Source organism: Nocardia sp. NPDC005746 (genome assembly GCF_040630785.1).
GTDB lineage: Bacteria > Actinomycetota > Actinomycetes > Mycobacteriales > Mycobacteriaceae > Nocardia.
Genome location: NZ_JBEXYE010000001.1, coordinates 57672 through 171250 on the forward strand (window position 1 = coordinate 57672; position 113579 = coordinate 171250).

Below are 113579 nucleotides of genomic sequence, written 5' to 3' on the forward strand. Positions count from 1 at the left end.
CTGGACGCCGACGCCTGGTTCGGCCGTTCGGCCCCGCTGATCATCGAGATCGGCTGCGGCACTGGCACGGCCACCGCGGCCATGGCGCAGGCCGAGCCGGAGTTCAACCTGATCGGCATCGAGGTCTACAAGCCGGGTCTGGCGCAGCTGGTGCAGCGGGTGGAGCGGGAGGGGATCGACAATCTCCGACTGCTGCGCGGCGATGCCGTGGATGTCCTGGAAAATATGATTGCTCCCGAATCGCTGACGGGCGTGCGCGTGTTCTTTCCGGACCCGTGGCCCAAGGCCCGCCATCACAAGCGGCGGCTGTTGCAGCCGGAAACCTTCGCACTCATCGCAAGTCGGCTGATTCCGGGCGGCGTGTTGCACGTCGCGACCGACCACGCGGACTACGCGGAGTGGATCGGCCTGTACGGCAATGCGGAACCCCAGCTCATCGGCATGAACGAGCCCACCGGTGGGGACCCTGACGCGTATCGAAACAAGGCACCGATTGGTTTCGAACGTCCGATTACCAAGTTCGAAAACAAAGGACTCCGCGCGGGTAGCGCCATCACCGAGTTCATCTGGGGGAAGATCGAATCATGAGCGTCAGTGAGATGACCCCGGAGGTCGCGGAAGTTGCCGGAATAATGCACGGCGGCGACTCGACCGGACTACAGGGCACCACCGGGCTCCACGGCAACGCAGCCGTAGCCATTGGCGGCACCGCCACCGACGTACGCCGCGTGCTGTTGGTCTGGGATGCACCGAATCTCGATATGGGCCTGGGCGCCATCCTCGGCGGCCGCCCCACCGCCGCCTACCGCCCGCGCTTCGACGCGCTGGGCCGCTGGCTGCTGGCCCGCACCGCCGAACTGTCGGTGGGCAGCACCAGCCGGGTGGAGCCCGAGGCCACCGTCTTCACCAATATCGCCCCCGGCACCGCCGATGTGGTGCGACCCTGGGTCGAGGCGCTGCGCAATGTCGGCTACGCCGTCTTCGCCAAACCCAAGATCGACGAAGACTCCGACGTGGACAGCGACATGCTCGGCCACATCGAGCTACGCCGCCGCGGCGCCGGACTGGCCGGGATCATGGTGGCCTCCGCCGACGGGCAGGCGTTCCGCGCGCCCCTCGAGGAGATCGCCGCTTCCGGCGTGCCTGTTCAGGTGCTGGGTTTCCGCGAGCACGCGAGTTGGGCCGTCACGTCGGATATTCTCGAATTCATCGACCTCGAGGACATCCCGGGCGTGTTCCGTGAACCGCTGCCCAGGGTCAGCCTCGACTCGCTGCCCGACGAGGGTGCGTGGCTGCAGCCGTTCCGGCCGCTGTCGGCCCTGCTCACCTCCCGCCCCGCTCAAGGAGTCGCTTAGTGTTCACCCGCTGGGGCGACCTGGTCTACAAGCTGCGCTACACCGTCCTGGGTGTGGTCGTCGCCGCACTGCTCTCATTGGGAGCGTTCGGGTTCGGGCTGGAGGACCATCTCAGCTCCAGCGGATGGGACGACCCGACCTCGGAGTCGACCGCGGCCGCGCAGCTCAAGGACAAGGTGTACAACCGCGACCACAACAGCGATGTGGTGCTGCTGTACACCGCGCCCGACGGCGGGACCATCGATGACCCGGCCTGGAATCAGAAGGTCATCGAGTCCCTGAACAACCTGCCCAAGCAGCATCCGGAGATCACGCAGGTCAACGCGTCTCCGTGGCGGACCGAGACCGGTCAGCAGCTGGCGCAGGCCGCGAGCCCGGATCGCAAGCATGCGTTCGCGACCGTCGCCATCAAGGGCGACAACGACACCGAGATCATGCGCAACTACCGGAATGTCAAGAACGCCTTCGACGTTCCGGGCGTGACGGTCGAGGTCGGCGGTATGCAGCCGATCGCGGGCACCCTGAACGACACCATGGCGCAGGACCAGAAGCGCATGGAGATCATCGCGATTCCGGTGGTCGCCGTCCTGCTGTTCTTCATCTTCGGCGGCGTCGTCGCGGCCGCGCTGCCGCTGATCATCGGTGGCCTCACCGTGCTCGGCGCGAACGGCATCGTCATGGGGATCACGAAGTTCACCGAGGTGAATTCGTTCGTCTCCCCGGTGGTTTCGATGATCGGCCTGGGCCTGGCCATCGACTACGGCCTGTTCATAGTCAGCCGCTTCCGGGAGGAAGTGGCCGACGGCTACGACACCAAATCGGCGGTGCGGCGCACGGTGCAGACCGCCGGCCGCACGGTCATCTTCTCGGCGACCATGATCATCGCCGCCAGCGCCGGCATGCTGCTGTTCCCGCAGGGCTTCCTGAAGTCCGTGGCCTACGGCACCATCGCGACCGTCGCACTGGCCGCGATCTCCGCGATCACCGTCCTGCCGGCGCTGTTGTCCATTCTCGGGCCGCGCGTGGATGCCCTGGGCCTCAAGCGTTTCCGCAAGGAGAAGACCACCGAGCAGATCGAGAACGGCTTCTGGGGCCGGATGACCGCGTGGGTCATGAAGCACCCGCTGAAGGTCGCCATCCCGATCACCATCGGCCTGCTGCTGCTCATCATCCCGGTGAAGAACCTGCAGTTCGGCGGCATCTCGGAAACCTATCTCCCGCCGGACAATTCGACCCGTCTGGCGCAGCAGCACTTCGACGAAGTGTTCCCGATGCGCAAGTCCGATCCGCTGCAGCTGGTCATCATCACCGACGACTCGCGCAGTGTCGGACCGCTCATCAGCGCGGCCAACGCGGATACGCCCGGCCTGCTGTCCAACGGCAAGTTCCAGATCCCGTCGAAGCCGCCGAACGGCTCCAACGTGTGGGTCTCGGAAGGCCGCCTGGAGAAGGGCGCGGACAAGGCCGCCGCCATCGAGGTGCTGCGCGCCATGGAGGTGCCCGAGGGCGTCGACCTGATGGTCACCGGCCAGCCCGCCATCGAACAGGATTCGATCAGCGCGCTGCTGGACCGCATGCCGTTGATGATCGCGCTGGTGGTGCTGGTGACCACCATCCTGATGTTCCTCACCTTCGGCTCGCTGGTGCTGCCCATCAAGGCGGCGCTGATGAGCGCGCTCGGCCTGGGGTCCACGCTCGGCATCCTGACCTGGATCTTCATCGACGGTCACGGCGCGGGTCTGTTGAACTTCACGCCGCAGCCGATCATGTCGCCGGTGCTGGTGCTGATCATCTCCGTGGTCTACGGCCTGTCCATCGACTACGAGGTGTTCCTGCTCTCCCGCATGGTGGAGTCGCGCACGCAAGGCGCGAGCACCACCGAGGCGGTGCGCGCGGGCACCGCGCAGACCGGCCGCATCATCACCGCGGCCGCGCTCATCCTGCTGGTCGTCACGGGCGCGTTCGCGTTCTCCGACCTGGTGATGATGCAGTACATCGCCTACGGCATGGTGTCGGCGCTGTTCATCGACGCGACCGTGCTGCGCATGCTGCTGGTCCCGGCCACCATGAAACTGCTCGGCGACGACTGCTGGTGGGCGCCCAAGTGGATGAAGAAGGTTCAGCAGAAGATCGGCCTGGGCGAGCCCATCCTCGACGATGAGCGGCCCGGCGGCGGCGAGGTGGTGGACCTGGTCAAGACCACCCCGATCACCGACCCGGTCACCATGCAGATCCCGATCGTCTCCGACGGTTCCACGCCCGCGCGCCCGCGCAAGCCGCGCCCGCGCCGCACCGTCGACGTGGACAGCGAGGCCCCGACCCAGCGCATCGACACGGTGACGCCGGCCGAGTCCACGCCGCCCGCCGACAACACGCCGCAGCCGCCGGAGAACACCGCGCAGCAGGTGGAGAACGCCGCGCCCGCGCCGGAACCGGAGCGCCCCCGGACCGGATTCCCGTCCGCCACCACGCGTCCCGGCTTCGGCGTCACGCCGTCGACCACCGCGCCCCCAGCCTTCGCCAAGCCCACCGGCATCACCGAACCCAGCACCGAGGCGACCTTCAGCCCGCCGGTGGAGACCTTCGGGACCGCGTCGGAGAGCTATGGCGCGCCCGCGGAGTCGGTTCCGCCGCTGGCCCCACGCCGGGTGATCAGTGCGGCCGCCTCGGAAGCGCCGACCACCGAACTCGGTTCCGTCCCGCCGGTCGCCCCGGCCGGACCCGCCGAGTCCGCCGCGCCCCGCGGTCCGGTGACCCCGATCGGCGACTTCGCCTCGCCCGCACGCGGTTCCGCCCCCGGTCTGCCGCAGCGCAAGCCCGAACAGCCCGCCGCGCCCACCGAGAGCCAGGCGTACGGCCAGGACGTGAGTTTCACGCCCCCGCCCGCCCCGGTCACGCCGGCCAGTTCGGTGCCGTCGATCTCGCAGCCCGCACCGCCGGTCACCCCGGTGCCGCAGCCCGAGGCGACACCACCCGCCTCCACGGTCGGGTCGGAGCGGGTGCTGCCGCCGCCCGTGCCGAAGATCGCGCCGCATCCGGCCACTCGGGCCCAGCTGTACCAGCCGCAGCCGGAGGGCGAGCAGCCCGCGCCGGAAGCCGCTCCCGCGGAACATCATCCGGCGCATCACGCGGCCGGTGAGCAGCCCGAGGACGGCGGCGGGCGCAGCAGCATCGAGCAGTGGATGTCGGATCTGCGCACCTCCCGTCGTCGTCCCGGCAAGCCGGAGGAGGACGACGCCAAGCACCGCGGTGGTGAGGGGCAGCAGGTGAGCGTCAACGAACTGCTGCGTCGCCAGAACAACGACTGACGCGATACGACGCGGGAGGCCCGGCCGAATCCTCGGCCGGGCCTTCCTTTTTCACCGCTCTAGGTGCGTGCGTTCAGATCGGCGAAGGCCCGCGCGTAGCGGGTGCCGACCATCAGCAGCAGCACACCCACCACCAGGAACGCCGCCGCGCGCAGCAGGCCCGCCAGGGTCGCCAGGTCGAACAGGAACAGCTTGGCCAGGGCCGCGCTGGTGAGCAACAGGCCCGCCACCAGTGCCACCTTCGCCTGCGGCGACCTGCGCGAGAGACGGCGCAGACCGAACAGCAGGGCTGCGGTGGCCGCGGCCATCCAGATCACCGTGGCGATGCCGTGTCCGGCGAGGAACCCGTCGCGGCTGCCGGTGGCGACGCCGAGCGAGACGGTCAGGGCGGTCACCGCGTACAGCCCGCCGATCCCGGCGGACACCGACAGGACGGTGGCGTCGGACTCCCGGTCGAGCAGACCCAGACGACGCGCGGTCCAGGCCGCGACCGCCAGCACCGCGAGCAGGAGCACCGCCGACAGCGCGGTCGAAATACCCAGGTGCGCTTCGGCTTCCGCCTGCCCCGCCAGCGTGGCCGGGTCGGCGCGGAACAGGAACACGAGCGCCCCCAGCCCGCCGTAGGCCGCGCCGAGCGCCGCCGCGAACCGCGACCGCTGCTGTCCGGCCACCGCCAGGAAGCCCATGGCGACCACGAACAGCGCCGTCGGCAGCGTCCGCACCTCGGTCACGCCGACACACGCCTCGAGCAGCGCGACCGCGCCGGCCAGCGCGGACACCACCGCCAGGTGCCCCGGAATACGCGCGGCAGCACCGAGTTTCGGCACCCACGGCACCGCCGCGACCAGCAGCAGCACCGCCGCGACCGCACCGGCCACCACCGTCGGCCCGGTACGCCCGGAGAACAGCACGGGCGCGGCCAGCATGGGAACGGTCGCCGCCCCGAAGCTCAGACTCGCGGTCACGTCACCCGCCCGCAGCCGCCCGGCGAGCACCGCACCGGCCAGCCCGGTCACCGCGATGACGATCGCGGCGGCCAGCGCCTGATACCGGTCCGGGCCCGCGCCCGCATCGAGGGCCGTGCCGGCCACCGCGAGCAGGGTCACCAGCACCGCCGGAATCGTCCGAAACACGTGCAGCCACGGCCAATCCCGCACCAACTGCACCGGCAGGGCGGCGATCTGCAACACGATCAGGAAGCCGACGAGAAGCATCAACTCGCTCGACACGAACGGCGCGAGCACCGCCGCCCCGGCGGTGACCAGCACGGCCAGACCCTGGGAGTTCCACCGCATGGCGAGCGCCACGCCCCCGGCCGCGATCCCGAACGCCACCACGTACCCGACAATGGGATCCAGCCACCGGTACATCGTGGTCATGGCGACGACATCCAGATATCCCCCGGCGATACCGGTGGCCGCCAATGCGATTCCCCCGACCCGGCCCCCCGGCTCGGCGAACACTCGCGCCCCGACCCCCACCAGAGCGGCCGAGAACAGTCCACCGGCAACAACTCTCGGCACCGGCCCGAAGAACCCGGCCTGCGCCGCCAGCACCAGCAGCATGACCACGCCGATCAACGTGACCGCCACCCCGGCCACGGCCAGCACCCGGCTGATCACACCTTCCCGCTGCCACCACGGCTCCCGCACCGGCCGCCCGGCCACCACGCGCCGCTGCTGCGGTAACCCGGGCATCGGCGACAGCGGCTGCGCACCCGGACCGGCCCACCCCGGCCCAGCCGCGCCTACCGGACCTGGGACAGGCTGCGCCCCAGGCATTCCCATCGGACCCGACGGCGGGATCCAACCGGAGGCGGGTGGGATCGGCGCACCCGGCACCCCGGGCATTCCGATACCTGACGAGGGCGGCTGCCCCCACCCGGCCGCCGGACCAGCGCCGGGCGCTCCCGGGGTCGGAACCCCCTGCTGCGCAGGCCATCCCGGCACGCCCACGGGTGACTGCCCCCATATGGGCGCGGCCCCGGCCGGGCCGGACCCCGGCGCACTCCAGGCCGGAACCTCCTGCCCCGTCGGAACCGTCCCCTGAACCGGCGGTCCGCCCTGCTCAGCAGCTGCAACTTCATCGAGTGTGCCCGGAACGCCCTGGTCCGTCCGCCGTTCCGTGACCGAGACGGTCGAAGGGGCCTCAGAACTGCCCGCTCCGGCAACGCCCGTACCGGTCGCGGTCTGTGCCGCGGTGCGCATGGTTTCGGCGAGAACCTGCGTGTGCAGGGTGTCGAGGTCGCGGCCGAGGATGTTCAGGTGCTCGCCGAGCGAGGTGAATTCGGTCGACAGCCGCGCGATCAGGCGGGGATCGATGGCGGGATTCATGCCCGCAATGCTCCCGACCTGGAGGTTCTGCCACATGAGTAGAAACACCCGGGTGCCGGGCGATTACTACGCGAGTCGCAGTCGAGCGGTCAGGCGGAGTGGGCGGCCGCGCGCGCGATGGTCGCGGTGATCTCGGCGGTGATCAGGTCGGGCGCTTCCAGCATGGGGACGTGGCCCAGGTCCGGCAGCGGCCGGATCTGCACGGCCGCGGTGGGGGTGAGGGGCGCGTAGACGTGCGGCGGCAGCACCCGGTCGTGTTCGGGCAGCAGGATCGTGGTGGGGACGTCGAGCTCGGCGAGGCCGGTGAAGCCCACCGGCAGCTCGGGGTCGGTCGCGAGGTCGTCGACGATGGCGCATTCGGTGATGGCCGCGGTCATGGCCTTGGCGAGCGGGTTCGGCACGGCGGCGGGCCGGTAGGCGAGCAGCGGCAACAGCAGGCTGCGCAGCAGGGACGGCATGGTCGGCTGCTGGCCGGGGCCCAGCCCGATGAGCGGCCCGAAGGCACGGAACCGGCGCAGCAGCGAATCCGCGGCGGCCGGGGTGCGCCACAGTCCGGCGGGCGCGATGGCGGTGCAGGAGCGGGCCCGGCCGCGGGCGGCGAGTTCCAAGGCGATCCAGCCGCCCAGCGAGTTGCCCGCGATATGGACGGTGCCCCAACCGGATTCGTCGAGCAGCCGTTCGCAGTGGTCGACCAGGGCGGTCACGGTGGCGGGACGCGCCGCCTCGGGTCCGCCCCAGTGCCCGGGCAGGGTGGGGGCGAGCACGGTGTGGCTCGCGGCCAGGTCGTCGAGCACGCCGCCCCAGGACTGCCAGGTGAGCAGGACGCCGTGCAACAGCAGCAGCGGTTCGCCGCGGCCGGTTCGATGCACTGCCTCGGGGGCCGGGACGCCTTCCACCATGGGCGTGACCCTACCGTCCGGCTCCGGCTCCCGCCGACCGGTTCACGCCCCGTTGAGGAAGCGCTTCCAGTTGGTCCCGAACGGGTGCTTGGCGGTGACGGAGCTGAATCGCAGGCTCCCGCGCACGATGATGTGCAACGGACCCATCGGCGGCCCGCTGCGCACCTTGGTGTTGGCGCTGGACCCGATCAGGTCGATGGCATTGAGGTCCACGGTCGCCTCGGCGGGCAGGATGAGTTCCAGCGAGCTGCAGGTGTCGTTCACGTGGATCTCCACCACCTGGGTGGACATGACGGCCTGGGTGAAGTCCAGGTGCACGCTGCCCATCATGCTGTTCAGCACGAGGCTGGGCGGCACGTGCCAGACGCCCCTGCGATGCACGCTCGACATGCGCGCGCGAATCACATTGCCGGGCATGGGTTGCGGCAGACGCGGCGGCCCACTCACGAATCGGGGCTGCGGCGCCACGTAATGCGGCGCGGCGGGGGCGGGCTGCCCGACCAGCCGGACCCCCGGCAGATCGATCAGCACCGCGTTGAGTTCGCCGCGGGTCTTGGCCGCGAGCGCGGTGTCCATGCGCTCGGTGAATTCCCCCAGCGACAGCATGCCCAGCCCGACCGCTCGCTGCAGCAGCCGTCCGACATGTTCGCGTTCTACATCAGATACCCGTAGATCCCGGTCGCCGATCACGGTGCCGGTCTCGAGCGCGGAAACCGCTTCAGGACCTCCCATGTCTTCGAGGCTAGCGAGCCCGGACCGGTCACCGCATCAGGGCAATCCCTGAACCGGCTCCCCTACTCGAGGCCCTGTTCGATGGCGTACCGGGTCAGTTCGACGCGATTGCCGAGCTGGAGTTTGCGCAGCGTGGACTGCACGTGGTTCTCGACGGTGCGGTGGCTCAGCCCCAGCCGGGTGGCGATCTGCCTGGCGGACAAGCCTTTCGCCACCATCCGCAGCACTTCGGTCTCGCGGTCGGTGAGCGCGGGCCGATGGGGTTCGTCGCGGTCGGCGGGGGTGCTGGCGATGCGGCGGAATTCGCCGAGGACCAGTCCGGCGAGGCCGGGGGTGAATACCGCCTGGCCGGCGGCGGTGGCGTGCACCGCGTCGAGGAGTTCGGTGGCCGAGGCGCTCTTGACCAGGTAGCCGGTGGCCCCGGCCTTGATGGCGTCGAGCACGTCGTCGCGTTCGGCCGACGCGGACAGCACCAGCACCCGGGTGCGCGGGGAGACCCGCAGCACCTCGGCGGTGGCGTCGGCGCCGTTGCCGTCGGGGAGCTGCATGTCCATCAGCACGACGGCCGGGCGGACGGCGGCGGCGCGGGCTCCGGCCGAGCGCACGCCGTCGGCGGTGGCGACCACGTCGAACCCGGCCTCGGCCAGGTCGCGGGCGACGCCGTCGCGCCAGATCGGGTGGTCGTCGACCACCATCACGGTGATCCGGTCCGCCGCTTCGCTCATGTCCGCCTCCGCTCTCATTGTGGCCGTTCGACGGGAATCCGGAACTCCCATTCCGCGCCCGCCCCCTCGTCGCCGTCCTCGGGTACCGCCTCGAACAGCAGCTGCGCGGTGCCGCCGAGCGCGGCGACCCGGCCGATGATGGAGCGCGAAACACCCATGCGCCCTTGCCCTTCGGCCTCCGCGAGCCGCCCGGGCGGAATACCCGGACCGTCGTCGCGCACGCTCACGACGATCTCGTCACCCATATCCTCCAGCAGCACATAGGCTTTCGCGCCCGGTCCGGCGTGCTGGACCACATTCGCCAAGGCGGCGGCGACGGCCGCGGCGACCTCGCGGGCCGCCCAGTGCCCGAGCAGCACCGGATCGCCGGGCGTGGAGACGAAGACGGACGGCGTGGTCTGCGCGGTGAGCAGCGGCCGCAGGTCCTCGTCCACCCCGCTGACGTCGGCGGGTTCGCCCTGTTCGGAGATGAGCACCCGCAGCGCGACCTCCTGCTCCCCCGCCCGCTGCGCCAGTTCCGCTGTCGGCCCGCCGATCTCGTTCCCGCGCCGCTTGATGTAGCTGAGCACCTGGAGGACGCCGTCGTGCACCTGGCGGGCCAGCCGTTCGCGTTCCTGGGCGGCGGCGGTGAGCCGGATGGCCCGCTGGAGCTGCGCGTGGGCGCGGCGGGCGGTGTTGGAGGCCAGGCCCAGGGCCAGGCCCACCGAGATCAGCACCGGCAGCGTGGCGTCGCGCCAGACATCGACATCCCATTGGGCGCGGGCGGTGATGACGGCGGCGGAGACCAGCAGCCCCGAGCAGATGCCGCCGAACGGTCCCCACAGGATCGCCGCGGAGACCACGGCATTGGCGGCCCACAGCGTGGTGGGCAGGGTCTGGTGGCCGTGGTACCAGTCGTACGGCGCGACCAGCCGGGTGGCGAAGATGAGGGCGATCACCACCACGTGGTCGCCGATCACCACACCGGTGCGCACCCGCGGCTCGTGGCGGATCCGCCACTGCGACAACAGGATCGCGGAAATGCCCGACCACACCGCCATGACGGCGATCAGCGCCCAGCTCAGCCGCTGATTGGTGTAGTGCGGCACCGAGGCGATCTGCTGGCCGACCGCGTACAGCAGGGTGACCAGCCGGAACGCCTGCACCGCCCGCCACAGCGGCGCGGTCGCCCCCCAGGCGGGATCGGGTTCAGGCCCCGGTGTCACCCTCGGTCCCCGGTGTCGCCGTTCCGCCCGCGGGCTTCGGAGCGGGGATCGCCGGGCGCTCGTCCGCGGCCGCCGGCAGCGGGATCTTGTACCGGTCGGGGTCGGGCCGGTCGGGTTCGGCGCTGAACATCGGTTTGTCCGGGTCGCCGCTGTGCAGCTCCTGGTAGAGCTCCTGCGGCGAATCGGCGAGCAGCGAGCGGATGGCGGTATTGAGCACCGCTACGAACGGGACCGCCAGCAGACCGCCCGCCAGCCCGGCCAGCACCACGCCCGCCGCGATGGCCAGCACCACGGCCAGCGGGTGGATGCGCACCGCGCGGCCCATCAGCAACGGTTGCAGCACATGGCCTTCCAGCTGCATGACCGCCACCGTGATGCCCAGCACGATGAGCGCGGTGACCAGGCCCTTGGTCATGAGGGCGATGAACACCGCCACCGAGCCGGCGATGAACGAACCCACGATGGGGATGAACGCGCCGATGAAGACCAGCGAGGCCAGCGGAAGCGCCAGCGGCACATTGAGAATGGCCAGGCCGGCGCCGATGCCGATGGCGTCCACGGCCGCCACCAGCACGGTGGCGCGGACGAAGCCGGTGAGGGTGCCGAAGCCGAGCCGTCCGGCCGCCCGCACCCGCGCCCGGTGCGCGGTCGGGACGATGCGGGTGCAGAACTCCCAGATCTGGTCGCCGCCGTAGAGGAAGAAGATGAGGATGAACAGCGTCAGGAACGCGCCGGTGAAGAATTCGCCGATGACGGTGGCGGTGGTGAGCGCCCCGCTGGTGAGCGCGTCCTTGTTGGATTCGACGGTCTTGACGATGGTGTCGCCGGCGTTGCGGATCTGATCGTTGCTCAGGTGCAGCGGCCCGTTGATCAGCCAGTCCTGCACCTGGTGCACGGAGGTCTTGAACTCGTCGGACAGCTGCGGCACACCGGAGACGAACTGTTCCACGACGAAGGTCATGATCCCGGCCAGGATCCCGAGCGACCCGATCAGCGCGACCAGCACCCCGATGGCCCGCGGCACCCCGAACCGCTGCATCCAATTGACCAGCGGCGCCATCAGAGCCGCGCCCAGCAGCGCGATGGAAATCGGAATCGTCACCGTGGACAGCCGCCGTGCCAGATACGCGACCGCGACCACCGCCGCGAGAATGAGGAGCAGCCGCCAGCTCCATTCCGCGGTCTGCCGGACGAGCGGGTGCACAGCCTCCGCGTCGCGCCGCCGTACTCCGCCGGGCTCGTCGGATCTGCTGGACAGTGCCTGCTCCTCGCTCACACCGGCGAGCCTACTGTGCCCGCACGGCTCCCCGTCCTAGGCGCGTGCCGGGAAACACCGTTCCGACCTGCCTATCTCAGGCGATTCCATGGAGGTTCGCGGCGCGTCTCGTTCTGGACCGACGAGACCTCCAGCGCCGCGAACCCGCCCGCAGCGAAGCGGAGGGCAATCGAGCACCGCTAGATTGGAGCTCGTGTCAGCGCCCCTGGAAGCGGTCAAACAGACCATGCATACCCGCTGGCCGCTGTACTTAGCTTCGATGCTCGCGGCCAACGCGTTCGGCGCTGTCCTGGTGTGGGCGTTCATCGAGTACGGGTTGCCGGTGCCGGAGGGCGGCACCAGCGCGACCCGCGAGACCGGGCTGCTGGTGCCCGCGCTGGTCTTCGTGATCGGCGGATTCCTGAGCGTGACGGCGTCGGCGCTGATGCTGCGGCCGGTGATGCGGTGGCAGATGCGGGGCGGGCCGCCGTCGCGGCAAGAGCAGATGGCGGCGCTGCACGCCCCGTTGCGGCAGGCCATCGTGCATCTGGTGTTGTGGCTGATCGGCGGCGCGGTGCTGGCCTCGCTGATCATCGTGCGCACCCCGGAGCTGGCGGCGGCGGTGATCGTCACCGAATGTATGGCCGCCACCATCGTTTTCGGCTTCACCTACATGCTGGGGGAACGGATTCTGCGGCCGGTCGCGGCCGAGGCGCTGACCGTGGGGGCCTTCGACCACACCCTGACCGCGGGTGTCGGCACCCGGATGGCCATGACCTGGGGGATGGGCACCTTCGCGCCGACCATCGCCATCGTGCTGCTGTGCGTCACCCAGATTTCTTCTCGCGTCCAATTTTCCGCGCAGTCGCTGGCGGTCTCGATTCTCTTGCTGTGCGGCGTGGTGATCATGCAGGCGCTGGCGCTTTCCATGCTCACCGGCTCGTCCATTTCCGATCCGATCCGCCAGCTCAGCCAGGCCATCGACCGGGTGCAGGAAGGCGCCCGGGATGTGCAGGTGGAAGTTTTCGACGGCTCCGAGATCGGGCTGCTGCAGGTTGGCTTCAACCGAATGATGGGCGAGGCCGCGAAACGCCGGGAACTGCAGGAATTATTCGGTCAGCATGTCGGCGAGGATGTGGCCCGGCGCGCCCTGGAGTACGGCACCGAACTCGGCGGTGAAACCCGATTCGTGGCGGTCCTGTTCGTGGACATGGTCGGCTCGACCGCGACCGCGGCGGAACGCCCGCCGACCGAAGTGGTCAGCCTGCTCAACGAGTTCTTCCGGGTCGTGGTCGATGTCATCGACCGCCATCACGGGCTCATCAACAAATTCATGGGCGACGCCGCGCTGGCCATCTTCGGTGCGCCGCTGGATCGCCCCGACGCGCCGACCGCGGCCCTGGCCGCGGCCCGTGAACTGCGTGAAGCCCTGCGCGAGGTGGTCGGCCTGGATATCGGGATCGGCGTCTCGGCCGGGCTCGCGGTGGCCGGGAATATCGGCGGTGCAAATCGTTTCGAATACACCGTGATCGGCGATCCGGTGAACGAGGCGTCGCGTCTGACCGAACTCGCGAAAGATCGGCCCGAACGCGTCCTGACCTCGTCGAGTGCCCTGTTCTTCGCCGATGAGAACGAACAGCGGCATTGGCAGACCGGAGAAGAAGTGCAACTGCGTGGCCGCCGCCGGAAAACCCGGCTGGCGTGGCCGCGGGAAAGCACCGACCCCGCTGCTGCAGACGAGGCGGCGGCGAGTTCGTTAGGCTGACGACGTGACGGCCCATGGTGAGCTGGACGGCGAACCCACGCCGCCCGCGGACAACGCGCGCCGTGGCAGATTCTGGTGGGCCAAATGGGTGCTGGGCGCCGCGCTCGTGGGACTGCTGATTTCCGAGGGCATTTACCTATATCCCCGCCTGCACGAATCCTGGAAGAACCTCACCGAAATACATTGGGGCTGGGTCGCCGCCTGCATCCTCATGCAGGCGGTTTCCATGTCCGGGTTCGGTCGCATCCAGAAACAGCTGCTGCACGCCGGCGGCGTGGAGGTGAGTCAGCGCAAGTCGGTGTCGGTGGTGTACGGCTCCACCGGTATGTCGCTGACCTTGCCCGCCGGTCAGGTGTTCTCGACCGCCTTCACCTACCGCCAGACCCGCCGCTGGGGAGCGAGCCCGATCGTGGCGTCCTGGCAGCTGGTGATGTCGGGCGTGGTGGCGGCGGCGGGGCTGGCGCTACTGGGCCTGTTCGGCACGGTGCTGGCCGGGGACCGGGTGGGTCCGGCCAAGGTGATCTTGACGCTGGGCACGGTCGCGCTGCTGATCTGGGCGGTGAACTACGTGTCCCGGCACCCGGACGGGGTGCAGGGCCTGCTGCAGCGAATCCTGCACCTGGTCAACCGGATCAGACGCAGACCCGCGGACGACGGCATGGACAAGATCGAGGAGATCATGTCCCAGCTGGAATCGGTGGACCTGGGCAAACGCGATGGCGCGTGGGTGGTGGCCTGGGCACTGGTACACCGGCTCGCCGACGTCGCCTGCCTGGGATTCGCCTGCTACGCGGTGGGCGCGGACCCGCGCTGGGCGGCGCTCATGCTGGCTTTCGCGGCCGGAAAGGCCGTGGGCACCATTCCTTTGGCTCCCGGCGGCATCGTCTACGTGGACGCGACCCTCATCTACTCGCTGACCGCCGCGGCCGGGCTGCCCGCCGCGCAGGCCGTGGCCGCCGCCTTCCTCTACCGGCTGGTGAGCTTCATCCTGGTGGCGATCGTCGGCTGGATCGTGTTCCTGTTCCTGTTCCGCAAGCCGCAGGCCGGTGACGCCGAACTGGAGAAGGAGTTCGAGGAGCGCGGCAATTCGCTGGTCACGGACCGCCGCCGCGCAGCGCCTCCCGCGGACCCGGGCTCCCCCGCCGCCCCGGATCTTTAGCGTGGTGTCCCTGCACGAGCGTTCGCGGGCGGCCCGATAGCCTGTCCCGCGTGAAGAAACTCGTGCCCTTCGTCGTGGATGTCGCCCTGGTGATCGTGTTCTGCGCGATCGGGCGGCGCAGTCACGACGAGGCGATCGCCGCGGGCCTGCTGCGCACGTTCTGGCCGTTCGGCACCGGGCTGCTGCTGGGCTGGGTGCTCGCGGCGGCGGTGGCGGCGGGCCGGGAAGGCGTCTCGGCGGCACGGCGTTTCGACGGCCGCACGGTGTGGCCGACCGGCGTGATCGTGTGGCTGAGCACGCTGGCGGGCGGCATGCTGCTGCGCGCGGTGTCGGGTCAGGGCGTCGCGGTCAGCTTCGTCATCGTGGCCGCGACCGTCCTCGGGCTGTTCCTGGTCGGCTGGCGCGCGGCCGCGCAGGCGGTGTCCTCCCGCTGAACCGCCGCTAGTCCGGGGTGGCCAGCGACTGCAACAGCCGGGCGGCCACCCGAGCGGTGAGGTCGCCGCTGTCGGGATCCTCGATGTGGATGGCGAAGGCCAGATCCCCGAGGGTCGCGACCAGCCACCCGTTGTTGCCGGTGGTGGCGCTGTAGACCTGGACATCGCGATACCGGCCGAGGGCGGCCATCTCCGGCGCGCCGCCGCCGTCGTGCAGCATGGCGCGCAAGCGGTCGGTGGCCTCCGGCGGCAGCGCGGCCAGGTCGGCCTCGGTGGTGGCCGGCTGGCCGATGGCGATCATCGGCTTGGGCACCTGCCCGCGCGCGACCGCGGCCGCCGCGATGGCCATGCCCCAGGGGCTGGCCAGCAGCGAGTCGGCGGCATTGCCGCGGCCGACGTTCTCGGCGGTGTTCTTCCCGGTGGGCAGACGGCCGGTGGTCTCGTCGAGGCCGGGCACCCGGAAGTCGATGCCGATGCCGAGCAGGCTGGCCGCGTCGGCGGCATCGCCGACCGAGACATCTTGCGGCGCTTTGTGTTTGGTGACCGCGGCGACATTCTTGAACAGCTCGATCATGCCGCCGACCGGGTACAGCCCGGTGAAGGCGATATTGCCGCGCTCACTGGCCTGACTGTTCTGGGCGACCGCGACCAGGGCCCCACTCGAGGGCTGGATGGCGACGATGGAGGTCGGCGAGCCGGTGCTCACCGCGGCGTCCTCGGCGGCGCGCTGCAGGTGCTGGTCCATGGTGCCCGGAACGTCGGGTCCTGGCGGGCCCTGCTCCCCGGCGAGCTGGGTGACCATGGCCCCATCGGGCTCGAACAGCTGCACGCCCCAGCCGGAGTGGCTGTCGCGGTTCTCGTCCCACACCTTGGTGAGCGCGTCGAGCATGGGCGACCACACCCGGCGGTCGGCGGAGATGAGCTTGGGCTGCTTCTCCAGCACCACGCCCGGGATCGGGGCCATGCGCGGTTCGAGGATGGCGAAGTCGCCGTCGCGCAGGTTGACCGCGGTGATGGGTTTGCCCTGCGCGGCCGAAAGCTGTTGCATCAGGGCCGGTCCGTCGATGAGCGGGGCGACGGGGGCGATGGCGGCGGCGAGCGCGTTGGTCGAGGCGACCGGGTCGGCGATCTTGGCCGGGTCCAGCTTGACCACATTGATGGTCTGCTCGGTCATGAGCGGCTGGCCGACGATGTCGTTCACCCGCGGGGAGGGGTGGGCCTCGGTGCGGACCAGTTTGGCGGTCCGCTTGGCGTCGAGCTGCGGCATGACCAGGGCGGGATCCCACGAAATGCGCCAGCCCACACTGAGTTTGCGGACGGTGCCGTTGAGGTCGTACTTCCAGTTCCGGTTCTCGCCGAAGTTCCAGGCGCCGGTCATGGAGAAGAGGCCAGTCGTACCGTCCAGTTTGATGAACTGGGTCACGCGGTAGTCGGGCTTACCCGACCCCAGGCCCTCGAAAACTTGCTTCAGCGTTGCCGAAGCGCCCGCCGGATAGGAGGTCAGTCGCGACGCTCCGTCGTAGTCCTTCTTGTCGATCAGCGAGGTGAACTGTTCGACCACGTTCTCCGCGCCCGTCGATTTGTCCCGAAACCCACACGACCCCATCGCGATCGCGACGGCCGCCACACCCGCGAGTGCGATCGCACCCCGAACTCGGAAGCGGCGGGATCCCCACACATCCATATCGCCCACTCTTCACTCTGGCCACATCAGCATCAGGTCCACGGTACCGCGCTCCGAACGCCGCGGCGCCACCTTCTCCACCAGGTGCGCACATACTGAGCATCACCATAGTGCCGAAATCGTTCAGCAGGGACCAGTTACATGATCACCGGTCGGTTACAGCACTGGCGTGTTCGAGACTCGGTAGACCATTCGGTTCTCACTGGTGACAGCCCCGCGCGCGATTCGTGACCATGCCTCGAGACCCCGTTCTCCCAGAGCGGAACCCACGCCCTCAATTTCGACGTAACGTTGTAATCAGCATTACAACTCCATGCCGTAAGTGAGTGTGACCAACATGAGACACGGACATCGTGGACCCGGCTTCGGACGCACCGGCGGTTGGCAGCAGGCCGACCTCCCTGACGTCTCGGACGCCCCCGACTGGTTCGCTGGCAGATTGCCAGCCGACTGGTTCACCGGTCCCGCAACCCTCGAGGTCGATCGCGACGAAATCGTCGTCCTCGGCGAACTCCCCCTCCCCCCAGCCGAATCCGCCCCCGCCGCCGAACCCGGCGCGGACGCCCCCGCCGCCGACGCGGCCCCGGCCGGCGTCCCACAGGCCACCCGCGAGGGCCTGCTCGCCCGCTTCCGGGAGTCCACCCGGCCCGCCCGCATGCAGATCGCCCAGGAGGCGCAGGCCCGCTACGGCCGCAATGTCGCCTGGGGCGTGCTCGTGGACGGCGAACGAATCATGTTCACCCATCTGGCCGTACCGGTCATGACCCGATTGCGCCAGCCCGAGCGCAAGGTGCTCGACACCCTCGTCGACGCCGGGGTCGCCCGCTCCCGCTCCGACGCGCTGGCCTGGACGGTCAAACTGGCCGGCAAGCACGCCGAGGAGTGGCTCGGGGAATTGCGCACGGCCATGCGCAAAGTCGACGATCTGCGGACGGAGGGACCGCGCGGCCTGTGATCGCCGGACCGGCCGATAGAGTGGGCGCATGCCTGCTACCGGTCCGATCCTGGTGCTCAACGGCCCCAATCTGAACATGCTGGGCACCCGTCAGCCCGAGGTGTACGGGGCCGACACGCTCGACGATGTGGTCGAACTGTGCCGCAAGACCGCGGCCCGGTTCGATCGCGAGATCGTGGCGTTCCAGTCCAATCACGAGGGCGCGCTGATCGACCGCATCCACGCCGCCCGCGGTGTGGAGTCCGGCATCGTCATCAACCCGGGCGGGCTCACCCACACCTCGGTGGCGCTGCGGGACGCGCTGGTGATCCCGGAGGTGCCGATCGTGGAGGTGCACATCAGCAATGTGCACGCCCGCGAGGAGTTTCGGCACCACTCGTTCGTGTCCCCGATCGCGACCGCGGTGATCGCGGGCATGGGCATCCAGGGCTACGCGGCGGCCATCGAGTTCCTCAGCACGCGCTGACCGGTTCCCCAGCACGCGCCGATCGGCGCGAATCCTTCGACGAAGGGCCCGGCTCTCCCCAGAGCCGGGCCCTTTTTTACGTTCTGGACAAATAGCTTGAGCACCTCAAAATATAGTAGTTATGCTACATAAGATCCGTCTTCTACTACCGAGGGGTGTCATGACGGTCGGCGAGGACGTTGTACTCGACGTCGAGAATCTGCGTATGCGCTACGGCACGCGCGACGTGCTGCACGAGGTCGGTTTCCAGGCGCATCGCGGCGAGGTGCTGGCCCTGCTCGGTCCCAACGGCGCGGGCAAGACCACCACCATCGAGATCCTCGAGGGCTTCCGCATGCGCTCGGCGGGCCGGGTCGAGGTGCTCGGCACCGACCCCGCGCACGGCGGCGAAGCCTGGCGGGCGCGCCTGGGCGTGGTGCTGCAATCGTGGCGCGACCACGGCAAATGGCGGGTGCGCGAACTCCTCGACTACCTGGGCATGTTCTACGCGCCCTACTCCACCCCCGCCATCCGACGGCCCTGGGACACAGACGAACTGATCGCCGCCGTCGGCCTCACCGAGCACGCGGACGCCAAGGTGATGACCCTGTCCGGTGGCCAGCGTCGCCGCCTGGACGTGGCCATCGGCATCGTCGGCCGCCCCGAACTACTGTTCCTGGACGAGCCGACCGCGGGCTTCGATCCGCAGGCGCGCCGTGAATTCCACGACCTGGTGCACCGTCTCGCCGACGACGACCACACCACCATCCTGCTCACCACCCACGATCTGGACGAGGCCGAGAAGCTGGCCGACCGCATCCTGATCCTGGCGGGCGGCCGCATCATCGCCGACGGCTCCGCCGATCAGCTCTCCCGCCGCATCGCGGGTGAGGCCGAGGTGAAGTGGACCCGCGACGGGCAGCGCTTCGTGCACACCACCACCGAGTCCACCAAGTTCGTCCACGAGCTGTTCAAGCAGTTCGGCGAGGCCGTGGAGGAGCTGGAGGTGCGCCGCGCCTCGCTCGAGGACACCTACATGACCCTGGTCCAGCGGTTCGAATCCGGTCAGGGCGACATCGAATTGCACAGTCTGGAAGAGGTGGCCCGATGAACCCGACGACCATGGCGATCCGGGCCGGGCTCCGGCGCGGGCGCATCGAAGTGGTGCAGACCCTCACCAACGGGATGGACATCTTCTCGCAGTTCTTCTGGCCGGTGGCCACCATGGTCGCGGTGTTCTTCATGCGGCACGGCGACTTCGAGGGCACCGGCGTCGGCCTGGGCGCGCTGGCGCTGCCCAGCGTGCTCGGCATGCTGGTCGCCTTCACCGGCATGTTCGGCATCGCCCAGGGCCTGGCCATGGATCGCGAGGACGGGACCCTGTTGCGCGCCAAGGCCACTCCCAACGGGATGCTGGGCTATCTGATCGGCAAGGTCACCGCGGTCTCCGGCGTCACCGTGGTGCAGGTGGCCCTGATCCTCGGTTTCGGCCTGTTCGCCATCGGCGGGGTGAGCCTGGACAGCGTCGGCGCGTGGGCCACCCTGATCGGCATCCTGGCGCTCGGTCTGCTGGCGTGCCTGCCGCTGGGCGCGATCATCGGCTCGGCGTTCGACAGCCCGCGCAGCATCGGCTTCGTCTCGTTCCCCATCATGGGTCTCGTGGCGATCTCCGGAATCTTCTACCCCATCACCGGCCTGCCCGGCTGGCTGCAGGTGGTGGCGCAGGTGTTCCCCATCTACTGGATGGGCCTGGGCATGCGCTCGGCCATGCTGCCCGACAGTGCTTCGGTGGTGGAGCTGACCCACTCCTGGCGGCACCTGGAGACCGTCGCGGTGCTGGGCGTGTGGGCGGTCGCGGGCATCCTGATCGCGCCGATGGTGTTGCGCCGCATGGCCCGCCGCGAATCGGGTGCGGCGGTGGCGGCCCGCCGCGAGAGGGCCATGGCGCGTGCCTACTAACAGCGAGGTCATCTACAACCGGATCGCCATGTTGCGGGCCGAGCGCGGTATCTCGCGGCGGGAACTGGCCGAGGCCCTGGGCGTGCACTATCAGACGGTCGGCTATCTGGAGCGCGGCGAGTACAGCCCGAGCCTGCACCTGGCGCTGCGGCTGGCGACCTATTTCGAGGTGCCGGTGGAGATCATCTTCTCCACCACCCCATTCCCGCGCATCGGCTCCGAAACCGCCTGAGCCATCAGCTCATAGGTCGACACCGGGTTCCCGGCCGCCAGGCTGGCGGCCACCGCCCGGCGCCAGAACTCCTGGGCGGTGTGCGAGAGCGTGGCGTCCACGCCGGCCTCCTCGCTGGCGTCGATGACGTGCTGGGCGCCCGCGTCCATCATGCGCAGCCCCGCCAGGTCGGCCCAGCCGCCGCTCGCGTTCCGCACCGAGAACTGCTCCATGAAGTACGGGAAGGCGGCATTGGAGCGCACCGCGAACGGCACGAACTGCGCGATGTCGTGGCCTGCCCGGGCGATCATGGCCGTGGCCTGGTCGAAGGCCAGCAGCCAGGGATGGAAGATGGTGAGCAGGCCCTGGTAGAAGACCTGGGCCAGACCGTCATCCGCGCCCAGGTATTCCTGCGGGCCGAGTGGGCGCAGCAGCTCGGCGTGCGCGTCGAAGACCGCGCGCGGGCCGCTGTAGAAGATGTACGACGCCGGGTGCTCGATATTGTTGCCCGCCGACATGACGCCGCCGGACAGGAATTCGGCGCCGCGCTCCCGCACCCACGCCGCGCCCCGGCGCGACTGCTCGGGTGAATCCGAGGACAGGTTGGCGATCACCTTGCCGCGCAGGCGATCCGCGTCCGGCCCGAGAACGTCGTACATGGCCGCGTAGTGGGTGAGGCTGAGCACCGTCACCTCGTTGGCGTCGAGCGCCTCGGCGACGGTGCCCGCCCGCTTCGCCCCGAGCTCGACCATGGCGTCCGCCTTCTCGGGGCTGCGGTTCCAGACCGTCACCTCGACCCCGGCCTTCAGGAATGCCTTCACCATCGCCCGGCCCATCGGGCCCAGGCCGATGACGGTGACGGAATTGCGCTGATCGGACATGCTGTACCCCTTCGATTTCGGCTGTTCTGTGGTGGCGCGCCGTAATCGATGGTGGCCCGGGATCGGTAGCCTCGGGAAGACCGCACCCGCGGGTGCGGTTGCTTACCTGGAAGTTGGCGATCTGGTCAGGAGGGCGCGATGAGTACCGGCGGTGACGGGGATCACGAGGTGTGCGGCATGTCCATCGCCATCGGCGCGGTCGGCGGCAAATGGAAACTGCACCTGATGTGGGTGCTGGCCGAGGGCACGCAGCGCTTCGGGCAGATCCGGCAGCTGCTGACCGGCGTGAGCGAGAAGGTGCTCACCGAGAACCTGCGGCAGATGGAGGCGAGCGGTCTGGTGCACCGGGAGATCTTCCCGGAAATCCCACCGCGCGTGGAGTATTCGCTGACCAAGCTGGGCGAGGAGCTCAGCGCGGCCCTGCGACCGCTGGAGGAGTGGGGCGACCGCAATCGGAACCGGATTCCCGGCCGCGCGCTCACCCCGTCCGCCTAGGCTCCGCCGATCCGCTCACCGATCCGTTCCAGTAGATCCGCGGCATCCGCCATGCTGCGGGCCGGGTCGGGCTCCAATTCCGACAGCGCGTAGGCCGCCTCGAATCCGGCGCCCCGCACCTGGTCCGGGGTCAGCCGCACCCGGCCCGCGACCGCGATGACCGGCAGGCTCGCCGCCCGGGCCGCGCGGCAGACCCCGATCGGGGCCTTGCCGGACAGGCTCTGCGCGTCCAGTGAGCCCTCCCCGGTGACGACCAGGTCGGCGTCCTTCAGCTGGGCCGGGAAGTCGATGAGGTCGAGGATCAGCTCGATGCCCGGGCGCAGTCGCGCGCCGAGAGCGGCCAGCGCCCCGAATCCGGTGCCGCCCGCCGCGCCCGCACCCGCCCGGTCCGCCCATTCCGGCCCGAGCACGGCGGCCCAATTCTTCAGTGCCGCTTCGAGAGTGGTGACCTGCTCGGGGTCCGCGCCCTTCTGCGGGGCGTAGATGGCGGCCGCGCCGTCGGGACCGAGCAGCGGGTTGTCCACATCGCTGGCCAGGGTCACGGTCGCATCGGCCAGGCCGGGATGCAGATCGCTGCGGTCCACGCGTACGGCGCGCGCGAGAGCCGCTCCCCCGCAGGGCAATTCGTGGCCGTCGACATCGAGGATGCGCAGGCCGAGGGCTTGCAGCAGGCCCGCGCCGCCGTCGGTGGAGGCGCTGCCGCCCAATCCGAGCACGATGTCGCGCGCACCCCGGTCGAGCGCGTCACCGATCACGTCGCCCACGCCGTAGGTGCTGGCGTGCAGGGGATCCGGTTGCCCGTCCGGCAGTTTCGCGAACCCGCTCACCGCGGCCAGCTCCACCACGGCGGTCCGACCGCGCACCGCGTAGGAGGTGGTCACCGGCGCGAGGGTGGGCCCGAAGCTGTCGACCTCGATCCGCTCCCAGCCCGCCGCCACGAAGGCGTCCACGGTGCCGTCGCCGCCGTCGGCCACCGGTGAGCGCCGCACCTCGGCGCCCGGGTCGGCGCGGGTGATTCCCGCCGCGAGTGCGTCCGCCACCTGTGCGGCGGTCAGTGAGCCCTTGAATTTGTCCGGGGCGAGCAGCACCCGGCGCGGCCGTGGGTCCGTCATGCGTCCAGTGTGATCGCTGCGGCGGAAAGCGACACGCCAGGCGACACGGTTCGACCAAACGGACAAATTGCCAGGGCCGGGGAACTAGCGTCGCACGCATGCCGAGTCAGTCGATCGAGGTCCGTAAGAATTCCGCGCTGGAGCGGTTCGAGTTGTATATCGACGATTACCTCGCCGGGGTCGCGGCGTATCAGGACACCGCCAATGAGCGGGCCTTCGTGCACACCGAGATCTATCCCCAGTTCGAGGGGCAGGGGTACGGGCGCAAGCTGGTGCAGGGCGCGCTCGATCAGACCCGGGACGCCGGGTTCGGGATCCTGCCGCTGTGCCCGATGGTGCACCACTTCGTCGAATCCCGGCCCGAATACCTGGCTTTGGTGCCGCACTGGTCCCGGGAACGGCTCAATCTGCCGCAGCACTGACGCCTAGTACTCCTTCACCGCTCCGTCCAGCGCGACCTGCAGTTCGTCGCGGACCACCCGGGTGATCTCGGCCGGTTTGGCGGGCAGCCCGGCGACCGGCACCCCGAAGTAGAAGCTGGCCGAGTACGCCTCCTCCTTGGTGGGCTCCACCGCCGGATCCAGGCGCGGTCCGTAGCTGAGCCCGAGGCTCACCAGCGCCGGTTCGGCGCCGAGCTTCTTGGCTCGGAAGGCGATGTGCCCGATGCCGCTTCCGATGGTCTGCACCTGGGTGGGGTCGACATCGTTGCAGGTCCCCTCCGGGAACACCGCGATCCCGTCCCCGCGGGCCATGCGCTCGGCGCAGATGTCGATCATGCGCTGCCCAGCCGCGTTGACCGCGCGCAGCCCGTGGTCCTTGCCGCGGAACACCGGGATCCCGCCCATCATGTCGATGCGTTCGCGCAGCTTGGGCTCGGTGAACAGCTCGTCCTTGGCCAGCACCCGGGTGCGTCCGATGACCGGCCGCAAGGCGCTGCGCCAGGCCGCGGCGGCGACCGTGTACGGATCCAGCTGGGAGAGGTGGTTCACCGCGATGAGCAGCGGACGCCGCTGGGAGATCAACTCGCGCAACTTCTCCCGCGCCCCGGCCGCATAGGTCACGCGGGGCCGGTAGCGACGACCCAGCAGCCAGTAGGCCGCCTTCGCCTTCAGCAGGTTCTGCTGATGGTCACGGTAGAAGTCGTACACGATATCGGCGTTCTCGAGGATGACCTCGGGGCGTTCCATAGCGCCCACCCTAGCTACCAACCGCAAGGTATGCGGGACAAGTTCTTCCGCCCCCCGACGGCACAAAAGGGTAACCAGCAAATTAAGCAACGCAATTACCCAGTCTCAGTGCGATGATGACTGAGTGGCACGTGCAGAGGAACACGGTGACCGATCTCGACGCGAATTCCGGCATGAGGACCAGGTGGTTCGGCCAGGAACTCTGCTGGTGTCGGCAACCGATCTGACCGAGCCGTCCTTCCGGCGCTCGGTGGTCTACATCCTCGAGCACAATGACGGCGGCACCTGGGGCGTGGTGCTCAACAAGCCCAGCGACACCGCCCTGCACGATGTGCTCCCCAACTGGTCCGAACTCGCTGCCGGGCCACGCGCCCTCTACATCGGCGGCCCCGTGAAACGCGATGCGGCACTCTGCCTGGCCACCATCAAGGTGGGCGCGTCCATCGCCGGGGTGGCCGGCGTGCGGCGGGTCGACGGCCGGGTGGCCCTGGTGGACCTGGATTCCGACCCCGACCAGATCGACGGTCTGGTCGACGGCATCCGGGTCTTCGCGGGCTACGCGGGCTGGACCTTCGGCCAGCTGCAAGGCGAATTGGACCGCGGCGACTGGATCGTGCTCTCGGCTCTGCCCACCGACCCCCTGGCGGGCCGCGTCGACCTCTGGGCCCACGTCCTGCGCCGCCAACCCCTCCCCCTCTCCCTCCTCGCGACGCACCCGATCGAACTGGAACGCAACTAGGATCGTGGATCCGGTATGGCACCCACTGCCGTCCCGAACGCGACAACTGATCTGGTGATCCATGGGTAACTCACCGGGTACGCCCAGAACTCCAGCTTCACACCGCCGGTCCGGTGCGCGACCGATGTGGCACCCCGCCGTCGGCGAGAGTCGCGGAGAGGCGGGTTAGCGCGATGCCGGAGGACCAGGCCGCCCTGCTCCGAGCGCTCTACGAGGAGCACGCGGGCGCACTGTGGCGCTACACCTACGGGTTGGTCGGAGATCCGGGCCGGGCCGAGGACATCGTGCAGGAGACCCTGCTACGCGCCTGGCAGCGGCCCACTGTGCTGGATCAGTCCACCAGTTCCGCGCGGGCGTGGCTGTTCACCGTCGCCCGTAACCTGGCGGTGGACGAGCATCGCAGCGCGCGCAGCCGGCGCGAGTTCCGCACCGATCACCCTCCGGAGGTGCCCGAACCGGACAAGACGGATCGGGCGCTGGACGGGTGGCTGGTGGCGGACGCGCTGGCGCGACTGAGCGTCGATCACCGCGAGGTGATCGTCCGTGCCTACTACCGGGGCCTGTCCACGCATCAGATCGCGGGGGAACTGGAGATTCCGGAGGGCACGGTCAAGTCGCGCATGCACTACGGCATGCGGGCGTTGCGATTGGTGCTGCAGGAGATGGGGGTGACGAGATGACCGAGGGCCATGAGCTGTGCGATGGCTACACCACGTGGGATGGCGCATATGTGCTCGGCGCTCTCACCCGGGACGACCGCCGCGAGTACGAGGAGCATCTGACCGGATGCGACACCTGCCGCGCGGCCGTGTCGAAACTGGCGGGACTGCCCGGCCTGCTGGCCCTGGTGGACCCGGAGACCGCGCTGTCGATTGCGGCGCAGGAGGATCCGGCCGCGAGCGTGCCGCCGCCGCCCGAACGCCTGCTGCCCGCCCTGGCGAACCGGGCGCTGGCGAGCCGCCGGCGCGGCCGCCGGCGGTCGATCGGCGCGGCGGTGGCGGCGGCGGCCGCGGCGGTGGCCGTGGCGGTGCCGGTGACCGCGACCGTCGACCGATCCGACCGTCCGGCGGTGGTGCAGCAGGTGGTGGCGCAGGGACCGCTGAAGCCGCAGACCGACACCCCGATGCAGGCCACCTTCAAGGTGGTGTCGATCAACGGCCAGACCCGGGTGGACATGTGGTGCGCCTACCCGCCGTCCGACGAGAAGGACGAGGTGTACGCGTGGACGCTGACGATGTGGGTAACCCGCGTCGACGGCGTACAGTCCAAACTCGCCGAGTGGACGGTCAAGTCGGGCCAGAGCCTGACCCTGGACGGCACCGCGTCGGCCTCGCCGGAGCAGTTGAAGACGGTGGAGATCCGCAACCTGTCCGGCAAGGTCCTGATGGCGGCCGGGCTCTAGGCGGTCTTGCGACGGAAAGTCGTGGTGGCCCAGAAGTATCCGGCGACGGTGATCACCACGCACCAGCCGATGGCGAGCGCCCCGTTGTGCCCGATCGGCCCGCCCATCAGCAGCCCGCGCAGGGTTTCGGTGATCGGCGTGAACGGCTGGTACTCGGCGAACTGCTTCACCCCGGCGGGCATGGTGTCGGTGGGCACCAGCCCGCTGCCGAGGAAGGGCAGCAGCATGATCGGCATGGGCAGGTTGGAGGCGCTCTCCGGAGTCTGGGCGACCAGGCCGAAGCCCGCGCCGAGCCAGTTCACCGCGAACACCATCAGCCCGAGCAGTCCGAACGCCGCCAGCCATTCCAGCGCGTTCGCGTGCGGCCGGAAGCCGATGGCGACCGCGGCCAGCGTCATCACGAGCACCCCGGCCATGCCCTGGATCCAGGTGCCCACCACGTGCCCGGTCAGCACCGACGGATGCGAGAAGTGCATGGTGCGAAAGCGATTGATGATGCCCTTGGTCATATCGGTGGACACCCCGACGGCGATGCCCGCGACCATGTAGGCCGGGATCAGCAGCATCATGCCGGGCGTCAGATAGTCGATGTACCGGCCGCCGGTGGCTGACTTCAGCGCGCCGCCGAATACGAAGTTGAACAACAGCAGCAGCACCACCGGCATGATGACCAGCGCGAAGGTCATGCCCGGATACCGCTTGGCGTGCACCAGATTCCGCCGCAGCATCGTCTTGGAATCGGCGAACGACGTGGTGAGAGTGCTCATTTCAGGTTCTCCTCGATGGAAGCGTGGCCGCCGGTGAGGGCCAGGAAGACATCGTCGAGGTCGGGGGTGTGCACGGACAGTCCCGCGGGCTCCACCCGCGCCGCGTCCAGCCGGTCGAGCACCTCGCGGACCGAGCGCACCGCGCCGTCGCTCGGAATGGCCAGCGTGAGATCACCGTTGACCCGCGCCGCGTCGCCGAACAACTGTGCGGCGGAGTCGAATTCACGGCGTTCGAGGAAGTCGAGCCGGATGTATCCGCCCGGCACCATGCGCTTGAGCTGATCCGCCGTGCCCTGGGCCACCAGCCGCCCCTGATGCAGCACGGCGATGCGATCGGCCAGCTGATCGGCTTCTTCGAGGTACTGGGTGGTGAGGAAGATGGTGACGCCCCGCGCGGTGAGGTCGCGAATGATGTCCCACATGGCCCGGCGGCTGCGCGGATCCAATCCGACGGTGGGTTCGTCGAGGAAGATGATGCGCGGATCGCCGACCAGCGTCATGGCCAGATCGAGTCGCCGCGTCATACCGCCGGAGTAGCTGGACGCGATCTTGTCGGCGGATTCCTCGAGATCGAAGGTGGCCAGCAGTTCCGCTGCGAGCCTGCGGTTCTCGGCGCGCGGCAGCTGGTGCAGGTCCCCCATCAGCAGGAGATTCTCCCGCCCGGTGAGCAGTTCGTCGACGGCCGAGAACTGGCCGGTGACCCCGATGACCGACCGCACCCCGCCGGGATCGGTGACCGGATCGTGCCCGCCGACGCTGATCTCGCCGCCGTCGGGCCGCTTCAGCGTGGACAGGATCTCCACGGTGGTGGTCTTGCCCGCGCCATTGGGCCCGAGCAGCGAGAACACGCTGCCCGCGGGCACGGTGAAGTCGATGCGGTCGAGCACGATCTGCTCGCCGAAGGATTTGCACAGGCCGGTGACGCTGATGGCCACCGGACCGGGTTCGAGGTTCATGTCTCCCTCTCATCAATTAATAGGCATGAATGCATGCGTCATCTACGCCGTGACCGCCGAAGCTTGCGGTCAAGGTTGTCGGTTACAGCTGTTCGGTTGTGTTACACGGATTGTCGAATCAGATGTCGAGGTCCTCGACGTTCGGATGTTCGGTGGCGTCGATGACGCGGGCGTAGAGCCGATCCGGGATCTTGCCCCTCAACTCCTGCACGGTGTCGAAGACCTCGAGGGTGAAGTCTCCCCAATTCTGTTCCCCCACACCGAGGAAGCGCCGCCATTGCCGCCAGTCCTTGAGGATGTTGGTGTCGGCCGGGAACTCCGACCAGTTGGAGAAGTGGCTGTGCACCGCGTACGCGCCTTTGCGTGTGCGGTACACCCGGATGTCCTCGATGCGCTCATTGGTCACCTGATGCCAGTCGGTCAGCAGGGTGGCGGAGAATCGAACCTGCCGGATCCCGTCCTTGCCGACCTTGAGGACCACCTCGTCGTAACCCTGCTGGCGGCCCTCCTCGAGCTCGATGAAGCGCCGCAACGCCGTCACGATCGCCCCCGAGAGATTGCCCCCGACCAGCTCCTGAGCCCGCTGAAAGAGTGTGAGGTCGTCATCGGAAACGTAGATCGTCTTGTTCGGCATGACCCAACTATACGTAGACGTATACATACACGGCAAGAGTTGATCCAACTCTCGGAACTCTCAGGGACTTCACCCCTGAAACCCCACGAACACCGGCAGTCGAGCAGCAGGATTGAACCGCTGCCTACCGGGATTTCGTATCCCGAGTGAGCGGTACTCGGTCACCGGTGGCGACCACCGAAAGGAATCGCCCATGCATAGCGGTACACGGGTCGCGGACCGGCTGGTCCAGGCGATCTCGACGCTGGGCGTACGGCACCTGTTCGGGGTCGGCGGCGCCAATATCGAGGACCTGTACGACGCGGCCTACGAACAGCGCGACCTGATCACCGCGGTCGTCGCCAAGCACGAGTTCGGCGCGGCCACCATGGCCGACGGCTACGCGCGCTCCACCTCGGGTCTCGGGGTGGTCTGCGCGACGTCCGGCGGCGGGGCCGTGAACCTGGTCGCGGGGCTCGCCGAATCCTTCGCTTCCCGGGTGCCGGTGCTGGCCCTGATCGGCCAGCCCCCGACCGCGCTGGAGGGCCGGGGCGCGTTCCAGGACTCCAGCGGGCAGGCGGGCAGCTTCGACGCGGTCGCGCTGTACTCGCCGATCTCGCAGTACTGCGCGCGGGTGGAGGCTCCCGCCGACCTGCCCGCGCACCTCGCCCACGCCGTCACCGCCGCCCGCCGCGGTGGCCCCGCGATCCTGTTGCTGCCCAAAGATATTCAGCAGGCCGACCTGGTCACCCCGGATTTCGTGCCGCCCTCGCGCGACTACCGCCGGGAGATCGAGAGCCTGTGGCGGGTGGTGCACATCGTGCGCGGCGCCCGGGCCCTCGGCAAGATCGTGATCATCGCCGGGGACCAAGTGGCCCGCGACGACGCCCGCGACGAACTGGCCCGCTTCGCCGCCCGGCTGGACGCGGCCGTCGGGGTCGCGCCCGACGCCAAGGACGTCTACCACCACGCCGACCCGGGGTTCTGCGGCGTCTCCGGCAGCATGGGCAATCCGGAACTGCTCGACGCGCTGCAGGGCGCCGCCCTGTGCCTGCTGATCGGCACCCGTATGCCGGTCACCGCCCGGGCGGGTATGGAGGACGCGCTGGCGGCCGTGCCGCTGGCGAGCGTCGGCGCGCTGCCGCCGTACCTGCCCGCCGCCCACGCGCACAGCAATTACCTGGCCAAGACGCTCAACGAGCTGATCGCCGAATTGGATTCCGCCCCGGCCGAGAACACCGCCCGGATCATTCCGCTGCGACCCCATCCGCACCGCGAGCCCGCCCTCACGCCGCTGCCCGTCCCGCCCGCACACGGTCCCGGACTGCGGTATCGCGAGGTGGTCGAGATCATCAACGACGCCCTGCCGCCGGGCGCGGACGTGTTCGCCGATGCGGGCAATACCGGTGCGGCCGTGGTGCATCACCTGCGGCTGCCGCGCGGCGGCCGGTTCACGGTGGCGCTCGGCATGGGCGGCATGGGGTACGCGTTCGGGGCCGGCATCGGATCCGCGTTCGCCCGCCACCGCCGCCCCGACGGCGGCTCGCGGCGCACCTTCGTGATCGCCGGGGACGGGGCGTTCTTCATGCACGGCATGGAGATTCACACCGCCGTCGAGCACCGGCTGCCGATCACCTTCATCGTCCTCAACAACAACGCGCACGCCATGTGCGTCACCCGCGAACAGCTGTACTACGGGGATCGGTACAGCTTCAACCGATTTCGTCCCGCGTATCCGGGCGCGGGGATGGCCGCCATGTTCCCGGATCTGTGCACCCACGCACCGGAGAACCGGGCCGAGCTCGCCGCGGCGCTGCGGCACTGCCTCGACCGCCCGGGTCCGTCGTTCGTCGCGATCGACTGCGATCCCGACGAAATCCCGCCGTTCACACCGTTCCTGACGCCACCCAGGAGGTAATCCGTGACCACCCGTGCCCTGCCCGCCCTCAGTGACATTCCGGACGCGGTCGTGCCCGGCGTGCTGCGGATCGAGAACTCCGATCGCGACGCCACCACCCCGATCATCCTGGACATGCTCCGCTCGGTGTACCCCCACGACCAGATCTTCGGCGACTTCTGCCCGGTCCAGGGCTATATCGACGCCCCGCCCCGGGACCTGTACGAGTACCTCGCCGACACCCGGTGCCTGGAGGAGTGGACCTACAGCCTGCGCGGATTCACCGAGACCGAGGAACCCGGACTGTGGGAGTCCTACGACCGGCTGGGCGACAACACCCGGATCTACACCCGCACGGTGGCCAATCCCGAAGCCATGACCGTGGACTACCACTGCGCCTGGGATCAGCGCGAGCACCTGTGGATGGTCTATCTGATGCGGGTGGTCGACGCCCAGGTGGTGTTCGACAAGCCGGGCTCGGTGGTGCTGTGGACGAACTGCCATCACCCGTTCTACGACAAGAACCCCTACAAGGACACCGCGCCCGACAAGCGCAAGGTGTGGGTGGGCGACTTCTGGGAGATGTTCTCCGCCGGGCACCAATTGGAGCTCGACAACCTCCGGGGCATCGCGGAGTACCGGGCCTCGCACGGGCTACCCATCAAGCCCGCCTGGATGAAATGAGGACGCGCCATGGACTTCACCGATCCCGCCCTGCGGATGCCGCCCGCGGTCAGTCTGGTCGATGTCGCCGGGTACCTGCCCGGTGATCCGGTCGGCACCGAGTACTTCACGCAGTTCTCGCGCTCGGACCGGATGGCCAAGAACGTCATGTTCCGCGCTCCCCAGGGCCGTCACCATGTGGGTCGCGACGAGACCGCCGTGGACATGGTCGAGCAGGCCGTCGCCCCGCTCATCGAACGCCATGGGGCACAGGAGATCTCGAACATCGACGTGCTGCTCACCCACACCCAGCTGCCCGACAACCCCGTGCTGGGGGCCGGCCCGGAAGTGGCGCGGCGGCTGAACATGAAGCCGCGCTGGGTCTTCGACATCCACAACGGCGGCTGCGCGGCGTTCGTGCACATGATGTGGACCGCCCGCATGATCCTGCAGACCACCGACGCGCGCACCGCGCTCATCGCCTGCACCCAGAACTGCGCGGGCCCGGTGTTCACCCAGCCCGATATCCGCGGGCTCGCGCAGGCCCCCGTCCCCGGCGACGGCTGCGGGGTCGGGCTGCTGGTGAAGGACGGTTCCGCGCCGATCCTCGACATCGAATGCCGCACCTATCCGGAGTTCGCGGGCGATATGGAATTCAGCACCAACGGCGACCGCAAGTACTGGGAGCCGGGCGAAGGCCAGGGCTGTGTCAGCTTCACCGAATCCAAAGTGGCCAAGGTGATGACGCGCGGCAATCGGCTGGTGCCGGAGGTCGCGCAGGCGGTGTGCAAGCGGATCGGCGTGAAGTCCAGCGATCTCGACACCTTCGTCACCAACCAGCCCAACCGGCTGTTCCTGCGCAATTGGAACGAGGCCATGGAACTGCCGCCCGAACGGCATCCCGACACCTTCGACAGCTGCGGAAACCTGTTCGCCGCGGGCATTCCGGTGACCCTCGACGCCGAGAACCGGGCGGGGCGGCTGCGCAACGGCTCGGTGGTGCTGATGGCCGCCTTCGCGCACGCGGGCGACTTCGCGGGTGCGGCGGCCGTGCGCTGGGGAGCCGCCCGATGACCCGCCCCGTGCCGTGGCCGACGGGGCTGCGCGCCGACTCGGGCGCCGTCCGCTTCGACCTGAGCCTGAGCGAGAATCCTTTTCCGCCGCTGCCTTCCGTCATCGCCGCGATCGACACCAGTCTCGGCGGGGTCAACCGGTACCCGGAATTCCTGCCGCAGCGGCTGCCCCGGCTGATCGGCGAGCACCTCGGGGTGGACGCCGACCGGATCGTGGTGGGGGCGGGCGCGACCGGGGTCGCCATGCAGATCATGCAGACCCTCCCTCGCCCTGGATCCGAATTCGTCTACGCCACACCGACCTTCGATGGCTATCCGATCATGGCGAACATGGCGGGACTGCGGCCGGTGGCGGTGCCGCTGGACGGCAACGGCAACCAGGACCTGTGGGGCATGGCGCGTGCGGTCGGCGACCGCACCGGACTGATCGCGGTGTGCCGCCCGCACAATCCGACCGGCACCGTCGTCGGGGCCAGCGAGTTGAAGGCGTTCCTGTGCTCGGTTCCGGCGCGGGTGCCGGTGATCCTGGACGAGGCGTACGTCGAATTCCTCGGCGCGGCCGACGCACTGGACCCGCTCGAACTTATCCACAGGCATCCCAATGTGCTGGTCCTGCGCACTTTCTCGAAGGCGTACGGGCTGGCCGGGCTGCGGATCGGCTACGCCTTCGGCGCGGCGGAGCCGGTGCGGCGGGTGCGGCGGCTGCAACTGCCGTTCGGGGTGCCAGGCCCGGCGGTGGCCGCGGTGCGCGCCTCCTATGCCGCGGAAGCCGAACTGGGCGAACGGATTCTGCGCATCGCCACCGAACGCGAGCTACTCCGGACAGACCTGCGCCGCGCGGGCATCCGGGTGCCGCGCTCGAGCGCCAACTTCCTGTACCTGCCCGGCCGCGACATCGCGCCCGCGCTGGCCCGGGCCGGGATCGCGGCCAAGCGCTACCCGGACGGCAGCGCCCGCATCGCGGTGGGTCATCCGGGTGCGCACCGCGCCGTGCTGCACGCCCTGGCCGACCGGCCCTCCGCCGGACTGCGCCGCGCGCTGCGGCGCGAGGACAGCCGGCTGCTGTCACTCACGGCGCGGTACGAGCCCAGCGTCCTGCGAGAGCGGCACAGGTGATCAGCTGAATCTGGTGGAACATCATGAGCGGCAGCACGACCAGGCCCACCGAGTGACCGGCGAACAGCACCGTCGCCATGGGCAGCCCGGTGGCCAGGCTCTTCTTGGAACCGCAGAACACCACCACGATCCGGTCGGCGCGATCGAACCGCACCGCCTCGCCGAGGAAACCGGTGGCCGCCAGCACGATCGCCAGGATCACGCAGCACACCACCGCCAGCCCCAGAATCCGCCACGGCGACATGGCGTGCCAGATGCCCTCCACCATGCCCGCGCTGAAGGCGCTGTAGACCACCAGCAGGATGGACCCGCGATCCACCAGCTTGGTCGGCTCGGCGTAGCGGGACAGGAAGCCCTTCACCTTGGGCCGGATCAACTGGCCCACGAAGAACGGCACCAGCAGCTGCAGCACGATGTCCACCACCGCGGACGGATCCACGCTCGCCTGGCCGGTGGTGTTCATGAGCAGGATCACCAGCGCGGGGGTCAGGAACACGCCCAGCAGGTTCGACACCGTGGCGCTCACGATCGCGCCCGCCACATTGCCCTTGGCGATGGAGGTGAACGCGATCGAGGACTGCACCGTCGACGGCACCAGGCACAGGAACAGCACACCGGTGTAGAGGTCGGGGGTGAGGATGTGCGGCACCAGCACCCGCGCGGCCAGGCCGATCAGCGGGAAGACGATGAACGTGCAGGACAGCACCGTCAAGTGGAGTCGCCAGTGCTTGAGGCCCTCGATCGCCTCGTGCGGCGCCAGGCGGGTGCCGTAGAGCAGGAACAGCAGCGCGATGGCTATCTTCGTCAGCCAGTTCACGACCTCGGCGGCGTCGCCCCGGGCCGGGAAGATGCTGGCCAGGACGACCATCCCGAGGATCGACAGAATGAAGCCGTCGATGTAGAACTTGCTGAGAAATCGCACCGGATCAGGCTAATCACCGAAATTTTCTTCGGATGACCACCCCGAGGTCGCTCGGATAACACGGCACCCGCGCAGCCGCGATACTGGAGTTGATCGACTGTCACGACGACTCCCGAGGGGAATCGCCATGGTCCATGGGACCGTCGCGGCCGCCACCGCGACCAACACCTGGGGGATATCCGGCCCGGCCTTCCTCTTGTTCTATGTCCTCGCCGGGTTGCTGGCGATCGCTGCCGGATACGCGATCCGCGCGAGCGTGCTGCGGCGGATCGACCCGGCCTGGCCGCCCGCGGGACCGCTGACGCCGAGCGAGACCGCCCTGCTCGTCGACGACCGGCGGCCGGTGCTGGCGGCGCTCGCACAGCTGCGCGGCCACGGGATCATCGATTCCAGCGGCAGACCGGTCCGGCCCTACAGCGCCGGCGAGGCCTCGGAGCTGGATCAGATCTCCCGCACCCTGTGGGCGAGCCTGAGCCGATCGGACCAGCTCAACATGACGTCGATGCTGGTCGCGACCGCCGGCGTCACCGATCGGATGCGCAAGGACCTCAGCTACCGCGGCTACCTCTTCGGCGACCAGCAGCGAAAATCTCTGCGGACGGCCCGGTTTCCGCTCTTCGCCGTGCTGCTGCTCGGACTTGCCCGGCTGATCGCTGGTGTGGCAAGCCATCATTCGGTGGGCTTCCTGGTGATCGTCATGATCGTGCTGAGCGTCGTCACCGTCGTGGTGGGTCGCGCGCCGCGGCTGACCCGACGCGGCCGCGACACCATCGAGCACGCCCGCAACAACAACCTGCATCTGAGACCCGCCAACGCGCCCGCCTACGCGGCGTACGGCGCCGGTAGCGCCGCCCTCGCGGTCGCGCTCTACGGCTCGCTCGTGTTGTGGACCCTGGACCCGGCCCTCGCCGGGGCCGCCGATCTCGCGGCCGGAACCAGTGGCGGCGGAAGCAGCTCGTGCGGCAGCGGATCCAGCTGCGGCACCAGCGACAGCGGAGGCGGCAGCAGCTGCGGGAGTAGCAGCAGCTGCGGCAGCAGCTGTGGCGGAGGAGGCTGCGGCGGATGACCGGATCACCGCTTCCCGAGGGCGCGCTGGGCATCGGCTGGCGGCGCGAGATCTGCGGCATGGTCGCCGCGCTGGACGGCATCGGCTTCTGCGAGGTCATCGCGGAGACGTTGGCGCCGAGCGGTTCCGGGCGCAGGCGCGGGCGGGGCGCCGGGGCCGTGGTGCCGGAGGAACTCGCCGCGCTGGTGGCGCGCGGGATACCGGCGGTGCCGCACGGTGTTTCACTGTCCCTGGGCGGCGCGGAAGGGGTGGACGACCGGCGGGTCGCGCATCTCGCCGACTGCGCGCGGGCCCTGGGCTCGCCGCTGGTGAGCGAGCACATCGCCTTCGTGCGCGCGGGCGGACTGGAAGCCGGTCACCTGCTGCCGGTCCCGCGCACCCGCGAGGCGCTGGATGCCTTGGAGCGCAATATCTTCCGCGCCAGCAGACAGCTGGACGTACCGTTGGCGGTGGAGAATATCGCGGCGCTGTTCGAATGGCCGGACGCCGACTACACCGAGGCCGAGTTCCTGCAGGAACTGGTGGAACGCACCGGCGTCTATCTACTGCTCGATATCGCGAATGTCTATGCCAATGCCCGCAATACGTCACGTGACCCGCTGACCGAGCTGTTGCGGCTACCCGCCGAACGGGTCGCCTACTGCCATGTGGCGGGCGGCCACGAGTCGGACGGACGCTACATCGACACGCATGTGCACAGCGTCCCCGCCGAGGTCCTGGACCTGGTGGCCGAGTTCACCACCGGGCGATCGGTCCCGCTCATGCTGGAACGCGACGGAAACTACCCGCCCGCAACCGAACTCGCCGCCGAGCTGAACGCCATCGCCGCGGCGTCCGGCCGCGCGCCCGTCACCCTGCACCCGGAGGCGATTCCGGCATGACCATCGAATCGCAGCGCGCCGCGGGCACACTCGCCGAACAGCAGGCCGCGATCGTGCGCGCCCTGGTCGCCGGGGACAGTCCGCCGCCCGGCTTCGACACCGGTGACCTGGCGGCCACCGCCCACGGCCTGCTGCACAAGCGGGCCGACGAGGTGGCGCGGCGCTTCCCGGGACTGGCCGTCGCCGCCGGTCCCGACTTCCGCACCCGGTATCTCGAGTGGGCGCGCACCCGCCCGAAGACCAGCACCCCCGAGGACGCGGCCGCCTTCGCCGCGTCGGTCGGCCTGCCCGACCCGCGCCCGCGCCGCGGCCTGCGTGCGCGACTGCTCGGCCGCGGTCGGCACTGAGGCCACCCGGATCGGCAATGATGGATCGTGGTCTTCTCCAGGCGTGATCCGCGACACGGCTTCCGGCCCAATCCCGCACCGGCGGCCGGGACGGCCAGCCGGGTGCTGTTCCGATTCGGTGTGGCGCGATGGGAATTCGTACTGCGGCAGACGATCCTCGAGCCGGGCGGCCGCACCGGCTGGCACTACCACGACGGAACCCTGTTCGTGCTGGTCACCGGTGGTGCGCTCGATCATCCGCGAGCGGATTGCACGCCTGTCACCGTGCGGCCGTGGCGAGTCTTCCGCGAGCCCAGCGGTCCCCGGCACGCGCATCTGGCGCGCAACAGCGGCGGACGGCCCATCATGCTGACCGTGTTCTACGTGAATCCGAAGGGCAGCCCGCTCTCGCGGGGCATTCCGACCCCGCCGTGCGCGGGCGAACCCTCGGCGAGTGATCCGGCGCACTGAGGCATGCTGAGTTCATGATCGAGGTCGTCACCGTCAGCACCGAGCGGGAACTCGCCGACGCCTACGCCGTGCGGTTGAAGGTCTTCGTCGCCGAGCAGGGCGTGCCGGAGGAGATCGAGATCGACGAGCTCGACGAGGTCGCCGATCATTTCCTGGGACTGCTGGACGGCAGGCCCGCGGGGGCCGGGCGGCTCATCGTGCGGGACGGGATCGGGATTCTCGGGCGGCTGGCCGTGCTGGCCGAGTCCCGCGGCACCGGACTCGGCGCGGCCCTGGTCCGGGCCATCGAGGAGCGGGCGCGGGCCCGTGGACTGGTCGCGATCGAACTGCACTCGCAGACCCACGCCACCGGCTTCTACGAGAAGCTGGGCTACGTGCGGTTCGGGGAGATCGGCATGGACGCGGGCATCCCGCACATCTGGATGCGGCGCTCGCTCACCGAGTGAGTCAGGCGGTCTCGCAGGTGTCGCGCAGCGAGCACCCGCCGCATGCGCTGCCGCACCCGCCGACCTTCTCCTCCGGGAAGGCGTTCGCGATGGCCTTCTCCGCCGCCGCCGCGCCCGCACCCATGGTGAACAGCGCGATCACCACGGCGACCACCGCGAGCGCCAAGGCCGGGACGCCCCCGGCCACCAGCGCCACCGCGCCGCTCGCCGCGAGCAGCAGACCCGCCACGATGGAGGTCGGGCCGGCCACCTTGTTGGCCAGCTTGAAGGCCTCCTCGGTCTTCAGCGCCGCGTCGGAGTGCACCCCGAAATAGCGATTGCCGGGCAGGGTGCCGGTGAGTCCGAGCACGCCCGTGACCACGGCCACAGCCGCGAGGACAAAGAGGATCAGCGCCACGACGAACACCCCGCCACGGTACCTGTCAGGCCGGTGCGGACCCGCCGCGGGCCTGCTCCGGACACCGTCGGCGGGAGCAGCCTCGACCCTTTTTGGGGCCCGAGGTACCGACGTTTTACCCTGGTGAGCGACCTTAATCGGGGATTGGCTGGACAAGCGAAGGCAGGACCGTGCAGGACACCCGTGCAACCGAAACACCCACCGCGACCGCGGCGGGGGGCGGCGACGTTCCCGCACACCGCTACAACGCCGACCTCGCCGGCCGCGTCGAGCGCAAGTGGCAGCGCAACTGGGAGGAGCGCGGCACCTTCTTCGCGCCCAACCCGGTCGGCCCGCTGGCCGCCGGCGTTCCCGCCGACAAGCTGTTCATCCAGGACATGTTCCCGTACCCGTCGGGCGCGGGCCTGCATGTCGGACACCCGCTGGGCTACATCGCCACCGACGTGTTCGCCCGCTACCACCGCATGCACGGCCGGAATGTGCTGCACGCGCTGGGCTATGACGCCTTCGGCCTGCCCGCCGAGCAGTACGCGGTGCAGACCGGCGCGCACCCGCGCGACACCACCATGTCGAACATCGCAACCATGCAGCGGCAGCTGGACCGGCTGGGCCTCGGCCACGACCGCCGACGGTCGTTCGCGACCACCGACCCCGAGTACTACAAGTGGACGCAGTGGATCTTCCTGCGCATCTACAACGCCTGGTACGACGAGGGCCTGAACAAGGCGCGCCCGATCACCGAGCTGATCGCCGAATTCGATTCCGGCAAGCGGTCTCCCGCCGACGGCCGGGCCTGGGCCGGCCTGTCGCCGGTCGAGCGCAATGCCGTGGTCGACTCCTATCGCCTGGTGTACCAGACCGATTCGATGGTCAACTGGTGCCCGGGCCTGGGCACCGTGCTGTCCAACGAGGAGGTCACCGCCGACGGCCGCTCCGAGCGCGGCAACTTCCCGGTGTTCCGCAAGCGCCTGTGGCAGTGGATGATGCGCATCACCGCCTACTCCGATCGCCTGGTCGACGACCTGGACGAGCTGGACTGGCCGGAGAACGTGAAGTCCATGCAGCGCAACTGGATCGGCCGCTCGCGAGGCGCGCAGGTCAGGTTCGAGGCCGGCTCGGACATCATCGAGGTCTTCACCACCCGCCCCGACACCCTGTTCGGCGCCACCTACGTGGTGGTCGCGCCCGAGCACGAGCTGGTGGACCGGCTGACCGGCAGCACCTGGCCGTCCGGCACCGAGGCCCGCTGGACCTTCGGCAATGCCGACACCCCGGCGGAAGCCGTTGCGGAGTACCGCAAGTCGATCGCCGCCAAGTCGGATCTGGAGCGTCAGGAGAACAAGGAGAAGACCGGCGTCTTCCTGGGCACCTACGCCACCAACCCGGTGAACGGCGCCCGCGTGCCGATCTTCATCGCCGACTACGTGCTGTCCGGCTACGGCACCGGCGCCATCATGGCCGTCCCCGGCCACGATCCGCGCGACTGGGAGTTCGCCACCGCTTTCGGCCTGCCCATCGTGGAAGTCGTGGCGGGCGGCGACATCTCGCAGGCCGCCTACACCGGTGACGGCACCCTGGTGAACTCCGGATACCTGGACGGCCTGGACATCGACACCGCCAAGGCCAAGGTGATCACCCAGCTGGAGTCCGACGGCCACGGCAAGGGCACCGTCCAGTACAAGCTGCGCGACTGGCTGTTCGCCCGCCAGCGCTACTGGGGCGAGCCCTTCCCGATCGTCTACGACGAGGACGGCGCGCCGCACGCGCTGCCGGAATCCATGCTGCCGGTGACGCTGCCGGAGATGGAGGACTTCGCGCCGGTCACCTTCGACGCGGACGACGCCACCTCCGAGCCGTCCCCGCCGCTGGCCAAGGCCACCGACTGGGTGCACGTCGAACTGGATCTGGGCGACGGCCCCAAGAAGTACCGCCGCGACACCAATGTCATGCCCAACTGGGCGGGCAGCTCCTGGTACCAGCTGCGCTACGCGGACCCGACCAACACCGACGCCTTCTGCGCCCCCGAGAACGAGAAGTACTGGCTGGGCCCCCGGACCGCCGAGCACGGTCCGAAGGATCCGGGCGGCGTGGACCTGTACGTCGGCGGCGTGGAGCACGCGGTGCTGCACCTGCTGTACGCGCGCTTCTGGCAGAAGGTGCTGTTCGACCTGGGTGACGTGTCCGGCTTCGAGCCGTACCGCCGCCTGTTCAACCAGGGCTACATCCAGGGCTTCGCCTACACCGACGCGCGCGGCGCCTACGTGCCCGCCGCCGAGGTCGTGGAGCGGGACGGAAAGTTCTTCTGGACCAACGCCTCCGGCGTCGAGGAAGAGGTCTTCCAGGAGTACGGCAAGATCGGCAAGTCGCTGAAGAACGCCATCTCCCCCGACGAGATGTGCGACCTGTACGGCGCGGACACCTTCCGCTTCTACGAGATGTCGATGGGTCCGCTGGACACCTCGCGCCCGTGGGCGACCAAGGACGTCGTGGGCGCGCACCGCTTCCTGCAGCGCGTGTGGCGCCTGACCGTGGACGAGGAGACCGGCGCGCTGAAGGTCACCGACACCGAGCCCTCGGCCGAGGCGCTGCGCCTGCTGCACAAGACCATCGCCGGGGTCGACGACGACTACGCCAACCTGCGCGACAACACCGCGGGCGCGAAGCTGATCGAGCTGACCAACTACCTGACCAAGAACTACGGCGACGGCGCGCCCCGCGCCCTGGTCGAGCCGCTGGTCCTGATGCTGGCTCCGATGTCCCCGCACGTGGCCGAGGAACTGTGGGAACGCCTGGGCCACCACACCGCCCTGGCGCACGGCCCCTTCCCGAAGGCGGATCCCGCACTGCTGGTGGAGGATTCGGTCGAGTACCCGATCCAGGTCAACGGCAAGGTCCGCAGCCGGATCAGCGTGCCCGCCGACGCCGATCAGGCCGCGGTCGAGGCCGCCGCCCTGGCCGACGAGAAGATCGCCGAGCTGCTGGGCGGCAAACCGCCGCGCAAGATCATCGTGGTGCCCGGCCGCCTGGTGAACATCGTCGCGTAGCCGACAGCCGAATCGGTCCCGGCGTGCAGTGCACGCCGGGACCGATTTCCTTTTGTCCCAGGCTTTACCGCGGCGGGATGAGCACGTCGTTGAGGGTGACCAGTTGCAGGTTGCGTTCGCGGACGATGTCCATGAGCTGGTCGTAGATGTGGGTGACGGTGGGGCGGTTGGCGTGGCCGATGACGATGGACTGGGCTCGGAACCATTGGCGGGCGGCGTCGAGCAGGATGCCTTCGTTGATCACCGTGTTGGTGTCGCTGAGGCTGCCGTACCACATGGTCGGGACGGTGTAACCGCAGTCGGCGGCCACCGCGTCGACACCGGCATTGTGCCTGCCGAAGGGCGGGCGGTAGTACGGCGTGGTGTCGACGCCGTACTGGTCCCAGAGGAAGTCCTTGCAGCGGTTCAGCTGGTCGGCGATCGCGCCGCCGGACAGCCGGGTCAGGTCCGGATGGTCCCAGGTGTGGTTGCCGAGCTGAATCTGCCCGGAATCGACCATGGGGCGCAACGCATCCCGGTGATCGAGCCAGCCCGGGTAGTAGGCGGTGACGAAGAAAGTGAGACGCGCACCGGTAATGCGCGCGAAATCGATGAACCCGCCGATGGTTTCGGAGCTGGCGCCGTCATCGATGGTGAGCGCCATATGGTTTCCGTCGCCGGGCAGCCCCTGGATGGTGCCCGGCCCGATCGGCGTCTTGGGCCCGAAATCCGGTGTCACCCCGGGCACTGGCGGAACGATCCCGGAAGACCCGGTATCGAAGGGGAATTCGGCGCGGGCTTCCCCCGCTCCCAGCAATCCGGCGACCCCACCCGCAGCCAGCAACGTCAACAGCCGACGTCTGTCCATCTCGACCTTCAATCACTCTTCCGAACGAAACTCCCGCGCCCCCCGGCGCAGCCGTCAGGCCGGTGACACCAGCACGTCGTTGAGGGTCACCAGCGAGAGGTTGCGCGCACGGATGATCTCGACCAGACGGTCGTAGCAGTGCGTCACGGCGGGGGCGTTGGCGTGGCCGATCACGATGGCCTGCGCGTTGAAGTACTTCTGCGCGCACTCGATCAGATAGTCCTCGGTGATGACACCGGAGTCGGACAGCGAGCCGTACCACATGGTGGGGACGGTGTAACCGAGATCGGCTGCCACCTTGTCGACGGTAGCATCGTGGCGACCGAAGGGGGGCCGGAAATACGGGGTCCCGTCCACGCCGAAGTTGTTGTGCAGGAAGGTCTTCGCCTTGGTCAGCTGGGCGGCGATCTCGGTGGTGGACAGCTTGGTCAGGTCCGGGTGATCCCAGGTGTGATTGCCCAGCTGGATCTGCCCGGATTCCACCAGCGGCCGCAGAGCGGCCTTGTGGGTGGTCCACGAGTCGTAGTACGCGGTGACGAAGAAGGTGAAGCGGGCCCCGGTGTCCTTGGCGAACTTCACGTAGGCCCCGACCACCTCGGGGCTGGCGCCGTCGTCGACGGTGAGGGCCAGGTTGTTGCCGTGTCCGGGCAGCGCCGTGATCGTGCCCGCGGGAATCGCGGACTTCTGCGCGGGCGGCGCGGCGATCGACTTCGGCGCCGCGGACGGCGCAGGCGTCGCGACGGGTCCACTGATCCGCGGGGTCACCTTGGGGGTGGGGCCCTCCGAAGAGCACCCGGTCAAGGCGGCCGCAGTGCCCGCCGCGAGCATCGCGAGCAACTGTCGTCTATCCATCGCGTTCGTTATATCCATACGGCGTGAACCGGGCACCAATTCTGTGCGAAATGATCGCAATTCAGCACGGAAATTCAGGTTCCTCTCAGCGGGCGATGGGACGCAGCACGATCTCGGTCGGATGGGCGTCACGCGGCGTCTCCACCGCATTGCGGACCGCCCGCGCCACCGTCTCCGCGGTGAGGAACTCGTTCGGGTCGTAGTCGCGGCCCTCCCCCGCGATGATCTCGCGCTGCATGTCGGTGTCGATCCGGCCCGGATGCACCGAGGTCACCCGCAGCGCCGGTTCCTCCAGCCGCAGCGCGTCACCGAAGGCCCGCAACCCGAACTTGCTGGCCGCGTAGACGCCCCAGCCCGGATTCGCCCGCAGTCCGGCGCCCGAATTGATCAGCACCACATGGCCATTGGCGGCGCGCAGCGCGGGCAGCAACAGTCTGGTCAACTCCGCGACCGCGATCAGGTTGGCTTCCAACGTATTCCGCCACTGCGCCACCGACGAATCGGCTATCGTTCCCAGGTCGGCGATCCCGGCATTGTGCACCAGGACATCCAGCCGTTGGATGCCCTCCACCGCGCGCGCCACCGCCGCGTAATCGGTGAGATCGACCGGCCATCCGGCGCTGCCGGGCAGCTCGCGCAGCACCGGTTCCAGGGCCTGCCGCGTGCGCGCGCCCAGCAACAATCGATGTGCCGGAGCCAGTTCCCGCGCAATCGCCGCCCCCAGCCCCCGGCTGGCCCCGGTGATCAACGCGATCGGCCGGTCGGATTCGGGCCTCGCGGAATTCGCCATGTGATCACCGTAACCGGCCCCGCCGGTCCGGCGATGCTCCGGACGGGCACACCACCGCTAGCTGATTCACGAGAAGGCGAACGAAGTGCAATCTGGCGATCAGGAGTCGTCCACAGGCGATCAGGAGTCGTCCACGGGCGACCCAGCGCAGTCCACTGTCCACGCGTCATCCCCGATCCACCGAGCGTCGAGCCACACCTCCTCGCCCTACCGCGCATACCTCCGGGTACCGGCGCAGAATAGGGCGATGACGCACCCGGGATTCACGCCCACCCAGCTCGCGGCCCGCGCGGCCTACCTGCTGCGCGGCAACGACCTGGGCACCATGACCAGCGCCGCGCCCAAGCTCTATCCACACATGTGGAGCTGGGACGCGGCATTCGTAGCGGTTGGTTTGGCGCCGCTCAGCGTCGAACGCGCGGCCCTGGAACTGGACACCCTGCTGTCGGCGCAGTGGCGCAACGGGATGATCCCGCACATCGTGTTCGCCAATGGGGTGGACGGCTACTTCCCCGGACCCGCCCGATGGGAATGCCGCCGCCTCGCCGCCGACGCGCCCGACGGGCCCGACACGTCGGGAATCACGCAGCCGCCCGTGCATGCCATTGCGGTGCAACGGATTCTGGACCACTCGCGCCGGCACGGGCGCAGCACCCGCGCGGTCGCCGAGGACTTCCTGAACCGGCGCTGGCCCGACCTGATGCGCTGGCACCGCTGGCTGGCCTACGCGCGAGATCCCAAGCAGCACGGGCGGATCACGCTCTACCACGGCTGGGAATCCGGCATGGACAACTCGCCGCGCTGGGATCGGGCCTACGAGAACGTGATTCCCGGTCCGGACCTGCCGCCGTACCAGCGCGCCGACACCCAGGTGGTGGGCGATCCCACGCAGCGCCCCTCCGACCGCGAGTACGACCGCTACCTGTGGCTGGTCGAGCAGATGCGCCGCGCCGGGTACGACGACTACCAGCTGGCCTCCACCATGAGCTTCGCGGTCGAGGACGTGTTCGTGACCGCCATCTTCGCGCTGGCCTGCGATGTGCTCGCCAATATCGGCGAGGACTACAAGCAGCCGCACGCGGACGTGCGCGAACTCTACGAGTGGGCCGACTACTTCCGCGCGGGCGTGATCGCCACCACCGACGCGCGCACCGGCGTGGCCCGGGACTTCGACGTGCGCGCCGACAAATGGATCGAGACCGAGACGCTCGCGTCCTTCGCGCCGCTGCTCAGCGGCGGACTCCCCCGCGACGCCGAACGGCGGCTGCTGCGGCTGTTCGAGGGCCCGCGCTGGTGCGGGCACCCGGATCTGCGCTACGCGCTGCCGCCGTCGACCTCCCCGGTGGCGCGGGACTTCCGCTCCCGCGAGTACTGGCGCGGACCGGTGTGGCCGGTGATCAGCTGGCTGTTCTCCTGGGTGTTCGCCCGCCGCGGCTGGGCCGAGCGCTCGTTCATGCTGCGCGCGGAAGGACTGCGCCAGGCCAGTGACGGCAGCTTCGCCGAGTACTACGAGCCGTTCACCGGTGAACCCCTGGGCAGCATGCAGCAGTCCTGGACCGCGGCGTCGGTGCTGGACTGGCTCGGCTGACGGCCGGACAGATCGGCTAACGATTGGCGAATTAGACAGTCGCGCCTTCACCGCTCCGGCGGCGGTTCGGCCTAGCGTTTTTGTGCATGACCGGACGCACACTGATGAAAGTGCTAACTGTCGCGGCTACAGGCATCCTCATGGCTACCCCCGCCGGGGTGGCTGCCGCCGATATCGAGGGCCCGGACGTGGCCTCGTGGCAGCACCCCGGCGGCGGCAGCATCAACTGGTTCGGCGTACGCGCCGCCGGATACTCGTTCGCCATGCTCAAGGCGACCGAGGGCCTCAACTACGTGAACCCGTACTTCGTGCAGGACAGCCTGTCCATGCGAGTGGCCGGCGTCGCGCGCGGCACCTACCACTTCGCGCGCCCGAACCTGCTCCCCGAGGCGCAGGCCGCGTTCTACTCGGCCATGGTGCTGGGCCAGAACGGGCCCATGGACCTGCCGCCGGTGCTGGACCTCGAGGACTCCGGCGGACTGCCCCCGGCCGCGCTCATCGACTGGACCCACCGGTACCTGAACACGGTCCGCGCGCTGACCGGCCGGATGCCGATCATCTACACCTATCCCCGCTTCTGGCAGACGGCCATGGCCGACTCCACCGAGTTCACCGCCTACCCGCTGTGGATCGCCGACTACCGCGGCAACGACCAGCCCGAGGTCCCGGGCGGCTGGCCGCACTGGACGTTCTGGCAGACCACCGACGCCGGCCGGATCCCCGGCATCGCCGCGGGCGTGGATCTGAACATCTACAGCGGCGCGCAAGGCGACTTCGGCCGCTACGCGAACCTGCCCTTCGCGGGCAGCAGCTGACCAGCTCGCCGAGAGTCGGTCACAGCACCTGGGAGAGGAACTGGCGCAGCCGAGGGGTTTCCGCGTTCTCGAAGAGCGCCTCGGGTGTGCCGGTTTCCACCACCCGGCCGTGATCCATGAACACGACCCGATCGGATACCGAACGGGCGAAGCTCATCTCGTGGGTGACCACGATCATCGACATGCCGCCGCTCGCCAGCTCCGACATGAGCGCGAGCACGCCCTTGACCAGCTCCGGATCCAGCGCCGAGGTGGCCTCGTCGAAGAACATGATGTCCGGCTTCATGGCCAATGCCCGGGCGATGGCGACGCGCTGCTGCTGACCGCCGGACAGTGACGAGGGGCGCACGTCCGCCTTCCCCGCCAGTCCGACCGCCTCCAACTGCTGCAGCGCCAGCGTGCGCGCCTGCTCCTTGGACAGCCCGTGCAGTTTGCGGGGACCGAGCGCCACATTGTCGGCGACGGTCCGGTGCGGGAACAGGTTGAAGTGCTGGAACACCATCCCGATCCGCTGCCGCAGCCGGTCCGGGTTCTCGCCCAGCACCGACGCGCCGTCCAGCAGGATGTCGCCGGAGTCGGGTTCGTGCAGCCGGTTCAGCACCCGCAGCAGTGTCGACTTGCCGGACCCGGACGGCCCGATCACCGTGGTGGTCTTGCCCGCGTCCACGTGCACGTCCACGCCGCGCAGGATCTCGGTGCGGCCCAGCGTCAATCGCAGGCCGGTGCCGGTGAGGGAGGCACTCATGCTCCACGCCCTTCCGTGATGACGGCCTGTTCGACGGGTTCGGCGGGATCGCCGGCGGCGGGGCGGCCGTCACGCATGCGCTTGTCGATGTGGTTGACCAGGTGCGTGAGCGGCACTGTCAGCAGCAGGTACACCAGGCCGGCCGCCACCAGCGGCGACAGATTCCCGGTCTGCGCGTTGAGATCCCGGCCCACCGCGAACAGTTCGCGTTGCGAGGCCAGCAGACCCAGGAAGTAGATCAGCGAGGAGTCCTTGATCAATGCGATGAACTGGTTCATCAGCGCGGGCAGCACCCGGCGCACGCCCTGCGGGATCACCACCAGCGTCATGGCCTGCCGGTAGCCGAATCCGATGGCGCGGGCCGCCTCCAGCTGCCCGGCCTCCACCGACTGGATGCCGGACCGGAAGATCTCACCGATGTACGCCGAGGCCAGCAGCGCCAGCGCCACCGCGCCCAGCCAGTACGGGTTGTTGCCGGTGATGCCCTTGACCACCGGTCCCACGCCGAGACCGATGAGCAGGATGATCACCACGGCGGGCAGACCGCGGAAGATGTCGGTGTACACCCGTGCGGGCCAGCGCAACCAGCGGGTGCGGGAGATGCCCGCCACCGCGAGCAACATGCCGAGCACGGTGCCCAGCAGGCCCGAAACCAGCGCCAGGATCAGGGTATTGGGCAGACCCGTCTTGATCAGATCCGGGAAGGCCTTGCGGTACAACGACCAGTCGAAGAACGTGTCCTTCAACTGCCGCAGCGTCGACTTCGGCTGTGCCGTGCCCGCCCCGGACCGGTCGCCCGCGTGTTCAGCTGCGATCTTCGCGAAGTCCGGAAGCTGCGGTGCCGCCGCGGCTTTGGAGCCCGGCTTCCAGCCCGGCGGCAGTTCGCGTGGCACCCAGTTCTCGTACAGCTTGGCGTAGGTGCCGTCCGCGATCACCGCGTCCAGGCCCGCGTTGAGCGCGTCGGTGAGCGGCTGATGGCCCTTGCGCACCGCCCAGGCGGTGAAGTTGTTGACGCTGAACGTGTTCTGCGTGATCGAGGTCGGGTCGCCCGGCTTGATCGCGCCGATGGCCTGCTGCGACGGCGCCACCCAGGCGTCGATCTGTCCGGACTTCAGGTTCGCGTAGGCGGTGTTGTAGTCGGGGAACTTCACCGGATCCAGGTGCAGTTCGTTGACCACATACTCGTCCTGCACGGTGCCCTGCACCACGCCGATCCGCTTGCCCCGGTTCAGGTCCCCGAAGCCGTGGATGGCGCTGCCGTTCGGCACCACCAGGGAGAAGTAGCCGAAGTCGTAGCCGTTGGTGAAGTCGACCAGCTGCCGCCGGGCGTCGGTGGTGGTGATGCTGGACGAGCCGATGTCGAAGCGGCCGTTGGCGACCTGGGCCAGCAGGCCCGCGAACTCGGTGCCGGTGAACTCCACCTGCAGGCCGAGTTTCGCGCCGATCGCCTTCAACAGCTCGTTGTCGAAGCCGGTGAACGTGCCCTTGGAGTTCACGCAGATGCTCGGCGGGGCGTCCGACAGGGTTCCGACGCTCAGTTTGCCGGGCGTGAGCAGCCCCAGCTTGGTGATGTCGATCGTGTTCAGCGGCACCGTGGTGGGCGTCGTGAACCGGTCCGCGCTCTGGTTCTGCCGCCCCGAGGCCAGGTTGGTCGGCGCCGCGCTGGCCGCCGCCGGACCGGGCGGCGAACACAGATCACGGTCGTCGGCCGCCGCGCCGCCCACGCCGAGCGTGGCGACGCCGACCAGCCCTACCAGCAGGACACCCGCCAGGTGCCGCAAGGAAACCATGGCAAATCACCCTAGTGCCGGATGTTTGCCACTCCAGGTTTAGCCTCACGCCGATTCGGAAGCGTCACCTTCCCGAACCCGATCGACCCGGTCTACCCCTGATTGACGCGATCGCGCCAGGTCACCGCCTCCTGGATCCGGGCGGTGTCGTAGTCGGGTCCGCCGGAGCTCACCGTGAACAGGGTCACGCCCGCCGCGTGATAGTCGTCGGCCGCGTCCAGGCCCGGCCAGGCCACCGACTTCTCGATCGCCGCGGCGTCGGAGCCGACCTCGGCGCAGTGCTCGCCCAGGATGCCGATCTTGCGCTGCAGCACGTCGATGTCGGAGAAGCTGTGCCAGATGTCGGCGTACTGGGCGACCAGTCGCAGCGTCTTCTTCTCCCCGCCGCCGCCGATCAGGATGGGGATGTCGCGCACCGGCTGCGGGTTCAGCTTGGCCAGCCGGTCGGTGATCCGGGCCATCGATTCCTTGAACAGCGCGAGACGGCTTCCGGCCGTACCGAATTCGTACCCGTACTGGTCGTAGTCCTTCTCGAACCAGCCCGCGCCGACACCGAGCACGAGCCGCCCGTTGCTGATGTGGTCGACGGTGCGCGCCATATCGGCCAGCAGGTCCGGATTGCGGTAGCCGCCGCCGGTGACCAGCGCGCCGAGCTCCACCCGCTCGGTCTGCTCGGCGATCGCGCCCAGCATGGTCCAGCACTCGAAGTGCGCGCCCTCGGGATCGCCGTACAGCGGATAGAAGTGGTCCCAGTTGAAGACGATGTCCACCCCGATGTCCTCACATCGCCGCACCGCGTCCCGGATCAACCCGTAGCCGGGCGCGTGCTGCGGCTGAAGCTGGACTCCGATACGAACCGGTTTGCTCATGACGTACTCCTCATCGCGGGGCGGAGATCGATTCGAGGCTACCGAGGTAGGGCGAACCGGGTGCGCCTACCATGTCCCCGGAACCGCTCCCGGGGGTTCGGGGGCGCAGCCCCTGAGAGTCCCGAGAGTCGGGTCCATCCCCTCTACTACGGATCGTCCGGCACGTTCCTGCCGGTGAAGGGAAGTGCTAACCGTGGCAACGGTGACTTTCGACCAGGCCACCCGGCTGTACCCCGGCTCGGGCAAGCCCGCCGTCGACGCGTTGAACCTGGAGATCGCCGACGGCGAGTTCCTGGTGCTCGTCGGCCCCTCGGGCTGCGGCAAATCCACCTCGCTGCGCATGCTCGCGGGGCTCGAGGAGGTGAGCGACGGCCGAATCCTGATCGGGAACAAGGACGTCACGCACGCCGAGCCCAAGGAACGCGATATCGCCATGGTGTTCCAGAACTACGCGCTGTACCCGCACATGAGCGTGGCCGAGAACATGGGCTTCGCGCTGAAGATGGCCAAGGTCTCCAAGGAGGAGCGGCAGCAGCGCGTGCTCGAGGCCGCCAAACTGCTGGACCTGGAGCCCTACCTGGACCGCAAGCCCAAGGCCCTGTCCGGCGGTCAGCGCCAGCGTGTCGCCATGGGTCGCGCCATCGTGCGGTCCCCGCAGGTGTTCCTGATGGACGAGCCGCTGTCGAACCTGGACGCCAAGCTGCGCGTGCAGACCCGCACCCAGATCGCCCAGTTGCAGCGCCGGCTCGGCACCACCACCGTCTACGTCACCCACGACCAGGTCGAGGCGATGACCATGGGCGACCGGGTGGCGGTACTCAAGGACGGGCTGCTGCAGCAGTGCGCGTCCCCGCGTGACCTGTACCGGGATCCGGCCAACCTGTTCGTCGCGGGCTTCATGGGCTCGCCCGCCATGAACCTGTTCACGCTGCCGGTCGGCAACGGCTCGGTGACGCTCGGCGGCTGCCCGCTGCCGCTGCCGCGCTCGGTGGCGGCGGCCACCGGCGAGCGTGTCGTGGTCGGCGTCCGGCCCGAGCACCTGGACTTGGTCGGCACCGGGGCGGGCATCGCCATGGAGGTGGACGTGGTCGAGGAGCTGGGCTCCGACGCCTACATCTACGGCCGCACCTTCGGTGAGGGGGAATCGATTGTGGCGCGCGCGGATTGGCGCAACCCGCCGACCAAGGGCGCGCAGCTCTCGCTGGTCGCGGACCCGGCGCACACCTACTTCTTCCACCCGGAGGACGGCAGCCGGCTGCACTGACGGGTCAGGTTCGCACTGACGGTTCAGGTTTCAGGAATGGCGGCGGGCTTTCCGCCGCCATTCGTCGTTCACCCGGATGCGCAGATTCTCCAGCGGAACCTCGTTGCCCGAGGCGCTGCGCAGTTCGGCGCGGACCGGCTCGCCGCTGGAGTCCTCCAGCCGTTCCAGCGGCGCGGGCCCGTCCTGCAGATATTTGTCACCCCACTGCCAGAGCGCGACCACGGCGGGCAGCAGGTCCCGCCCCATCTGAGTGAGCACGTACTCGTTGCGGGTGCGCTTGCCCTCTTCCTGGTAGGGCCGCTTGGCCAGCAGTCCGGCGTCGACGAGTTTGCGCAGTGCGCTGGAGGCCGCCGCGTCGGTGATCCCCACCCGCGCCGCGAAGCCGTCGAACCGTGTGGTGCCGTAGTACGACTCCCGCAGAATGAGCACGGCCGAGCGGGTGCCGACGATGTCCATCGCCTTGGCGATCGAACACTCCTCGGGCTTCCACGAGCTCAGGTCGCTGAGTTTTCCCTCCAGTACGGCCGACATGGCGTACATCATACCTTGCTGACTTGCCCTAACTATGGCCAGCTTCTACCCTGACTTTAGAGACATCTAGTCAGATGCCCGCTCGGAAGGGAACGTCAATGAGAGACGCAGTCATCGTCGAAGCCGTCCGCACTCCCATCGGCAAGGGCAAGGCCACCGGCGCACTGCACGGCGTGCACCCCGCCGACCTGCTCGCGCACAGCCTGCGGGAAGTGGTACGACGCTCCGAGATCGATCCGGCGCTGATCGACGATGTGATCGGCGGCGTGGTCACCCAGGTCGGCGAACAGGGCTCCAACCTGACCCGCCGCGCCGCCCTGGCCGCCGGATATCCCGAATCGGTTCCGGCCACCACCGTGGACCGGCAGTGCGGCAGCAGCCAGCAGGCCATCCACTTCGCCGCCCAGGGCGTGATCGCCGGGGCCTACGACATCGTGGTGGCCGCGGGCGTGGAATCCATGAGCCGGGTTCCCATGGGGGCCAACCTGATCGGGGCCGAGGATATCGCCGGGGTCGGCTTCGCCGAACGCTATCCGGACGGCCTCGTACCGCAGGGCATCAGCGCCGAACTCATCGCCGCCAAGTGGGGGCTGACCCGCACCCAGCTCGACGAATTCGCCCTCGCCAGCCACGAGAAGGCCGCCGCCGCAACCAAGAACGGGGCCTTCGAGGCCCAGCTGTCGCCCTTCGACGGACTCGCCGAGGACGAGGGCATCCGCCTGGGCAGCACCCTCGAGACCCTGGCCGCCTTGCGCCCCGCCTACTACAGCGAGGAGATGGCTGCCCGGTTCCCGCAGATCGGCTGGAACATCACCGCCGCCAACGCCAGCCAGATCAACGACGGCAGTGCCGCCACCCTCATCATGACCAGTGAACGCGCCGCCCAGCTGGGCCTGCGTCCGCTGGCCCGGGTGCACAGCGTCGCCGTCGCGGGCGACGACCCGCTGCTCATGCTCACCGCGGTCATCCCCGCGACCCGGAAGGTGTTGCAGCGCTCCGGACTCGACCTCGCCGACATCGACCTGTTCGAGGTCAACGAGGCCTTCTCCTCCGTCGTCCTGGCCTGGGCCCGGGAGACCGGGGCCGACCTGTCCAAGGTCAACGTGAACGGCGGCGCCATCGCCCTCGGCCACCCCCTGGGCGCCTCCGGAGCCCGCCTGGCCACCACCCTCGTCCACGCCATGCACGACCGCGGCGCCCGCTACGGCCTGCAAACCATGTGCGAGGCGGGCGGTCTCGCCAACGCCACCATCTACGAACGCCTCTGAAACCGAACGCCGCCCCGGCAACCACCGGGGCGGCGACTCACCACATCGCGAGACGCTCCTCAGCTGATGGCCGTGGCCACCAGTACATGCCCCGCACCGCCCGCGACGACGATTACCGGCAGCGCGATGGCCGTCCAGATCCACGCGCGACGACCGGTCATGGCCGCTACCGAGGCCAGCACCATGGCCCCCACCAGCGCCAGGAACATGCCGCCCCCGCCGATCAGCAAGCCCCACAGGGCCGAGGCGGGCGGGCGGATCACGATGCACTGCACCGAGAAGTCCTTTTTCGCGGTGCAGCGGTTGTGGACCAGATCGAACAGTTTCGCGAACAGATCGTAGGCCCAGCCGAACGCCGCGACCACGCCGAGCAGATACAAGCCGGCCGCGAGCGCGATATCCCTGCGGGCCAGCGGCTTCCGCTCCGGCGCGGCCGCCGCCTCGACCCCTGACGGCCGCAGCGGCGCGGGCATGGTCCGATCGTCCACTTGCGGCGCTTCGGCATGCGGCGCCGGACCGGGAGCCGGGGCAAAGCTCGTGTCCGGGTTGGGGAGTGACTGTTGCGGCGGCCCGGGCGGCCACGCCGGACCGCCCGGCTGACCGGGACCGACGGGACCGGCCGCGGGCGGGCGCGAGCCCGGCGCCATACCGGCCGGACCGCCCGATCGCGGTGGGACACCGACTATTTCGGGAGCCTGCGGCGGCACTCGCGGCGGCGGGTTCTGCCGGCCGCCCTTGGGAAGAGTGGGCGCGGCCTGATCGACAGCACCGGCCCGCGGCCCGCCGGGCGGCTGTGGGGGTGGGGGCGGCGGCGCCTGCCCACGCGGTCCGGGCAGCGTCGGCCCCTCCGGGCCGGCCAGGTGGGCGGCGTCCTTCGCCCCCGGTCCACCGGAGCCGGGTAGCGAGCGCGGCGATCCGGCGGCGCGCTGGCCGGGACCGGCCTGGTGCCGGCGGCCGTCCGGTCCGCCGGGCCCGGGCGGGGGAAAGTTCTCCGGCGCTGGACGTCGGGGATCGTTGGGCGGGTTCATGATGCGGTCTCCCCCACGGCGCAGGTCTGCGAAGCCGGACATGGCTCCATTTCGCATTGTCGCCGGGGGCGGGCCGCGCCGCCACCTCGGGTCCGCGCGGGCGGTCGGTAGGGTGCGACGGATGAGCGACAGTGCGGTGGATTTCGAGTCGGCGGTGGTCTACGCGATTCCCATGCGAACCCGATTCCGGGGGATCACTGTTCGCGAGGGCATGCTGATTCCCGGGGCCTCGGGATGGGGAGAATTCTGCGCGTTTCCCGAGTACGACGACCGGGAAGCGGCGTCCTGGCTGGCCACGGCGGTGGAACAGGCGACGATGGGATGGCCGGAGCCGGTGCGGGATCGGGTGCCGGTGAACTGCATCGTGCCCGCGGTGGGGCCGGAACGGGCGTACGAGATCGTGGCCGGGTCCGGCTGCCGCACCGCGAAGGTGAAGGTCGCCGACCACCCCGACTCGCTGGGCGAGGATCTGGAGCGGGTGGCGGCCGTGCGCGACGCGCTCGGGCTGGACGGCGCGGTGCGGGTCGATGCCAATGGGCTCTGGGATGTGGACACCGCCATCGACCGGATCGGGCGAATCGACCGGGCCGCAGGCGGTTTGGAATATGTCGAGCAGCCGTGCCGGACGATCGAGGAATTGGCGGCCGTGCGCAAACGGGTGAATGTGCGCATCGCCGCCGACGAGTCGATTCGGCGGGCCGAGGATCCGCTGCGCGTGGCCGTGGCGGGCGCGGCCGATGTCGCGGTCCTGAAATGCACTCCGCTGGGCGGGGTCCGGCGCGCACTCGAGGTCGCGGCGGCCGCGGGGCTGCCGTGCCTGGTGTCCTCGGCGCTGGAGACCAGCGTCGGACTGGCCGCGCAGGTCGCGCTGGCCGGCGCACTCCCCCACCTCGATTTCGCCTGTGGCCTGGACACTTTGTCACTGCTCACCGGCGATGTGGTCACCGCGCCACTGCGCCCGGTCGACGGCCGGCTGGAGGTGCCGCGCACTCCCCCGGCCCCGGATCCCGAACTCCTGGACCGGTACCGCCACCCCGACGCCGAGCGCACCGAGTGGTGGCGTCAGCGCCTGGCCCGGGTCCGGAAATTGCTGCCCTAGCACGCTACTCAGGCGATGCGAACGCCGCACGAATACATCGTGGTGCGCAACAGCAGTGCGGCTTCGGGCCCGATGACGCCGTCCACCAACTCCACATACCGGGCGCAGAACTCGGGGCCGTGCGGCGCGGCCTCGGTCAGCTCCGGGTCCAGATGGTGCGCCAGCTCGTGCAGGATCACCAATTCGCGTAGCGCCCAGGCACTTCCACCGGCGTGCAGCGGCACCGCGAGCACGGCCCCCGCCGACTCGTAGTGCGCGGCCTTGGTCCCCGCCCGGGCGCGCACCGTCACCGGGACCCCCGCCCGATCCCACTGGGCACGCACCCAGTTCAGCGCCAGCACCCGGTCCGCGTAGCTCTGCACCGATTCCACCGACCCGAACCGCCGCTCGATGGGCAGCGTCAGATGCGATCCGTGCACTTCGACCGTCCGCGTGTCGAATTCGTCGGCGCGGTCGAACATTCCGCGCACCAGGCCCTCGGCGTCGTACACCCGGGACCGCTGCGCATCCCGGGCAGCCATGCGCGCGTTCGCTATTCGCCCGAACCGCGCGGCAGCTGCCCGCGCGCGCCACCGAGTTCGGCGGCGCCGCCCAGCCGCGCGGCCTTGCCCGCCCGGTCCCCGGCCCGCCGGGCGGCCGCCGAGTACCCGGCCGAGGCCTGCGGGCCCCGCCAGGTGCCGCGCGCTTCCGAGGTGCGGGAGTAGTAGTCGGTGAGCTCGAGTTCCTTGTCGCGCAACGCGAGCGCGGTGCCCGTGGGCGCGGCCCCGGCGGCATCGGCCCGCACGGCTTCCTTCTCGACCTCCGCCTTCACCTCGCCGAGGCGGCGGCCGATCCGCGCGGCGAAGGCCATCTGAAAGTTCAGGCGCGCCGTCACCGCCGCGACCGGCACCTCCACCGGATGGTGGTAGACGCGGCCGTATTTTCGCTCGACGACGACCTTCTGCGCGGTGGCCGTCTTGTACGCGCCCGATTTGATGTAGTGGTCGGAGGCACGCACCATCTGCACCAGCAGGCTGGTGTACAGCGCCGAACAGGTGTCGATATCGGTGTCGAAACCGTAGGCGTACACCGTCGTCGAACTGCGGGCCACATCACAGCGCACGTCATTGGCGGCGGCGATGGCCACGAACAGCTGGACATATGTGCGTAGACCACGTTTTCCGGGTTCCCCGATCGGGATCACCCGCTGCGTCGGAGCAGGGCGTCGTTCCCGGTTGGCGATATGCGCCCGCGCCACCGCCAGATCCACCGACGAGCCCGTCGCGAGCCGTTGCGCGGCGGCGAGGAAGGCTTCGGCCTCGTGCTCGTTATCGGTCGATTCGGCCTGCCGCAACAGGCCCCCGATCCGGGTGAGCATCTTGTCCTGAGAAGACATCGCGGCCCAGCCTAGCGGCAGCGGTGATCGCCGGGGTCACCCACGCGGAGACCAGGTACTCCCCGCGCACGGTAGCGTCACCATGTATCTTGCCTTGTGCAGCCCCGGCTGAGTGTGCCACTGGTCACTCATCGACCCTGGAGTATTCGCAATGGCTTTGAAGAAGGTGTCCTCTCTACGCTCGACGTTGGTGCCGCGTGCCGTGCTGGCCGTCACCTCCGCGGCTCTGCTGACCGCGACATTCGCCGCGGGCTGCTCGAGCAGCAACGGCGGGAACAGCTCGACCGGTGAGAACCTCACCGGCCGTGGCCCGATCACCTATGTGGAGGGCAAGGACACCACCGAGACCGGTGCGGTGAAGCAGCTGGTCGAGCGCTGGAACGCCGCCCACCCGGACGAGAAGGTGACGTTCAAGGAGCAGTCCAACGACGCCTCCCAGCAGTACGACGACCTCAAGCAGCACATGCAGGCCAAGGCGTCGGACTACGACGTGGTCGCGCTGGACGTGCCGTGGACCGCGGAGTTTGCCGCCAAGGGCTGGATCCAGCCGCTGAAGGACTCCTTCCAGATCGACACCTCCACCCTGCTGTCGCCGCCGGTCGCCTCGGCCACCTACAACGGCACCCTGTACGCGGCTCCCCGCAACACCAACGGCGGCCTGCTGTTCTACCGCAAGGACCTGACGCCGGAGCCGCCCAAGACCTGGGCCGAGATGATCTCCCTGTGCCCGAAGGCCCGCGACGCCGGAATCGGTTGCTACGCAGGCCAGCTGGCCCCCTACGAGGGTCTGACCGTGAACACCGCCGAGGTCATCAACGCCTTCGGCGGCAGCTTCGTCGGCGCCGACGGCAAGACCCCGACCGTGAACAGCGCGCAGTCCAAGGCCGGTCTGCAGACCCTGGTCGACGCCTACAAGAACGGCGACATCCCGAAGGAGGGCATCTCCTTCAAGGAGCCGGAGTCGCAGAACGCCTTCGTCACCGGCAAGCTCATGTTCATGCGCGGCTGGCCGTCCACCTTCGGTGACGCCGGGTCCGACGCCTCCGCGGTGAAGGACAAGTTCGGCGTCGCCCCGCTGCCCGGCAAGGACGGCGTCGGCGCCTCCACCCTCGGTGGCTACAACGCCGCGATCAGCGCCTTCTCCAAGAACAAGGCCACCGCGCTGGACTTCCTGCGTTTCCTGATCAGCGAGGACGCCCAGCACATCGTGGCCTCCGGCGCGCTGCCGTCGGTCCGCGCCTCGGTCTACGACGACCCGGCGCTGATCGCCAAGATGCCGTATCTTCCCGCACTGAAGGAATCCATCGCCTCCGCGGTGCCGCGCCCGGTGACCCCCTTCTACCCCGCGGTGTCGAAGGCCATCCAGGACAACGCCTATGCTGCGTTGACCGGAAACAAGTCGGTCGACGATGCCATCGCGGGCATGCAGAAGGGCATCGAGACCGCCGGATCGTAGGGCGTGCTCGACGGCGAAGCCCCGGAGAACGATCAAGGGCTGAGTCCCGTAGGAGAAGAGAACAGGTGTCACGTCCTTCGGGAGCGACCGATATCGAGTCGCCCGACCGTACGGAGCCGAGCGTGAAATCCGTAGCGCCACAGAACAACGCGCCGCAGACCAAGCGCCGGGGTGATCGGCTGGGCGTCTCGGCCCGGGCATGGATGTTCGTCACCCCGGTGCTGCTCGCCCTCGCCGTGGTCATCGGCTATCCGGTGGTCCGGGCCCTGATCATGTCCTTCCAGAAGGACTCCGGCCTGGACAAGTCCACCGGCATGTTCGTCGAGGGCGGCGGCGCGGGCTTCAGCAACTACACGCACTGGCTGCTGCAGCAGTGCACCAACTCGCTCGGCGAGACGGTGGACTGCCCGACCGGCAACCTGGGCTCGCAGTTCTGGGCCGCCATCGGCGTCACCCTGCTGTTCACCGTCGTGACCGTCGCGCTGGAGGCCACCATCGGCCTCGGCATGGCGGTCATCATGGGCAAGACCTTCAAGGGCCGCGCCCTGCTGCGCGCCGCCGTGCTCATCCCGTGGGCCATCCCGACCGCCGTCACGGCGCGGCTGTGGGAGTTCATGTTCCAGTACGACGGCGTGGTGAACCGCATCTTCGGCACCCACATCCTGTGGACCGCCGACCCGTGGCCCGCCCGCTTCGCCGTCATCGCCGCCGACGTATGGAAGACCACCCCCTTCATGGCGCTGCTGATTCTCGCGGGCCTGCAGGTGATTCCGGAGGACGTGTACGAGGCCGCGCGCGTGGACGGCGCGTCCGCGTGGCAGCGGTTCCGGCACATCACCCTGCCGCTGCTGAAGCCGGCGCTGCTGGTGGCGGTGCTGTTCCGCACCATGGACGCGCTGCGCATGTACGACCTGCCCGCGATCATGACCCAGTCCAACCCGGCCACCCGCACCATCTCCATGCTGGTGGTGGACCAGGTGCGCCAGGGCCCGAACAGCGCGTCGGCGCTGTCGGTGATCACCTTCCTGCTCATCTTCACCGTGGCGTTCTTCCTGGTGAAGGTGTTGGGCGCGAACGCCGTTCGCACCCAGGAAGAACAGCGGGAGGCCCACTGATGAGCACCAACGTCGTCGAGCGGGCCGCGAACAAGCCCGCGCCGCAAGCGGTTCCGTGGAGCAAGCGGCTCGCATCCGGCCGCGTCTACCTGGGCGCGCTGATCGTGCTGGTGTGGGGTCTGGGACCGTTCTACTGGATGGTCGTGACCGCGCTCCGCGATCCCGCCTACACCTTCGACAACACGCCGTGGCCCACCCACGTCACGTTCGAGAACTTCCGCAACGCCTTCGACACCAGCCGCGGCAACAACTTCGGCCGGGCGCTGGGCAACAGCGTGATCATCGGCGCGGCCACCACGGTGGTGGCGCTGCTGATCGGCATCATGGCCGCCTACGCGCTCGCGCGGCTCACCTTCAAGGGCAAGTACCTGGTGTCCGGACTCATCCTGTCCGCCTCCATGTTCCCCGTGGTGGTGCTGGTGACGCCGCTGTTCCAGCTGTTCACCGACCTCGGCTGGATCGGCCACTACCAGGCCATGATCATCCCGAACATCTCGTTCGTACTGCCCATGACCGTGTACATCCTGGCGTCCTTCTTCGCCGAACTCCCCTGGGAGCTCGAAGAAGCCGCACGGATCGACGGCGCGTCGCGGTTCCAGGCGTTCCGGCTGATCATGCTGCCGCTGGCCGCCCCCGCGGTGTTCACCACCGCCATCCTCGCGTTCATCGCGGCGGTCAACGAATACCTGCTGGCGCGACTGCTCTCCAGCGACAAGACCGAACCGGTGACGGTCGCGGTGGCCCGCTTCTCGGGCAACAACCCGCTGGTCCAGCCGTACACGGCGATCATGGCGGCGGGCACCATCGTCACCATTCCGCTGGTCATCATGGTGCTGCTCTTCCAGCGCCGCATCATCTCCGGCCTCACCGCGGGCGGCGTCAAGAGCTGAGCTGATTGCCTCCGCTTCGCTCCGGCGGGGTTCGCGGCGCTGGAGGTCTCGTTCTTCCCTCCCTCCGCTGCCCCGCTTCGCTCCTCCGCTCCACTCGGTCCAGAACGAGCGCTCCGCCACCCCGCGCTTGCGCCGCGAACCACCGGGTCTTCCGAGCCCGGTGGCGTAGCCTCCGGCCCCGTCAATTGCGCCGAGTGGCCGGAGCGTCGATTAGCATGGGGCGAGCCGCGGCCGGTGTCACGGGGTTTCAGTGTGCCCCCCACCCCGGTGGGGTCGAACCGCGCTTTGTCGACGCTCCGGAAGGAGATGCTCGTGAGCTCGTCCCGCGACCGGCACGGAGGAGAACCGGAAGCGTCCGCCACCAGGGCGGAGTGGAACGAGCTGGCGGCCAGCGCATCCCATCGGCAGCGGCATCCCTCGCCGAGCCGCCCACGGCGGCGGGCCAAGCCGCCCGTCAACCCTGATCACCCGGGTACTCCACCGGCGCACACCCGCGGACAGCAGATCCGGCGACTGGTCCTCGCACTATTCCTGGTGCTGGTGGTCATGCCGACCACCCTGCTGGGCGTCGCCTATTGGAGCGCCGAGATCCCGGACCCGAACGCGGTGCAGACCAACCAGATCGCCACCATCTTCACCTCCGACGGCGCCACCGTGATCGCGAAGGTCGTTCCGCCGCATGGCAATCGGGTGCCGGTGCCGCTCACCGACGTGCCGCTGCCGGTGCGCCAGGCCGTGCTGTCGGCGGAGGACCGCAACTTCTACTCCAATCCGGGCTACTCCACGTCGGCGTTCCTGCGCGCGGCCCGCGACAACCTGCTCGGCCGCGACGACGCCGGCGGCGGCTCCACCATCACCCAGCAATACGTGAAGAACGCCTTCCTGAGTTCGGAACGAACGCTGAGCCGGAAGATGCGCGAGCTCATCATCTCCGCCAAGATGGCCCGCGAATGGAGCAAGGACGAGATCCTCGCCGCCTACCTCAACACCATCTACTACGGTCGCGGCGCGTACGGCATCTCCGCCGCGGCCCACGCCTACTTCGGCAAGTCGGCCCCCGAGCTCACCCTGGCCGAGGGCGCGGTACTGGCCTCGGTCATCCGCACCCCGTCGCTGCTGGACCCGGAAACCCACCTCGACCAGCTACGCGCCCGCTGGGCCTACGTGCTCGACGGCATGGTCGAGATGGGCACGCTGACCCGTGACGACCGCGCCGCCACCCAGTTCCCGCTCATCATCCCGGGCACGGCGTCGGACGACGGCACCCCGCGCGGCCCCGAGGGCCTGATCCGCGCCCAGGTGCTGCGCGAACTGCGCGCCTCCGGGATCAGCGAGCGCGAACTGAATACCGGTGCGCTGCAGATCATCACGACCATCGACGCCAAGGCCCAGCAGGGCGCGCAGACCGCGGTCGGCAACGCGCTGTCCGGGCAGCCGAGCGAACTGCGCTCGGCGGTGGTGTCGGTCGACCCGCGCTCGGGCGCGGTGCGCGCCTACTACGGCGGACCCGACGGCATCGGCTTCGATTTCGCGCAGGCCCCGCTGCAAACCGGTTCCGCCTTCAAGACTTTCGCGGTGGTCGCCGCGCTGGAACAGGGAATTCCGCTGACCTACCAGCTCGACAGCGCGCCACTCACCGTCAACGGCGAGAAGATCCAGAACGTCGGCGGCGAGTCCTGCGGCACCTGCTCGCTCGGGGAGGCGTTCAAGCGCTCGCTCAACACCAGCTTCTACCGGCTGTCCGGAACCCTGTTCGAGGGCCCGAAGGCGATCGCCGACGCGGCCCACCAGGCCGGTATCCCCGACCAGATCCCGGGCGTACGCGGCAAGACCCTGACCGAGGACGGCGGCGGCCCGCCGCTGCCCGCCATCGTGCTGGGCGCCTACTCGGTGCGCCCGATCGACATGGCCTCGGCCTACGCCACCCTGGCCGCCTCCGGCGCCTACCGCGCACCCTATTTCGTGCAGAAGGTCGTGACCGGCGACGGCCGGGTGCTGCTCGACCGCGGCGCCGCGCCCGGCGGGTCCGAGCAGCGTATCCAGGCCGACGTCGCCGACTCCGTCGCCCAGGCTATGCTCCCTATCGCCGCCTACTCCAACGGCCACGGCCTGGCCGGCCGCCCGTCCGCGGCCAAGACCGGCACCACCCAGCTCGGCACGACCGGCCAGAACAAGGATGCCTGGATGGTCGGCTTCACCCCGGCTTTGTCCACCGCGGTCTGGGTGGGAACCGAACAGCCCCAACCCATCCGGACCGCCCGCGGCGCTGCCATCTACGGTTCCGGCATGCCGTCCGACATCTGGAAGCAGACCATGGACGCCGCGCTGGCCGGAACACCGGTCGACCAGTTCCCCGGTCCGGCGCCGGTCGCCGGAAATCCCCCGGCCAACAGCAATTACGACATCCTGAACCCGCCGGCCCCGGCCCCCGCGCAGGAACCGGTCCTGGTCATCCCGCCCGCTCCCGCGCCTCGCGAGGTCGAGATCTTCCCCGGCCTCAGCGTCCCCGTCCCCGGGTAGCGTTCATAACATTCATGTCCTGTTGATCATGTTTCGTGCCTACCGCTCCATCCGCGCGCGGCCGCGGATATTGTGGAACCCGCTACCGGATTCAGCGACTCCGAATGCCGGTGGCAGGATGCGGGTTGGGAGCAGGGTGGGGTCGGAGACAGCACGAGACTTAGGGGCGACGCCGGTGGAATTCAATGTTGTTGAACGCCACGAAACGCTGGTAGCCGGAACGGTGCTACGCAGCCCGGCACTCGCGGTCGAAGGGCCGCGCCGCGCGAAGGTCGAGGAGGCCTGGAAAAGAACGATCGCACGCGATCTGCCGGGCCCGCCCGCGACCGCGTACGTGGATCACGCGCCCGAGATCGGTTCGTATCTGACCCATATCGTCGGCTACGAATGCAAGAATCCGGACGACCTATTGCCCGGCGATGTACTGGCGCGTATCCCGGGCGGCGTTTTCGCCCGCTTCATTCGCAGCGGCGACAATCTCGGCGACGTGATCGTGTCGATCTGGCGGACGGTCTGGGATCTCGAGGCGGCCGGCAGCCTGGTGCGCGCCTACACCGGGGATTTCGAGCACTATCCGGACAACCGGACGGTGGAGGTTTTCGTCGCGCTGGATCCGAGCGCGGAGGGGTAGGGGAGCAGTGGACTTCGAAATCGTCACCCTGGAGGAATTCCTGGTCGGCGGGCTGACCATCCCTCTGGCGGGCCGTGAGGTCACCGCCCGCGACCTGGACCTGGTGAACTTCACCTGGGACCGCTATCTGGCCCGGGAGAAGAAGGCCGAACGCGTCGCCGCCTACATCGGCCAGAACGATCACGCGGTAGCCGTTCTCGGATACCAGCTTTCGGGCCTGCCCGACCTGGACACCGGCGACGTCATGACCCGCATCCCCTCGGGCCGCTACGCGAAATTCGTTGTCTCGGACAAGCCTTACGATCTGCTCCGCACCGCCTGGGCCCAGGTCGCCAAGGCCGAGAACGCGGGCACCATCACCCGCTCCCACGCCGCGGAGATCGAGCGATACACCGGTCCCACATCCGTCGAGGTCTACGTCTCCCTCGACTGACGTCGAAAAACCGATAAAGGGCGGCATCGCGATTGCGATGCCGCCCTTCGTGTTCGGTGCGTCGGGGCGGAGCCCCCACGTCTCCCATCGAGGGTTCGGAGGTGCGGCCCCCGAGAGCGGTGCGAGTTATTCGGCGTCGATGATGAAGGCCTCGAGCTGGGCGCGGGCCACGTCGTCGGCCAGCTGCTTGGGCGGCGACTTCATCAGGTAGGCCGAGGCCGGGAGGACGGGTCCGCCGATGCCGCGATCCTTGGCGATCTTGGCGGCGCGGACGGCGTCGATGATGATGCCGGCCGAGTTCGGCGAGTCCCACACCTCGAGCTTGTACTCCAGGTTCAGCGGCACGTCACCGAAGGCGCGACCCTCGAGCCGGACGTAGGCCCACTTGCGGTCGTCGAGCCACTCGACGTAGTCCGACGGGCCGATGTGCACGTTGCGGTCGTACACCTTGCCCGAGAGCGGGCCCTCGAGGTTGGAGGTCACGGCCTGGGTCTTGGAGACCTTCTTCGACTCCAGGCGCTCACGCTCGAGCATGTTCTTGAAGTCCATGTTGCCGCCGACGTTGAGCTGGTAGGTGCGGTCCAGCACGACGCCGCGGTCCTCGAACAGCTTGGCCATCACGCGGTGGGTGATGGTCGCGCCGACCTGGGACTTGATGTCGTCGCCGACGATCGGCACGCCGGCGTCGGTGAACTTCTGGGCCCAGACCGGGTCGGAGGCGATGAACACCGGCAGCGCGTTGACGAAGGCCACGCCCGCGTCGATGGCGCACTGCGCGTAGAACTTGTCGGCCTCTTCCGAACCGACCGGGAGGTAGGAGACGAGGACGTCGACCTTGGCATCCTTCAACGCCTGGACGACGTCGACCGGCTCGGCCTCGGACAGCTCGATGGTCTGCGCGTAGTACTTGCCGATGCCGTCCAGCGTCGGTCCACGCTGCACGGTCAGACCCGACGGCGGCACGTCGGAGATCTTGATGGTGTTGTTCTCGCTGGCGAAGATCGCGTCGGACAGGTCGAAACCGACCTTCTTGGCGTCGACGTCGAACGCGGCGACGAACTTCACATCACGGACGTGGTACGGACCGAACTTCACGTGCATGAGTCCGGGGACGGTCGAATTCTCGTCGGCGTCCTTGTAGTACTGCACGCCCTGAACCAGGGAAGATGCGCAGTTACCCACGCCGACGATGGCCACCCGAACTTCGGTGTTGATCTCACTCATGGCCGATATTTCCCTCTTTCTGTGGTGCCGCCTTCGTCGATTGCTCCGCAGCAATCAACTCGTTGAGCCAGCGCACTTCGCGCTCGCTTGATTCGAGACCGAGTTGATGGAGCTGGCGGGTATAGCGGTCCAGTTGCCCACTGGCTCGCTTTATCGCTTCCCGCAGTCCTTCTCGGCGCTCCTCGACCTGCCTCCGCCGCCCCTCCAGGATTCGCATCCGCGCTTCCGCGGGGGTGCGGCCGAAGAAGGCCAGATGAACGCCGAAGCCGTCGTCGGTGTAGTTCTGGGGTCCGGTGTCGGCGAGCAGTTCGGCGAACCGCTCCCGTCCCGGGTCAGTCAGGTTGTAGACACGCCGCGCACGGCGCGTTGCAGAGCTCGACCACGAGGCTGTCGCAGGGCCCTGCGGACTCTCCTCCGCGATGAGGCCGTCGGCCTGCATGCGCCGCAGGGTCGGATACAGCGACCCGTAGGAGAAGGCCCGGAACGGGCCCAGCAGACCGGTGAGCCGCTTGCGCAGCTCGTAGCCGTGCATCGGCGACTCGAGGAGCAGCCCGAGGATTGCCAACTCCAGCACCGGGCTTCACCCCCTGACTGTTGTGTTCAGACCTAACCGATGGATGCAGTTACAAACTATATCGCGCCGATATAAACGGCGCACCGAACCACCGCGACCCGGCGTGTGGCGACCCGCGTTACGCCGTGTGGCGAATTGATCAGAGTCCGTCCGGGGCGTGCGGGCCGAGGGCCACCGCAAGTACTCTGGGTCGCGTGCGAATACAGCGGCAGGTAGTGGACTATGCGCTCCGGCGCCGGTCCCTGCTGGCCGACGTCTACGCGGGGCGGGTGGACGTCGCGGATGTGTGCGATGCCAATCCGTACCTCCTGCGGGCGGCGAAGTTCCACGGGCGGGGAAGCGAGGTCACGTGCCCTATCTGCAGGAAAGAGCAGTTGACACTCGTCTCGTGGGTCTACGGCGACGGCTTGGGCGCCGTCGCGGGCTCCGCTCGCGCGCCGGAGGAACTGGTCCGGTTGGCCGAGACTCGGGAGGAGTTCTCGGTGCATGTGGTCGAGGTGTGCCGGACCTGCAGTTGGAACCATCTGGTGCAGTCCTATGTGCTGGGCCTAGCCCCGGCGCCGACGGGCCGACGCCGCGCCGGCACCCGTCGTACGGCCGCCGAGTGAGAGGCCACGTCGACTGCTGATCCGCGGGCACGCATGCCCGCCGCGGTACACCGACAGTGACCGCATCGAGCCCTGCCCGGGGACCCGGACCGTATCGAGAAGTAATTGGAGAGCCAGGCTGTGACATCGCCCTATGACGACGGACCGCACGGCGGCCGCCCCCGTGGCGGTTCGCAACCCGGCCCCGGTGGTTACCCGCCGCCGGCCCAGGGGGGACGGCCCGCGGGGCCGCCGCCCGGGGCGCGTCAGCCCATGGGGCCCGGTGGCCCGCAGCGCGGCAACGGCGGTGGTCCCGGCGGGATGCCGCCGCGCGGACCGAACGGCCAGCCGCAGCGCGGGGGCGCGCCGCAGGGCGGACAGCCGGCCCGTCGGCCCGGACCGCCCGGGTCGCCGCCCAGACCCGGCAATCCGGATGCGACCCGCAAGCTTCCCAACCCCGCCGCCGATCAACGCGTGAACACCGGCGCGCGACAGGCGGTTCCGAATCACGTCTCCCGGACGGCCGCCTCGGACCGCCCCCAGCGGGTCGCCGATCGCGGGATGCGCGCGGGCGCCGCGGCGGGCGCGGGCGCGGCGACGCGGACCCGCCCGGCCGAGGGCAACCGGCCGCCGACCGGTGGCCAGCCCGCCACCCGGCGTCCCCAGGGCGGCACCCCTCCCGGCCCGCCGCCGCGGCGGCCGGGCGGCAACGGTTCCGGAGGCGGCAAGGGCGGCGGCAAGGGCGCCCCCCGCAAGACCTCCATCTGGCGGATCATCCGCCGGACCATCTACGTGGGCATGGCGCTGGTGCTCGGCCTGGGCAGCACGGTCTTCCTGTACGCCTATTCGACGGTCAACGTGCCGCAGCCCGGCGACCTGAAGAACAACCAGGTGGCCACCATCTACCTGGCCGACGGCAATTCGGTGCTGGCGAAGATCATTCCGCCCGAGGGCAACCGGACCGATGTGACGATCGATCAGATCCCGCCGCACGTCCGCAACGCGGTCATCGCGGCCGAGGACCGGTCGTTCTACACCAACCCGGGCTTCTCGATCCAGGGCTTCGGCCGCGCGTTCGTCGGTCAGCTGACCGGCAATTCGAGCGCCGGTGGTGGTTCGACGATCACGCAGCAGTACGTGAAGAACGCGATGGTCGGCAACGAGCACTCGCTCACCCGAAAGCTGCGTGAGCTGGTGATCTCGGCCAAGATGGCCAAGCAGTGGTCCAAGGACCAGATCCTGGCCGCCTACCTGAACACCATCTACTTCGGCCGCGGCGCGTACGGCATCGACGCGGCGGCCAAGGCGTACTTCAACAAGCCGGTGCAGGATCTGAGCGTGGCCGAGGGCGCGGTCCTGGCGGCCACCATTCAGCAGCCGTCGAACCTGGATCCGGAGAAGAACCCGCAGGGCGCGCAGACCCGCTGGAAGTACGTGCTGGACGGCATGGTCGACGGCGGCAACCTGCCCGCCGCGGACCGCGCGAACATGCAGTACCCGGCGGTGATCTCGGCCGCCGAGGCACAGCACGACAAGACCCTGGACGCGGGCCCGGAGGGCCTGATCAAGACCCAGGTGCTCAAGGAGCTGGAAGCCGCGGGCATCTCCGAGCACGACCTGAACACCCAGGGCCTGCAGATCACCACCACGATCGATCAGAAGGCCCAGGACGCCGCCGTCAACGCGGTGAACAAGGTGATGGACGGCGAGCCGGAGAAGCTGAAGGCCGCGGTGGTGTCGGTGGATCCCAAGACCGGTGCGGTGCGCGCCTACTACGGCGGTTCCGACGGCCAGGGCTTCGACTTCGCCAATGCCGGTCTGCAGCCGGGCTCCTCGTTCAAGGTGTTCGGCCTGGCCGAGAACCTGGAACTGGGCAAGCCGCTCTCGACCATGTACGACAGCTCCTCGCCGTTCAAGGTCAACGGCATCGAGATCCACAATGTCGCCGACGAGAACTGCGGCATGTGCACCATCGCCGAGGCCACCAAGCGGTCCTACAACACCAGCTTCTACCGGATGATGCTGGACATGCCGGGCAACGGCCCGCAGAAGATCGCCGACATGGCGCACCGGCTCGGCATCCCCGCGAACGTCGACGGCATCGGCAAGACGCTGGTGGAGCCGGACGGCTCGTCGCCGAACAACGGTATCGTGCTGGGCCAGTACAACGTTCGCGTGCTGGACATGGCCTCGGCGTACGCCACGCTGGCCGCGTCGGGCATATACCACGCGCCGCACTTCGTGACCAAGGTGGTCGCCTCCGACGGCACCGTGCTGATGGATCGCGGCGACGTGGCCGGTGAGCGCAAGATCTCTGCGGCGGTGGCCGACAACGTGACCGACGCGATGAAGCCGATCGCGCAGTACTCGAACAAGCATCAGCTCGCGGGTGACCGCCAGTCCGCGTCCAAGACCGGTACCGCCCAGCTGGGCGACACCATCGAGAACAAGGACGCCTGGATGGTCGGCTACACGCCGTCGCTGTCCACCGCGGTGTGGATCGGCACGGCCGCCGGAAACGAGAAGCTGCGCAACGTCAATGGCGGCATGATCTACGGTTCGGGCCTGCCGTCCGACATCTGGAAGTCGACCATGGACGGCGCCCTCAAGGGCACGACGAACGAGTCCTTCCCGAAGCCGGGCAATATCGGTAGCTCGCAGGGTGGTGTGCCGTCCTGGTCGGCCCCGTACACCGCGCCCTCGACCACCGAGGCGCCGCTGCCCCCGGTCGTCACCACCAGCCAGATGCCGATCCCGGGTCTGCCCGGGTTCTCCATCCCGGTGCCGGGCCTGGCGCCGAATCCGCAGAACCAGCGGCAGCAGACCCAGCCCGAACCCACCCAGGAACAGCAGGGCGGCGGCACGGGTCCGATGTCCGGGCAACCGGTCGCGCCCGCGGACGGGGGCGCCACGACCACGGCTCCGAACAGCGGTGGCGGTACCGGCAACGGCAATGGGCGGCCGAATCGGTAGCCTGCTGGCGTGATCGAGCAGCAACTGGCGCACCGGTCGGCCGCCGCGAGCGGCCCGGCCGGCGCGGCGCCGGAGCCGGGGGAGGCAGCAGGAGTGGAACAGGCTCGTGCGCAGCGTGATACACCGGTCGGCTACGAGTCGCCGGCGCCGCTGGCGGCCGATCTGCGATCGGCCGACGACCGGGACAAGCCGAGTCGCACCGACACGCTGACCGCGCAGCTGTGCGATCCGCTCGGCGGCCCGGTCGGCGACCACGCGGTGATCGGCCGGGTCCGCTTCTGGACCCCGATGCGGGTGCTGATGGCGTTCGCGGTGCTGTTCCTCGCGTTCGGCTGGTTCGGCAAGGCGGCCTGCATCCAGCAGCGGCCGGACTCCTCGGGAGTCATGGGCCTGGACTGGAACAACGGCCGCCAGTACCTGGCCATGTGCTACTCGGACACGGTGCCGCTGTACGGCGCCGAGCATCTCAACGAGGGCGCCTTCCCGTACAAGAAGCAGTGGGTCGAGTTCAGCGACGGCAAGCCTCAGGTCCGCTACATGGAGTACCCGGTGCTGTCCGGGATGTACCAGTACATCTCCATGGGAATCGCCAAGGCGTGGAAGGTCTCTCCGCTGCCGGGCAGCGGCGCGCTCGAGGTGGTCATCTACTTCAATGTGGTGGCGATCGGCCTGGCGCTGGCCTGGCTGGTGACCATCTGGGCGACCGCGCGATCGGCCGGGCGGCGGATCTGGGATGCCGCGCTGGTGGCGCTGTCACCGCTGGTGGCGGTGCACGCGTTCACCAACTTCGATTTGCTGGCAACGGCTTTCGCGGCGGGCGGCCTGCTGGCCTGGGGCCGCCGCCGTCCGGTGCTGGCGGGCATCCTGCTGGGCTTGGGCGGGGCGGCGAAGCTGTATCCGCTGCTGCTCCTGGGACCGATCCTGATCCTGTGCGTCCGCGCCGAACGGCACGATGAGGACGACGCGGCCTTCGGCGGCCTGACGCCGATGCGGGCCGCGGGTGCCGCGGTGGCGTCGGCGGCGATCACCTGGCTGGCGGTGAACGCGCCGATCGCGGCGCTGTACCCGAACGGCTGGTGGGAGTTCTTCCGGCTCAACACCGAACGGCACGCGGACCCGGATTCGATCTACAACGTGATCACCTCGTTCACCGGCTGGGCCGGATTCGACGGGGTGCTCGGCTCACAGGATGTGCCGACCGTGCTGAACACGGTGTCGCTGCTGCTGTTCATCGCGGCGTGCGCGGGCATCGGCTGGATCGGCCTGACCGCTGCGCGGCGGCCACGGCTGGCGCAGCTGGCCTTCCTGGTGGTGGCGGCGTTCCTGCTGACCAACAAGGTGTGGAGCCCGCAGTATTCGATCTGGCTGGTGCCGCTGGCCGTGCTGGCGCTGCCGCACCGGCGGATCCTGTTGGCCTGGATGACGATCGACGCCCTGGTGTGGGTGCCGCGCATGTACTACTACCTGGGCCCGGATCACAAGGGCCTGCCCGAGCAGTGGTTCACCGGCACCGTGGTGGTGCGCGATCTGGCGGTGATCGCGTTGTGCGTCCTGGTGATCCGCCAGATCTACCGTCCCGCCGAGGATCCGGTGCGCCGCGACGGCGCCGACGATCCGGGCGGCGGTGTGCTCGACCGCGCCCCGGATCCTCAGCATCCGTGGCTGCCGTCCTGGCTGTGGCCGCGCCGGCCGGAACCCGTGCCCTGAGCCGACGCTCAGGGCCGGGACCCGCTCACCGCCTCAGAGGAAGCGGGCCAGCTGCGGAACGGCCTCGCCCGGGTGCTTGGCCTGGAAACCCTCACCGAGGGCCTGAAACTTCCAGTCCCCGCCGGGAGCCGGGCGGAACATCTTGCCCATGGCCATGCCGGTGAACGGCATGCCGCCGGCGAGGGTGAAGCGTGCCATCTCGGCATTGGTGGCGCTGTCCACCAGACGGCAGTAGGCATTGGCGAGCTGTTCGAAGGTGTGGCCCTTGTAGGAGGTCACGATGAACAGCAGGGTGGTGACCGACGGCGAGATGCGCGACAGGTCGACGCTGATCTCCTCGTCGTCGCCCTCGCCCTCACCGGTCAGGTTGTCGCCCTGATGGCGGATCGACCCGTCCTTGGAGGTGAGGCTGCCGTAGTACACGACGTCGACCGGGCCGTGTCCGGCGAACATCACCACCGAGGCGTCCAGGTCCACGTCCACGGCCTTGTTGCCGAAGATGCCGCCGCGCTTGACCGGGTCCCAGCCCAGACCCATCTTCACGTAACTCAGTGCGGCGCCGCCCTCTTTGCGCAGGTTGATGCGCTGGCCCTTGACCAGGCTGACGACGTGGCCGGTGGGCAGATCGCGATCGGCCTGCGGCGCGGGCGGCGGCGGAGGCGGTGGCGGCGGGAAGCCGCCGGTCGGCGCGGGGGGCGGCGGGTAACCGCCCGTGGGCTCGAATTGCGCGGGCGGGGGCGGATATCCGCCCGTGGCCGGGGCGAACTGCTCAGGAGCGGGTGCGGACACGGGCGCGGGCTGCGGCGTGTCGTCGACGCGCACGCCGTGGTCGGTGACCAGCGCGGCGAAGCCGCCCGCGTACCCCTGCCCGACCGCGCGGGCCTTCCAGCTGCCCTGGCGGCGGTACAACTCCAGTGCGATGACGATGGATTCGGTGCTCAGGCCCTCGATCCGGTACTCGTACAGCGAGTTTCCGGCGGCGTCGGAGACCCGGGCCACGGGCGCGGACAGTTGCCCGAAACTGCCGTTGGCGTCGTCGAGGGTGATGACGGCCCGAAGCTGTTCGATATCAGCGGGAATCGCGTCCAGCGACACCGCCAGCACGGCGGGCGTGCCCGGCGCGCCGGGGCGCAGTGTCACCCCCGGCCCGGAGGGCTGGTTGAAGAACACGAAATCGGCGTCGGTGCGCACCGTGCCCGCCGGGGTGACGAGTAGCGCGGACAGGTCGGCCGGTGCGGCCACCTCCACGCTGATCACCAGTTCGTGGACACTCAGCGGACCGTTCTGGCCCTTCACCAAAACTGCGGACACGATCGACCCTTCGCTTGACGGTGCGGTCGCTGCCACTCTACGAGAATGTGGCGACACGGGCCGGAGGCGTGGTGGCCGAGTATGCCGGGAACGCGTGGCAGTATCGGCACCGTGAGCGACGGTGAGGTGGAACCCGCGGAAGCGCACGAACAGTACCTACGCGCCTTCCGGCACCCGGCCGTGTCCCGCGACCAGCTGCGCGACCTGCTCGACGCGGTGAACGCCTTCCTGGACACCATCACGCCCAAGGAGGGCGAGGTCACGCCGCGCGGCGGCTGGGCCCCGGAGTCCACGGCCATGGCATTCCAGATCGGGCGCGCGGTCGAGCAGGTGCTCTCCGAGCGCGAGGACGCCGATCGGGAGCTGGTGCGCCGCCGCGATATTCGGGACCGCCTGGTGGCGGCGCTGGACGCGGTGCTGGACTGCCTGCGCACCCTGCCGGAGCTGGCCGAGGCCGAGGTGTCGCTGGGCACCCTCTGCGTGAACGAGGGCTTCCAGGTCTACGACGACGGTTCGGTCCGCACCACCCCGGAACAGGAGGCCACAGCGGACGCGGGTCTGCTGGAGCGCCGCCGGATCGAGTTGGACGAGCAGATGACGGCCGCGGTGGCCGCGCGCACCGCCCTGGTGGAGGACACCACCGATCTGATCCGGGAACGGCTCGGCGTGGCCGAGGTGGGGATTCCGTGGGTGATCCTGGCCGCCACCCAGGGCGGCCTGGATGTCTCCGAGCCGTTCGAATTCGCCGCCGACCATCTGCCCGACGGTGAACTGCGGGATCTGATGGTGCAGCTGGTCACCGATATCGAGCTGGCCCGCACCCTCGAGGAACCCGCGCAACCGCTGGCTTAGCCCGCATCCCGTCGCAAAAGCCCGAAACCACATCGCCGCCGCACCGGCGGTGCGAGTCTGACTCGCAGGGACCCGAACCGGCCTTCCGACGGGAGATTTCGGTGAAGAAGCTCATCAACGATCCGGCCGATGTGGTGGACGCCGCCCTGGCCGGGATGGCCGCGGCGCATCCGGAACTGCGGGTGGACACCGAACGACGCATCGTGGTGCGCGCCGACGCACCGCGCCCGGGCAAGGTCGGCCTGGTCTCGGGCGGCGGCTCCGGACACGAACCTCTGCACGGCGGCTTCGTCGGCCTCGGCATGCTGGACGCGGCCTGTCCCGGCGAGATCTTCACTTCCCCGGTGCCCGATCAGATCCAGGCCGCCACCGCGGCCGTGGACTCCGGGGCGGGCGTGCTGCACATCGTGAAGAACTACACCGGCGACGTGATGAATTTCGAGATGGCCGCCGAACTGGCCGCCGCCGAATCCGGTGCGGAGGTCCGCGCGGTCGTGGTGAACGACGATGTGGCGGTGCAGGACAGCACCTACACCGCCGGACGGCGCGGCGTCGGGGCGACGGTGATCCTGGAGAAGATGGCGGGCGCGGCCGCCGAACAGGGCCGGCCGCTCGACGAGGTGGTGCGTGTCGCGGAGGTGGTGAACGCGTGCTCGCGCAGCATGGGGATGGCGCTGACCTCCTGCACCGTCCCCGCCGTCGGGCACCCCACTTTCGAGCTGGGCGACGCCGAGATGGAGATCGGCATCGGCATCCATGGCGAGCCCGGCCGGGAGCGGGTGCCGCTGGCCTCGGCCCGCGATGTGGCGGGGATGCTGCTGGAGCCGATTCTCGCGGATCTGCCGTTCGCGGCGGGGGATCGGGCGCTGTGCTTCGTCAACGGCATGGGCGGGACGCCGCTCATCGAGCTGTACCTGATGTTCGACGAGGTGTCGCGGATCCTGCGCGGGCGGGGGATCCGCGTCGAGCGCTCGCTGGTGGGACCGTACATCACGTCACTCGACATGGCGGGCTGCTCGGTCACCGTGACTCGCCTGGACGAGGAGCTGACGGCGCTGTGGGACGCGCCGGTGCGGACTCCGGCGCTGCGGTGGGGCATCTGATGGCGGCGGTCGACGTGTCCGCGTGGGTGCGCGGATTCGCGGCGCTGGTGGACGAACACGCCACGGAGTTGACCGCACTGGACGCCGCCATCGGTGATGCCGATCACGGGACGAATATGCGGCGGGGTATGACAGCGGCCGTTGCGGCACTGGATGATTCGTCGTCACCGGCCGACACCATGAAGCAGACCGCGCTCGTGCTGATCCGCACCATCGGCGGCGCCGGCGGGGCGCTGTTCGGCACGTTCTTCCTGCGCTTCGCCGGCTCCATCGACAGCGGTTCGGACATGGTCGATTTCGCGCGGGCGTTCCGGACGGGCCTGGACGGTGTCATCGCGCGCGGAAAAGCCGAGCTCGGGGACAAGACCATGGTGGATGCCCTCGCTCCCGCCGCCGATGCCTTGGACAGGGAAGTCGCGGGTGGCGCCTCGGCCGAGGTGGCCCTGGATGCCGCGGTCGCTGCGGCGCAGGGCGGCCGGGATGCCACGACGCCGCTGGTGGCGCGCAAGGGCAGGGCGTCGTATCTGGGTGAACGCAGTGCGGGACACCAGGATCCGGGCGCGACCAGTGCCGCCCTGCTGGTCCGGGCGGCGCGGCGGGCATTGCGATGATCGGACTGGTGGTGGTCTCGCACAGCCGGGCGCTGGCCGAGGCCGCGGTGGCGCTGGCCGCCGGGCTGCTGCCCGATCAGGGTGTGGCGGTGCGGATCGCGGCGGGCCTGTCCGCGGCGGAGTTCGGCACCGACGCGGTCGCGGTCGCCGACGCGGTCCGGGAGGCCGATTCCGGGGACGGCGTGCTGGTGTTGATGGATCTGGGGAGCGCCGTGCTGTCCGCCGAGACGGCGCTCGATCTGCTCGAATCCCCAGTGCGGGTGCGTCTCTCCGCGGCACCGCTGGTCGAGGGTCTGGTGGTGGCGCTGGCCGTGGCGGGTGGGGGCGCTGATCTGGAGACCGTCGCCCGCGAGGCCGAGGGCGCGCTCACCGCGAAGCGGTCGCAGCTCGGTTCATCCGTGGAACCGGGGGCGCGACCGATCCACATCTATCCACAGGTAGTGCACCTGTGGATAACTCTGCCGTCATCGAGATATTCGAGGTGACCGGTCGGCACGGATTGCATGCCCGCCCCGCTGCCGAGTTGGTCTCGGCCCTGCGGGATTTCGACGCACACGTCGAACTCCGCAATGACACCACCGGCATCGGACCGGTGCGCGGCGACAGCCTGACCAGCGTCCTCACCCTCGGCGTACTTCCCGGTCATCGGCTGGAAGTGCGCGCGACCGGTCCCGATGCGGCCCTGGCCGTCGCGAAAGTTCGTGCCCTGACCGTGAATTGACGCCTAGCGCGGTACCGCCGCGCCCAGGAAGAAGTCGACGATCTCCTCGGATGCCCGGATACCGGACGCCGCGGTGATCGCCACCCGGGGATGAGTCCAGTTCCGCTGTTCCAGCTCACCGTGGCGGGGCCGGATGGCGGCGTCGGCGGTGATCAGCATCTCCGCGTCGAGCGAGCCGTCGCCCGCGGCCAGCAGCGGCGACCCGGCGCGCAGTTCACCCGAGTCGAGCATGCGGTGTCGAACCTCGCGCACCGCATGGCTTTTGCACACCGGGGTCGGCATGGCATAGATCTTGCGGCCCTGCTGCGAGGCCGACCAGCCGCGCGGGCGGCACCAGGCATCCCAGTCGGCGAGGAATCCGGCGGGCAGCCGGTCCTGGTCCACGACCAGGTAGCAGAACAGGTCGTCGGCCTCGCGCAGTCGCAGCGCGAACGATTCGTCCACGCGGGCCCGCAGTTCCGCGCGCACCTCGACGAGGGTGGCGCATTCGGCGCGCACCCGGGCGTCGAGGGCGGAACGCCAGCGCCGGTCCGGCAGGCCGTTGCGCAGGATGCTGCCGCCATTGCTGGTGACGGCGTAGGGCCACGGCCCGCCGGGCAGGCGGATGCGCTGGAACTGTTCGATGGTGCGGGTGGTGACCGGTACCACCGCCGAGGTCTCGGCCAGGATCTCGAGCCGTTCGGCCGCCGTCACCGTCATGTACGAGAGCGGCTGTCCCTCATACTCTTCCACGCACACCTTGCCGGGGTTCGCGTTCCCGAAGGCCGCTCGCGTATAGATCAGCGTCCGATCGAGATCGGTCGCCACCATCACCTCGCGCTGCTGCACCCGCTACCCCTTCACTTCCTTGATCAAGCCCATACAGGCGTACGCCAAATCCGGCACGACTTCGACCGGCACGCCGCGCGCCGCGGCGAGCAGCCGGATGTGCGCGTGCTCGCCCGCGTCGGGTTCGCGTACCAGCACCCGCCACGGCACCCGCCGCAGCAGCACCCGGGTGGTCTCTCCCACACCGGGTTTCACGAAGTTGACGCTCGAGATCCCGTACTCGGCCCGCACCCGCTCCACCGAGGCCCAGCCGGCCCAGGTGGGGGTCCGGTCGGCGGTCAGCAGCTCGCGCACCCGCGCGTCCACCTGCGGGCGCACCCGGTCGAAGCAGCCGCTCACGGCGTCCAGCAGGCGGTTGGACTGGTCCTCGCCCGCGAGGTCGCGGTAGAACTTGGCGCCGTGGAATTGTCCGGGTGCGAGCAGCCGGTCATTGAGTACCGTGCGCGAAATCAGCCCCGACACGGTCGAATTCAAGCACGCGGAGGCGATCAGGAAGTCGTCGCGCGTGCCGAAGGTCCGCGCGCAGCCGCCCGGATCGGCCAGTACCGCCAGGTCCGGGTCGAACCGGGCCCCGCCCGCCGCGTGATACGCCGCCAGCGCCGCGTCGAGTTCGCGGGTGATGGCGCCCTTGCCGGTCCAGCCGTCCACGAACACCACCCGCGCCGGATCGTGGTTGCGCGCGAGGTGATCCAGTGCGGCCGCGTCGATTCCGCGATCCCGCACGATCGACACCGCGTAGTGCGGCACCTCGATTCCCCGGCCGCCCAGCCACCGGCGCATGAGCACCCCGACGGGCGTCCCGGCCCGCGCCAGGGACGCCAGCACGATGTCGTCCCCGCGCTCGGCGACCACCAGCTCCGCGACGGTCGCCACCGCCAGCGCCAGCCGCTCGGCGCTCTGCTCGAGCACCCGGTCGAACAGCTCCCGATACTCGGCATCCGGCTGATATTCCACCGGCAGCGACTCCGCGTAGTGCGCCGCCCCCGATTGGATCCGCCGCTCGCGTTCGGCGACATCGGCTTCCAGGGCGACGCCGGACAGATCGGTGAGCAGCCACGCCACCTCGTCGCGCGCGTACGACCCGAATTCCGGCCCGTACAACGGTTCCGGCGGCGCCGAACGCGTCGCGGCGAGCGCGCGCGGGTCCGATTCGGTCAGCACGGCCAGCAGCACATCGGAACCCGACGCGGTGAGCACGTCGACGAGTCCGCCCGCGGCCGTGAGCCGTTCGGTGTCCGCCGGAGTATCGACGACGACCAGCAGGATCGGATCGACCGCCGCCCGATCCTCGCCCGGCCACCGGGCGTTGTACAGATATCGCGGAGCGTCCTCGCCGGTCTCGGGCGCGGTGAAGCGGAATCCGCGGCGCAGCGGGTACCCCGGCTCGTCGAGAACATAGGCCGGTGAACGCGTCGTCGTCTGATAGCGGGCGGGAATCCCGTTGTCCGCCAACCCCGCCGCGATGCGCAGCGGCAGGTACATGAGTTCCTCGTGGGCGATGACGATGACCGGCCGCGGTTCGGCCAGTTCGGCGGAGAGGGCCTTGGTGGCGCGGGCGAGCGCCGCCTCGAAGGGTTCGGTGTCCGAGTCGAGGAAGCCGTGGCGACCGCCCTCGGGAACATCGTGGGGCCAGGGGATCTCGACCCGGGTGCAGGCGCCCCGGAGTTCGGCGACCGGGTTCAGCACGGGTTCGGGCAGTGCGGCGACCGCGTCGATCAGGTCCGCGGGCAGCACCGTGCTGCCGCCCGCCAGACAGACGGTGTCGATGCGCGCGCCGAGGTCGGCGGCCGCCTGCTCGAAGGCGCGGCGGTCGGCGTCGGTCCGCATGTCCACCAGGGACGCCAGGATGTAGTGCGTGCGCGGGGTCAGGGTGTGCAGGGCGCGGACGGCGTCCAGTGCCGTTGCGCCGGTGGAGATCTCGTCGTCGACGAGCACCATGGGCAGGTCGTTGTGGAAGACCGCGGCGGGCATGGGTTGCAGCAGGTGGGAGGTGGCGTGCGAGTGGCCCTCCTCGAAGCCCGCGAGGGTGTCGGCGGTCGGCACGTCGCGGCGGGTGGAGTGCAGGTAGCAGCGGGCGCCGATGCGGGCCGCCACGGTGTGGCCGAGTCCGGTCGCGGTTTCGGCGAAGCCGAGCACGACCGCGCTGCCGGGCCGGTCGCCGGACGCGGCGAGTACGTCGAGCACCAGGTCGCCGAGCCGGTCGCCCGCCTCGAGCACCCGGTGCGGGTCGGTGGGCAGATGCTTGCCGAGCACCGTCGAGACCAGCAGGTGGGCGCGGCGCGGATTGCGGCGCAGCCCGGGTTCGACGAGCGTCTCCACGCGCCAGTCCGGACCGGGCAGGCGGGTGCCGGTGTGGTGCAGGGTGAGGCCGAGTTCCCTGGTGGCCCAGGGGAGTTCGCGGGTGGCCGAGGGTAGGGCGGGGTCGGCGGTCACGATTCGACCAGGGCCTTGAGCAGGTCCACGAAGGAGACTCCTTTGTTGGCGACGCCGAAGACCCGGGCGCGCAGCATGATCTGGTGGGCCCAGCTGCGGTGCGGGCGCATCTCGTTCATCTTGTTGCGGTATTCGGAGGCGGCGACCCCGCCCGCGCCGGTGCTGAGAATGTCGGCGGCGTCGGCGTATTCCTCGTGGGTCACGATGGACAGCGCGTGTACGACCGCGACGTGGGTGGGGTGGATGACGGTCTTGCCCTGGATGCCGTTGGCGCGGTCCAGGGTGATCTCCCGCAGCAGCCCGTCCATGTCGCGGCTGACCAGCGACTGCCGGAACGGGACGGCGTCCACCTCGGCGAAGGGCGCGGTGCGCAGCAGCGGCCGGAACATACGGGTGTGGTCGGCGAAGTACTCCCAGACCGGTCCGGTGATGGTGAATCCGGTGCCGTCGGCGCGGCCCAGATAGTTGACGATGTCGGCGATGACGTCGGCGACCACGCGCACGTCGTAGATGGTGAGGTCGCGGTCGCGGCGAATCCCGAAGGTGGAGCACATGTCCGTGGCCCCGATGCGGACGGCGAGGATGCGGTCGCGGTGCGCGGTGAGCAGCTCACCGATGCGCCCGAGTTCCCGATCGCGGGTCTCGCGGTGTACCAGCGCGGGAGATTCCAGCACCGGCATACCGAGGACGGTGCGGCCCAGCCGTTCCGAGGCGAGTTCCAGCGCGTGCAGGTAGTCGGCGGCGCAGGCGCTGTCGAACTTGGGCAGCACGAATCCGGTGAGCGCCGTCGCGCCCGCCCCGAGTCGTGCGGCGATCTCGCCGATGCTCTGCGGGTCGCGTACCCGCACGAACAGCAGCGGGTAGGCCTCGCCGCTGGCCGCCAGTTCGTCGAGGGTGGCGGCGGCCTGCCACTTCCCGTACTCGACGGCGTGGTCGGCGACCGCGTCCTCGAGGTCGATGACCATCGAGCAGACGCCGCGTTCGGCGCGGCGCAGGATGGTGGCGGTGAGGTCGGCGCGGGTGGCGGGCACGTACAGGGTCGCGCCCAGCGCCATGGCCAGCAGGTCGCGATCGCGGGAACCGCCGAAGGCCTCGGGCAGGCGGTGGAACAGCCGCCGCAGCTCCGGGCCCGGCACCTGCCGGAAATGCCGCAGCGGGAAGCGCTTCCGCAAGGAGACCGGTGCGACGTCCGAGTCGCTGGTGATCATCGCGGTCATCGTCGCGGACGTCCTCCTGGTGACTGTCGTTCTATCTGTCGGTATTTCGCATGCGTTCGACGACTCCGGCGACGAACGCGGTGATCGCGTCGAGTTCGGACACGTACGCCCAATAGTCGGGATGGCGCCCGGTCAGGCCCGCGGTGGCCCGGTCCAGGCGTTCGGCCTGGGCGTCGAGCACCGAACCCCATTGCGGGACGACGCCCTTGTTGACCGCCAGCATCTGCGCGTCGCGCAGTTTGAAGCGAACGGCTTTGGCGCGCTCGGCGGGTTGCTCCCGGACCGCGCGTAGCTGGGCGAGCCGGTCGGTGACGGCCTCGGCGCTCTCCTCGGCGGCGGCGAGGCGGGCGCGGGCGGTGGTGGTCAGGTCGAGCGCGTCCTCCGGGTCGTGGGCGGCCAGGGCGGCCCGGGCGCGGGCCAGGTCCGCGTCGGCGGCCTCGACGGCCTCCCGGGCTTGTCGCTCATTGTTGGCCAAATCGTTCGATGACGCAGCCGCGAATTCCCGCAGCAGCGCGGACATGGCCGGGGCGACGCGGTCCAGACGATTACGGGCGGCGTCGAGCCGGGTGGCCGCCGATGCCAGCGCCGTGGTGGCCGAATGCTGTTTGCCGGGAGCGGCTTCCAGGGCGCTGGACAACTCCCGGGTGCGGGACTCGAGCCGGGTCGCGGCGTCGCGGGCGGGGCCCCCGGCGCCGCCGATCGCGGCGGCCTCGAGTGTGAGCAGCGCCTCATCCAGAGCCGCCGCGCATTGCCGGACCGAGGGGTAGGCGGCGTACGGGGAGGCGTCGGCCTGCTGCCGGACCCGCTGCGCGTCGGCGCGGGTCTGCGAGACCAGTTGCGGCACCGAGCCGAACACCGCGACCGCGTGCTCGAGGTGGGCCTGATCCCCGCGGTAGAAGTCGTCGACCGCCCGCGCGGCGTCGGTGAGCCGACGGACCACGCCGTCGATCTCGGGCTGCGGAATCACCCCCGTGCCCTCGCGTTCGACCTGCTCGAGGCGCTCATCGAGGGCGAGGTAGGCGCCGGACGCGTCGTAGCAGCGGGCACGCACCGGTTCCCAGCGCGCGGCCGCGCCACGTTCGGGGAACAGCGCGGCGGACGCGGCGACGGCGGCCTCGGCGATGCTCTGCCGCCGATCCATATCGAGGAAGGCCGCCGTCAGCATCGACCGGGCCTGTTGCACCCATTCGTTGTTCCGGGGTGCCCGGAACCATCCGCTTCGACGGCCTGCCACGCCACGATCGTAGGCAACCCTGGACGATCACGGCGACCGTGCGTCGGCGAACATCTCGGCCACGCGTTGACGATTGCCGCGACCGCGGCGATGGAGTGTGTGACCCTGTCCTGTGACAGGCTGTCGTCGCACAATGTTCTTGACCCATTCCTACCCATGGCTTGGGGAAACCATTACTGTCGACGACGGCGGAACCTGGACAGTGGGCGAAGCCGTTAGACAAGAAACGCTTCGAACGCTAAACAACGGAAGGATCCCCGCAATGGGTGTCAGTTTGTCCAAGGGCGGTAACGTTTCACTGACCAAGCAGGCGCCGAACCTGACCCAGGTCGCGGTCGGCCTGGGCTGGGACGTGCGCACCACCACCGGCACCGACTTCGACCTGGACGCCAGCGCCATCGCGACCGGCGGCGACAAGAAGGCGCTGTCGGACAAGCACTTCGTGTTCTTCAACAACCTGCAGTCCCCGGAAGGCACCATCGTGCACGCCGGCGACAACCTCACCGGTGAGGGCGAGGGCGACGACGAGGTCATCAACATCGACCTGGCCAACACCCCGCCGGCCGTGGAGTCCATCTTCTTCCCGGTCTCGATCTACGACGCCGACTCGCGCGGCCAGAGCTTCGGCCAGGTCCGCAACGCCTACATCCGGGTCGTGGACCGCGCCAACGGAACCGAGCTGGCCCGCTACGACCTGTCCGAGGACGCGTCCACCGAAACCGCCATGGTGTTCGGTGAGCTCTACCGCAACAATGGTGAGTGGAAGTTCCGGGCCGTCGGCCAGGGCTACGCCTCGGGCCTCTCGGGCATCGCCCGGGACTTCGGCGTCAACGTCTGACGCGACCAGCTCGCGACCGACGCGAAGTACCAGCGTCTCAATAGAACACACGGCGACACGTCGAGGGCTCGGTCGCACGAGCCCTCTTCGTGTGTCCGCTCGACCGGCATGTCACCCGACCCCGGCACAACGAAAGGCCCACTGCGGTGCGAATATTCGGCCTCTCCATCATCGTCACCGTACTGTCGCTGATCGCGGCGCTGGTGTACGGCGGACCCACGGCCCTGGTGCTGTGCGCCATCCTGGGCATCCTCGAGGTGTCCCTATCCTTCGACAACGCGGTCATCAACGCCAGCATCCTGCAGCGGATGAGCGAGTTCTGGCAGCGCATCTTCCTGACCATCGGCGTGGTCATCGCCGTGTTCGGTATGCGCCTGGTGTTCCCGCTGGCCATCGTGTGGATCACGGCCGGGCTCAGCCCCGTTCGCGCGTTCGACCTGGCCATGAACCCGCCCGCCGACGGCGCGCTCACCTTCCCCGACGGCAGCGCCTCCTACGAGAAGCTGCTCACCGACGCGCACCCGCAGATCGCGGCCTTCGGCGGCGCGTTCCTGCTGCTGCTGTTCTTCAACTTCATCCTCGAGGAGCACGAGGTCACCTGGCTGGGCTGGATCGAACGCCCGCTGGCCAAGCTCGGCAAGCTGGACATGCTCGCGGTGGTGCTCACCCTGGCGGGCATCGTCATCGCGGCGGAGTTCATCGCCCATGACGACGACCGCGGCACCGTGCTGCTGGCCGGCATCCTCGGCACCGTCACCTACATCGTGGTCGACGGACTCGGATCGCTCTTCCACACCGAGGAACACACGGGCGAAGGCGGACCCTCGGAGGTCGTGAAGGCCACCGGCAAGGCGGCGTTCTTCCTGTTCCTGTACCTGGAAGTGCTCGACGCCTCGTTCTCCTTCGACGGCGTGATCGGCGCGTTCGCCATCACCTCCGACCCGATCCTGATCGCCCTGGGCCTCGGCCTGATCGGCGCCATGTTCGTCCGCTCGATCACCGTGTACCTGGTGCGCAAGGGCACCCTCTCGGAGTACGTGTACCTCGAGCACGGCGCGTTCTGGGCCATCGGCGCCCTGGCGGTCATCCTGCTCATCACCATCGGCGTGCACGTCAACGAGGTGATCAGCGGTCTGGTCGGCGTGGCGTTCATCGGCGCGGCGTTCATCACCAGCATCATTCGCAACCGGCGCGAGGAAGCGGAAGCCGACGATGCGGAACCCGAACTGGAGAAGTCGCCCAGCCTGAGCTGACCCGCACACGAAACACGAAGCCCGCCGTCCGATTCCGGACGGCGGGCTTTTCTGTTCACACCGGGGGTCACACCATGCGGCGCGGGACGGCCAGATGTTTGGCACGCCGCACCGACACCCGCGACCACAGCGCCTGCTGCAGCCACAGGGTCAGCCATCCCGCCACCGCCATGCCCACGATGTTCACCAGCAACTGCGCGACACTGCCCCAGACCGTCGCGCCGTCGGCGACGGCCACACCGAGCGCGATATTGCCCGCCGCGGGGACGGTGGTCACCGAGATGAAAACCCCTGCCAGGCCGAGAGATTTCGCCGAGGTGATGGACAACACCCCGGCCGCGCCCGCGACCACCGCGACGATGAACGACCACTTGTCCGGCGTGTAGATGAACGCCGTGGCCGGGCGCGGCCCGGTCACCTGCGCCTCGGTGATCCAGCCCAGCGCCCGCGCGAGCAGCGCCAGCACGATGGTGACGCCGATGGCGGCCACGAAGCCGAACACCAAGGTGCGCAGGGCCAGTCGCAGGAGCACGAAACGCCGCCGGACCAGGGCGACCCCCAGCGCCGCGATCGGGCCGAACTCCGGACCCAGCACCATGGCTCCGACGGTGAGGATCTGGGAGTCGGTGACGATGGCGATGCTCGCGATCACGATGGCCAGCGTCAGGAAGCTCAGGTAGGTCCAGTTCAATTCGGATTCGTCGTAGGCCCGCTGCGCCACCTGCGCCCACACCACCGAATCCGAACTGCTGCCCGGGGTGCGCACCTCCGCCTCGAAACCGCTGCGCGACAGCCAGGTTCCGACCTGCTCGACCTCGATGCTGCCCTCCTGATGCACCCGCAGGTCGCGCAGGCGCTGGATGACGTCATTGGCGGCCTCGCGAGCGAGCTGCGCGGTGATCAGGTCGCCGGCCGGGCGCACCGCCGCGCCGCGCAGGACCACCAGGCCCGTCACCGCGTCGTCGTCGAGCACCTCGAGTACCGGGTCGGTCAGGGTGGCGGGGGCCAGGATCCGCAGGTGCAGCATGCGTCCAGTCTGCCGTGCCCGGGTATCCGGAACCGTCAGGCCCGCACGGGCTGTCGCAGGGCGATGCCCGATCGTCCGGTGGCGGGTGCGGCCGGCGCCCGCCGCGACGCCAGGACCAGGCCGAGCAGTCCGACACCCAGGCCCGCGATCGTCAAGGGCCGCAACGGCTGATCGATCACCAGCCAGGCCATCACCGCGGTGACGGCCGGAATCGCGAAGAAGAAGCGGCCGACCCGGGTGGTGTCCCAGCGCTGCAGCATGGTGTTCAACAGCAGGAACGCGCCCATGGAGTTCACCAGCACCATCCACACCATGGAACCCGCGAAGCGGGTCGGGTCGGCGACGTGGAATTCCCCACCGGCCCAGGCCATCACACCCGCGAAGGGCGCGCTCACCGCTACATGGAGGGCGGTGCCCGTGCGCGGATCGAGCGCCGGGGTGAAGCGCTTCTGGTACACGGTGCCCAGGCTCAGCCCGAGCAGCCCGACCACGCACAGCAGCAGCCCCGGCAGCGAGAAGGCCGGCTGATCCAGCACCGCGAGGCCGACGCCCACCCCGCCCACGCCGAAGCCCAGCCACTGCCGCGCGCTCACGGATTCGCCCAGGGCCCCGGCGAATACCGCGATCACCACCGGGCTCAGGCCCTGGACCAGGGAGATCACCGCGGCGGTGACGTGCTCGTGCATGGCGGTGTAGAAGGCGCCGAACTGGACCATCTGCATGAGCAGGCCCGCCACCAGGGTGTGCGCGAGCACCCGGCCGCGCGGCCAGACCGCACGGGTCAGCAGCGCGAACACGATGAGCAGCGCGCCCGCGATGCCGAAGCGGGCGAAGAGCACCAGCATCGGCGGGGCCGCGCCGACGCCGATGATCCCGGCGATGAAGGCGCTGCTCCACATGAGGATCAGGGCCGGTGGGCCCGCGACGTCCAAGAGCCGGTTCTCCATGATCCCTCCAAGCACTAACCCGTTCAGGTGGTTATCACCGTCGCACCGCGCCACATAACCTGTCAAGGGGGTTATGATCGGGACATGTCATCGTTCGCCGACCCGCACCTGTTCGTCAGCGGCAATCTCGCGCTGAACTTCATCGGCACGGCGCAGGAACGGCGTACCACCTTCATCGAACGCCTCACCAGCGCCGAAGAGCTGGGCGAATGGACCGTCGCGGCCGGAATCCTCGACACCGCGCCCGACTGCGCGGACGCCCTCGAACCCGCGCTCGCGCTACGCGAGGCGGCCTGGCGGCTCATGCAGGCCACCCTGCACGGCGAACCCCTCGCCGACGCCGACCGCACGCTGCTCAACCGGCACGCGCACGCCGGCCTGCCCGAACTCACGCTGCGCGCGGACGGTTCGGTCACCCGCGGCGGGACCATCGAATCCGCGCTCACCGCCATCGCCCGCTCGGCCGTCGAACTACTCGGCGGCCCGGAACGCGAACGGCTCAAGGAATGCGGGCGAGACGCCTGCACCCGCCTCTACCTGGACACCTCACGCGGCGGTTCGCGCCGGTGGTGCGATATGGCGGTCTGCGGAAACCGAGCCAAGGGCAAGGCTTTCCGCGCCCGGAACGCCGATACGGAAGGGTGACCGCTCCGAGGCGGACACGAACACGAAGAAGAACACCAGCAGCAGCACCGCCCGGCCCCACACGCCGATCTGCACCAGGTACTGCTCCACCTCGTACGGGTGACCCGACCCGAGCTCGTAGAAGTAGCGGAAGACGCCGACGCCGATACACAGATCCGCCAGCAGATACGCGATCACCAGGCTCCACGGCACCCGCAACAGCACCAGGAACGGGATCAGCCACAGCGTGTACTGCGGCGAATGCACCTTGTGGAACAACAGGAATCCACACAGCATGGCGCCGCTGACCCCGATCCACGGATACACCCCGGCCAGCCGATACCGGCGCACCCCCAGCCAGCAGGCCAGCACGAACGACGCCACCACCAGCGTCGGCGAGAGCACCGACACCACGTGCTGGAAGGCCGATTCCGAATCCTGCGACGGACCGAACAGCGGGCGCAATCCCCAGTACCAGATGGAATTCGTGGTGATATCGGCCTGCCGCAATTGCTGGAAGGTGATCGACGCGCGCCAGCCGTCGTAACCCGCGAGCGCGAACGGCAGATTGATCGCGACCACCGTGCCGATCGCGGTCGCGGCCACCATCAGCGCGCCGCGCACATCGAATCGTTTCTCCCGCAAGGGATGTTCACCGAGCAGCACGTAGATCAGCAACGGCAGCACGAAGATGCCCGGATACAACTTGAAACAGAAGCCGATCGCCAGGAACACCGCCGCGGCGATCGCGCGATCCCGCAGGGAATACCGGGTCAGCGTCGTCATCACGTAGAACGCGGCGACCGCGGTCGCGACCACCGGCAGTTCCCAATTGTGAAAGGCGTAGAGCACCAACGGCGGTGCGGCCGCCCACAACAATGCCGCCGGACCGGCCATACGGGCCAGCAGATACGCGGTCAACACAGCGAACGGGGCCAGCAGCAGCGCCGAATGCCACAGGAAGGCCGCGTCGGTGTGCGCGCCGATTCCGCCGATCCACATGAACAGGCCGCTGAGCACCGGATACTCCACCGCGCCGCCGGTCAGCTGACCGTCCGGGGTGATGCCGCCGGTTATATAAGGAAAGACGTGGTGATCGATGCCGCGACCCAGCCACAAGTACTGGATGTCGGAATAACAGACGTCCGAATCCTTGATCACGTCGAAGAGCGCGCTGCGCCCGGATTCGTCGTACGGGCCGACCGCGCAGCGCGCCTTGTTCACGAACGCGATCAGCAAGGTGAGCCCGCACACCAGCGTCGAGACGACCGCGATCATCGACCCGCGCGCATCGCCACGGCGGGGAGCGGCTGCAACGCTGACGACGGGTCGATTCGGCATGGGCATCACCCTAGGTGGCTGGTCGGCGTGTTCGCCTGTTCAAAATCTGGACGGGCCCGATTTCGCAGGCCACGCCTTGGTTATCTACCCCGGATCCGGCGCCGTGAACGCCGTCCGGACCCCTTTTCCGTTCATCGCGGCCGCTCATGTAGCCTTGTCGGGTTGCTGACGCAACGAACCCTCCTGCCCACGGACAGTCCGTGGGCCGTTCACAGTCCACAGGAGGTGATGAGGTCCGTGCGTCATTATGAAGTGATGGTTATTCTCGATCCAGCGATGGATGAGCGCACCGTCGGCCCGAACCTGAACAACATGTTGGGTGTTGTCGGGTCCGAGGGCGGCAAGGTCGACAACGTCGACATCTGGGGTCGCCGTCGTCTCGCCTACGAGATCGCCAAGCAGGCCGAGGGCATCTACGCGGTCGTCACCCTGACCGCCAAGTCCGAGACCGTCAGCGAACTCGATCGCCAGCTGGGCCTGAACGAGTCGGTGCTGCGCACCAAGGTGCTGCGCCTCGACAAGAAGTAAGACCAGTCCTCCCGCGACGTCGCTCGTAACCGTCGGTGCCAATCTCTAGGCTGACCGGTGAACGCGAGCGCATTGCGGACTGCACCGGAAAGCAGGAGGAACCATGGCCCAGGGCGACACGGTCATCACCGTCATCGGCAATTTGACGGCTGACCCCGAGCTTCGATTCACGCCCGCGGGAGCGGCCGTCGCGAACTTCACGGTCGCGTCGACTCCCCGTGTGTTCGACCGTAATACCAATGAATGGAAAGACGGCGAAGCGCTTTTCTTGCGCTGCAACATCTGGCGTGAAGCTGCGGAGAACGTTGCCGAGAGCCTGACCCGTGGCTCGCGAGTGATCGTGAGCGGACGACTGAAGCAGCGCTCCTACGAAACCCGCGAGGGTGAGAAGCGCACGGTCGTCGAACTCGAAGTCGACGAGGTGGGTCCCTCCCTGCGGTACGCGACCGCGAAAGTCAACAAGACCACCCGTGGCGGTGGTGGCGGCGGCTTCGGCGGTGGCGGACAGGGCGGCGGCGGCCAGCAAGGCGGCGGCGGCTTCTCCGGTGGTGGCAGTGGTGGGGGTCGTGGCGGCCAGAGCGCCGGCGACGACCCGTGGGGCAGCGCCCCCGCGGCCGGCTCCTTCGGGGGCGGGCCCATGGACGACGAACCGCCGTTCTAGACAACGGCTTTCCCCGGAATCCGCTTCGGCGGGATTCCCAAAATTACGGAGTTGAAAGACCATGGCCAAAGCACCGGCACGCGAAAAGGTGCTGAAGAAGAAGGCTTGCACCTTCTGCAAGGAAGACAAGGCCGGCAAGAAGAACAACACGGCCGGCGCGAAGATCGACTACAAGGACACCGCGCTGCTGCGCAAGTACGTGTCCGACCGTGGCAAGATCCGCGCGCGCCGGGTGACGGGCAACTGCGTCCAGCACCAGCGCGATATCGCTGTCGCCGTGAAGAACTCGCGTGAGGTCGCTCTGCTGCCTTACGTGTCCACCGCTCGCTGAGAAAGGAAGACACAGCTATGAAGCTCATCCTCACCGCTGATGTCGACAACCTCGGTGCGCCCGGCGACACCGTGGAAGTCAAGGACGGCTACGGCCGTAACTTCCTGCTCCCGCGCGGCCTGGCGATTGTCGCCACCCGTGGCGCGGAGAAGCAGGTCGAGGGCATTCGCCGGGCACAGGATGCCCGCCGCGTGCGCGACCTGGACCACGCCAACGAGCTGAAGCAGGCCATCGAGGGCCTGACCGGCGTGTCGCTCGCGGTCAAGACCGCCGGCACCGGCAAGCTCTTCGGTTCGGTCACCGCGGCCGACGTCGCCTCGGCGATCAAGACCGCCGGCGGCCCGGTCGTCGACAAGCGCAGCATCGAGCTGCCGAAGGCCCACATCAAGAGCACCGGCAAGCACGGTGTCGTGGTGCATCTGCACCCGGATGTGGTCGCCAAGGTCGACCTGCAGGTCACTGCCGCCGAGTAATTCGGTTGATCGGAGGCCGCCTCACCCGTGGGGGCGGCCTCCGATTTCTTTTGTTTGCTCAGGAATCGCCAGATTTCGGATCGGTTGTGGATTGCCCAGCAAACCAACCGTTTTCGTTGTGCGACCAGTCACACCAGTGTGACCGTTCGTTAACCCAACACGCCCGGCCGTTGCCGTCCAGCGACACGCCGCACGAAATTGATCCACAGCTGCGAACAATGAGAATTACGCCACTACCAGCGCTTTGAGCAGCGCAATCGACTGTTGTCCCCAAGTTTTCCACAGGGGGTGCACAACAGGCGGTGAACAATACCCACGTTATCCACAGGTGTGTACACAGCTCGGTTTGGCGGGTCACCGTCCGGTCGCCTAGGTTCGCCTTCGAGGTCGTGACCACGGCTCGAGCGTGGCGGTCCCAACATGTCGGTGCGCTGGCGTACAACGGGTCTTGCACGCCGTTGCGGCGCGAGCAGAGAGGACGGTCGAGCCCATGGCAGTCGTCGATGATCGCGGCCACGACGATCACGCGCACTCCGACTATCCCGACGCTCCCGGTGAGGATTTCGGCCGTCAGCCGCCTCACGACATGGCGGCGGAACAATCCGTTCTCGGTGGCATGCTGCTGTCCAAGGACGCCATCGCCGACGTCGTCGAAGTCATCCGCCCCGGCGACTTCTACCGCCCCGCGCACCAGGCCGTCTACGACGCCATCCTCGACCTCTACGGCCGCGGCGAACCCGCCGACCCGGTCACCGTCGCCGCCACCCTGGACCGCAAGGGCGAACTCAAACGCATCGGCGGCGCACCGTATCTCGTCACCCTGACCCAAACGGTCCCCACCGCCGCCAACGCCGGCTACTACGCCGAGATCGTCGCGGAGAAGTCGGTGCTGCGCCGCCTCGTCGAAGCGGGCACCCGCATCGTCCAATACGGCTACGCCGGCGCCGACGGCCAGGACGTGGCCGAGGTCGTGGACCGCGCCCAGGCCGAGCTCTACGACGTCACCGAACGCCGCTCCAGCGAGGACTTCGCACCCCTCACCGACATCCTCCAGCCGACGATGGACGAACTCGACTCCATCGCCTCCCGAGGTGGCATCTCCCTCGGCGTCCCCACCGGCTTCACCGAACTCGACGAGATCACCAACGGCCTCCACCCCGGCCAGATGGTCATCGTCGCGGCCCGACCCGGCGTGGGCAAGGCTCTCGCGCTCGATACCCCGCTGCCGACACCGGGCGGCTGGACCACCATGGGCGAGGTCAAGGTCGGCGACGAGTTGCTGGACGCGCAGGGCCGACCCACACGTGTGGTCGCCGGCACCGAAGTGATGCTGGACCGCCCTTGCTACGAGGTCGAATTCTCGGACGGCACAGTCATAGTCGCGGACGAACAACATCAGTGGCTCACCGAGACACGATCCTCGCGCCGGTCGGCGCAGCAGGCCGCCACCGGCCAGAACCGGTATCGGAATCAGAAGACCTTCGCGGAAGTGCGGACGACTGCCGAAATCGCGGCCACTGTGCGCTGCACGACCGCCGATCGACGGCTCAACCACTCGGTGGTCAACACCAAGGCACTGCAATTGCCCGAGCGCGAGCTGCTCTTGCCCCCGTACACATTGGGTGCTTGGCTCGGCGACGGTAGTTCGGCATGTGCACAGCTGACCACGGCCGACCCCGAGATCGTGTATCGGATCGAGAACGAGGGCATCGTGGCGACGCACTCGGATTCCGCACCGCTGCGCTACAGCCTCCGGCTACCCGAGGACGCGCCGATCGATCCGCGCGACTGCATCGTCTGCGGTACGGAGTTCATCCCATTCACCAGTGAGGTCCGCACCTGCGGCCGATCCTGCGGTGGTAAAGCTCGTTTCGTCTCCGGTCCGGCGCCCAGCCCGACCTGCCCGCAGTGCGGCGGCCCGTCCATCGGACTGCGTCTGTGCCAGTCCTGCCGCAATTCCGTCGGCAGCGTGCAAGCTCGGCTGCGCACCATCGGGGTGCTCAACGACAAGCACATTCCTGCCGAGTACCTGCGCGCTTCCGAGACGCAACGACGCGCCCTGCTCGCCGGCCTGCTCGACACCGACGGGACCGTCACCAAGGGCGGCTCGGTCCAGTTCGCAGTGACCAACGAGCAGCTTGCCCGGGATACCGAAGAGCTGATCGTGAGCCTCGGCTACCGCTGCCGGCTGTCGACCAAGCGAGTCCGAGGCCGTACCGAAGCGAGTTCGACCGCCTACACCCTGACCTTCGCCACCGAAGACGAGGTCTTCGGTCTGAGCCGAAAAGAGCTGCTGCACAAGCAACGACGTGGCGCGGCCACTACATCACGCTCCAGCTCGCGGTGCATCGTGGATGTCCGTCCGATCGCATCGGTCCCCGTTCGCTGTGTGGAGGTGGACAACGCGGATCATCTCTACCTCGCGAGCCGAGCGATGATCCCGACTCACAATTCCACCCTGGGCATGGATTTCATGCGCAGCTGCTCCATCAAGCACGGCATGGCCAGCGTCATCTTCTCCCTGGAAATGAGCCGCACCGAAATCGTCATGCGCCTCCTATCCGCGGAAGCGAAAATCAAACTGGGCGATATGCGTTCGGGGCGTATGAGCGACGACGACTGGACCAAGCTGGCGCGGCGCATGAGCGAGATCAGCGAAGCGCCGCTGTTCGTGGATGATTCGCCGAACCTGACGATGATGGAAATTCGGGCGAAGGCTCGACGGCTCAAGCAGAGGCACGATCTGCGCCTTATCGTGGTGGACTATCTCCAGCTGATGAGTTCAGGTAAAAAGGTTGAATCGCGACAGCAGGAAGTTTCTGAATTTTCGCGAAGCCTGAAGCTCATGGCGAAGGAACTGGAGGTGCCTGTGATCGCGATTTCGCAGCTCAACCGCGGTCCTGAGCAGCGGACGGATAAGCGGCCCATGGTGTCCGATTTGCGCGAGTCGGGATCGCTTGAACAGGATGCCGACATGGTTATTCTGTTGCATCGCCCTGATGCATTCGAACGAGATGACCCTCGCGGCGGCGAAGCGGATTTAATTTTGGGTAAGCACCGAAATGGTCCTACTGCGACGATTACCGTTGCTCACCAATTGCACCTGAGTCGCTTCGTCGATATGGCACGAGGTTAGCATAATTCGCTGCCGTCGAACACGGATTCGAGATACATTGAGTTCGTGCAGACAAACCATGCTCCCGAGGAGTCATCCGGTAGACGCACCAAAACCTTTGGGTCCTGCAGACTGGGCGGTCTAGCAGAATCGGCACAAGTCTTCCGCGCCGATAATGGGACTTCTATATCACTGAAGAAACTTCTGGACAGCGGTGAACGCCCACCCGTGTGGTCCCTCGACGAGCGGATGCGCTTCGTCCCGCGGATGATCGAGAAGATATCCCGAAGCGGCCGCGCCAAAGTCGTGCGCCTTCACGTGGCGTCCGGCCGTTCGCTGGAGATGGCAGCCGATTCACAGCTATTGACCGTGAGCGGCTGGCGACCGGCAGAGGCACTCGGAGTCAACGACCGGGTTGCCATCCCACGTTGGATCCCGCAGCCCGTGAGCGCCATCGAAATGCCCGATCCCGAGGTGATCCTGTTGGCTCACATGATCGGTGATGGGTCCTGCGTGAAGCGCCAGCCCATCCGCTACGCCAGCATCGACGAGGAGAATCTGGCTGCCGTGACAGCGGCTGCCTCCCACTTCGGTATCACTGCGGTCCGCGATGACTACGCGGCAGCGAGAGTGACTACGCTCCGCTTGCCCGCGCCATACCGCCTCGCACGAGGAAAGCGGAATCCAGTCGCAGCGTGGCTCGACGAACTCGGCCTGTTCGGTTTGCGCAGTTATGACAAGTTCGTTCCGGCACCGGTCTTCGCCATGCCCACCGAACTTATTGCAATATTTCTGAGACACCCGTGGGCAACTGACGGGTCCGTCCGCTGGAACGCACGTGGACGCCAAGCGCGGATCTACTATGCCTCGACCAGTCACCGATTGATCGACGACGTCAACGACCTACTCCTCCGGCTGGGAGTCCACGGCCGGATCAAGCGAGTCCCGGAAGGCCGGATACCGCGACTGCTGGCACCTCCTGGTCGACGGCGGCGAGAACCAGACAACCTTCTGCGAGGACATCGGAGTCCATGGCGCACGCGGCAAGTCAGCGGAGGCTGTTCTGACCGAACTCGACACGATGACGTTCAACACCAACGTCGACACGATTCCCAAGGAGATCTGGGATACCGTGCGAGCGCTTCTTCCGGCACGCAATATGACTCATCGGGAATTCCAAGCGGCGATGGGGACCAAGTTTTGCGGGTCCACCATGTGGAAGCACGCACCAAGCCGGCTGCGCCTCGCTCGTGCGGCGGAGATCCTGGATGCACCCGAGCTGGCGATGCTCTGCACCAACGATGTGTTCTGGGATCGGATCGCCGACGTGACCGATCTTGGAGAACAGGACATCTTCTCGGCATCCGTTCCAGGTACTGAGAACCTTGTTGCACAGGGGTTTCCGTCTACGCCGGAAACTAGCCTGTCCATCCGCGGGGGTCCTATTCGTCGGTTCGGTCGAACCTGCGAAAGGACCTACCGTGGATATCACCGACAAGACGGCGGCTGCTGGGCGGCGGGAGTGGCTGGGGCTGGGTGTGCTGGCCTTGCCTATTCTGTTTGAGCGATTGTCGGCCGGTGGGGGTGGGGGCGGCGTTACCGTCGATTCATGACCCGGAGTGGGCGACGGCGTGGCCGGATCGCACAGGTGGGCGTGGTGGTCGGCGTGGTCGCGCTGATCGCCGCCGGGTGCGGGAGCGGCGGCGGGTCGGGGCCGCAGGACGCGGGGAGCTGGCCGCCCGCGGGTGGGCGTGGGGCGTGCGCGGTGGACAAGCAGGAGGACGTACCCGCGACCATGCGGGACGGGGTGGTGTTGAAGTCCGATGTGTATCGGCCGAGGACCGGTGATGCGGTGCCGGTGGTGCTGATGCGGACGCAGTACGGGAAGGCGTCGGCGCAGATCCAGCCGTACCGGTATCGGACGCCGGAGTGGTTCGCTTCGCACTGCTATCTCGTTGTGGTGCAGGATATTCGCGGACAGGGTCGGTCGGCGGGGGTGTTCACCGAGTTCGGGAACGACATGACCGACGGCTACGACTCGGTGGAGTGGGCGGCCGCGCTGCCGGGGACGAATGGCAAGGTCGGGATGTATGGGTCGTCCTATGTCGGTGCGACGCAGTGGCTTGCGGCGATCAGCACGCCGCCGCATCTGACCACGATCGTTCCGGCCAATACCGCCTCGGATTACTACGACGGGTGGACTTACGAGGGCGGAGCGTTCCGGTTGGGGTTCGTCGAGCCGTGGGCCATGGAGACGATCGGGGCGAGCGCGGCCGCCAATCGCGGCGATACCGGCACCGCCAAGCAGCTGGCGGCCGACGGCGCGAACTACACCCGGTGGCTGGGTTTCCGCCCGTATCAGCAGTTTCCGCCGCTGCACCCGGGGGATCCGGTGATCGCGCCGTGGTTCTACGACTGGGTGCGGCATTCGACCCGCGACGACTATTGGAAGCAGTGGAGCATTCGGGACCGGTACGCGAGTGTCACAGTCCCCGTCTTGAATTTCGAGGGCTGGTACGACGCGTTCCTGGCCGGTGGCGTGGAGAACTTCACGGGGATGGTGGCCGGGGGCGGTTCGCCGGAGGCACGGGCAGGGCAGCGGCTGGTGCTGGGGCCCTGGGATCACCTGGGATGGGGTCGGCCCGGAAGCGGGGTGACGACGCCCCTGCTGGCCGCGACCGGGGCGGCGGGCGACAGTCCGATCAATGAGCTGATGCTGGCCTGGTTCGACCATTTCCTGAAGGGCGAGGACAACAAGGTTTCCGGGCGGCCGGTGGTCGACTATTTCGTGATGGGCGCGAACAAGTGGAAGTCGGCGTCGGCGTGGCCGTTGCCGAATACCCGCTGGACCACCTACTACCTGTCCGGGAACGGCGGCAATTCGATGCTGGGGCGGACGGGCGCGCTGACCGCCGAAGCGCCGAAGGATCCGCAGCAGCCGGATCGGTTCGAGTACGACCCGTTGAATCCGGTGCCGAGCGCGGGCGGGCATTCGTGTTGCGGGGCGTCGTCGGGGCCGCAGGGGCCGGTGGATCAGTTCGTGGTGGAGCAGCGGTCGGATGTGCTCACCTATACGACCGCGCCGATGCCGGGGAATACGGAGATCACCGGTCCGGTTCGAATGACGTTGTGGGCGGCCTCGAGTGCGCCGGATACCGATTTCACGGCGAAGCTGGTGGCGGTGGCGCCGGACGGGTCCACGGTGAACCTCAACAATGGGATCATTCGGGCGGCGTTCCGGGATTCGCTGGAGCATCCGACGCCGATCGTGCCGGGGCAGCCGTACAAGTACTCGATCGATATCTGGCCGACGAGTTATCTGGTGAAAGCGGGATACAAGATCCGGGTGGAGGTGTCGAGCAGCGATTTCCCGCAGTTCGCGCCGAATCCGAATACCGGTGATCCGTTCGGGGAGAACACGAATACGCAGGTCGCGACGCAAACCGTCTATCACGACCTGGAGCATCCGTCGGCGCTGGTGCTGCCGATCATTCCGGCGGGCGACGCGGGAAGTTCGCGATTCCCGACCGAGCATTGAAGACCGTGGCCGGGCTTCCCGTGAGTTGTCCGCCCCGTGGGAAGCGCCGGCCGCTTACATAATAGTCGCGGCCGCGTAGTTTCCCGACATGGCCGGGCCGGGGTTAGTGTCGCGAGGTGGGATTCGAGGTGCGGGTCGATATCGCGGGTGCGGTCGAGATCGTCGGTGCGGCCGCGGGGTTCGGCTGGCGTTGGGGTTCCGGGAATGCCGCGGAATTCGCCCGACTGGTCGGTTGGACCGGGCCGCAACCGGTCGGCACCCTCCGCAACGGTCCGGTCTTCTCGCGCACCGGGCTGCCGGTGTGGTGGGACTCGGCCATGTTCTGGGGCAGTGACCGCGGCCTGGACCATGTGCGCGTGGCCATCTCCGATTGCCCGGATCCCGCGGACGCCCGCAGCCGGGACCTGCTCGCCGCCGCCATGGCCCGCGCCGCCGCGGAGTTCACCACCCGCTGGGGCGATCCGGAGACCACCGCCGCGGGTCCCGCCGAGGGCCTGGCCTGGCGTTTCCCGAATGTCTTCGCGGGTCTGACGATCGGCGCGGACACCGTGGACCTGCTGCTGGTGAACCCGACCGCGCAACGGTATTGGATGGGGCGCCGCCACGAGGCCGCCCGCCGCCGCGCCGCCGTGGGCCCCTGGATCCGGTTCGCCGAGAGCCTGGCGGGATTCCTGGAGACGCTGCCGCTCGACGGGCGACTGCTGGTGACCGCGCCCGGTGGGCGCTTCGTGCAGTTCGAGTCCGGGCCGGAGCAGCTGGCGGGCGAGCTGGCCCGCAGCGAATTCATCGATCCCGCCTGGTATTACGGCCCCGAACTGGAACGACAGCTCATCGAGCTGGGCTGGACGCCGCCTCGCGAGGGCAATTGGACGCGCGCCCTCTCCCGGCGCGCGGGCACCGTCGCCATGAGCGGGCTGGCCCTGCGCACCACCGACACGCTGCGCGCGGTCGGGGTCGCCGCACCGACCGAACTGGTGGCCGACGCCTGGGTGGAGGGCGGCACCGATCTGGAGGTGAGCACGCTCGGCATTCCGCCGCACCCGACTTCCCGCACCCAGCGCGCGGAATTCCTGCGCCGCCACGCCGTCTCCGAATTCGATGCCGGGCCGCTGCGCGTGGATGTGCCCGCCGGCGTCGAGATCGCCCGTGCGGCCCGCGCCTTCGAGTGGACCTGGACCCGCGCCGACCTGGACGGTTTCGCCGCCGCCGTGGGCTGGAAACCGGTGCACGACACCGATGTCGGGGTGCGCACGGTGTGGGCCGACACCGCGCTCCGCGTGGACGATCCGCGCGCCCGCTTCTGCTTCGACGGCGACCGGCTCGAGGCGGTCTGCGTCACGCTCAGCGACAGCATCGAATCCTTCCTCTACGACGAGGGGCTGCCCGCCGAGGTCGCGGCGCAGCGCACCGCCGCTCGGGCCCGTGCGCTGGACGGGTTCCGCGCCGAATTCGGGGCGCCCCGGCACGCGGTGCTGGGCCAGGCGTACGGACCGGCCTGGCCGGAGGGCCGCCTCACCTTGGGCCTGGTTCCGGAGACCGACACGGTGGAGCTGTATCTGGTGCGGCCGGGCGAACGCGACCGCCGCCTCATCATCGAGCAGCAGCGGGCCGCGTATCGCGCGCACGATCGCGAATGGGAGCAGTGCTACGAGGAATTGGCCGCTCTCATCACCGATCTGGCGGACTCCGGCCAGCTCACCGTGGATGCCGGGGACCCGCATCGGGCCCGGGTCGACCGGGACGGCGACCTGCTGCGCCTGGAACTTGCCACCGCCACCGCCCGCGAATTGTCGCCGCGCGTGTTGAAGTTCATGCTGCGCGACGGCTGGCAGCATCCCGATCACCGCTATCCGCTGTGGCACATCGACCTTCAGCTGCCCGCGCTGCCGCGGGACCTGCGCCGTCTGGCTCGGCTGGCGATCCTGCCGCTGCGCACCCTGATGCCACCGCAGGCCCGGTTGCGGGTGCTGTTGAACGGCGAGTACCTGCCGGTTCGGGCACCGTCCACGGGCGCGATCGGGGCACTGCCGACGGAGGCCTAGAGTCGAAACATGGTGGACAGTGCGGACATAAGGGTTACCCGGGACGCGTACGACGAGGTCGCGGAGCTGTACACCGATATGTTCCGGCGGCAGTTGCGGGACAACCCGTTCGACGCCGTGATGCTCGACGCGTTCGCCCACACGGTGCGGGAGCACGGGGCGGGACCGGTCGCCGATATCGGCTGCGGTCCGGGCCGGATCACCACGCATCTGGCGGCGGCCGGACTGGAGGTGTCCGGAATCGACCTGTCGCCGGAGATGATCCGGATCGCCCGCGAGCAGTACCCGGACCTGTCCTTCGAGGTCGGCTCGATGGAGCGGCTGCGGTTCGAGGACGAGTCGCTGGCCGGAATCGTGGCCTGGTACTCCATCATTCACACCCCGCCGGCCCGGATTCCCGATGTGCTGACCGAATTCGCCCGGGTGCTGCGACCCGGCGGGCACGCGCTGTTCGGCTTCCAGGCCGCCGACGAACCGACCGGCGTGCACGACTACGACCACAAGGTCGCCCCCGCCTACCGCTGGGCTCCGGTCACGTTCGCCGAAGCGCTGGCCGCGCACGGCTTTCGCGCCACCGCGACGCTGGCCCGGGAGGCCCGCCCCGACGAGCGCACCCCGCAGGCCACCGTGCTGGCGGTCAAGGTGTGAGCGAACCCGGGTTCAGGAGCTGACCGGTTCCGGCTCGCGGGCCGCCCGTTCGTCGAAAGCGGCTCGGGCGACGGCGATCTCATCGGCGTGCCGCAGCGCCCACTGTCCCATGGCGTGCGTGATGTGCCCGAGATCCGCGCCGAGTTCGGTCAGCGCGTACTCGACCCGGGGCGGCACGGTCGGGTACACGGTCCGCCGGACCAGCCCGTCACGTTCCAGGTCTCGCAGCGTGCGGGTGAGCACCTTCTGGGTGATGCCGTCGAGGCGGCGGCGCAGTTCGTTGAACCGGATCGGGCCGCCCTCCTTGCGCAGCGTGCCCAGCACCAGCAACACCCATTTGTCGGCGAGCACCGCGAGCACATCGCGGGCGGGGCAGCGCCGCAGGTAGCTGTCGACCAGATTTCCGGATGGCTCCCAGTCGGAGACGGTATCCATGAGGTACCTCGGGATCAAAAGAGTGCCTTCTTCCCGATGGAGACTATCCCGCGCAGGATCGAGATCATGAAAGCGATCAGTCAGCGCACCCTCGGCGGACCCGGCGTTCTGGAGACAGTGGAGGTCCAACGGCCGCGCCCCGGCGCACGTGAGGTGCTGGTGCGGGTGGAGGCCACCTCGATCAATGCCGCTGATTGGAAACTGCGCTCCGGCGCGATCACCAAACTGGGCCCGCCGCCGTTCACCCTGGGCCTGGACCTGTCGGGCGTGGTCGCCGAAGTCGGGGCGGAGGTCACCGAATTCCGGCCCGGGGACGAGGTTTTCGGCAATGTCGTCAGCCGTTCGGGCGCGAACGCCGAATACACGGTGACCCCTGCGGAATTCCTCGCCGACAAGCCCGCCGGACTCGATCACGTCCGAGCCGCCGCGCTGCCCACCGCGGCACTCACGGCGTGGCAGGCTCTCGCCGACGTCGAACCGGGACAGCGGGTTCTGGTACACGCGGCAGCGGGTGGCGTCGGCCATCTGGCGGTGCAGATCGCGAAGGAGCGCGGCGCGTACGTGATCGGCACGGCCCGCACCGCCAACCACGAATTCCTGCGCGACCTGGGCGGCGACGAGCTGATCGATTACACGACAACCGATTTCACCACCGCCGTGCGCGACGTGGACCTGGCCTTCGATTTGGTCGGCGGCGATTACGCGGCCCGATCTCTGCGCGTGCTCACCCCGCGCGGCAGGGTGATCGACGCCCAGGGCGAGGAAGCGCTCGACGATCCCCGCTACCACCGTCACTACTTCACCCCGTCCGGCGCGGACCTCGCCCGGGTGGCCGAGCTGGTGGTGGCCGGTCGCCTGCGCGCGGTGATCGACCGGGTGCTGCCGCTCGCCGACGCGGCCGCGGCGCACGCGCTGGGCGAGTCCGGGCGGGTGCGCGGCAAAATCGTGCTGACCTCCTGGAACCGATCGGCTATCCGGCCATTGGGATAGTTGATGCGCCGGGCGCGCCCGCCCGCATACCGTCGCGCGGAGAGACCGCGTCGATCAGGGAGCAAACGGTGACGGACTGGAACGAAGAAGTCGATGTCCTGGTGGCAGGGTCGGGCGGCGGCCTGGCCGGGGCCTATACGGCCGCCCGCGAGGGGCTGAGCGTGGCGGTGGTCGAGGCCACCGAGAAGTTCGGCGGCACCACCTCGTTCTCCGGTGGCGGCGGCGTCTGGTTCCCCTGCAACCCGGTGCTGCGGCGCGAGGGCGTGGACGACACCGTCGAGGACGCGCTCACCTACTTCCGCGCGGTGGTCGGCGACCGCACCCCGGCGGACCTGCAGGAGACCTACATCCGCAATGGCGCGAAGGTCATCGAGTACCTGGAGCAGGACGACGCGTTCACGTTCCAGATGTTCCCGTGGCCGGACTACTTCGGCAAGGCCCCGAAGGCGCGTCTGGACGGCAAGCGGCACATCGTGCCCGCGCCGCTGAAGGCCGCCAAGCTGGGTGAGCTGAGCGAGTCCGTGCGCGGACCGCTGGCCACCGAACGGCACGGCGACCCGCAGCCGGACTATCTGATCGGTGGGCGCGCCCTGGTCGGCCGCTTCCTGCTGGGCCTGTCGAAGTACCCGAACGTGGCGCTGCACCTGAACACCGCGCTGGTCGAGCTGGTGACCGAGGACGGCGCGGTGACCGGTGCGATCGTGGAGCGCGACGGTCAGCGCATCGCCATCCGGGCCCGCAAGGGCGTGCTGCTGGCGGCCGGTGGTTTCGAGGGCAACGACGAGTTGCGCCGGCGCTACGGCGTGCCAGGCGTGGCCCGGGACACCATGGGGCCGTGGGGCAATCAGGGCAAGGCGCACGTGGCGGGCATCGCGGCGGGTGCGGACACCGACCTGATGGATCAGGCGTGGTGGTCGCCGGGCCTCATCCATCCCGACGGACGCGCGGCGTTCGCGCTGTGGTTCACCGGCGGCATCTTCGTCAACCAGGCCGGTGAGCGGTTCGTCAACGAGTCCGCGCCCTACGACCGGCTCGGCCGCGACATCATCGAGCACCTCGACGACGGCTCGGTGACCCTCCCGTTCTGGATGATCTACGACGACGCCGAGGGCGTGGTGCCGCCGATCAAGGCCAGCAATGTGCCGATGGTCGAGGCGGAACGCTTCATCGAGGCGGGCCTGTGGAAGACCGCCGACACGCTGGAGGGTCTGGCCATGGAGATCGGCGTGCCCGCCGACGCGCTGATCGCCACCGTGGCCCGCTTCAACGAATTCGTGACCGCGGGCGTCGATCCGGACTTCGGCCGCGGCGACGAGGCCTACGACCGCGCCTTCTCCAATGGCGAACCGCCGCTGGCCCCGATCGTGCGGGGCCCGTTCCACGCGGCCGCCTTCGGCATCTCCGACCTGGGCACCAAGGGCGGTCTGCGCACCGACACCGCCGCCCGCGTCCTGAACGAGGCGGGCGAACCCATCCCGGGTCTGTACGCCGCCGGCAACACCATGGCCGCGGTCAGCGGCACCGTCTACCCCGGTGGCGGCAACCCGATCGGCGCGTCGGTGCTGTTCAGCCACCTCGCCGCGCTCGACATGAGCTCCCGCTAGAACACCCCGGAGAACACCCCGGAGGTTCGCGGCGCAAGCGCGGGGTGGCGGAGCGCTCGTTCTGGACCGAGTGGAGCGGGGGAGCGCAGCGGAGGAGCGGAGGGAAGAACGAGACCTCCAGCACGCCGCGAACCCGCCCCGGAGCGAAGCGGAGGGGCAAATCGAGCACAGTGTGATGCGATGGAGGCATGACGCAGGCGGGATACGACGTGATCGTGGTCGGCGGCGGCCACAACGGGTTGGTGGCCGCCGCCTACCTGGCCCGGGCCGGGAAGTCGGTGCTGGTGCTGGAACGCGCGGACCATACCGGCGGCGCGGCCGTTTCCGAGCGGGTGTTCCCCGGCTTCGACGCGCGGCTGTCGCGGTACTCGTATCTGGTGAGCCTGCTGCCCGAACGGATCGTCCGGGACCTGGATCTGAGTTTCGAGACCCGCAAGCGCCGCATCTCCTCGTACACGCCGATCGGCGATGCGGGGCTGCTGGTGGACAACGGCTCCGAGGCGGCGACCCGCGCGAGTTTCGCGCAGGTCACCGGGTCGGAGCGGGATTACAAAGCGTGGCAGCGGTTCTACGCCATGACCGGGCGGCTGGCCGAGCGGGTGTTCCCGACTCTCACCCATCCGCTGCCCACCCGCGCCGAATTGCAGCGCACGGTCGATGATTCCGCCGCCTGGGAGGCGATCTTCGAACGGCCCCTGGGGGAATCGGTGGAGTCCGCCTTCACCGACGACACCGTGCGCGGCGTGGTGCTCACCGACGCGTTGATCGGCACCTTCACCCACGCCCACGATCCGTCGCTGCTGCAGAACCGTTGCTTCCTCTATCACGTGATCGGCGGCGGCACCGGCGACTGGAACGTGCCGGTCGGCGGCATGGGCGCGCTCACCGACGCGCTCGCGGCGGCGGCCCGCCGGGCAGGAGCGGAGATCCGGACCGGCCGCACCGTCATCGGCATCGACACCGACGGCGACACCGCGGAAGTCCGCTTCACCCACGGCGATCGCACGGGCACGGCCGGCGCCCGGCACGTGCTGGTGAACGCCGCGCCGTACACACTGGCGGGCCTGCTGGGCGAGTCGGCCGACAAACCCGAAGGCGCGCAGCTGAAGATCAATATGCTGCTGCGGCGGCTGCCGAAACTCCGTGACCCACGCGTGGATCCGCGCACCGCCTTCGCCGGGACCTTCCACGTCTCCGAGTCCGCGGCCCAGCTCGACCGCGCCTATCGGGAGGCCGCGGCGGGCGGGCTGCCCTCGGCACCGCCGTCGGAGATCTACTGTCACACCCTCACCGACCCGTCGATCCTCGCGCCGGAGCTGATCGAGAACGGCTTCCACACCCTCACCCTGTTCGGCCTCCACACGCCCGCACGGCTTTTCGCCGACGATCCGCGCGGCGCGAAGCGGCGCTTGGTGGACGCCACTCTGGCGCAGCTGGATTCGGTGCTGGCCGAACCCATCGGTGACTGCCTGGCATTGGATGGTGAGGGCAATCCGTGCATCGAGGCCCGCACCCCGGTCGAACTCGAACGCGAGGTGGGCCTGCCTGGCGGACATATCTTCCACGCGGACTTGGCTTTTCCCTATCGCACCGGCTCCGCCGACAGCCCGGCGGAGCGTTGGGGCGTCGCGACCGGGCATCGCAATGTCCTGCTGTGCGGGGCGGGCGCGGTGCGCGGCGGCGGGGTCAGCGGCATCGGCGGGCACAATGCCGCCATGGCGGTCCTGGAACAGGACTGAGCGGGTCCCGTCACCGCGAGGGCAGCAGCTGGGTGACCCGCCACAGCCGCCGCGGCAGCTCGCCCTCCTCGAACGCGTGCCGGTCGCGCAGTTCCCAGCCCGCGGCCAGGCTGTCCACCAGCGCCTCGGAGAAGAAGTGCACCGCGAACCCGCCGTGCTCGTAGATGTCGTCGCCCAGCGCCTTACCGGTGCCGAAGTGCGCGTCGTCGGTATTGCGGACGGTGTAGACGAACGCCCCGCCGGGCTTGAGCACCCGGCGGATCTCCGCGACCAGGTCCCGCAGTTCCTGGGTGCTGAGGTTCATGCACAGCAGCATGTGCGCGTAGACCGCGTCCACGCTGCGGTACGGCAGCGGAATCGGCTGGCGGACATCGTGTTCCAGGGTGGTCACCCGCGCGCTCAGCCCGGCCGCGTCCGACCACTCCCGCAACTGGGCCAGCCCGACGGCGCTGAAATCGGTGGCCGTGACCCGAAAACCGCGGCGCGCCAGATAGATCGCGTCGCGGCCGTGGCCCGCGCCCAGTTCCAGCACCTCGACGGCGCCCTGCTCGCGGAACAGGTCGGCCGCGTACACCGCGGCCTCCGAGGGCTGCTCGCCGTACATGCCCGGATGCGTGCGGTAGGTGCGCTGCCAGTGTTCGTGCTGGTCGCTCATGCTGCGTCCTTTCGAGCATGAGCGGAGCGCTGCGTGGTTACGCTGCGCTGCCGCCTCCGCGCTTGACCACTCATGCTGCGTCCTTTCGAGCATGAGCGGAGCGCTGCGTGGTTACGCTGCGCTGCCGCCTCCGCGCTTGACCGCTCATGCTGCGTCCTTTCGAGCATGAGCGGAGCGCTGCGTGGTTACGCTGCGCTGCCGCCTCCGCACTTGACCGCTCATGCCCCCATCATGTCCGACCGGCGGCTGCCCGGGGGCTAGGACGTGCGGCGGCCGTCCGCGCCGTGCTGGCCGCCCATGATGTCGGAGCAGCAGCGAATGAAGTAGCGCACCACCGGATCGGCCTCGGAGGCGTCGGGCCACACCACCGCGACCCGGGTGGGGCCGATGCCGTGCACGGGCCGGAACACCACGCCCGGGAATTCGGTGCGGGAGGTGGAGGCGGGGGTGAAGCTCACCCCGAAGCCGTTGGCGATGGCGCGCAGCCATTCGTCGGTATTGCGGGCGATGGCGCCGATGATGGCGGTGTCCGCGGGCCGCGAGTCCAGGCCCATCCAATAGTCTCGCCACCAACCGGTTTCGGCGGGCGAGGCGACGTAGGGCTCGTCCCACAGTTCCCGGAACGCGATGTCGTGGCGGTCCGCGAGCGGATGGTCCTCGGGCAGCGCGATCCAGCGCGGTTCGGCGAACAGTTCTCGCAGGTGGTATTCGTCCTGACCGGGAAAGGGCAAGCGCAGCAGGGCGACATCCACATCGCCCTCGTCGAGTCCGGCGGTCGGGTCGGTCCAGCCGCCCTGGTGCAGATCGACCTGCCAGTCCGGGTGCAGCCGATGGAAGACCCGGATGATTTCCGGGATGTGGCCGTCGGCCGCGCTGTTCACGCAACCCAGCCGCAGTACCCGGGAGGCGCGGCTGGAGTCGCTCTTGGTGGCGCGCAGGATCCGGTCCCAGGACGCGAGCAGCGCGGGCAGCTGCTCGGCGAGCACCTTGCCGGCCGCGGTCAGGGTCCAGCCCGCCCGGGACCGGACGAACAGCTCCACACCCAGCTGCTGTTCGAGCTGTTTGATCTGGGTCGCCAGCGCGGGCTGCGCAACATGCAGTCGCTGCGCCGCCCGCGGCAGGTTCTCCGCATCCGCGACTGCCAGGAAGTAACGCAGTAGTCGCGTGTCGATATCCATGCCACCAGGTTAGGAACAGGGCAATGCCACCAGGTTAGGAACCAAGGCAACCGGTAGGCATACCGTTCACGGAAGGTGTTGTCTAGTTCCGTGACCTGCGAGATTGCTCCGGCAGGGTTGGCCCGCAACCGCAGTTTCGGGTCTTCCCGTGGCGATACCACCGCCCGGCGAGCCGGGTCTTACACGGTTTCCAGCGGGCATCTTTACCGTCCCGACGCAACTCGCCGAGGACACCAACGCCGCCAAATTATGGGCAGCGTTCACATCACGATCCAACACCAGACCGCAATGATCACAACGGAATACGCGCTCACCCAAAGCCAGCTTGGTTTTCACTGTCTTGCAGGAAGAGCACGTTTTGGAACTGGGGTACCAGCGGTCGGCGGTCACCAACCGCCCGCCGTACCAGCGGGACTTATATTCGAGCTGGTGGCGCAGTGTGGAGAACCCGGCCGACCAGATCGCCTTGGCCAGGGACCGATTGCGCAGCATCCCCGCAACATTCAAGTCCGCCACCACGATCGTCCCGTAGGTGCGGGTCAGGCGGGTGGTGAGCTTGTGGAGCCCGTCACGGCGCATCGCGGTCACACGATGCTCGAGGCGGTTGGCATTGGCGTTGGCCTTCTCCCACCGCCGCGACGGCCCCACGCCGTGCTTGTGGTCGGGGCCTCGGCGGCGAGACCGCACCCGCCCAAGCCGGCGACGCCGCTGCTGGGTCTTCTGGTAATGCTTCGGGTCCGGGACAATCTCGCCCGTGGACAGGACGGCCAGGGAGTTCACGCCGACATCCAACCCAACCCCGGCGTCAGGCCGCGCGGGTTTCGGATCGTTGCGCTGGACCCGGACGGTGAACGACACCCACCAGCGGCCACCGCGCCACGACAGGGTCATGCCGCCCAGTTTCGCGGTCCCGTTGCGCAGCCGCCTGGCGAGCTTGCGCGTCGATTCACCGGTCCGGACGACCCCGATACGGGGAATCTTGACCTGCCGCGACCCGTCGCCGAGACCGTAACTACCGGTGGTGACGGTGAACGACTGGTGCGAGTGCTTCTTCTTCCGGGCCGGGACGCCCATCCTCGGGCCGGTGCGGGTGCCGCGTTTGGACTTCGAGTGGTTGGCGAACGCATCAGCAACGCGCGCAAGCCCGCACGAGTACGCCTCTTTACTGTTCTCCACCCACCACGGCGCGACCGTATCTTTCTCGGCGTTCCAGGCTTTGCGGAGACTGTACGCGGATTGGTTGACCCACGGTGTCAGGTCTTCGTCGGGGATGCCGTAGGTGGCTTCGGCCTGCCGCTGCGCCCAGTTGGCGAGGACCTTGCGGCGGCCCCAGTTGTAAGCGAACCGGGTTGCCCCGCAATGGGAACGCAAGGCTTGTGCCTGGCCGTGAGTCGGTTCCAACGCGAACCGGTACGCCTGAATCTGCCTCACCCCAGCCTTCCCGGGGCGATCGTTCGACGACGATGGTTCGCTCACCTGTTCGACAGTAGAGAAGCCGGACCAGACACGACAACATCGAAACCGAAGACACGCCAATCGAATTACAGCCACCGCACCGAAGCCCGACCGTCCCACCGCAACGCGCAACGCGCAACGCACAACGGCACGAAACATCACAAACCACCCAACAGTTTGACTATCCCCTGGCTTGGAGGATGGGATTCGGACGGCATGCTACCGGCGGTTCCGGGTCGGGAGGGGCGGCGCGCGGGGAGTGACGGTGGTCGCGTCCGGCGATTCGTGGACCAATGGCTGGGCCCCGGCGAGAATCAGCGCACGACAGGCAGTTCCGAGCCCGGATCGGCGAGCCAGAGCAGCCAGTGAGGGGCGAGCAGGGCGGCGAACTCGTCGTATCCGGTCGCGCTCGGGTGGTAGCCGTCACCGGCGGCGATGTCGCGCATCCAGATCTGGTTCTCACGTAAGGGCTGATGGGCCCGCAGGTAGGGCGCCTGCGCCTCCTCGCACAGCTCGGCGTAGCGGACGTCGAGGTCCAGCAGCCGGGCATTGTGCTCATCGTCGACATTCGGGGGCGGCGCGACCACCATTGCCTGCCAACCCTTTTCCCGCGCCCGGCGCAGGATCTCGGCCAGATTGCGCACCGACTCCGCGGAATCGACTCGGGGACGCCCGTTCTCGAACTGGGTGTCGTTGACGCCGGTGGAGATCACCACCCGGCAGTCCGCGCCCGCGGGCAGCCGGGGCGCGCATTCGGCCTCCCACCGCCCCCGTAGCTCGGTGCTGTTCTCCCGGCGGATCCCCAGGTTGTAGTAGGTCAGGGGCTGCCGGGCCGCGGCGGCGCGGGCCGCCAGCCGCCCCGCCCACCCCAGGCATTTCTGATCACCGACCCCGGCGACGAACGACTCCCCCAGAAAGCAGACACGCAGATCGAGCACCACGGGCAGATCCTCGCACGCCGGTCGAACCGCCGCCCGACGCTCGGAACAAGCCGGAAAAACCGATACCCGGAACCGGGCGCGGCGGACGCTTCGGGCCAGGCTTGTCGGGCAGTGTCCGGCGCACGGGTTACGGTTAGCGGCGTCAGCCGACCCTGGGACCACAGCCGTTCCCACGATCCGAAAGCGCGAATAGGACATGCGAGTCGACGGGCGGGAGATTCCCGTCTCCGGCAGCCTGCTGCAGCCGCGGATCCGCCGGACCAGTGACATTCTGCGCGTCGTGCTGTCCGCGCTGTCGGTGGCCGTGGTCATCGCGGGATCGTTGATCACCAGGCCGCAGTGGGAGGATTTGGAGCGGTCGGTATCCACCATCGTGGGTTTCCTGACCCCGGAACAGTCCAACCTGGTCTACATCGTCTACGGCATCGCCGTGCTGGTGCTGCCCTTCGCCATCCTGGTGCGGCTGGTGCTACGCCGGCAGTGGAAGCTGCTGGCGGGTTTCATCTCCGCGGGCCTGATCGCGGTGGCGCTGTTCTCCATCACGGACAGCGGGTTCTCCGCGCCCCGCTGGCATCTGTCCGAACCCGACCAGGTCAACACCTTCCTGTCGCAGTTCCTCGACGACCCGCGCTGGATCGCCATGCTGGCCGCGACGCTCACCGTGGCCAGCCCGTGGCTGCCCGCCCGGGCCCGGCGCTGGTGGTGGACGCTGCTGCTGGCGTTCGTGCCGATCCACCTGTTCGTCTCGCTGGTGGTGCCCGCCCGCGCGGCTCTGGGTCTGGTGGTGGGCTGGCTGGTGGGCGCGGTGATCGTGCTGGTGGTCGGCACCCCCGCGCTGGAGGTGCCGCTGGCCGCGACGGTGCGGGTGCTGGCCCAGCGCGGCTTCCGCGTCACCGCGTTCACGGTGCTGCGCCCGGCCGCCCGCGGGCCGCTGGTGCTGTCGGCCTCGACGACGCCGCAGCCCGAGCTCAGCGCCTCGCCCAACGGTCCGTCCGGTGCGGCCGAGACCGGCGAATCCCATTCACCGGACGATGAATTGATCATCGAGCTGTACGGCGCGAACCAGCGCAGCCGCGGCATGCTGCAGCAGCTGCGGCGCTGGCTGACCATTCGCAGCGGCGAGTATCCGGCCCCGTTCGCGTCCATGCGGCGCGCGGTCGAGCACAAGGCGCTGATGGGTTTCGCCATCGCGGATCTGGGCCTGGCCAGCTACAAACCGCTCACTGTCGCGGCGCTGGACCGCGGCTGGACGCTGTACGCGCACACCGTGCCCCAGGGCCGTCCGCTCGCGGCCGCCGACGGGGAACCGGCGCTGACCCGGGCGTGGCAGGCGCTGCACCGCATGCACCAGGCCCAGATGTCGCACGGGGACCTGCGCACCGACGAGATCCGCATCCTCGACGACGCGGTGCTGTTCGGCGGCTTCGTGCAATCGGAATTCGGCGCCTACCAGGTGCGTTTCGATTCCGACGTGGCCCAGCTGCTGCTCGGCTCGTCCGCGTTGTTCGGCACCGGCCCGGCGGTGCGGACCGCGCTCGAGGTGCTGGACAAGCAGGCCGTGCTCGACGCCTCGGCGCGACTCACCAAGACCGCCATGCCCACTCACGTCCGCAAGGCGGTGCCCGACGCCGGCGAGCTGATGAAGTCCATCCGCGAGGAAGTGGCCGCGCAGACCGGGCAGGACAAGATCGAGGCCGCGCAGATCAACCGCTTCTCGCGCAACCAGATCATCCAGCTGGTCCTGCTGATCGGCCTGGTGTACGTGGCCTACCCGTACATCAGCGCGGTGCCGACCTTCGCCTCCGAACTGGGCAACCTGAACTGGGGGTGGGCGCTGCTCGGCCTGACCGTGTCCGCGCTGACCTACGTGGGCGCGGCGATGGCGTTGTGGGCGTGCGCCTCCGAGGCCGTGAAGTTCGGCAACCTGCTGCTCATGCAGATCGCCAACACCTTCGCCGCGACCACCACCCCGGCCGGTGTCGGCGGTCTGGCGTTGAGCGTGCGCTTCCTGCAGAAGGGCGGGCTCGGCGCGGTGCGGGCCACCGCGGCGGTCGCGTTGCAGCAGACCGTTCAGGTGGTGTCCCACGTGGTGTTGCTGCTGATCTTCGGCGCGCTGGCCGGAACCTCCACCGACCTCTCGCATTTCGTGCCCAGCGCCACCGTGCTGTACCTCGTGGCCGGCGCCCTGCTGGGCCTGCTGGGCGTGACCATGTTCGTCCCCAAGGTGCGCAAGTGGCTGCTCAACGAGGTGCGCCCGCAGCTGGCGGACGTGGTCGGCCAGCTGAAGGACCTGGCGCGGCGACCGGGGCGGCTGGCCATGATCGTGGGCGGCTGCGCCACCACCACCCTCGGCATGGCGCTGGCGCTGTGGGCCAGTATCGAAGCCTTCGGCGGCAGTACGACTTTCGTGACCGTCACCATCGTCACCATGATCGGCGGCACGCTGGCCTCGGCCGCGCCGACACCCGGCGGTGTGGGCGCGGTGGAGGCCGCGCTCATCGGTGGTCTGGCCGCGTTCGGAGTGTCGGCGGGGATCGCGGTCCCCGCCGTGCTCCTCTACCGCGTGCTGACCTGCTGGCTGCCGGTGTTCTGCGGCTGGCCGATCATGCGCTGGCTCACCGCGAAGGACATGATTTGACAGTCGCGCCCGGCGCGGGAGCAACGGGCGCGGGCGGCTAGAGCACAGCTGTCGGGTCAGGCCGAATACTGGTCGCGCAGTGCGACCTTCACGACCTTGCCGCTGGCATTGCGGGGCAGCTCGGGCACCACCACCAGATGCTTGGGGTGCTTGTAGCGGGCCAGGGACTCGTTCAGGAACGGCTCCAACTCCTCGAGGGTCAGCTCGTCGATGCCCGCGGCCAGCGCGACCACCGCCACCGGCACCTCGCCCCACTTCTCGTGGGCGCGGCCGACCACGGCGGCCTCATGGATCTTGGGGTGCGCGAAGAGCACGTTCTCGACCTCGGCGCAGTAGATGTTCTCGCCGCCGGAGATGATCATGTCCTTCTTGCGGTCCACCACGTAGACGAAGCCCTCCTCGTCGCGGCGCACGAGGTCACCGGAGTGGAACCAGCCGCCGTGGAAGGCCTCCGCGGTGGCCTCGGGCTTGTTCCAGTAGCGCTGCATGAGAGTCGGTCCGCGGTAGACGATCTCGCCGATCTCACCCGGGGCGACATCGTTCATCTCGTCGTCGACGACCCGGACCTGCAGGGTCGGGATGGGCAGGCCGACCGAGCCGAGCTTGCGCAGCGCGTCCTTGCCCTCGAGCACACAGGTGATGGGCGACAGCTCGGTCTGACCGAAGACCGCCACGTTGAAGGCGTCCGGGAAGCAGTCGGCCATGGCCCGCAGCACCGTGTCCGAGGCGGGGGCCGCGCCCCACGACAGCGCCCGCAGAGCCAGCTTGCGCTGCTTGACGGTGGGTTCCTCGCAGATGAGCTGCCACTGCGCCGGGACGCAGAACGCGGTGGTGGCCTGCTCGGCCTCGATGGCGTCGAGGAATTCGGTGGCGTCGAACGCGCCCAGCGGGTGCAGCACGGTGGTGCCGCCGAGCATGAAATACGGTGCGAGACTACCCAATCCGGCGATGTGGAACAGCGGGGAGGTGCAGAAGCCGATCGAATCGGGGGTGATCTCCAGGGCCCGGATACAGGTCAGCGCCTGCGCGTTCATGTTCGCGTGGGTGAGCACCGCGCCCTTGGGGCTGCCGGTGGTGCCCGAGGTGTACATGATCAGGCAGGGCGTGTCCTCCGGAATGTCCAGCGGCGCATGGGGTTCGCCCGGCTCGGCGAGCAGCTCGTCGTAGCCGAGCACGCCCTCGCCGGTCCGCCCGTTGATCACGACCACGGTGGACAGCTCCGCGGCCTGCCCGGCCACGCCCACCGCGAGCGGCTGCAGCACCGAGTCGGTGACGATCGCCTTCGCGCCGGAGTCGGCCACGATGTAGGCGACCTCGGGCGGGGTGAGCCGGAAGTTCACCGGCACCGCGATGGCGCCGAGGGCGTTGATGCCCATGACCGCCTCGATGTACTCGGTGTAGTTCAGCGCCAGGATGAGCACGCGATCGCCGAACCCGACCCCTCGACGGGACAGCGCGTCGGCGAACTTCTCCGACCGCTCGTGCAGCCGCTTCCAGGTGGTCTCCGCGCCCTTGAACGTGAAGGCCACGTGGCCGGGCCGCATGGCCGCGTGCGTGCCGATCTGGTTCACCCAGTGGTTGCGAACCGATCGAATCGGCTCGTCTAGCGGCTGGAAGGTCATGCGGTGTCCTTTCACGCTGATCGACCGTGAGAATACCGCTTAACTTTCTGACGTGACAAGGGTTACAGAGAAGGATTAATCGATACGTTCTCACCCAGTCATACAGCAGTTCAGAGGCTGTATTCGGGGGTGCACCACCCTGTTGTCCGCAGGCAACCATCCACAGACCCACAGGTGACGGCACTGCGTTTATGCAAACTCTGACTCACATCAGGGTTGTCGCCCCATATGCAACTATGCGAGTATCGGGGCAGTTGCGAGAGGCAGGAAGAGGACAGCGCCCATGGCACTGAAGACCAGATTCACCGAGACCTTCGGGGTGGAGCACCCGATCGTGCAGGGCGGCATGATGTGGGTCGGCCGCGCCGAGCTCGCCGCGGCCGTCTCCGAGGCGGGCGGCCTCGGCATCATCACCGCGCTCACCCAGCCCACGCCCGACGACCTGCGCCGCGAGATCGACCGCGCGCGGGAGCTGACCGACAAGCCCTTCGGCGTGAACGTCACCATCCTGCCGTCGATCAACCCGCCGCCGTACCAGGAGTACGCGCAGGCCATCATCGACTCCGGCGTGAAGATCGTGGAGACCGCCGGGTCCAACCCCGAGCCGTTCCTGCCGTACTACAAGGACGCCGGGATCAAGGTGCTGCACAAGTGCACCAGCGTCCGGCACGCGCTCAAGGCCCAGAAGATCGGCGTCGACGGCGTGTCCATCGACGGCTTCGAATGCGCCGGCCACCCCGGCGAGGACGACGTACCCGGTCTGATCCTGATCCCGGCCGCCACCCAGGCGCTCGATATCCCGGTCATCGCCTCCGGCGGTATCGCCGACGCCCGCGGCCTGGTCGCGGCGCTGGCGCTGGGCGCGGACGGCGTGAACATGGGCACCCGCTTCATGTGCACCCAGGAGTCGGCTATCCACCAGACGGTCAAGGAGCAGATCGTCGCCAACTCCGAGCGGGCCACCCAGCTCATCTTCCGCACCATGCACAACACCGCGCGGGTGGCCGACAACGAGATCAGCCGCAAGGTCGTCGAGATCGAAAAGGCGGGCGGCAAGTTCGAGGACGTCCGGGACCTGGTCGCGGGCGCCCGCGGTCGCCGGGTGTTCGAGGAGGGCGACCTGGACGCCGGCATCTGGTCGGCCGGTCAGGTGCAGGGCCTCATCGACGACATCCCGACCTGCGGCGAGCTGGTGTCGCGCATGGTCGCCGAGGCCGAGGCGCTGATCGGGCAGCGGCTGGCGGGCATGCTCGGCTGAGCCCTTCGGGATGTTCGGCGAAAGTCGGTACGTCCCAGACAATTACGACAAGAGCCCTTGGCACTCGTGCCGAGGGCTCTCGTCATTCGGGGTATCCCCGGACGCTGGATCCGTCATGCTTTTCAGTAACGACGGATGCGGCGGAGGTGCCTGAAATGGCAATCACTCGAATCTATCTCGACGACGACGCGCTGCGCCGGACCATGGCCATCTCCGGTGTGTACACCGAACAGGACGCGGTGAACCTAGCACTGCGGTTCTTCAGTACCCACGCCACGGCCGAGGATTTCGACCAGCCCTTTCACTCTCGCACCGCCTCGTAATCCCAGGTGGCGGTGAGCCTCGCGCCGGTCGCGGGGCCGTGCCTGCACGAAAGGTCTTCAGACCGCGAGGAAATCTTGGCAGAATCGCCGGAGTACCTCGACGGCCGACAGCGCGCGGACACGGGAGGGCATTCCTGTGCACCACAGTACGAGAGCGACCACCGATCCCACCCCGGCGACGAGGGTGTCGATCGTCGGTGTCGGTTGCCGGGCCACCGGCACCGACTTCGACCACGCGTGGTTCGGGCTGGACCGGCTCGCCGCCGTCGGCCTGACCCCGCGCCAGCGCACCACCCTCGAGGCGGCCGTCGAAGCCCTCGACGACTCCGGATTGGGTTGCCTGGCAACGGGTTCCCGGGCGGCGGTCGTGTTCGGCGCGATTGGCGGCACCAACACGGCACACCACCTGTCGCGGGCGCTCGACCTGCGCGGGCCCAGCCTGACCGTGGACAGCCAGCGGGCCTCACCGCTGGTGGCGGTGGACATGGGCGTCCGGCTGCTGGCCGACGAATCCGTGCCGTTCGTCCTCGCCGGGGGCGTGGATCTCACGCTGCTCCCGGACATCTCGGACCTGCGCCTGCCGCTGCCACGGGGCGCGGGACTCGAGGGCGGCGACCGCGCGGGCGGTGGCGCCGGGGTGTGCACCGTCCTGGTGCTGCAACGCACCGGCGACGCGTTGCGCACCCGGACCCGCCGGTACGCCGAAATCGGGGGCCCCGGAATCGGTTTCCGTGAGACACGCGGGGTGGACGCGCACATCGCGCTCGACGATCCGCGCCAGGGCGGATCGTCCGACACCGACCGCGGCGAGGAACCGCCCATCCTCATCCCGGTCTCCGGACCCGACGCCGTCACCATCCGCCACCTGGCCCTGCGCTGGGCCGTCGCGCTCGGCTCGTACCGATCCCTGCGCGAATTCGCCGCCGCCACGGCCAGACTCGTGCCCGAACCGGCCCGCGCCGCCGTCATCGCACGGGACGGCATCGAGGCCGCCGCCCAGTTGCGCGCGCTCGCCCGCCGGATCGAGGCGAGCACCGCGACGGATCACGCACGGGCACCGCTGGCGACGCCCGGCACCGGCTCCCTGACAGCCGCTCCCTTCGTGACGGTCTCCGGGCCCGATGTCTTCACCCCGGTCCGCGAACGTGCCGACGGCGGTGTGCTTTTCCTGTTCCCCGGGACCGGAGACCATCCGCGCATGGGACGCGCCCTCACC

105 protein-coding genes and 1 pseudogene (2 of these 106 cut by a window edge) are annotated in these 113579 nt (G+C 69.0%); 65 read left to right on the forward strand and 41 right to left on the reverse strand.

Features of this window, described 5'->3' with window-relative positions:
* The 3 genes in view from trmB to ABZ412_RS00260 are tightly spaced (each overlapping or abutting the next) and all read left to right on the forward strand, a layout consistent with a single transcriptional unit that may run on beyond the window.
* Positions 1-588: the 3' portion of a tRNA (guanosine(46)-N7)-methyltransferase TrmB gene (gene trmB / locus ABZ412_RS00250; RefSeq protein ID WP_357275861.1), read on the forward strand. It extends 267 nt beyond the left edge of the window; only the last 588 of its 855 coding nucleotides appear in the window; the start codon falls outside the window, past its left edge; it ends in the stop codon at positions 586-588.
* Positions 585-1355 (forward strand): NYN domain-containing protein, encoded by a 771-nt coding sequence (locus tag ABZ412_RS00255; protein WP_357274526.1) that lies wholly within the window; start codon positions 585-587, stop codon positions 1353-1355. The genes trmB and ABZ412_RS00255 overlap by 4 nt, the downstream gene beginning before the upstream one ends.
* Entirely contained in the window at positions 1355-4663 is a 3309-nt protein-coding gene (locus tag ABZ412_RS00260) for an MMPL family transporter (RefSeq protein WP_357274528.1), read from the forward strand. The genes ABZ412_RS00255 and ABZ412_RS00260 overlap by 1 nt, the downstream gene beginning before the upstream one ends.
* A 59-nt stretch (positions 4664-4722) precedes the next feature.
* On the opposite strand, the gene ABZ412_RS00265 is transcribed toward ABZ412_RS00260, so the two are convergent.
* The 6 genes from ABZ412_RS00265 to ABZ412_RS00290 all read right to left on the reverse strand — a co-directional run bounded on the left by ABZ412_RS00265 (position 4723) and on the right by ABZ412_RS00290 (position 11815).
* On the reverse strand, positions 4723-6360 hold the full coding sequence (locus ABZ412_RS00265; protein WP_357274530.1) for a DUF2339 domain-containing protein: 1638 nt from the start codon (positions 6358-6360) through the stop codon (positions 4723-4725).
* Positions 6361-7085: 725 nt separating this feature from the next.
* Entirely contained in the window at positions 7086-7895 is an 810-nt protein-coding gene (locus ABZ412_RS00270; protein WP_357274532.1) for an alpha/beta fold hydrolase, read from the reverse strand.
* 42 nt (positions 7896-7937) lie between these two features.
* Positions 7938-8582 carry a DUF1707 domain-containing protein gene (locus ABZ412_RS00275; RefSeq protein WP_357275863.1) on the reverse strand — a complete coding sequence of 215 codons (645 nt, stop codon included), beginning with the start codon at positions 8580-8582 and terminating at the stop codon, positions 7938-7940.
* A 107-nt stretch (positions 8583-8689) separates the two neighbouring features.
* Entirely contained in the window at positions 8690-9352 is a 663-nt protein-coding gene (locus tag ABZ412_RS00280; protein WP_357274534.1) for a response regulator transcription factor, read from the reverse strand.
* A gap of 14 nt (positions 9353-9366) precedes the next feature.
* Entirely contained in the window at positions 9367-10557 is a 1191-nt protein-coding gene (locus ABZ412_RS00285; RefSeq protein WP_357274536.1) for a DUF5931 domain-containing protein, read from the reverse strand.
* Complete coding sequence (locus ABZ412_RS00290) at positions 10541-11815, reverse strand: AI-2E family transporter (protein ID WP_357275866.1); 1275 nt, start codon at positions 11813-11815, stop codon at positions 10541-10543. Before ABZ412_RS00290 ends, ABZ412_RS00285 begins: the two co-directional genes overlap by 17 nt.
* Before the next feature lie 244 nt (positions 11816-12059).
* Between ABZ412_RS00290 and ABZ412_RS00295 the strand changes: the two genes are divergently transcribed.
* From ABZ412_RS00295 to ABZ412_RS00305, 3 genes are read left to right on the forward strand one after another with little or no spacing between them, the layout of a single operon-like run.
* Positions 12060-13577, forward strand: coding sequence for an adenylate/guanylate cyclase domain-containing protein (locus ABZ412_RS00295; protein WP_357275868.1), 1518 nt, complete (start codon positions 12060-12062; stop codon positions 13575-13577).
* A gap of 4 nt (positions 13578-13581) precedes the next feature.
* Complete coding sequence (locus ABZ412_RS00300; protein ID WP_357274538.1) at positions 13582-14736, forward strand: YbhN family protein; 1155 nt, start codon at positions 13582-13584, stop codon at positions 14734-14736.
* 50 nt (positions 14737-14786) lie between these two features.
* Positions 14787-15170, forward strand: coding sequence for a DUF3054 domain-containing protein (locus ABZ412_RS00305; RefSeq protein WP_357274540.1), 384 nt, complete (start codon positions 14787-14789; stop codon positions 15168-15170).
* A gap of 7 nt (positions 15171-15177) precedes the next feature.
* On the opposite strand, the gene ABZ412_RS00310 is transcribed toward ABZ412_RS00305, so the two are convergent.
* A complete protein-coding gene (locus ABZ412_RS00310) occupies positions 15178-16854 on the reverse strand; it encodes an NTF2-like N-terminal transpeptidase domain-containing protein (protein ID WP_357274542.1) in 1677 nt (558 codons plus the stop codon).
* Positions 16855-17191: 337 nt separating this feature from the next.
* On the opposite strand from ABZ412_RS00310, the gene ABZ412_RS00315 reads away from it, so the two are divergent.
* The 5 genes from ABZ412_RS00315 (at position 17192) to ABZ412_RS00335 (ending at position 20445) form a co-directional block, all read left to right on the forward strand.
* Positions 17192-17809, forward strand: a complete 618-nt coding sequence (locus ABZ412_RS00315; protein WP_357274544.1) for a hypothetical protein — start codon at positions 17192-17194, stop codon at positions 17807-17809.
* A 28-nt stretch (positions 17810-17837) separates the two neighbouring features.
* Entirely contained in the window at positions 17838-18275 is a 438-nt protein-coding gene (gene aroQ, locus ABZ412_RS00320; RefSeq protein WP_357274546.1) for a type II 3-dehydroquinate dehydratase, read from the forward strand.
* 160 nt (positions 18276-18435) lie between these two features.
* A complete protein-coding gene (locus ABZ412_RS00325; protein ID WP_357274548.1) occupies positions 18436-19365 on the forward strand; it encodes an ABC transporter ATP-binding protein in 930 nt (309 codons plus the stop codon).
* The gene (locus ABZ412_RS00330) at positions 19362-20213 is read left to right on the forward strand and encodes an ABC transporter permease (protein WP_357274550.1); all 852 of its coding nucleotides are present in this window, start codon (positions 19362-19364) and stop codon (positions 20211-20213) included. The genes ABZ412_RS00325 and ABZ412_RS00330 overlap by 4 nt, the downstream gene beginning before the upstream one ends.
* A gap of 28 nt (positions 20214-20241) precedes the next feature.
* A complete protein-coding gene (locus tag ABZ412_RS00335) occupies positions 20242-20445 on the forward strand; it encodes a helix-turn-helix transcriptional regulator (RefSeq protein WP_357275871.1) in 204 nt (67 codons plus the stop codon).
* Here the strand turns inward: ABZ412_RS00335 and ABZ412_RS00340 are convergent.
* Positions 20373-21305 carry an NAD(P)-binding domain-containing protein gene (locus ABZ412_RS00340; protein ID WP_357274552.1) on the reverse strand — a complete coding sequence of 311 codons (933 nt, stop codon included), beginning with the start codon at positions 21303-21305 and terminating at the stop codon, positions 20373-20375. The two genes, ABZ412_RS00335 and ABZ412_RS00340, sit on opposite strands and share 73 nt — an antisense overlap.
* 138 nt (positions 21306-21443) lie before the next feature.
* Between ABZ412_RS00340 and ABZ412_RS00345 the strand changes: the two genes are divergently transcribed.
* The gene (locus tag ABZ412_RS00345; RefSeq protein ID WP_357274554.1) at positions 21444-21800 is read left to right on the forward strand and encodes a helix-turn-helix domain-containing protein; all 357 of its coding nucleotides are present in this window, start codon (positions 21444-21446) and stop codon (positions 21798-21800) included.
* Here the strand turns inward: ABZ412_RS00345 and ABZ412_RS00350 are convergent.
* Positions 21797-22912 carry a glycerate kinase gene (locus tag ABZ412_RS00350; RefSeq protein ID WP_357274556.1) on the reverse strand — a complete coding sequence of 372 codons (1116 nt, stop codon included), beginning with the start codon at positions 22910-22912 and terminating at the stop codon, positions 21797-21799. The genes ABZ412_RS00345 and ABZ412_RS00350 overlap by 4 nt on opposite strands.
* A 98-nt stretch (positions 22913-23010) precedes the next feature.
* Here ABZ412_RS00350 and ABZ412_RS00355 point away from each other — a divergent pair, with 98 nt between their 5' ends.
* Positions 23011-23334: a GNAT family N-acetyltransferase gene (locus ABZ412_RS00355; protein WP_357097358.1), complete on the forward strand. Its 324-nt coding sequence runs from the start codon at positions 23011-23013 to the stop codon at positions 23332-23334.
* A gap of 3 nt (positions 23335-23337) precedes the next feature.
* On the opposite strand, the gene ABZ412_RS00360 is transcribed toward ABZ412_RS00355, so the two are convergent.
* Positions 23338-24099 carry a lysophospholipid acyltransferase family protein gene (locus ABZ412_RS00360; protein ID WP_357274558.1) on the reverse strand — a complete coding sequence of 254 codons (762 nt, stop codon included), beginning with the start codon at positions 24097-24099 and terminating at the stop codon, positions 23338-23340.
* A gap of 124 nt (positions 24100-24223) precedes the next feature.
* Here ABZ412_RS00360 and ABZ412_RS00365 point away from each other — a divergent pair, with 124 nt between their 5' ends.
* From ABZ412_RS00365 to ABZ412_RS00375, 3 genes are all read left to right on the forward strand, one after another.
* Complete coding sequence (locus ABZ412_RS00365) at positions 24224-24838, forward strand: YqgE/AlgH family protein (protein WP_357274560.1); 615 nt, start codon at positions 24224-24226, stop codon at positions 24836-24838.
* 173 nt (positions 24839-25011) lie between these two features.
* Positions 25012-25518 (forward strand): sigma-70 family RNA polymerase sigma factor, encoded by a 507-nt coding sequence (locus ABZ412_RS00370; protein WP_357274562.1) that lies wholly within the window; start codon positions 25012-25014, stop codon positions 25516-25518.
* Positions 25515-26240: a zf-HC2 domain-containing protein gene (locus tag ABZ412_RS00375; RefSeq protein WP_357274564.1), complete on the forward strand. Its 726-nt coding sequence runs from the start codon at positions 25515-25517 to the stop codon at positions 26238-26240. The genes ABZ412_RS00370 and ABZ412_RS00375 overlap by 4 nt, the downstream gene beginning before the upstream one ends.
* On the opposite strand, the gene ABZ412_RS00380 is transcribed toward ABZ412_RS00375, so the two are convergent.
* The 3 genes from ABZ412_RS00380 to ABZ412_RS00390 all read right to left on the reverse strand — a co-directional run bounded on the left by ABZ412_RS00380 (position 26237) and on the right by ABZ412_RS00390 (position 28597).
* The gene (locus tag ABZ412_RS00380; protein WP_357274566.1) at positions 26237-27007 is read right to left on the reverse strand and encodes an ABC transporter permease; all 771 of its coding nucleotides are present in this window, start codon (positions 27005-27007) and stop codon (positions 26237-26239) included. The genes ABZ412_RS00375 and ABZ412_RS00380 overlap by 4 nt on opposite strands.
* Positions 27004-27963, reverse strand: a complete 960-nt coding sequence (locus ABZ412_RS00385; protein ID WP_357274569.1) for an ATP-binding cassette domain-containing protein — start codon at positions 27961-27963, stop codon at positions 27004-27006. The genes ABZ412_RS00380 and ABZ412_RS00385 overlap by 4 nt, the downstream gene beginning before the upstream one ends.
* A gap of 118 nt (positions 27964-28081) precedes the next feature.
* Positions 28082-28597: an EXLDI protein gene (locus ABZ412_RS00390; RefSeq protein WP_357274571.1), complete on the reverse strand. Its 516-nt coding sequence runs from the start codon at positions 28595-28597 to the stop codon at positions 28082-28084.
* Positions 28598-28790: 193 nt separating this feature from the next.
* Here ABZ412_RS00390 and ABZ412_RS00395 point away from each other — a divergent pair, with 193 nt between their 5' ends.
* Genes ABZ412_RS00395 through ABZ412_RS00410 form a run of 4 tightly spaced genes read left to right on the forward strand, consistent with a single transcriptional unit; the run spans position 28791 to position 33325 of the window.
* Positions 28791-30494 (forward strand): thiamine pyrophosphate-binding protein, encoded by a 1704-nt coding sequence (locus ABZ412_RS00395; RefSeq protein ID WP_357274573.1) that lies wholly within the window; start codon positions 28791-28793, stop codon positions 30492-30494.
* Between the two features lie 3 nt (positions 30495-30497).
* Entirely contained in the window at positions 30498-31157 is a 660-nt protein-coding gene (locus tag ABZ412_RS00400) for an SRPBCC family protein (protein WP_357274575.1), read from the forward strand.
* A 9-nt stretch (positions 31158-31166) separates the two neighbouring features.
* Positions 31167-32210 (forward strand): 3-oxoacyl-[acyl-carrier-protein] synthase III C-terminal domain-containing protein, encoded by a 1044-nt coding sequence (locus ABZ412_RS00405; RefSeq protein WP_357274577.1) that lies wholly within the window; start codon positions 31167-31169, stop codon positions 32208-32210.
* On the forward strand, positions 32207-33325 hold the full coding sequence (locus ABZ412_RS00410) for an aminotransferase class I/II-fold pyridoxal phosphate-dependent enzyme (protein WP_357274579.1): 1119 nt from the start codon (positions 32207-32209) through the stop codon (positions 33323-33325). The genes ABZ412_RS00405 and ABZ412_RS00410 overlap by 4 nt, the downstream gene beginning before the upstream one ends.
* Here ABZ412_RS00410 and ABZ412_RS00415 read toward each other — a convergent pair.
* Complete coding sequence (locus tag ABZ412_RS00415; protein ID WP_357274581.1) at positions 33279-34247, reverse strand: bile acid:sodium symporter family protein; 969 nt, start codon at positions 34245-34247, stop codon at positions 33279-33281. The genes ABZ412_RS00410 and ABZ412_RS00415 overlap by 47 nt on opposite strands.
* Before the next feature lie 127 nt (positions 34248-34374).
* Between ABZ412_RS00415 and ABZ412_RS00420 the strand changes: the two genes are divergently transcribed.
* Genes ABZ412_RS00420 through ABZ412_RS00440 form a run of 5 tightly spaced genes read left to right on the forward strand, consistent with a single transcriptional unit; the run spans position 34375 to position 37437 of the window.
* Positions 34375-35313 carry a TIGR04222 domain-containing membrane protein gene (locus tag ABZ412_RS00420; protein WP_357274583.1) on the forward strand — a complete coding sequence of 313 codons (939 nt, stop codon included), beginning with the start codon at positions 34375-34377 and terminating at the stop codon, positions 35311-35313.
* Positions 35310-36194, forward strand: coding sequence for a DUF692 domain-containing protein (locus ABZ412_RS00425; protein WP_357274585.1), 885 nt, complete (start codon positions 35310-35312; stop codon positions 36192-36194). Before ABZ412_RS00420 ends, ABZ412_RS00425 begins: the two co-directional genes overlap by 4 nt.
* Positions 36191-36541 (forward strand): hypothetical protein, encoded by a 351-nt coding sequence (locus tag ABZ412_RS00430; RefSeq protein ID WP_357274587.1) that lies wholly within the window; start codon positions 36191-36193, stop codon positions 36539-36541. Before ABZ412_RS00425 ends, ABZ412_RS00430 begins: the two co-directional genes overlap by 4 nt.
* 27 nt (positions 36542-36568) lie before the next feature.
* Positions 36569-36991 (forward strand): hypothetical protein, encoded by a 423-nt coding sequence (locus ABZ412_RS00435; RefSeq protein WP_357274589.1) that lies wholly within the window; start codon positions 36569-36571, stop codon positions 36989-36991.
* Positions 36992-37005: 14 nt separating this feature from the next.
* Positions 37006-37437 (forward strand): GNAT family N-acetyltransferase, encoded by a 432-nt coding sequence (locus ABZ412_RS00440; protein WP_357274591.1) that lies wholly within the window; start codon positions 37006-37008, stop codon positions 37435-37437.
* A 1-nt stretch (position 37438) separates the two neighbouring features.
* Here ABZ412_RS00440 and ABZ412_RS00445 read toward each other — a convergent pair whose 3' ends face one another.
* Entirely contained in the window at positions 37439-37843 is a 405-nt protein-coding gene (locus tag ABZ412_RS00445; RefSeq protein WP_357274593.1) for an SdpI family protein, read from the reverse strand.
* Between the two features lie 161 nt (positions 37844-38004).
* Between ABZ412_RS00445 and leuS the strand changes: the two genes are divergently transcribed.
* Positions 38005-40878, forward strand: a complete 2874-nt coding sequence (leuS, locus tag ABZ412_RS00450) for a leucine--tRNA ligase (protein WP_357274595.1) — start codon at positions 38005-38007, stop codon at positions 40876-40878.
* A gap of 64 nt (positions 40879-40942) precedes the next feature.
* On the opposite strand, the gene ABZ412_RS00455 is transcribed toward leuS, so the two are convergent.
* The 3 genes from ABZ412_RS00455 to ABZ412_RS00465 all read right to left on the reverse strand — a co-directional run bounded on the left by ABZ412_RS00455 (position 40943) and on the right by ABZ412_RS00465 (position 43367).
* Entirely contained in the window at positions 40943-41725 is a 783-nt protein-coding gene (locus ABZ412_RS00455) for a polysaccharide deacetylase family protein (RefSeq protein ID WP_357274597.1), read from the reverse strand.
* Positions 41726-41779: 54 nt separating this feature from the next.
* On the reverse strand, positions 41780-42577 hold the full coding sequence (locus ABZ412_RS00460) for a polysaccharide deacetylase family protein (RefSeq protein ID WP_357274599.1): 798 nt from the start codon (positions 42575-42577) through the stop codon (positions 41780-41782).
* 85 nt (positions 42578-42662) lie between these two features.
* Positions 42663-43367, reverse strand: a complete 705-nt coding sequence (locus tag ABZ412_RS00465; protein ID WP_357274601.1) for an SDR family oxidoreductase — start codon at positions 43365-43367, stop codon at positions 42663-42665.
* Positions 43368-43614: 247 nt separating this feature from the next.
* On the opposite strand from ABZ412_RS00465, the gene ABZ412_RS00470 reads away from it, so the two are divergent.
* Positions 43615-44955: a glycogen debranching protein gene (locus tag ABZ412_RS00470; protein WP_357097401.1), complete on the forward strand. Its 1341-nt coding sequence runs from the start codon at positions 43615-43617 to the stop codon at positions 44953-44955.
* A gap of 140 nt (positions 44956-45095) precedes the next feature.
* Positions 45096-45770 carry a glycoside hydrolase family 25 protein gene (locus ABZ412_RS00475; protein WP_357274603.1) on the forward strand — a complete coding sequence of 225 codons (675 nt, stop codon included), beginning with the start codon at positions 45096-45098 and terminating at the stop codon, positions 45768-45770.
* Positions 45771-45789: 19 nt separating this feature from the next.
* Here the strand turns inward: ABZ412_RS00475 and ABZ412_RS00480 are convergent, their stop codons facing one another.
* The 3 genes from ABZ412_RS00480 to ABZ412_RS00490 all read right to left on the reverse strand — a co-directional run bounded on the left by ABZ412_RS00480 (position 45790) and on the right by ABZ412_RS00490 (position 49174).
* Positions 45790-46515, reverse strand: a complete 726-nt coding sequence (locus ABZ412_RS00480) for an amino acid ABC transporter ATP-binding protein (RefSeq protein ID WP_357274606.1) — start codon at positions 46513-46515, stop codon at positions 45790-45792.
* Positions 46512-48305, reverse strand: coding sequence for an ABC transporter substrate-binding protein/permease (locus ABZ412_RS00485; RefSeq protein ID WP_357274608.1), 1794 nt, complete (start codon positions 48303-48305; stop codon positions 46512-46514). Before ABZ412_RS00485 ends, ABZ412_RS00480 begins: the two co-directional genes overlap by 4 nt.
* Before the next feature lie 92 nt (positions 48306-48397).
* Positions 48398-49174 carry an LLM class F420-dependent oxidoreductase gene (locus tag ABZ412_RS00490; protein WP_357274610.1) on the reverse strand — a complete coding sequence of 259 codons (777 nt, stop codon included), beginning with the start codon at positions 49172-49174 and terminating at the stop codon, positions 48398-48400.
* 193 nt (positions 49175-49367) lie between these two features.
* On the opposite strand from ABZ412_RS00490, the gene ugpC reads away from it, so the two are divergent.
* Positions 49368-50438 (forward strand): sn-glycerol-3-phosphate ABC transporter ATP-binding protein UgpC, encoded by a 1071-nt coding sequence (gene ugpC / locus ABZ412_RS00495; protein WP_357274612.1) that lies wholly within the window; start codon positions 49368-49370, stop codon positions 50436-50438.
* A gap of 30 nt (positions 50439-50468) precedes the next feature.
* Here ugpC and ABZ412_RS00500 read toward each other — a convergent pair whose 3' ends face one another.
* Positions 50469-50969 carry a helix-turn-helix domain-containing protein gene (locus ABZ412_RS00500; protein ID WP_357274614.1) on the reverse strand — a complete coding sequence of 167 codons (501 nt, stop codon included), beginning with the start codon at positions 50967-50969 and terminating at the stop codon, positions 50469-50471.
* Between the two features lie 98 nt (positions 50970-51067).
* Here ABZ412_RS00500 and ABZ412_RS00505 point away from each other — a divergent pair, with 98 nt between their 5' ends.
* Positions 51068-52237, forward strand: a complete 1170-nt coding sequence (locus ABZ412_RS00505) for a thiolase family protein (protein WP_357274616.1) — start codon at positions 51068-51070, stop codon at positions 52235-52237.
* A gap of 59 nt (positions 52238-52296) precedes the next feature.
* Here ABZ412_RS00505 and ABZ412_RS00510 read toward each other — a convergent pair whose 3' ends face one another.
* Positions 52297-52710, reverse strand: a complete 414-nt coding sequence (locus ABZ412_RS00510) for a hypothetical protein (protein ID WP_357274618.1) — start codon at positions 52708-52710, stop codon at positions 52297-52299.
* A gap of 676 nt (positions 52711-53386) precedes the next feature.
* On the opposite strand from ABZ412_RS00510, the gene ABZ412_RS00515 reads away from it, so the two are divergent.
* The gene (locus ABZ412_RS00515; protein WP_357274620.1) at positions 53387-54364 is read left to right on the forward strand and encodes an o-succinylbenzoate synthase; all 978 of its coding nucleotides are present in this window, start codon (positions 53387-53389) and stop codon (positions 54362-54364) included.
* Between the two features lie 8 nt (positions 54365-54372).
* Here the strand turns inward: ABZ412_RS00515 and ABZ412_RS00520 are convergent, their stop codons facing one another.
* Complete coding sequence (locus tag ABZ412_RS00520) at positions 54373-54885, reverse strand: TIGR04338 family metallohydrolase (protein WP_357274622.1); 513 nt, start codon at positions 54883-54885, stop codon at positions 54373-54375.
* 11 nt (positions 54886-54896) lie between these two features.
* Complete coding sequence (locus tag ABZ412_RS00525) at positions 54897-55739, reverse strand: DUF2786 domain-containing protein (protein ID WP_357274624.1); 843 nt, start codon at positions 55737-55739, stop codon at positions 54897-54899.
* Between the two features lie 151 nt (positions 55740-55890).
* On the opposite strand from ABZ412_RS00525, the gene ABZ412_RS00530 reads away from it, so the two are divergent.
* The 6 genes from ABZ412_RS00530 to ABZ412_RS00555 all read left to right on the forward strand — a co-directional run bounded on the left by ABZ412_RS00530 (position 55891) and on the right by ABZ412_RS00555 (position 62784).
* Entirely contained in the window at positions 55891-57195 is a 1305-nt protein-coding gene (locus ABZ412_RS00530; protein ID WP_357274626.1) for an ABC transporter substrate-binding protein, read from the forward strand.
* A 203-nt stretch (positions 57196-57398) separates the two neighbouring features.
* Entirely contained in the window at positions 57399-58310 is a 912-nt protein-coding gene (locus ABZ412_RS00535) for a sugar ABC transporter permease (protein WP_357275873.1), read from the forward strand.
* Positions 58310-59200 (forward strand): carbohydrate ABC transporter permease, encoded by an 891-nt coding sequence (locus ABZ412_RS00540; protein ID WP_357097426.1) that lies wholly within the window; start codon positions 58310-58312, stop codon positions 59198-59200. The genes ABZ412_RS00535 and ABZ412_RS00540 overlap by 1 nt, the downstream gene beginning before the upstream one ends.
* Before the next feature lie 312 nt (positions 59201-59512).
* Positions 59513-61720: a transglycosylase domain-containing protein gene (locus tag ABZ412_RS00545; RefSeq protein ID WP_357274628.1), complete on the forward strand. Its 2208-nt coding sequence runs from the start codon at positions 59513-59515 to the stop codon at positions 61718-61720.
* A gap of 28 nt (positions 61721-61748) precedes the next feature.
* On the forward strand, positions 61749-62351 hold the full coding sequence (locus ABZ412_RS00550) for an effector binding domain-containing protein (protein WP_357274630.1): 603 nt from the start codon (positions 61749-61751) through the stop codon (positions 62349-62351).
* 7 nt (positions 62352-62358) lie between these two features.
* Positions 62359-62784, forward strand: coding sequence for a GyrI-like domain-containing protein (locus ABZ412_RS00555; RefSeq protein ID WP_357274632.1), 426 nt, complete (start codon positions 62359-62361; stop codon positions 62782-62784).
* Positions 62785-62910: 126 nt separating this feature from the next.
* Here the strand turns inward: ABZ412_RS00555 and ABZ412_RS00560 are convergent, their stop codons facing one another.
* Positions 62911-64008: an inositol-3-phosphate synthase gene (locus ABZ412_RS00560; protein WP_357274634.1), complete on the reverse strand. Its 1098-nt coding sequence runs from the start codon at positions 64006-64008 to the stop codon at positions 62911-62913.
* Positions 64001-64582, reverse strand: a complete 582-nt coding sequence (locus tag ABZ412_RS00565) for a PadR family transcriptional regulator (RefSeq protein WP_357274636.1) — start codon at positions 64580-64582, stop codon at positions 64001-64003. Before ABZ412_RS00565 ends, ABZ412_RS00560 begins: the two co-directional genes overlap by 8 nt.
* A 194-nt stretch (positions 64583-64776) precedes the next feature.
* Here ABZ412_RS00565 and ABZ412_RS00570 point away from each other — a divergent pair, with 194 nt between their 5' ends.
* The 3 genes from ABZ412_RS00570 (at position 64777) to ABZ412_RS00580 (ending at position 69849) form a co-directional block, all read left to right on the forward strand.
* Complete coding sequence (locus ABZ412_RS00570; protein ID WP_357274638.1) at positions 64777-65190, forward strand: DUF5318 domain-containing protein; 414 nt, start codon at positions 64777-64779, stop codon at positions 65188-65190.
* A 777-nt stretch (positions 65191-65967) separates the two neighbouring features.
* On the forward strand, positions 65968-68142 hold the full coding sequence (locus ABZ412_RS00575; RefSeq protein ID WP_357275876.1) for a transglycosylase domain-containing protein: 2175 nt from the start codon (positions 65968-65970) through the stop codon (positions 68140-68142).
* Positions 68143-68235: 93 nt separating this feature from the next.
* Positions 68236-69849: a glycosyltransferase 87 family protein gene (locus ABZ412_RS00580; protein ID WP_357275878.1), complete on the forward strand. Its 1614-nt coding sequence runs from the start codon at positions 68236-68238 to the stop codon at positions 69847-69849.
* A 33-nt stretch (positions 69850-69882) separates the two neighbouring features.
* Here ABZ412_RS00580 and ABZ412_RS00585 read toward each other — a convergent pair whose 3' ends face one another.
* Positions 69883-71160 carry a TerD family protein gene (locus ABZ412_RS00585; RefSeq protein WP_357274640.1) on the reverse strand — a complete coding sequence of 426 codons (1278 nt, stop codon included), beginning with the start codon at positions 71158-71160 and terminating at the stop codon, positions 69883-69885.
* 111 nt (positions 71161-71271) lie between these two features.
* Between ABZ412_RS00585 and ABZ412_RS00590 the strand changes: the two genes are divergently transcribed.
* The 5 genes from ABZ412_RS00590 (at position 71272) to ABZ412_RS00610 (ending at position 74447) form a co-directional block, all read left to right on the forward strand.
* On the forward strand, positions 71272-72012 hold the full coding sequence (locus ABZ412_RS00590) for a hypothetical protein (protein WP_357274642.1): 741 nt from the start codon (positions 71272-71274) through the stop codon (positions 72010-72012).
* 101 nt (positions 72013-72113) lie between these two features.
* Complete coding sequence (gene dhaK, locus ABZ412_RS00595; RefSeq protein ID WP_357274644.1) at positions 72114-73115, forward strand: dihydroxyacetone kinase subunit DhaK; 1002 nt, start codon at positions 72114-72116, stop codon at positions 73113-73115.
* Positions 73115-73726 (forward strand): dihydroxyacetone kinase subunit DhaL, encoded by a 612-nt coding sequence (gene dhaL / locus ABZ412_RS00600; protein ID WP_357275880.1) that lies wholly within the window; start codon positions 73115-73117, stop codon positions 73724-73726. The genes dhaK and dhaL overlap by 1 nt, the downstream gene beginning before the upstream one ends.
* Positions 73723-74211 (forward strand): dihydroxyacetone kinase phosphoryl donor subunit DhaM, encoded by a 489-nt coding sequence (gene dhaM / locus ABZ412_RS00605; protein WP_357274646.1) that lies wholly within the window; start codon positions 73723-73725, stop codon positions 74209-74211. Before dhaL ends, dhaM begins: the two co-directional genes overlap by 4 nt.
* Positions 74208-74447, forward strand: a complete 240-nt coding sequence (locus ABZ412_RS00610; RefSeq protein WP_357274648.1) for an HPr family phosphocarrier protein — start codon at positions 74208-74210, stop codon at positions 74445-74447. The genes dhaM and ABZ412_RS00610 overlap by 4 nt, the downstream gene beginning before the upstream one ends.
* 3 nt (positions 74448-74450) lie before the next feature.
* Here the strand turns inward: ABZ412_RS00610 and ABZ412_RS00615 are convergent, their stop codons facing one another.
* Genes ABZ412_RS00615 through ABZ412_RS00630 form a run of 4 tightly spaced genes read right to left on the reverse strand, consistent with a single transcriptional unit; the run spans position 74451 to position 80159 of the window.
* Positions 74451-75275, reverse strand: coding sequence for an HAD family hydrolase (locus tag ABZ412_RS00615; RefSeq protein WP_357274650.1), 825 nt, complete (start codon positions 75273-75275; stop codon positions 74451-74453).
* Positions 75276-75278: 3 nt separating this feature from the next.
* Positions 75279-77708 carry a phosphoribosyltransferase gene (locus ABZ412_RS00620; protein ID WP_357274652.1) on the reverse strand — a complete coding sequence of 810 codons (2430 nt, stop codon included), beginning with the start codon at positions 77706-77708 and terminating at the stop codon, positions 75279-75281.
* Positions 77705-78916 (reverse strand): HpcH/HpaI aldolase/citrate lyase family protein, encoded by a 1212-nt coding sequence (locus ABZ412_RS00625; protein WP_357274654.1) that lies wholly within the window; start codon positions 78914-78916, stop codon positions 77705-77707. The genes ABZ412_RS00620 and ABZ412_RS00625 overlap by 4 nt, the downstream gene beginning before the upstream one ends.
* 40 nt (positions 78917-78956) lie before the next feature.
* Positions 78957-80159, reverse strand: a complete 1203-nt coding sequence (locus tag ABZ412_RS00630; RefSeq protein ID WP_357274656.1) for a hypothetical protein — start codon at positions 80157-80159, stop codon at positions 78957-78959.
* A gap of 262 nt (positions 80160-80421) precedes the next feature.
* Here ABZ412_RS00630 and ABZ412_RS00635 point away from each other — a divergent pair, with 262 nt between their 5' ends.
* Together ABZ412_RS00635 and ABZ412_RS00640 are read left to right on the forward strand one after the other, a co-directional pair.
* Complete coding sequence (locus ABZ412_RS00635) at positions 80422-80997, forward strand: TerD family protein (RefSeq protein WP_357274658.1); 576 nt, start codon at positions 80422-80424, stop codon at positions 80995-80997.
* 146 nt (positions 80998-81143) lie between these two features.
* Positions 81144-82250: a DUF475 domain-containing protein gene (locus tag ABZ412_RS00640; RefSeq protein WP_357274660.1), complete on the forward strand. Its 1107-nt coding sequence runs from the start codon at positions 81144-81146 to the stop codon at positions 82248-82250.
* Positions 82251-82317: 67 nt separating this feature from the next.
* On the opposite strand, the gene ABZ412_RS00645 is transcribed toward ABZ412_RS00640, so the two are convergent.
* Entirely contained in the window at positions 82318-83277 is a 960-nt protein-coding gene (locus tag ABZ412_RS00645; protein ID WP_357274662.1) for a DUF389 domain-containing protein, read from the reverse strand.
* A gap of 35 nt (positions 83278-83312) precedes the next feature.
* Entirely contained in the window at positions 83313-84224 is a 912-nt protein-coding gene (locus tag ABZ412_RS00650) for an EamA family transporter (RefSeq protein WP_357274664.1), read from the reverse strand.
* Between the two features lie 84 nt (positions 84225-84308).
* Here ABZ412_RS00650 and ABZ412_RS00655 point away from each other — a divergent pair, with 84 nt between their 5' ends.
* Positions 84309-84869 carry an ABATE domain-containing protein gene (locus ABZ412_RS00655; RefSeq protein ID WP_357274667.1) on the forward strand — a complete coding sequence of 187 codons (561 nt, stop codon included), beginning with the start codon at positions 84309-84311 and terminating at the stop codon, positions 84867-84869.
* Here the strand turns inward: ABZ412_RS00655 and ABZ412_RS00660 are convergent.
* Positions 84771-86126 (reverse strand): hypothetical protein, encoded by a 1356-nt coding sequence (locus tag ABZ412_RS00660; RefSeq protein WP_357275882.1) that lies wholly within the window; start codon positions 86124-86126, stop codon positions 84771-84773. The genes ABZ412_RS00655 and ABZ412_RS00660 overlap by 99 nt on opposite strands.
* A 300-nt stretch (positions 86127-86426) precedes the next feature.
* Between ABZ412_RS00660 and rpsF the strand changes: the two genes are divergently transcribed.
* The 10 genes and pseudogenes from rpsF to ABZ412_RS00710 all read left to right on the forward strand — a co-directional run bounded on the left by rpsF (position 86427) and on the right by ABZ412_RS00710 (position 97525).
* Positions 86427-86717 carry a 30S ribosomal protein S6 gene (gene rpsF, locus ABZ412_RS00665; RefSeq protein WP_357274669.1) on the forward strand — a complete coding sequence of 97 codons (291 nt, stop codon included), beginning with the start codon at positions 86427-86429 and terminating at the stop codon, positions 86715-86717.
* 103 nt (positions 86718-86820) lie between these two features.
* On the forward strand, positions 86821-87378 hold the full coding sequence (locus ABZ412_RS00670) for a single-stranded DNA-binding protein (RefSeq protein ID WP_120739211.1): 558 nt from the start codon (positions 86821-86823) through the stop codon (positions 87376-87378).
* A gap of 61 nt (positions 87379-87439) precedes the next feature.
* Positions 87440-87709: a 30S ribosomal protein S18 gene (rpsR, locus tag ABZ412_RS00675; protein WP_040814320.1), complete on the forward strand. Its 270-nt coding sequence runs from the start codon at positions 87440-87442 to the stop codon at positions 87707-87709.
* Between the two features lie 17 nt (positions 87710-87726).
* Positions 87727-88182: a 50S ribosomal protein L9 gene (gene rplI, locus ABZ412_RS00680; protein WP_357274672.1), complete on the forward strand. Its 456-nt coding sequence runs from the start codon at positions 87727-87729 to the stop codon at positions 88180-88182.
* Between the two features lie 490 nt (positions 88183-88672).
* A complete protein-coding gene (dnaB, locus tag ABZ412_RS00685) occupies positions 88673-91318 on the forward strand; it encodes a replicative DNA helicase (RefSeq protein WP_357274674.1) in 2646 nt (881 codons plus the stop codon).
* Positions 91319-92062: 744 nt separating this feature from the next.
* A pseudogene (locus tag ABZ412_RS00690) lies at positions 92063-92182 on the forward strand (LAGLIDADG family homing endonuclease); the annotation flags it as partial.
* Positions 92183-92378: 196 nt separating this feature from the next.
* On the forward strand, positions 92379-92861 hold the full coding sequence (locus ABZ412_RS00695) for a hypothetical protein (RefSeq protein ID WP_357275970.1): 483 nt from the start codon (positions 92379-92381) through the stop codon (positions 92859-92861).
* Positions 92862-92906: 45 nt separating this feature from the next.
* Complete coding sequence (locus ABZ412_RS00700; protein WP_357274676.1) at positions 92907-94835, forward strand: CocE/NonD family hydrolase; 1929 nt, start codon at positions 92907-92909, stop codon at positions 94833-94835.
* A 116-nt stretch (positions 94836-94951) separates the two neighbouring features.
* Complete coding sequence (locus ABZ412_RS00705; RefSeq protein WP_357274678.1) at positions 94952-96877, forward strand: DUF6301 family protein; 1926 nt, start codon at positions 94952-94954, stop codon at positions 96875-96877.
* Positions 96878-96886: 9 nt separating this feature from the next.
* Entirely contained in the window at positions 96887-97525 is a 639-nt protein-coding gene (locus ABZ412_RS00710) for a methyltransferase domain-containing protein (RefSeq protein WP_357274681.1), read from the forward strand.
* A gap of 12 nt (positions 97526-97537) precedes the next feature.
* Here the strand turns inward: ABZ412_RS00710 and ABZ412_RS00715 are convergent, their stop codons facing one another.
* Positions 97538-97960 carry a helix-turn-helix domain-containing protein gene (locus ABZ412_RS00715; RefSeq protein ID WP_357274683.1) on the reverse strand — a complete coding sequence of 141 codons (423 nt, stop codon included), beginning with the start codon at positions 97958-97960 and terminating at the stop codon, positions 97538-97540.
* 66 nt (positions 97961-98026) lie between these two features.
* Here ABZ412_RS00715 and ABZ412_RS00720 point away from each other — a divergent pair, with 66 nt between their 5' ends.
* The 3 genes from ABZ412_RS00720 to ABZ412_RS00730 all read left to right on the forward strand — a co-directional run bounded on the left by ABZ412_RS00720 (position 98027) and on the right by ABZ412_RS00730 (position 102293).
* Complete coding sequence (locus ABZ412_RS00720; RefSeq protein ID WP_357274685.1) at positions 98027-98950, forward strand: NADP-dependent oxidoreductase; 924 nt, start codon at positions 98027-98029, stop codon at positions 98948-98950.
* 68 nt (positions 98951-99018) lie between these two features.
* Positions 99019-100554, forward strand: a complete 1536-nt coding sequence (locus ABZ412_RS00725; RefSeq protein ID WP_357274687.1) for an FAD-binding protein — start codon at positions 99019-99021, stop codon at positions 100552-100554.
* 188 nt (positions 100555-100742) lie between these two features.
* Entirely contained in the window at positions 100743-102293 is a 1551-nt protein-coding gene (locus ABZ412_RS00730) for an NAD(P)/FAD-dependent oxidoreductase (protein ID WP_357274689.1), read from the forward strand.
* 10 nt (positions 102294-102303) lie between these two features.
* On the opposite strand, the gene ABZ412_RS00735 is transcribed toward ABZ412_RS00730, so the two are convergent.
* The 4 genes from ABZ412_RS00735 to ABZ412_RS00750 form a co-directional block, all read right to left on the reverse strand.
* Positions 102304-102948: a class I SAM-dependent methyltransferase gene (locus ABZ412_RS00735; protein WP_357274691.1), complete on the reverse strand. Its 645-nt coding sequence runs from the start codon at positions 102946-102948 to the stop codon at positions 102304-102306.
* A gap of 257 nt (positions 102949-103205) precedes the next feature.
* Positions 103206-104126, reverse strand: coding sequence for a LysR family transcriptional regulator (locus tag ABZ412_RS00740; RefSeq protein ID WP_357274694.1), 921 nt, complete (start codon positions 104124-104126; stop codon positions 103206-103208).
* A gap of 66 nt (positions 104127-104192) precedes the next feature.
* Positions 104193-105602, reverse strand: coding sequence for an IS607 family element RNA-guided endonuclease TnpB (tnpB, locus tag ABZ412_RS00745; RefSeq protein WP_357274695.1), 1410 nt, complete (start codon positions 105600-105602; stop codon positions 104193-104195).
* Positions 105603-105895: 293 nt separating this feature from the next.
* Positions 105896-106522, reverse strand: coding sequence for a GDSL-type esterase/lipase family protein (locus tag ABZ412_RS00750; RefSeq protein ID WP_357274697.1), 627 nt, complete (start codon positions 106520-106522; stop codon positions 105896-105898).
* 196 nt (positions 106523-106718) lie between these two features.
* Between ABZ412_RS00750 and ABZ412_RS00755 the strand changes: the two genes are divergently transcribed.
* Positions 106719-109160, forward strand: a complete 2442-nt coding sequence (locus ABZ412_RS00755; RefSeq protein WP_357274699.1) for a lysylphosphatidylglycerol synthase transmembrane domain-containing protein — start codon at positions 106719-106721, stop codon at positions 109158-109160.
* 56 nt (positions 109161-109216) lie between these two features.
* Here ABZ412_RS00755 and fadD5 read toward each other — a convergent pair whose 3' ends face one another.
* The gene (gene fadD5 / locus ABZ412_RS00760; protein ID WP_357274702.1) at positions 109217-110782 is read right to left on the reverse strand and encodes a fatty-acid--CoA ligase FadD5; all 1566 of its coding nucleotides are present in this window, start codon (positions 110780-110782) and stop codon (positions 109217-109219) included.
* 283 nt (positions 110783-111065) lie between these two features.
* On the opposite strand from fadD5, the gene ABZ412_RS00765 reads away from it, so the two are divergent.
* The 3 genes from ABZ412_RS00765 to ABZ412_RS00775 all read left to right on the forward strand — a co-directional run.
* Positions 111066-112040 carry a nitronate monooxygenase family protein gene (locus tag ABZ412_RS00765; protein WP_357274704.1) on the forward strand — a complete coding sequence of 325 codons (975 nt, stop codon included), beginning with the start codon at positions 111066-111068 and terminating at the stop codon, positions 112038-112040.
* A gap of 155 nt (positions 112041-112195) precedes the next feature.
* Complete coding sequence (locus ABZ412_RS00770; protein ID WP_357098794.1) at positions 112196-112363, forward strand: type II toxin-antitoxin system VapB family antitoxin; 168 nt, start codon at positions 112196-112198, stop codon at positions 112361-112363.
* A 184-nt stretch (positions 112364-112547) separates the two neighbouring features.
* Positions 112548-113579 carry the start of an acyltransferase domain-containing protein gene (locus ABZ412_RS00775; protein ID WP_357274706.1) on the forward strand. The gene runs 1731 nt beyond the window's last position, so the window shows 1032 of its 2763 coding nt (coding positions 1-1032); the start codon lies at positions 112548-112550; its stop codon lies beyond the right edge, outside the window.

Coding starts and splice junctions, on each gene's coding strand:
- ABZ412_RS00255 (WP_357274526.1), top strand. CDS start 585: ATGAGCGTCAGTGAGATGACCCCGGAGGTCGCGGAAGTTGCCGGAATA.
- ABZ412_RS00265 (WP_357274530.1), bottom strand. CDS start 6,360: ATGCCCGGGTTACCGCAGCAGCGGCGCGTGGTGGCCGGGCGGCCGGTG.
- ABZ412_RS00270 (WP_357274532.1), bottom strand. CDS start 7,895: ATGGTGGAAGGCGTCCCGGCCCCCGAGGCAGTGCATCGAACCGGCCGC.
- ABZ412_RS00280 (WP_357274534.1), bottom strand. CDS start 9,352: ATGAGCGAAGCGGCGGACCGGATCACCGTGATGGTGGTCGACGACCAC.
- ABZ412_RS00295 (WP_357275868.1), top strand. CDS start 12,060: ATGCATACCCGCTGGCCGCTGTACTTAGCTTCGATGCTCGCGGCCAAC.
- ABZ412_RS00310 (WP_357274542.1), bottom strand. CDS start 16,854: ATGGATGTGTGGGGATCCCGCCGCTTCCGAGTTCGGGGTGCGATCGCA.
- ABZ412_RS00315 (WP_357274544.1), top strand. CDS start 17,192: ATGAGACACGGACATCGTGGACCCGGCTTCGGACGCACCGGCGGTTGG.
- aroQ (WP_357274546.1), top strand. CDS start 17,838: ATGCCTGCTACCGGTCCGATCCTGGTGCTCAACGGCCCCAATCTGAAC.
- ABZ412_RS00325 (WP_357274548.1), top strand. CDS start 18,436: ATGACGGTCGGCGAGGACGTTGTACTCGACGTCGAGAATCTGCGTATG.
- ABZ412_RS00330 (WP_357274550.1), top strand. CDS start 19,362: ATGAACCCGACGACCATGGCGATCCGGGCCGGGCTCCGGCGCGGGCGC.
- ABZ412_RS00335 (WP_357275871.1), top strand. CDS start 20,242: ATGTTGCGGGCCGAGCGCGGTATCTCGCGGCGGGAACTGGCCGAGGCC.
- ABZ412_RS00340 (WP_357274552.1), bottom strand. CDS start 21,305: ATGTCCGATCAGCGCAATTCCGTCACCGTCATCGGCCTGGGCCCGATG.
- ABZ412_RS00345 (WP_357274554.1), top strand. CDS start 21,444: ATGAGTACCGGCGGTGACGGGGATCACGAGGTGTGCGGCATGTCCATC.
- ABZ412_RS00350 (WP_357274556.1), bottom strand. CDS start 22,912: ATGACGGACCCACGGCCGCGCCGGGTGCTGCTCGCCCCGGACAAATTC.
- ABZ412_RS00355 (WP_357097358.1), top strand. CDS start 23,011: ATGCCGAGTCAGTCGATCGAGGTCCGTAAGAATTCCGCGCTGGAGCGG.
- ABZ412_RS00360 (WP_357274558.1), bottom strand. CDS start 24,099: ATGGAACGCCCCGAGGTCATCCTCGAGAACGCCGATATCGTGTACGAC.
- ABZ412_RS00370 (WP_357274562.1), top strand. CDS start 25,012: ATGCCGGAGGACCAGGCCGCCCTGCTCCGAGCGCTCTACGAGGAGCAC.
- ABZ412_RS00375 (WP_357274564.1), top strand. CDS start 25,515: ATGACCGAGGGCCATGAGCTGTGCGATGGCTACACCACGTGGGATGGC.
- ABZ412_RS00380 (WP_357274566.1), bottom strand. CDS start 27,007: ATGAGCACTCTCACCACGTCGTTCGCCGATTCCAAGACGATGCTGCGG.
- ABZ412_RS00385 (WP_357274569.1), bottom strand. CDS start 27,963: ATGAACCTCGAACCCGGTCCGGTGGCCATCAGCGTCACCGGCCTGTGC.
- ABZ412_RS00390 (WP_357274571.1), bottom strand. CDS start 28,597: ATGCCGAACAAGACGATCTACGTTTCCGATGACGACCTCACACTCTTT.
- ABZ412_RS00395 (WP_357274573.1), top strand. CDS start 28,791: ATGCATAGCGGTACACGGGTCGCGGACCGGCTGGTCCAGGCGATCTCG.
- ABZ412_RS00405 (WP_357274577.1), top strand. CDS start 31,167: ATGGACTTCACCGATCCCGCCCTGCGGATGCCGCCCGCGGTCAGTCTG.
- ABZ412_RS00410 (WP_357274579.1), top strand. CDS start 32,207: ATGACCCGCCCCGTGCCGTGGCCGACGGGGCTGCGCGCCGACTCGGGC.
- ABZ412_RS00420 (WP_357274583.1), top strand. CDS start 34,375: ATGGTCCATGGGACCGTCGCGGCCGCCACCGCGACCAACACCTGGGGG.
- ABZ412_RS00425 (WP_357274585.1), top strand. CDS start 35,310: ATGACCGGATCACCGCTTCCCGAGGGCGCGCTGGGCATCGGCTGGCGG.
- ABZ412_RS00430 (WP_357274587.1), top strand. CDS start 36,191: ATGACCATCGAATCGCAGCGCGCCGCGGGCACACTCGCCGAACAGCAG.
- ABZ412_RS00440 (WP_357274591.1), top strand. CDS start 37,006: ATGATCGAGGTCGTCACCGTCAGCACCGAGCGGGAACTCGCCGACGCC.
- ABZ412_RS00455 (WP_357274597.1), bottom strand. CDS start 41,725: ATGGACAGACGTCGGCTGTTGACGTTGCTGGCTGCGGGTGGGGTCGCC.
- ABZ412_RS00460 (WP_357274599.1), bottom strand. CDS start 42,577: ATGGATAGACGACAGTTGCTCGCGATGCTCGCGGCGGGCACTGCGGCC.
- ABZ412_RS00465 (WP_357274601.1), bottom strand. CDS start 43,367: ATGGCGAATTCCGCGAGGCCCGAATCCGACCGGCCGATCGCGTTGATC.
- ABZ412_RS00470 (WP_357097401.1), top strand. CDS start 43,615: ATGACGCACCCGGGATTCACGCCCACCCAGCTCGCGGCCCGCGCGGCC.
- ABZ412_RS00475 (WP_357274603.1), top strand. CDS start 45,096: ATGGCTACCCCCGCCGGGGTGGCTGCCGCCGATATCGAGGGCCCGGAC.
- ABZ412_RS00480 (WP_357274606.1), bottom strand. CDS start 46,515: ATGAGTGCCTCCCTCACCGGCACCGGCCTGCGATTGACGCTGGGCCGC.
- ABZ412_RS00485 (WP_357274608.1), bottom strand. CDS start 48,305: ATGGTTTCCTTGCGGCACCTGGCGGGTGTCCTGCTGGTAGGGCTGGTC.
- ABZ412_RS00490 (WP_357274610.1), bottom strand. CDS start 49,174: ATGAGCAAACCGGTTCGTATCGGAGTCCAGCTTCAGCCGCAGCACGCG.
- ABZ412_RS00500 (WP_357274614.1), bottom strand. CDS start 50,969: ATGTCGGCCGTACTGGAGGGAAAACTCAGCGACCTGAGCTCGTGGAAG.
- ABZ412_RS00505 (WP_357274616.1), top strand. CDS start 51,068: ATGAGAGACGCAGTCATCGTCGAAGCCGTCCGCACTCCCATCGGCAAG.
- ABZ412_RS00510 (WP_357274618.1), bottom strand. CDS start 52,710: ATGCCCGCGCCGCTGCGGCCGTCAGGGGTCGAGGCGGCGGCCGCGCCG.
- ABZ412_RS00515 (WP_357274620.1), top strand. CDS start 53,387: ATGAGCGACAGTGCGGTGGATTTCGAGTCGGCGGTGGTCTACGCGATT.
- ABZ412_RS00520 (WP_357274622.1), bottom strand. CDS start 54,885: ATGGCTGCCCGGGATGCGCAGCGGTCCCGGGTGTACGACGCCGAGGGC.
- ABZ412_RS00525 (WP_357274624.1), bottom strand. CDS start 55,739: ATGTCTTCTCAGGACAAGATGCTCACCCGGATCGGGGGCCTGTTGCGG.
- ABZ412_RS00530 (WP_357274626.1), top strand. CDS start 55,891: ATGGCTTTGAAGAAGGTGTCCTCTCTACGCTCGACGTTGGTGCCGCGT.
- ABZ412_RS00535 (WP_357275873.1), top strand. CDS start 57,399: ATGTTCGTCACCCCGGTGCTGCTCGCCCTCGCCGTGGTCATCGGCTAT.
- ABZ412_RS00540 (WP_357097426.1), top strand. CDS start 58,310: ATGAGCACCAACGTCGTCGAGCGGGCCGCGAACAAGCCCGCGCCGCAA.
- ABZ412_RS00550 (WP_357274630.1), top strand. CDS start 61,749: ATGTTTCGTGCCTACCGCTCCATCCGCGCGCGGCCGCGGATATTGTGG.
- ABZ412_RS00560 (WP_357274634.1), bottom strand. CDS start 64,008: ATGAGTGAGATCAACACCGAAGTTCGGGTGGCCATCGTCGGCGTGGGT.
- ABZ412_RS00575 (WP_357275876.1), top strand. CDS start 65,968: ATGGCGCTGGTGCTCGGCCTGGGCAGCACGGTCTTCCTGTACGCCTAT.
- dhaL (WP_357275880.1), top strand. CDS start 73,115: ATGGCGGCGGTCGACGTGTCCGCGTGGGTGCGCGGATTCGCGGCGCTG.
- dhaM (WP_357274646.1), top strand. CDS start 73,723: ATGATCGGACTGGTGGTGGTCTCGCACAGCCGGGCGCTGGCCGAGGCC.
- ABZ412_RS00625 (WP_357274654.1), bottom strand. CDS start 78,916: ATGATCACCAGCGACTCGGACGTCGCACCGGTCTCCTTGCGGAAGCGC.
- ABZ412_RS00635 (WP_357274658.1), top strand. CDS start 80,422: ATGGGTGTCAGTTTGTCCAAGGGCGGTAACGTTTCACTGACCAAGCAG.
- ABZ412_RS00645 (WP_357274662.1), bottom strand. CDS start 83,277: ATGCTGCACCTGCGGATCCTGGCCCCCGCCACCCTGACCGACCCGGTA.
- ABZ412_RS00650 (WP_357274664.1), bottom strand. CDS start 84,224: ATGGAGAACCGGCTCTTGGACGTCGCGGGCCCACCGGCCCTGATCCTC.
- ABZ412_RS00655 (WP_357274667.1), top strand. CDS start 84,309: ATGTCATCGTTCGCCGACCCGCACCTGTTCGTCAGCGGCAATCTCGCG.
- ABZ412_RS00660 (WP_357275882.1), bottom strand. CDS start 86,126: ATGATCGCGGTCGTCTCGACGCTGGTGTGCGGGCTCACCTTGCTGATC.
- ABZ412_RS00670 (WP_120739211.1), top strand. CDS start 86,821: ATGGCCCAGGGCGACACGGTCATCACCGTCATCGGCAATTTGACGGCT.
- rpsR (WP_040814320.1), top strand. CDS start 87,440: ATGGCCAAAGCACCGGCACGCGAAAAGGTGCTGAAGAAGAAGGCTTGC.
- rplI (WP_357274672.1), top strand. CDS start 87,727: ATGAAGCTCATCCTCACCGCTGATGTCGACAACCTCGGTGCGCCCGGC.
- dnaB (WP_357274674.1), top strand. CDS start 88,673: ATGGCAGTCGTCGATGATCGCGGCCACGACGATCACGCGCACTCCGAC.
- ABZ412_RS00695 (WP_357275970.1), top strand. CDS start 92,379: ATGACGTTCAACACCAACGTCGACACGATTCCCAAGGAGATCTGGGAT.
- ABZ412_RS00700 (WP_357274676.1), top strand. CDS start 92,907: ATGACCCGGAGTGGGCGACGGCGTGGCCGGATCGCACAGGTGGGCGTG.
- ABZ412_RS00710 (WP_357274681.1), top strand. CDS start 96,887: ATGGTGGACAGTGCGGACATAAGGGTTACCCGGGACGCGTACGACGAG.
- ABZ412_RS00715 (WP_357274683.1), bottom strand. CDS start 97,960: ATGGATACCGTCTCCGACTGGGAGCCATCCGGAAATCTGGTCGACAGC.
- ABZ412_RS00720 (WP_357274685.1), top strand. CDS start 98,027: ATGAAAGCGATCAGTCAGCGCACCCTCGGCGGACCCGGCGTTCTGGAG.
- ABZ412_RS00730 (WP_357274689.1), top strand. CDS start 100,743: ATGACGCAGGCGGGATACGACGTGATCGTGGTCGGCGGCGGCCACAAC.
- ABZ412_RS00735 (WP_357274691.1), bottom strand. CDS start 102,948: ATGAGCGACCAGCACGAACACTGGCAGCGCACCTACCGCACGCATCCG.
- ABZ412_RS00740 (WP_357274694.1), bottom strand. CDS start 104,126: ATGGATATCGACACGCGACTACTGCGTTACTTCCTGGCAGTCGCGGAT.
- ABZ412_RS00755 (WP_357274699.1), top strand. CDS start 106,719: ATGCGAGTCGACGGGCGGGAGATTCCCGTCTCCGGCAGCCTGCTGCAG.
- fadD5 (WP_357274702.1), bottom strand. CDS start 110,782: ATGACCTTCCAGCCGCTAGACGAGCCGATTCGATCGGTTCGCAACCAC.
- ABZ412_RS00765 (WP_357274704.1), top strand. CDS start 111,066: ATGGCACTGAAGACCAGATTCACCGAGACCTTCGGGGTGGAGCACCCG.
- ABZ412_RS00770 (WP_357098794.1), top strand. CDS start 112,196: ATGGCAATCACTCGAATCTATCTCGACGACGACGCGCTGCGCCGGACC.